General features: G+C 70.4%; 58 protein-coding genes, 1 tRNA gene and 1 pseudogene (1 of these 60 only partly in view). 25 read left to right on the top strand and 35 right to left on the bottom strand.

The genetic code is table 11. The features are described 5' to 3' along the window. Positions 1-210: 210 nt before the first annotated feature. From ACFY9I_RS35795 to ACFY9I_RS35785, 3 genes and pseudogenes are all read right to left on the bottom strand, one after another. Positions 211-347 (bottom strand): annotated as a pseudogene (locus ACFY9I_RS35795) (SAM-dependent methyltransferase); the annotation flags it as partial. Positions 348-462: 115 nt separating this feature from the next. Further along, the gene (locus ACFY9I_RS35790) at positions 463-762 is read right to left on the bottom strand and encodes a DUF397 domain-containing protein (RefSeq protein WP_391009565.1); all 300 of its coding nucleotides are present in this window, start codon (positions 760-762) and stop codon (positions 463-465) included. Between the two features lie 7 nt (positions 763-769). Beyond that, a complete protein-coding gene (locus ACFY9I_RS35785) occupies positions 770-1,630 on the bottom strand; it encodes a Scr1 family TA system antitoxin-like transcriptional regulator (protein ID WP_391009563.1) in 861 nt (286 codons plus the stop codon). A 291-nt stretch (positions 1,631-1,921) separates the two neighbouring features. Between ACFY9I_RS35785 and ACFY9I_RS35780 the strand changes: the two genes are divergently transcribed. The 3 genes from ACFY9I_RS35780 to ACFY9I_RS35770 all read left to right on the top strand — a co-directional run bounded on the left by ACFY9I_RS35780 (position 1,922) and on the right by ACFY9I_RS35770 (position 5,679). After that, entirely contained in the window at positions 1,922-2,941 is a 1,020-nt protein-coding gene (locus ACFY9I_RS35780; RefSeq protein ID WP_391009561.1) for an ATP-binding protein, read from the top strand. Then, the gene (locus ACFY9I_RS35775; protein WP_391009558.1) at positions 2,932-3,402 is read left to right on the top strand and encodes a hypothetical protein; all 471 of its coding nucleotides are present in this window, start codon (positions 2,932-2,934) and stop codon (positions 3,400-3,402) included. The genes ACFY9I_RS35780 and ACFY9I_RS35775 overlap by 10 nt, the downstream gene beginning before the upstream one ends. Before the next feature lie 333 nt (positions 3,403-3,735). Next, complete coding sequence (locus tag ACFY9I_RS35770; RefSeq protein ID WP_391009556.1) at positions 3,736-5,679, top strand: ATP-binding cassette domain-containing protein; 1,944 nt, start codon at positions 3,736-3,738, stop codon at positions 5,677-5,679. Positions 5,680-5,809: 130 nt separating this feature from the next. Here the strand turns inward: ACFY9I_RS35770 and ACFY9I_RS35765 are convergent, their stop codons facing one another. From ACFY9I_RS35765 to ACFY9I_RS35730, 8 genes are all read right to left on the bottom strand, one after another. Then, positions 5,810-5,995 carry a hypothetical protein gene (locus ACFY9I_RS35765; RefSeq protein WP_391009581.1) on the bottom strand — a complete coding sequence of 62 codons (186 nt, stop codon included), beginning with the start codon at positions 5,993-5,995 and terminating at the stop codon, positions 5,810-5,812. 168 nt (positions 5,996-6,163) lie between these two features. Beyond that, positions 6,164-7,534 carry an amidohydrolase family protein gene (locus ACFY9I_RS35760; RefSeq protein WP_391009553.1) on the bottom strand — a complete coding sequence of 457 codons (1,371 nt, stop codon included), beginning with the start codon at positions 7,532-7,534 and terminating at the stop codon, positions 6,164-6,166. A gap of 81 nt (positions 7,535-7,615) precedes the next feature. Then, on the bottom strand, positions 7,616-9,745 hold the full coding sequence (locus ACFY9I_RS35755) for an FUSC family protein (protein WP_391009550.1): 2,130 nt from the start codon (positions 9,743-9,745) through the stop codon (positions 7,616-7,618). Positions 9,746-10,078: 333 nt separating this feature from the next. Further along, positions 10,079-12,334, bottom strand: coding sequence for a UvrD-helicase domain-containing protein (locus ACFY9I_RS35750; RefSeq protein ID WP_391009547.1), 2,256 nt, complete (start codon positions 12,332-12,334; stop codon positions 10,079-10,081). Then, positions 12,331-19,005 (bottom strand): DEAD/DEAH box helicase, encoded by a 6,675-nt coding sequence (locus ACFY9I_RS35745; protein ID WP_391009545.1) that lies wholly within the window; start codon positions 19,003-19,005, stop codon positions 12,331-12,333. The genes ACFY9I_RS35750 and ACFY9I_RS35745 overlap by 4 nt, the downstream gene beginning before the upstream one ends. A gap of 72 nt (positions 19,006-19,077) precedes the next feature. Further along, positions 19,078-20,007: a hypothetical protein gene (locus ACFY9I_RS35740; protein WP_391009542.1), complete on the bottom strand. Its 930-nt coding sequence runs from the start codon at positions 20,005-20,007 to the stop codon at positions 19,078-19,080. 29 nt (positions 20,008-20,036) lie between these two features. Next, the gene (locus ACFY9I_RS35735) at positions 20,037-21,218 is read right to left on the bottom strand and encodes a DUF3696 domain-containing protein (protein WP_391009539.1); all 1,182 of its coding nucleotides are present in this window, start codon (positions 21,216-21,218) and stop codon (positions 20,037-20,039) included. Further along, positions 21,211-22,407, bottom strand: coding sequence for a DUF262 domain-containing protein (locus ACFY9I_RS35730; RefSeq protein ID WP_391009536.1), 1,197 nt, complete (start codon positions 22,405-22,407; stop codon positions 21,211-21,213). The genes ACFY9I_RS35735 and ACFY9I_RS35730 overlap by 8 nt, the downstream gene beginning before the upstream one ends. A gap of 311 nt (positions 22,408-22,718) precedes the next feature. On the opposite strand from ACFY9I_RS35730, the gene ACFY9I_RS35725 reads away from it, so the two are divergent. Together ACFY9I_RS35725 and ACFY9I_RS35720 are read left to right on the top strand one after the other, a co-directional pair. Next, positions 22,719-23,738 (top strand): NucA/NucB deoxyribonuclease domain-containing protein, encoded by a 1,020-nt coding sequence (locus ACFY9I_RS35725; RefSeq protein ID WP_391009534.1) that lies wholly within the window; start codon positions 22,719-22,721, stop codon positions 23,736-23,738. An 84-nt stretch (positions 23,739-23,822) separates the two neighbouring features. Continuing rightward, entirely contained in the window at positions 23,823-24,692 is an 870-nt protein-coding gene (locus tag ACFY9I_RS35720) for a DUF6924 domain-containing protein (RefSeq protein WP_391009531.1), read from the top strand. Positions 24,693-24,838: 146 nt separating this feature from the next. On the opposite strand, the gene ACFY9I_RS35715 is transcribed toward ACFY9I_RS35720, so the two are convergent. Further along, positions 24,839-25,315, bottom strand: a complete 477-nt coding sequence (locus ACFY9I_RS35715) for an ATP-binding protein (protein ID WP_391009529.1) — start codon at positions 25,313-25,315, stop codon at positions 24,839-24,841. Positions 25,316-25,533: 218 nt separating this feature from the next. Here ACFY9I_RS35715 and ACFY9I_RS35710 point away from each other — a divergent pair, with 218 nt between their 5' ends. Continuing rightward, positions 25,534-26,388: a Scr1 family TA system antitoxin-like transcriptional regulator gene (locus ACFY9I_RS35710; RefSeq protein WP_391009578.1), complete on the top strand. Its 855-nt coding sequence runs from the start codon at positions 25,534-25,536 to the stop codon at positions 26,386-26,388. Further along, complete coding sequence (locus ACFY9I_RS35705) at positions 26,385-26,588, top strand: DUF397 domain-containing protein (RefSeq protein ID WP_391009526.1); 204 nt, start codon at positions 26,385-26,387, stop codon at positions 26,586-26,588. Before ACFY9I_RS35710 ends, ACFY9I_RS35705 begins: the two co-directional genes overlap by 4 nt. Positions 26,589-26,642: 54 nt before the next feature. Here ACFY9I_RS35705 and ACFY9I_RS35700 read toward each other — a convergent pair whose 3' ends face one another. The 3 genes from ACFY9I_RS35700 to ACFY9I_RS35690 all read right to left on the bottom strand — a co-directional run bounded on the left by ACFY9I_RS35700 (position 26,643) and on the right by ACFY9I_RS35690 (position 36,541). Continuing rightward, positions 26,643-32,264 carry a class I SAM-dependent DNA methyltransferase gene (locus tag ACFY9I_RS35700; RefSeq protein WP_391009524.1) on the bottom strand — a complete coding sequence of 1,874 codons (5,622 nt, stop codon included), beginning with the start codon at positions 32,262-32,264 and terminating at the stop codon, positions 26,643-26,645. A gap of 3 nt (positions 32,265-32,267) precedes the next feature. After that, positions 32,268-35,282: an SNF2-related protein gene (locus ACFY9I_RS35695; protein WP_391009521.1), complete on the bottom strand. Its 3,015-nt coding sequence runs from the start codon at positions 35,280-35,282 to the stop codon at positions 32,268-32,270. Positions 35,283-35,374: 92 nt separating this feature from the next. Then, positions 35,375-36,541 (bottom strand): protein kinase, encoded by a 1,167-nt coding sequence (locus ACFY9I_RS35690; RefSeq protein ID WP_391009519.1) that lies wholly within the window; start codon positions 36,539-36,541, stop codon positions 35,375-35,377. A 398-nt stretch (positions 36,542-36,939) separates the two neighbouring features. Between ACFY9I_RS35690 and ACFY9I_RS35685 the strand changes: the two genes are divergently transcribed. After that, positions 36,940-37,338: a Rid family hydrolase gene (locus ACFY9I_RS35685; protein ID WP_391009516.1), complete on the top strand. Its 399-nt coding sequence runs from the start codon at positions 36,940-36,942 to the stop codon at positions 37,336-37,338. Between the two features lie 140 nt (positions 37,339-37,478). Here the strand turns inward: ACFY9I_RS35685 and ACFY9I_RS35680 are convergent, their stop codons facing one another. Together ACFY9I_RS35680 and ACFY9I_RS35675 are read right to left on the bottom strand one after the other, a co-directional pair. Next, positions 37,479-38,195: an aspartate/glutamate racemase family protein gene (locus ACFY9I_RS35680; RefSeq protein WP_391009514.1), complete on the bottom strand. Its 717-nt coding sequence runs from the start codon at positions 38,193-38,195 to the stop codon at positions 37,479-37,481. Positions 38,196-38,197: 2 nt separating this feature from the next. Continuing rightward, the gene (locus tag ACFY9I_RS35675) at positions 38,198-39,727 is read right to left on the bottom strand and encodes a cytosine permease (RefSeq protein WP_391009511.1); all 1,530 of its coding nucleotides are present in this window, start codon (positions 39,725-39,727) and stop codon (positions 38,198-38,200) included. A 194-nt stretch (positions 39,728-39,921) separates the two neighbouring features. Between ACFY9I_RS35675 and ACFY9I_RS35670 the strand changes: the two genes are divergently transcribed. Next, complete coding sequence (locus ACFY9I_RS35670) at positions 39,922-40,602, top strand: FCD domain-containing protein (RefSeq protein ID WP_391009508.1); 681 nt, start codon at positions 39,922-39,924, stop codon at positions 40,600-40,602. A 160-nt stretch (positions 40,603-40,762) separates the two neighbouring features. Here ACFY9I_RS35670 and pip read toward each other — a convergent pair whose 3' ends face one another. Both pip and ACFY9I_RS35660 read right to left on the bottom strand, forming a co-directional pair. Continuing rightward, the gene (pip, locus tag ACFY9I_RS35665) at positions 40,763-41,725 is read right to left on the bottom strand and encodes a prolyl aminopeptidase (RefSeq protein ID WP_391009506.1); all 963 of its coding nucleotides are present in this window, start codon (positions 41,723-41,725) and stop codon (positions 40,763-40,765) included. 9 nt (positions 41,726-41,734) lie between these two features. After that, positions 41,735-42,523: a uracil-DNA glycosylase family protein gene (locus tag ACFY9I_RS35660; RefSeq protein ID WP_391009577.1), complete on the bottom strand. Its 789-nt coding sequence runs from the start codon at positions 42,521-42,523 to the stop codon at positions 41,735-41,737. A gap of 88 nt (positions 42,524-42,611) precedes the next feature. On the opposite strand from ACFY9I_RS35660, the gene ACFY9I_RS35655 reads away from it, so the two are divergent. Beyond that, positions 42,612-43,121: a S4 domain-containing protein gene (locus ACFY9I_RS35655; RefSeq protein ID WP_391009503.1), complete on the top strand. Its 510-nt coding sequence runs from the start codon at positions 42,612-42,614 to the stop codon at positions 43,119-43,121. Positions 43,122-43,223: 102 nt separating this feature from the next. Here the strand turns inward: ACFY9I_RS35655 and ACFY9I_RS35650 are convergent, their stop codons facing one another. After that, positions 43,224-43,703 carry a DoxX family protein gene (locus ACFY9I_RS35650; RefSeq protein WP_391009501.1) on the bottom strand — a complete coding sequence of 160 codons (480 nt, stop codon included), beginning with the start codon at positions 43,701-43,703 and terminating at the stop codon, positions 43,224-43,226. A gap of 129 nt (positions 43,704-43,832) precedes the next feature. Next, positions 43,833-44,525: a methyltransferase domain-containing protein gene (locus ACFY9I_RS35645; protein ID WP_391009498.1), complete on the bottom strand. Its 693-nt coding sequence runs from the start codon at positions 44,523-44,525 to the stop codon at positions 43,833-43,835. 123 nt (positions 44,526-44,648) lie between these two features. Between ACFY9I_RS35645 and ACFY9I_RS35640 the strand changes: the two genes are divergently transcribed. Then, positions 44,649-44,906, top strand: a complete 258-nt coding sequence (locus tag ACFY9I_RS35640) for a DUF6343 family protein (RefSeq protein ID WP_391009495.1) — start codon at positions 44,649-44,651, stop codon at positions 44,904-44,906. A gap of 168 nt (positions 44,907-45,074) precedes the next feature. On the opposite strand, the gene ACFY9I_RS35635 is transcribed toward ACFY9I_RS35640, so the two are convergent. From ACFY9I_RS35635 to rpsA, 4 genes are all read right to left on the bottom strand, one after another. Continuing rightward, the gene (locus ACFY9I_RS35635) at positions 45,075-45,455 is read right to left on the bottom strand and encodes a tetratricopeptide repeat protein (RefSeq protein WP_391009493.1); all 381 of its coding nucleotides are present in this window, start codon (positions 45,453-45,455) and stop codon (positions 45,075-45,077) included. A 49-nt stretch (positions 45,456-45,504) separates the two neighbouring features. Beyond that, the gene (coaE, locus tag ACFY9I_RS35630; RefSeq protein WP_391009490.1) at positions 45,505-46,134 is read right to left on the bottom strand and encodes a dephospho-CoA kinase; all 630 of its coding nucleotides are present in this window, start codon (positions 46,132-46,134) and stop codon (positions 45,505-45,507) included. Between the two features lie 95 nt (positions 46,135-46,229). Further along, positions 46,230-47,168 carry a PAC2 family protein gene (locus ACFY9I_RS35625; RefSeq protein ID WP_391009487.1) on the bottom strand — a complete coding sequence of 313 codons (939 nt, stop codon included), beginning with the start codon at positions 47,166-47,168 and terminating at the stop codon, positions 46,230-46,232. A 219-nt stretch (positions 47,169-47,387) separates the two neighbouring features. Continuing rightward, entirely contained in the window at positions 47,388-48,884 is a 1,497-nt protein-coding gene (gene rpsA, locus ACFY9I_RS35620) for a 30S ribosomal protein S1 (protein ID WP_031166273.1), read from the bottom strand. 328 nt (positions 48,885-49,212) lie between these two features. Between rpsA and ACFY9I_RS35615 the strand changes: the two genes are divergently transcribed. Next, positions 49,213-50,139, top strand: a complete 927-nt coding sequence (locus ACFY9I_RS35615; RefSeq protein WP_391009484.1) for a methyltransferase domain-containing protein — start codon at positions 49,213-49,215, stop codon at positions 50,137-50,139. Positions 50,140-50,334: 195 nt separating this feature from the next. Continuing rightward, positions 50,335-53,265, top strand: coding sequence for an ATP-dependent helicase C-terminal domain-containing protein (locus tag ACFY9I_RS35610; protein ID WP_391009481.1), 2,931 nt, complete (start codon positions 50,335-50,337; stop codon positions 53,263-53,265). Positions 53,266-53,270: 5 nt separating this feature from the next. Here ACFY9I_RS35610 and ACFY9I_RS35605 read toward each other — a convergent pair whose 3' ends face one another. The 3 genes from ACFY9I_RS35605 to ACFY9I_RS35595 all read right to left on the bottom strand — a co-directional run bounded on the left by ACFY9I_RS35605 (position 53,271) and on the right by ACFY9I_RS35595 (position 56,470). Then, positions 53,271-54,263, bottom strand: a complete 993-nt coding sequence (locus ACFY9I_RS35605) for a porin PorA family protein (RefSeq protein WP_391009478.1) — start codon at positions 54,261-54,263, stop codon at positions 53,271-53,273. Positions 54,264-54,278: 15 nt separating this feature from the next. Continuing rightward, positions 54,279-54,413 (bottom strand): SPW_0924 family protein, encoded by a 135-nt coding sequence (locus ACFY9I_RS35600; protein WP_391009476.1) that lies wholly within the window; start codon positions 54,411-54,413, stop codon positions 54,279-54,281. Positions 54,414-54,679: 266 nt separating this feature from the next. Beyond that, the gene (locus ACFY9I_RS35595; RefSeq protein WP_391009473.1) at positions 54,680-56,470 is read right to left on the bottom strand and encodes a lytic murein transglycosylase; all 1,791 of its coding nucleotides are present in this window, start codon (positions 56,468-56,470) and stop codon (positions 54,680-54,682) included. A gap of 375 nt (positions 56,471-56,845) precedes the next feature. Here ACFY9I_RS35595 and ACFY9I_RS35590 point away from each other — a divergent pair, with 375 nt between their 5' ends. Beyond that, on the top strand, positions 56,846-57,697 hold the full coding sequence (locus tag ACFY9I_RS35590) for a DUF4184 family protein (protein WP_391009470.1): 852 nt from the start codon (positions 56,846-56,848) through the stop codon (positions 57,695-57,697). A gap of 706 nt (positions 57,698-58,403) precedes the next feature. Here ACFY9I_RS35590 and polA read toward each other — a convergent pair. Next, the gene (polA, locus tag ACFY9I_RS35585) at positions 58,404-61,130 is read right to left on the bottom strand and encodes a DNA polymerase I (RefSeq protein WP_391009468.1); all 2,727 of its coding nucleotides are present in this window, start codon (positions 61,128-61,130) and stop codon (positions 58,404-58,406) included. Between the two features lie 386 nt (positions 61,131-61,516). Between polA and ACFY9I_RS35580 the strand changes: the two genes are divergently transcribed. The 8 genes from ACFY9I_RS35580 to ACFY9I_RS35545 all read left to right on the top strand — a co-directional run bounded on the left by ACFY9I_RS35580 (position 61,517) and on the right by ACFY9I_RS35545 (position 71,364). Continuing rightward, positions 61,517-63,796 carry an FdhF/YdeP family oxidoreductase gene (locus ACFY9I_RS35580; RefSeq protein ID WP_391009465.1) on the top strand — a complete coding sequence of 760 codons (2,280 nt, stop codon included), beginning with the start codon at positions 61,517-61,519 and terminating at the stop codon, positions 63,794-63,796. A gap of 69 nt (positions 63,797-63,865) precedes the next feature. Further along, positions 63,866-64,351 carry a hotdog fold thioesterase gene (locus ACFY9I_RS35575; protein ID WP_391009462.1) on the top strand — a complete coding sequence of 162 codons (486 nt, stop codon included), beginning with the start codon at positions 63,866-63,868 and terminating at the stop codon, positions 64,349-64,351. 101 nt (positions 64,352-64,452) lie between these two features. Then, positions 64,453-64,890, top strand: coding sequence for a hypothetical protein (locus tag ACFY9I_RS35570; RefSeq protein ID WP_391009460.1), 438 nt, complete (start codon positions 64,453-64,455; stop codon positions 64,888-64,890). 747 nt (positions 64,891-65,637) lie between these two features. Then, positions 65,638-66,867, top strand: a complete 1,230-nt coding sequence (locus tag ACFY9I_RS35565; protein WP_391009457.1) for an ABC transporter substrate-binding protein — start codon at positions 65,638-65,640, stop codon at positions 66,865-66,867. 107 nt (positions 66,868-66,974) lie between these two features. After that, positions 66,975-67,907: a branched-chain amino acid ABC transporter permease gene (locus ACFY9I_RS35560; protein WP_391009454.1), complete on the top strand. Its 933-nt coding sequence runs from the start codon at positions 66,975-66,977 to the stop codon at positions 67,905-67,907. 5 nt (positions 67,908-67,912) lie between these two features. After that, entirely contained in the window at positions 67,913-69,739 is a 1,827-nt protein-coding gene (locus ACFY9I_RS35555) for a branched-chain amino acid ABC transporter permease (RefSeq protein WP_391009451.1), read from the top strand. A gap of 3 nt (positions 69,740-69,742) precedes the next feature. Beyond that, on the top strand, positions 69,743-70,651 hold the full coding sequence (locus ACFY9I_RS35550) for an ATP-binding cassette domain-containing protein (RefSeq protein WP_391009448.1): 909 nt from the start codon (positions 69,743-69,745) through the stop codon (positions 70,649-70,651). Then, complete coding sequence (locus ACFY9I_RS35545; protein WP_391009445.1) at positions 70,648-71,364, top strand: ATP-binding cassette domain-containing protein; 717 nt, start codon at positions 70,648-70,650, stop codon at positions 71,362-71,364. Before ACFY9I_RS35550 ends, ACFY9I_RS35545 begins: the two co-directional genes overlap by 4 nt. Before the next feature lie 94 nt (positions 71,365-71,458). On the opposite strand, the gene ACFY9I_RS35540 is transcribed toward ACFY9I_RS35545, so the two are convergent. Then, on the bottom strand, positions 71,459-72,112 hold the full coding sequence (locus ACFY9I_RS35540; RefSeq protein WP_391009443.1) for a response regulator: 654 nt from the start codon (positions 72,110-72,112) through the stop codon (positions 71,459-71,461). A gap of 99 nt (positions 72,113-72,211) precedes the next feature. On the opposite strand from ACFY9I_RS35540, the gene ACFY9I_RS35535 reads away from it, so the two are divergent. Together ACFY9I_RS35535 and ACFY9I_RS35530 are read left to right on the top strand one after the other, a co-directional pair. After that, positions 72,212-72,286: transfer RNA gene (locus ACFY9I_RS35535), tRNA-Leu, on the top strand. A 106-nt stretch (positions 72,287-72,392) separates the two neighbouring features. Next, positions 72,393-73,136 carry a helix-turn-helix domain-containing protein gene (locus ACFY9I_RS35530; protein ID WP_391009441.1) on the top strand — a complete coding sequence of 248 codons (744 nt, stop codon included), beginning with the start codon at positions 72,393-72,395 and terminating at the stop codon, positions 73,134-73,136. Between the two features lie 5 nt (positions 73,137-73,141). On the opposite strand, the gene pyk is transcribed toward ACFY9I_RS35530, so the two are convergent. Together pyk and ACFY9I_RS35520 are read right to left on the bottom strand one after the other, a co-directional pair. Continuing rightward, positions 73,142-74,581: a pyruvate kinase gene (pyk, locus tag ACFY9I_RS35525; protein WP_391009438.1), complete on the bottom strand. Its 1,440-nt coding sequence runs from the start codon at positions 74,579-74,581 to the stop codon at positions 73,142-73,144. Between the two features lie 142 nt (positions 74,582-74,723). Next, positions 74,724-75,440 carry an SIMPL domain-containing protein gene (locus tag ACFY9I_RS35520; protein WP_391009435.1) on the bottom strand — a complete coding sequence of 239 codons (717 nt, stop codon included), beginning with the start codon at positions 75,438-75,440 and terminating at the stop codon, positions 74,724-74,726. Between the two features lie 168 nt (positions 75,441-75,608). On the opposite strand from ACFY9I_RS35520, the gene ACFY9I_RS35515 reads away from it, so the two are divergent. Then, a complete protein-coding gene (locus ACFY9I_RS35515; protein WP_391009432.1) occupies positions 75,609-77,417 on the top strand; it encodes a 5'-nucleotidase C-terminal domain-containing protein in 1,809 nt (602 codons plus the stop codon). A 61-nt stretch (positions 77,418-77,478) separates the two neighbouring features. Here the strand turns inward: ACFY9I_RS35515 and ACFY9I_RS35510 are convergent, their stop codons facing one another. From ACFY9I_RS35510 to pepN, 3 genes are all read right to left on the bottom strand, one after another. Further along, on the bottom strand, positions 77,479-78,915 hold the full coding sequence (locus ACFY9I_RS35510) for a SidA/IucD/PvdA family monooxygenase (protein ID WP_391009429.1): 1,437 nt from the start codon (positions 78,913-78,915) through the stop codon (positions 77,479-77,481). Further along, complete coding sequence (locus tag ACFY9I_RS35505; protein ID WP_391009426.1) at positions 78,912-80,285, bottom strand: aminotransferase class V-fold PLP-dependent enzyme; 1,374 nt, start codon at positions 80,283-80,285, stop codon at positions 78,912-78,914. Before ACFY9I_RS35505 ends, ACFY9I_RS35510 begins: the two co-directional genes overlap by 4 nt. Positions 80,286-80,476: 191 nt before the next feature. After that, positions 80,477-82,724, bottom strand: the 3' portion of a protein-coding gene (pepN, locus tag ACFY9I_RS35500) for an aminopeptidase N (RefSeq protein ID WP_391009423.1). 290 nt of this gene lie beyond the right edge of the window; only the last 2,248 of its 2,538 coding nucleotides appear in the window; its start codon lies beyond the right edge, outside the window; its stop codon occupies positions 80,477-80,479.

Here is an 82,724-nt window from a genome sequence, read left to right as displayed (position 1 = left end):
TGCTCCGCGACGGCACCTTCTACGAATCACGGCTCCCCGAAGCAGCCACCGCATGACCAGCCGGGCCTTGACGAAGGACATAGAGGCACCCCCCCTGGCCCACGCAGCGCACGCATGTGACCATCGGCCTCAAGTGACCGCCGGACTCAAGTGACCGCCGGACTCAAGCGACCGCCGGACTCAAGCGACCGCCGGACTCAAGTTGGGCGGCATCTGCCTGCCCATCGCCTCGTCGACGGGGCTGGGTAGTTGGCCTTGCCGCCGAGGTACCAGTCGTACATCCGCGCGGGGTGGGGTCTGCTCGTGTCGATCTCGACGGACGTCCGCTCATGACGAACTCCAGGGATTGCCGCAGCAGCACGTGAAGCAGTAGTAGGCGTAGCAATAGGTGAAGCAATAGGTAGTCAACTCAGTGCCAACACAGGGGGATCGGCTGAACCAACAGGGAGGGCGCAACAGGCCTCAGGACAGCAGGAAGTCGGCCACCCCCGCCTTCGCGCCCTGGATGAAGGCGTTCATCTCGTCGGGTGTGTAGATCAGCGCCGGCCCGTCGGGGTCGGTGGACTGCCGTACGGCGATACGGCCGTCGTCGAGCTTCATGGCCTCCAGGCAGTTGCCTCCGTTGCCGCCGCTCCAGGGCTTGTGCCAGCCCTCGCTGCCCAGTTCCCGGGCCGGCATTCCGTTGTAGACCGGCATGCGGGTGTGAGCGTGCTGCGACTGCGCGTGTGTGCGCGACTGCGGCTTGATGTTGATGCGATCCATTCGGTCTTCAGAGCTCCTTGCGGAGATCCCGGAGGATCTCCTTCGTGCGTTGTGCCGTGGCGGCCTGCGCCGCCATGCGGTCCATGACCTCCAGGTGGGTCGCCACCTCGGAGCGGTCGTCCAGGTAGACGGCGCCGGTCAGGTACTCGCTGTAGACCATGTCCGGAAGCTCCGGCATGGCGAATCGGAACAGGACGAACGGCCCGTACGTGCCCGGGTGCGGTCCTGTGTCGAACGTGGCGACCTGCAGCGTCACATGGGGCATCTCCATGGTCTCCAGCAGTCGGTCGAGTTGGGCACGCATGACCGTCGGGCCGACGACGGTGCGGCGCAGGGCGGTCTCGTCCATCACGAACCACAGCCGGGGCGCGCCCTCACGGGTGAGCAGTTCCTGCCGTTGCATGCGCAGGGCGACATGGCGCTCGATGTCCTCGGGCTCGGTCTGGCCGATGGCGCCCGAGGTCATGACGCCACGCGCGTAATCCTCGGTCTGCAGCAGTCCGGGGACGAAGTGCGGGTCGTAGGCGCGAATCAGGGAGGCTGCGCCCTCCAGGCTGACATACATGGAGAACCAGCCCGGCAGGATGTCGTGGTAGCGCTGCCACCAGCCGGGCCTGTTGGCCTCCTCGGCGAGCCGGACGAAGGTCTCCGCCTCCTCGTCGCCGATCCCGTACGCCTTCAGCAGGAGTTGGAGGTAAGGGATCTTGAGGGCGACCTCGGCGGTCTCCATGCGGCGGACCGTGGCGGCGGCGACGTGCAGGATGCGCGCGGCCTCCTCGCGTTTGATGCCCGCCCGCTCGCGCAGGTCCAGCAGTCGGCGACCGAGGACGACCTGGCCGACCGTCGGCGCGGACCGCGGCTCGCTCATCTCGCCCCTCTCCTCATCTGACTCACCTGCGTCGACCTGGTTTTCGCCGGCCCCGTCCGCTTCTGTCCGGCCCTGACAGCCCGGCGGCGCCGTTCGAAGCCCCGCCCGCCACCGTGCTGGTCCGTGTACCCAAACGAACACTGTGCGTACATAAGGACTTTGTGCGAGGGATTTCCAACTGGCGCCGCTACACGTGCTGTTGCGTGCAGTGTGCCATGACCGTTCAGAGAGTCACACGGCACTCTGCAATTTTCAGAGTGACACTTGCCAAGTGTTCATGGCGGGGCGATAGTGGCAAGCGTGATTCCGCCCCCCGCGCCGTTAGGAACAGACGCCGCCGGAGACCGTGTCGGTCCCGGTCCGGCCGCCGGGGCGCGCCCCGAGACGACAATCGCCGAGCGCCGGTTTCGGTTCGAGCTGGCCGCGCACCCGGGTGCCGTGGCCCAGGCTCGGCGTGTGACCCGTACCCAGCTCACCGGCTGGGCCCTCTGCGAGGACACCTGCGACACGGCCGCCCTGGTCGTGTCCGAGCTGGTGACCAACGCGATCGTGCACACCGCGAGCACCCAGATCGTCTGCGAGCTGCACGACGGCGACGATCTGGTGCGCATAGCGGTACGGGACGAGGGCTGCACGCCTGGTGAGCCGCACCCCTCGCCGCAGCGGCCCGAGGAGGAACACGGGAGAGGGCTGCTCCTCATAGAGTCCCTCTGCCGCTCCTGGGGAGCGCAGCCGATCGGGCTGGGGCTCCTGGTGTGGGCGGACGTACCGCGCGCGCTGGTCGCCGAGGCGATCTGCCCCGACGCGGGCGCGAGTCTGGCGACCGGGGTGGGGGTGAGGCCGTCCACGGTCCCGTCTCCGTCCATGGCCCCGTCTCCGTCCACGGCCGCGCCCACCGACGTGGAGGCTCGGGCCGACCTGGGGTGGGGCGCCAAGAAGCCGCCCACGGAGGACAGGGAGGACGAGGCGCAGGCGCTTCACCGCGCCGGCTCCGACGGCCGTCATGACCGCGCAAGGACCGACGGGCGCGACGGCTTCGCTGGCCGCCACGGCCTCGACGCCCGCCACGGCCTCGACGCCCGCCACGGCCTCGACAGCCGCGACAGCCGCGACAACGCCGAACGTCCTGCTGTCGCCGGGCGGCCGGCTCGCACCGAACACCCTGCCCGCCGGGAGCGTCCTTCCCTCATGGAGCATCCTTCCCGCATGGAGCGTCCTGCCGGCATGGAGCGTCCTGCCGGCGCCGGGAGGCCTGCGGAAGTCGAAGTTCGGACAGAAGTCGGACGGCGGACGGGGGCCGAATGGGTGTGAGCGCGTCGATCGGTCCCACTCGGCCCCCCGGTGGGGGCAGAGTGGCCCGCGTGGTGAGCCTCGACACCCTGACCCGACTGCGCCGCGCCCAACGGGCCGCGGTGACGCCCCGCCCGCTTCCGCTGCCCGAGGGCATGACCGCGCCCATGGGGTGCGACGCGGTGGCCGTTCCGGCCCGCTTCGGGCCGATGGTTCTGCCCCGGCTGCCCCGAGTGGGCTGCGTCTACGCCGACCGGGCCCACTGGTGGTGGATCGTGCCGGCCGACTCCGACTACGCGCTGGAGTGGCCTGCGCCGGTCCACTACACCACCGGAGCGTTGGTCTCCGACGGTTCGGCCGTGCCTGGGCTGATCCTCAGGCCGGAGGGGACGATTCCTTATACGCCACCCATACCGCTGTACCTGGCGCTCTGCCGGGTCACGGGAACCACGCCGACGTGGTCTCGGACGATGACGGCGTAGGTCTCGGCGTCCGACTCCGTGGCGGCCTTCTGATCGGGCCTCCGGAACGGGCCTCCGGGACGGGCCTCCGGGACGGGCCTCCGGGACGGGCCTCCGGGACGGGCCTCCGGGACGGGCCTCCGGGACGGGCTCCCCCGGTGGGGCCGGCCGGATCGCGGCTGCGGCTCCGTCGTTGGCGTGTCGCGCGGTTCCGCGCCCCGTTCGGGGCGCACTGCCTCGTCTCCGAGCGCCCCGTGTGCTCCGGGTGCGGGATGGTGGGCTGTCGTGCGCCCTGGCCGGAAACGGAGAGTACGGGGATAGTGGCCGTCGGCGACGACTCGGGGGAGGCCACCGGTGGGCAAGGCGCGTGACAGGGGCAAGCCGGAGACGTCGGAGTCGGAGCTGCTGCTGTTCGGGGGCCCGCTGCGGTACGACATGGGGTGGTCGCAGCACGCGGACGCGTTCCTGGAGCTGAACTTCCGTGGGATGGTGCGGCGGCTGCCGTCGCTGCTGGCGTCGAGTTTCCGGCTGGCCTGGCAGGCGGACCGCCCGGCGGCCCGGACCGTGCTGGCCGCCGAGACGGGTCGCGGCCTGGCCCAGGCGGTGAGCCTGTTCGCGGTGAACGCGGTCCTGGCCCGGCTGATGGCGGACGGGACGGTCGAGGAGCGGTTACGGGGAGCCGCCCCCGCGCTCGTCACCATCGCCGCCGTGATGCTGGTGGCCACGCTGCTGCGCGCGGCGTCGACGTATGCCACGGGGCGCCTGGAGCCCAAGGTGGAGCGGGTGGCGACCGAGCTGTATCTGGAGCGGGCGGCGGCCGTGGAGCTGTCCGCGATCGAGGACGACGGCTTCCACAAACTGCTGGACACCGCCAAGTACGGCGCCCAGTCGGCCCGCCGCATGATCAGCTACTCGGCGCGCGTGGTGAACGCCCTGATCTCCCTGATCGCGGCCGCCGGTGTGCTGACCGTGCTGCACCCGGCTCTGCTGCCGCTGCTCATCACGATGACCCTGCCGAGCGCCTGGAGCGCCCTGACGATCGCCCGCCGCCGCTACGAGTCCTTCCACGCCTGGGTGCAGCACGCGCGCGCGGGCTATCTGATCGGCTCCCTGCTGATCGAGCCGGAGGCCGCCCCGGAGATCCGGGTGCACGGTGTGGGCCCGTTCCTGCTCCGTCACTTCCGCGCCATGTCGGAGACGGCGGAGGCCGAGCAGGCGCGCCTGGCCCGGCTGGCCGCCCGTACCGGCCTGTACGCGGCCGTCTGGACCGGGCTGGCCACCGTGGCGACGTACGCGACACTGGGCGGGCTGCTGCTCGGCGGCACCATGGCGCTGTCGGTGGCCGGTACGGCGGTCATCGCGATCCGCACCGGCTCGTCGAGCCTGGACACGCTGGTCCTCGAGGTGAACTCCCTCCACGAGGAGGCCCTCTTCGTCGGTGACATGCAGCGCCTGTACGTGGAGGCCGCCAAGCGGGCCATCCCGGAGGGCGGCGATCCGCTGCCCGAGGACCCGCGCGAGATCCGCGTGGAGAACGTGACCTTCGGCTACCCGGGCAAGGCCGGCCGGCCGGCGCTCGACGACGTCACCCTGACCGTGCCGCTGGGCAAGATCGTGGCCCTGGTCGGCGAGAACGGCTCGGGCAAGACGACCCTGGTCAAGCTGCTCGCCGGCCTGTACACGCCGGACCAGGGAAAGATCACATGGGACGGGGTGGACACGGCCACCGCCGACCGGCGGCAGCTCGCCGAGCGCATCGCGATGGTCGCGCAGGACTTCAAGCGGTGGCCCTTCACTGCCCGCGTCAACATGGCGATCGGCCGCCCCTCGGCGCCGCTGACCGACGAGCGTCTGGCCTCGTCCGTCGCCGAGGCCGGGGCACAGAACGTGGTGGAGGACCTGCCGCGAGGCCTCGACACTCTTCTGGCACGTGGTTTCAGCGGGGGGCACGAGCTGTCGGGTGGCCAGTGGCAGCGGCTGGGCATCGCGCGGGCCGCGTACCGGCGCGGGCGCATCCTGATCGTGGACGAGCCGACGGCGGCCCTGGACGCCCGGGCCGAGCTGGAGGTCTTCGAGAAGATCCGCGCGCTGGCGGGAACCGGGCAGACGGTCGTCCTGATCACGCACCGGCTGGCGTCGGTCCGCCACGCCGATCTGGTGCACGTCCTCGACCAGGGACGGCTCGTGGAGTCCGGCACCCCGGACGAACTCCTGGCCACCGGCGGTGTGTACGCGGAGCTGTACTCGCTCCAGGCCGGACAGTTCGCGGCGAAGGCACCCGCCCCCGAAGCGGGCTGACCCGGGCCACGGCATCCACCGCGGGCTGGGATCCGCCCGCGACTGGGGCCAGCCGCGACACCCGCCGCCGACCGAGGCCAGGCCGGGCCCCCGCCCGACGACGTCAGGCCGCGGCACCCGCCGGCCGAGGTCAGGCCGCGGCACCCGCCGCGGTGTCGGCGCCGCGCACGATGACCAGGAACGTGTCCGTCGCGATGTCCATCACGACCTCGGCCTGCTGACCCTCCAGACGCGCCGCGTGCGCGAACTCCTCCGCCGGCCACGAGCCGCGCGGTCCACCGGCGGGAAAGCGCCCCAGCACCATTCGCCCGTTCACCCTGCACCTCCATGTCACGCTGTACGCGTAGCTCGTCGTCCGTAGATGTAAACGCCAATCATGGGGTGAACGGCTCGGCGAGTGACGGTACTGAGACGTAGTTGACACCTGGTCAATGAAGGTCGTGAGATGCCTCGCAAGAACCACACGTTCCGGTGACTCTGTGCATCACTCCGGCGGCTTGTCGTAGTCCTGGACGCGACCGCCGTGGCTGCGGTCGGTGAGGGCGGCCAGCCGGTCCTCCAGCTCCCGCGCGGTCGCCGACACGTCGACCGTGAGCAGTACACGGTCGCGCATGAGGACGCGGCCGTCGACGATCGTGGTGCGGACGTCGGCAGAGCGTGCGCTGTGCACGAGGGTGGCGGCGAGGTCGTGCACCGGCTGGGTGTGCGGGCCGGTGAGGTCGACGAGGACGATGTCGGCGCGCCGGCCGGGGGCCAGGCTGCCGATCCGCTCCCCCAGGCCCACGGCTCGGGCGCTCTGCAGCGTCGCGTGGTGCAGGGCCTGGCGGGAGGTCAGCCAGCGCGGGTCGCCCTCGGTGGACTTCTGCAGGAGCGCGGTGAGGGCCATCGACTCCCACACGTCGAGGGAGTTGTTGGACGCGGCCCCGTCCGTGGCGAGCCCGACGGGCACGCCGATGCCGCGCAGGGCCCTCACCGGGGTCGTGGGCCAGGCGAACCGCAGATAGCCGCGGGGCGCCGTCGCGACGGCCACCGGGCCCGTCGCCCGCTCCAGCACCGGCAGGTCGCGCTCGACGATCCCGGTGCCGTGCGCGACGAGGACGCCCGCCGCGACGCCGAGCAGTCCGGTGCGCTCCAGGACCTCGATGGGCGTGACACCGTGCCGGGCGAGGCTGTTGTCGGTCTGGTCACGGCTCTCCGCGGCGTGCAGATGCACCGGGAGGCCGTGCGCCTCGGCAAGCGCGGCGGTCGCGGCGAGGTCGGCTTCGTCGACGGTGTAGGGGGCGTGCGGGGCGAGCGCGGTGGTGATACGACCGCCGGCCGCGCCCCGGTGCCGTAGCGCGAACCGCAGTGACCTCTCCCGGCCTTCGGGCCCCTGCGAGGAGAAGAAGGCCTCTCCCAGATGAGCGCGCATCCCGGTCTCCTCGACCACGGCGGCGACGGTGTCCATCGAGAAGTAGTGGTCGGCGAAACAGGTGACCCCGCCACGGATCATCTCCGCACAGGCCAGCCGGGCCCCCAACTCCACGTCTTTCGCCGTCAGATTGGACTCGACGGGCCAGATGACGTCGTTGAACCACTCCTCCGCCGGTATGTCCTCCGCGAGGCCGCGCAGCGCCACCATCGGGGCGTGCGTATGGCAGTTGATCAGCCCTGGCATCGCGACCTGGCCGCGAGCGTCGATACGTTCCGCCGTGGGCACCGGAGCCGCCTCCTCCGCCGGCCCAATGCTCTCGATCGACCCTTGCCGTACGACGATCGCGGCGTCCTCTACGAAGGCGATCCCCTCGTCCTCGTCGTGGACGAGGGCGGTGCAGCCGGTGATGACGAGATCTGCGGGAGGCGGAGAGGGCGTCATGCCGTCACCGTACGACGATGACGGGCTCGGGAGGGGCTGAGTCGGGCATCCGGCGGTGTGGCTCGGACGTGAGGGCTTCGCTCAGGAGGTGCGGCCCGTCCTGGCCGGTAGGCCGACCACGTCCCGTATCTCGGGGAGGCTGACACGGGCGTGCCTCTGGTGCCGTGCGAGTTCGTCCAGGAGTGCGGTGAGCCGCTCGGTGTGCCGGCGCGTGAGCCGTCCGGTGTCGTCGAGGTGCACGGCGCACGCGGTGGTGGTGTCGACCAGTCGTTCGAGTACGGCGGCGACCTCGTCGGTGCCCTCGGTGTGCCGGGCCAGGGCGGGCAGTTCGGCCCCGGAGAGGGCGATCGCGGCGCGGGCCCGGGCGAGCGCGCGGTACGCCTCGCGGCGCAGGGTCCAGCGGGCGGCGCGATCGTCGGACTCGCCGGGCAGCGCGGCCCCGACGGACACGGACACACCGTTCGGCGTTGCCCCGCCATTGAACGGAAACGATTCGCTCCCTTCGCGGGCGCGGACATCCCTGCCGGGCTGCTCCTCCGCCGCGAGGGGGACATCCGCGTCGCACCCGCTCGCCCCAAAGATCCCGTCCGACACGGACGCCCCCGTCGACGCGCAGGTGCCGCCCGAACCGGCCGCCCCCGTCGCTTCGAAGGCGGCGCCCACCGGCGCGCGAGACTCGTTCAGGACGTGCGCGAGGTAGGCGTGCGCGGCCGTGCCCGCTTCTTCGAGCCGGGCGCGTACGCCCCCGCCGCGCTGCCCCTTCGGCATCGGCAGGTGGCCGACGATGAGCACGATGGCGCAGGCCAGCAGCGTCTCGGCGATGCGGCTCCAGGATGCCTGGGGATCGCCGCCCACCATGACGAGGGCGAGGACGAGCACGGTGACGACGGCGGTCTGGGCGGCGAAGTGCCGTGTGGCGACGGGTATGAGCGCCCCGCTGACCGCGACCAGCAGGATGAGCCCTTCCGGCCGGGGCAGCACGGCGGCGAACCCGGCGAAGAGCACGGCGCCGAGCACGGTCCCCGCCGCCCGGCACAGCACCCGGGACACGAGCGGCCCGAGGTCGGGCTTGACCAGGAACACGGCGGTCGCGGGCAGCCAGTACCAGTGCTGGTGGTGCAGCACCTGCGCGACAGCCGCGCTGGCCCCGAACGACAGGGCGACCCGCAGCCCGTACTCGCGCCCGCCGGACCCGAGGCCGAGTCGCACGAGCGATCCGACGGTACGGCGCCGAGTGTGCAGGTCTTGTGCGTCGCCGCCCCGGTCGAAGGCCTCGGCGGCGCGCAGCAGCGCGTCGTCGAGGGCGCGCAGTTCGGGTGCGGAGCGGGAGGGCGCGGGCAGCGGTCCGGTGGCGCTGTTGCCGCGCACGGCATCGGCCAGCCGTCGAGGCCCTTCGAAGGCCCGGCCGACGTCGGCGTCCCCGGCCCAGGCCAACGCGGTGGCCGCCTCGGCGAGCGGCAGGGCGGCGGCGTACTGGGCGTGCAGTCGCCGCTCGGCCGACGAACTGGCGTACCGCCGCAGCCGGGGCCCGGCGAGCGCGTCCTGGGCATGGTCGAGAGCGGCGGTCAGCGCGGCGCGGCGGGCGGTCGCGTCCGGGGTGCCGACGGCGTCCAGCAGGACGGCGATCGCGTCGTACACGTCTGCGAGGGCGTCGCGTTCCCCGTCGAAGCGGTAGTCACCGGCGGTGAGAACGGCGGGCGTGGGCAGAACGAGACGCAGGACGAGCAGCCATCCGGCGCCGGCGAGGTAGGCCAGCGCCCGCTCCCATCCTGGTTCCGGCAGGGGCATCCCGGCGCCGATCGCGGCGGCGACCAGCAGTTGGGTGCCGGCACCGGAGGACACGGTCCCGACCGCGCTCATCGCGCCGGCGAGCAGGCCGAGCGCGGTGAGCAGCACGGTGAGGACGACGGCTCCGGCGTACTGTCCGGCGTACGTCCCGGCGAGGAGCCCCACGGCTCCGGCGAGCGCGGGCACGCCGAGTCGTTGCACGGCGACGCGCCTGCTGCCGGGCCGGTCGTTGATGCCGGCGAGCATGGCGCCGAGTGCGGCGAGCACCCCGACGGAGGGGCGCCCCGACACCACGGCGACCAGCAGCAGCGGTCCGCCGGCCAACGCTCCTCGCAGCACCGCGTTCCAGGGCACCGGCCCCCTTTGCGCACGCAGGGCATGGGCGAGCCAGGGCGGCAGGGCGAGGACGGCGCGGCGGGACACGGGGCTCCTGTCGTCGGGTGAGGGCGGGGGGGTGCCTTCGGGCGACGGCGGCCGGGGCGTTGGTGGTGTGTGCGTGCACGTGTGCGTGTACGTGTGCGCTCCACCGTAGGGCGAGCGTGTGCGTGTACGTGTGCGCTCCACCGTAGGGCGCGGACTTGGAGGATATGGGATGCCCGTATTACCGCGATGTGACGATCCCTGCAGAGGCCATGTTCTTTATGAACGCAACGGGAGAGGCCCCGCCGGATGGGCGCGGCGGGGCCTGGCGAGGCGCCCGCACCCCCACCGGACGAAAGTGCACCGCGCCATGGGCGGAGTGCCCCGGCGCCTGTGTCACCGTCCGGCCCGCGCCCTCAAAGGCTTCAGGAAGCGGCTCGGCTCCCCGTTCCAGGAGATCGCCAGTGCGTCCCTGGCCCGCGTAGCGGCCACGAACAGAAGCGAGCGGGCGCGCTGCAGCTCACGCCTGTGGCGCAGCGCGTCGGTGTGCTCCCACGCGTCGACGGACGACCTCGGCACCAGTCCTTCCGCGACACCCGCGATGATCATGCATCGGTACTCGAGCCCCTTGAAGCGGTACATCGTGCCGACGTGCACACCCTCATCGCTCCTCGGTCCGTCCCGGGTGATCTCCGTCGAGACGATGCCTCTGCGTCCCAGCCGCTGTATGACTTCGGCGACCATCTGGTTCGTCGGTACGCAGATGGCCACGGACTCCCGGGGCACGTCGGTCCACGTCCTCAACTGTTCGACGACGAGGTCGAGTTCCTCGTCCCAGCTGTCGGCCTCGTGCAGTGTCGGACGGAGCCCGTGGAGGACGGAGCGGTACCCGCCCAGTGTGTCCTGGTCACCGTCGAGGTCGTCGTAGTCGACGCCCTCCAGCACTCCCATGGCGGAGCGGAGGATCTCCCATGTCGTCCGGTAACTCAGGGTGAGCCGGGCCGACCGGCCACGGATGTTGATCCCGAGACTGCCGAGGGTGACCTGGTTGTCATAGATCCGCTGGTGTGTGTCGCCCACCAGGAAGATGTCGTCTGGCCCGGCCGGGACCATCGCGCGCAGCATCTTCCAGTGCGCGGCGCTGAGGTCCTGGGCCTCGTCGACGACGATGTGCCGGTAGCGGTAGCGCAGGAACGCCCCGGACCCGGACTCCACATGGACGTTTCCGAGTCCGCCGTGGTCGTCCTTCTGCTGCTGCCGCTTGTCGATCTTGGTCTTGCGGTCGATCTCCAGACGGGCGGCGCGCTCGGCGACCTGCCGGTGGGTCTCCAGTCCCTTCAGCTCCAGCCTCTGGGTGAAACGTTCGGCGAGCTGCCAGATCTCGGCGCGCTCGGCACGGGTGATGCTGCGGCCACGTCCCGCCCTGCGCACCTTGAAGTAGTCGGTGCGTGAGTGCACGGCCTGCCCCAGGATGACCTGGTTCCACTCGTCGCTCAGGAACTCCGCGTCCCAGCGGTTCTCCCCCGCTTCCACCAGCAACTGACGCCATTCGCCCAGGGCCTGGGAGTCTTCCATGCGCCGTTTGGTGTTGCCGGGGTCGGACTCCCGCACGACCCGCGTCGCCAGCTGGTCGACATGCACGATGTCCACGCGGGCCAGGGTCTCGGGCCCGCCGAGCGACAGCAGTCGCGCCCTCAGGTCGGCGGCGAGGTTCTTGTTGAACGTGGTGAGGAGCACGGGCTTGGTGTGGCCGGGAGGGAGTCGGTCCACGAGGTGCTTGACGCGGTGCAGCGCCACGATGGTCTTGCCGGTGCCCGGCCCTCCGCTGACCCGGGCGGGGCCGGAGTAGGCCCGGCGCACAAGCTTGTCCTGGGTGGGGTGGAGGAAGACCTTCCAGCGGCCGAAGTCGCCTTCCTCGATGATGCTCTGCAGTGTCTCGTCGTCGGTGATGACGACGGCCTGGGAACGGCCCGCGGCGGTCTGCCAGTCGTCGGAGTCGAGTTCTTCCGGCTTCTCGACGGCGACCGGCTCGGTGACCTGTTCCTTGACGTCCGCGAACGAGAAGCCGTCCCGCAGCCGCAGCAGCACCTCGCCGGTGTGGCGGGGCGCGTACTCGGCGAGGCCGAGGAGTTCGTCGTCGTTGGTGAGTTTGAGGACGATGGGGATGAGCGGTTCGGCGACACCGAGCTCGGCGAGCTGCCCGGCGCTGTACTGCGCGAACAGCGGCTGCTCCACCGGCTGACGGGGAGCGGCGGGGGCGGGCTCGGGGGCTGCCCGACGCAGGACGTCCTCTTCGACCACCTGGAGGTCGACGTACTCGATGGCACCGGTGATCTGGTTGATGCCGTAGGCGAGCCGGTCCAGGTTCTGGTGGACGTGTCCCCGGTGCTTGACCGAGACGAGCAGCCAGTCGTTGCCGCCGAGGCGCAGCAGCAGCGCACGGTACTCACGGTTGACGCGTGCGGACCACAGACGGTCGTGGCCCTTGAGTTGTTTGAGGTCGAATCCACCGGCGTCGGGGTTCTTCCGGAAGTCGTGCTGGAACTTGTAGACCGCCCCTACGATCGCCCGGTCCAGCTTGACGATTTCCTTGTCGGCCTTGTCGAGCAGGCGCAGCGTGGCCCCCGTGCTCGGCGTGGCGGGGCTGGTCATCGGGCGTGCTCCTCGTTCTCGTTGTCCGCAAGCAGCGCGGCGAGTTCTGCCGCGTCCCATTCCGGTGCCGTACGCGCCTGCCATCCCGCGTCGGCGTATGCCTTGTCGCGGGCCTCGGCGTCGCTGTCGGGCGTACCGTCGGTGTGCTCCTCATGAGCCAGTACGACGGCGATACGACGGTCCGGCCAGGCCAGTTCGGCAGGCCAGGCGGCGGCGCCCAGCTCATGGCCCGCCTCGGGCACCGGCGCTCCCCGGTCGGCCAGGGCAACGGCGAGGTCCGCCAGCCCCGGCTCCTCCACCAGGTATCCGATGACCTCGTCCCAGGCGGGGTCCCGCACGGCGGAGGCCGGTTTGACCTCCGCCTCGGGTGCTGCCGCCCGTCGCTGCGAGGTCAGCCACCCCACCCCGCCGGTGACGGCCAGCTCCGCCGTGTCGAACCCGGCGAGCAGGCTGGTCGTCAGCTGGACTCCGTCGCCCTCGCCCTCGTTGAGGAACTGCAGCAGGTTGGTCCAGTACAGCCATGCCTGCCAGCGCCGCCGGTGCGCGGGTTCGTCGGCGCTGACGACGTCCGGCCTGTCGTCGAGCACCGTGAGCGCCGACCAGACGGCTCCGGCCTGCCCCCGGCGCAGGTCGAGGGCGATGGTGAGCGGGCAGCCACTCGCGTCCCGCGTGGTCATCACCTGTACGGCTCCCTGCCCACCGGCCAGCCGCCCGCCCCGCAGCGCCTCGCTCAGCCGCTCTGCGATCGCCGGACCGTCGGCCAGTGCCCGGCTGGTCGCGGACACGGTGGCGAACCCGGCGAGCGCGCTCTGCGTACGGCGTCGCCACAACTCCGGTTCCGGGCGTGTCAGATAGCCGATCAGGGTGTCGACGGGGTTGGCCCACACCAGGCGGGGCAGATCGCGGGTGTCACCCGCGTGCAGACGCCGGTGGATGTCGAGCGCGGTCTTCTGCGCGGTGTTCTGGTACGGCACCCACACCGGGTCGGCGACCGGCTTGCGTCGGCCCGTCCATGCCTCGACGTCGTCCCACGTCAGCTGGAAGACCTGCCATCCGGAGGCCCTCAGCCGGGTGCGTTTGGCGGCGTCGTCGGCGGCCCTGTCGCACTCGGGACTCGCGTGGTAGCGGTACCCGTCGAGGTAGACGGCGACCCGCAGCTCCTCGGCGTCGAGCCTGCGGAAGACCACGTCCGGGCGGGTGAAGCCCAGGTCGGTCTGTGTCTCCATCTGCCAGCGCGTCACGGAGCCGTCGGGCGCGGTGAGGCGCAGCTCGGTGCTGCGTGCGCCGTCCGGTGTGAGGGCCGTACGCACACTGGCCTCGTCGACGTCGTCGCGTGCCGCCCAGTCCAGGAGGCCCTGCCGGAACAGTGCTTCGAGTTCGCTCTCGACCTGCGGGGCCAGGTTGATGTCACCGGTGGTGGTGACCGGCTTGGCGCCCCAGCTCTCGCCCTCGGCGCCGAAGAGCTCGCCGAGCATGTCGAGTGCGTGCTCCCGGGAGACCAGCTCGTACTCGCTGTCGGCGACGTGGCGCAGCAGGCAGCGGTGGCAGGCGGGCCGCCCCTCCTCGACGCAAGGGCACTTCTCGATGACCTCACGGGCCCGCGCCAGCACGTCCCGAAGGCCCTCGGGGCCGGCGAGCCGCTGCAGATAGCCGGTGCCGCGCGGCAGCTCGTCGTACAGGACGAGGAAGTGCCGGCGCACGTCCCGGTCGCCGCCGCTGTCCGGGTCGGGCATGGAGTCGGTGACGACGGCCAGGTGGTCGGGGTCGCCGCCGTAGCTCTGGGCGATGCCCGCGAGCAGGGCGGCCTTGAAGGAGACGAGCCGTTCCTGGGTGTGGGCGGTGACGGCCGGGATGAGGATGCGCAGCGCCTCGGTCTCCAGGACGTGCGCGAGCAACACCTTCACGCCCGTCTGCTGGGCCTTGGACTCGGTCAGCCCCGAGCGCACCTTGGGACACCAGGGCCGGTGGTACTGCGTGGCTTTCACCTGGATCAGGGCGTCCTGGTTCATGACGGGTCCGCCGTCGGCGTCGGCCTGTCCGCAGGAGTCGCAGACCCAGAAGGGGTTGAGCCGTACGCGTCGGCCCGCGAAGGCGTCGTCCGCGACGGCGTCCACGCGGGACGCGCCGACGTTGATGTGCCGGACGGTGGCCTGCCGGGTGTACTCCCAGCCGAAGGTGGCCCGGGGGTGCCGCCACGCCTCGACCACGCTGTCGTGCGGGATGTCCACGGCCGGTACGACGGTGTAGTGGCGCCGCTCGCGCTCGTCGGTGTCGTCGCGCACCCGGGCGTCGTCGCGCTGGTCCCGGGAGTGCACCCGGTGCGGCACGAGGACCTTGTGCAGACAGCCGACGTCGCCGATGGCCGCCGAGCGGCAGCGCGGGCAGGCGGAGGAGTCCTGCTGGGCCTTGTGGGTGCGGACGTGACCGCAGTCGGGGCAGACCCGCCACCACAGCCAGGCCGGGCGGCCGGGGCTGCCGATGTCGAGGCCGCTGACTCGGTGTTTGTAGCCCTGGATGTAGAAGTGGTTTCCGGGTGCGAAGTCCTCCAGGGCGAGGCGTGCGGACCGCTCGTACCGGAGCACCTTGCTGTGGTGTTCGGGCTGCCCGTCGGTCCCTTCCTCCCGCCAGAGGAGGGTGGCCTCCAGTTCGGTGGTGGAGTCGACGAGGCTGTAGTTGGGCAGCAGACCGAGGTCGACGAGGGTCCCGTGCGCGGTGCCCCGGCTGATCACTCCGGCGCGCGCGGCTACGGCCCGGCGCTCGGCTCGCAGCTCGCGCCCTTGCCGGTCGTGCTCGGGATCGCCGGCGACGAGCCGTCCGATGGCGTCGTCGATGGAGGCGATACGGCGCTGGAGTTCGCCTCTGCGGCCGTCCCACTCGCGGGTCGCGTCGGCGAGGGACTCGGCGATCCCCTCGGCCGCGAACCTCCGCAGCGCGTCGGCGGCCTCCGGACTGACGCCGGTGCCTCGACTCGCGTCGTACGGCGGGAAGAGCCGGAGGAAGACCTCGACAAGCTCCGGCCCTCTCGCCAGCGCCGCCGCCGTGAAGTCGGACAGCCAGCCGGCCCGGCCGAACAGCGCCGTGGCCAGACGCGGCAGGGGGAACACCGCAGTCCCGTCCGCCGACAGCAGCCGCCCGGCTCCCGCGAGGTCCAACAGGTGTGCCAGGTACTGGCGTTGGAGGATCTCCACGGCGGAGAGGAAGCAGCCCGGCGGCTGGATGTCGCCCGCGATCATCCGGAGCGGGTCTTCGAGGTAGTACCGGTCGCGCGGGCCGCGGTCGACCATGGTGAGCAGATAGGCGTTGCCGGTGGTGCGTCCGGCCCGGCCCACCCGCTGGACGTAGTTGGCCGGCCCCTTGGGCAGCGAGGCCAGCACCACGGCCGACAGGTCGCCGATGTCGATGCCGAGTTCGAGGGTCGGCGTGCAGGACAGGACCTGCGGGTTGGCGTAGTGGACGTCGGTGCCGTCGCGGAAGGCCTTCTCGACGGCCTCCCGTTTCGGCCGGTCCAGGGTGCCGGTGTGCTCGGCCGTGTTGATGGTGAAGACCCCGGCCTCGCGGTACATCCGCCGGTAGAAGTCGTCGGTGAAGTCCCGCTGTCGCAGGCTCCCTTGGCCGTCGCGTCCCGCGTGGAGGTGGCCCCCGCACCGGTAGCGCGGGCAGGGCTGGCCGTGCCAGTGGTGGGCGAGGTCCGGGTGGACGGTCTGCTGCCAGGAGCAGTCCGCGCAGCGCACACCGGCCTCGGCGACGACCTCGTCCGACAGCTTGCGCACCCGTACATGGCCGGGCTGGAGGCCGTAGACCCGGGTGGCCCCGTCCTTGGCCGTCCGTACGGACACGACACCGGCCTCGGCGAGAGCGGGGAACAGTCTGACGAGGAAGGCGTTCGCCGCGTCCGGCTGACGCAGGCCGAGGCCGCGGCGTGTGAAGTCCTGGTACCAGCCCAGGCGTCCGGTCAGGACGTCGAAGTCGTCGCTGCCCTTCTTGGGGCTGCCGAGGAGGAAGGCGGGAGCGGAGACTCCGGGCGGGAAGGCGGGCATGCCGGCTTTCCGGCCGCCCCAGATCAGCCAGCGACGCACGCCCGCCTGGTCCAGCCAGGGATCCAGCCAGGCGTGGCGGATGGCGCCGCGGGTCCGCATCCGCTCCAGCAGTCCGCGCACATAGCCCACGAACCGGTCCGGCCCGGGGACGGAGCCGTCCGGCAGGGCGATGTCACCGGGTGTGGTGTGCAGCAGCTCACGCACCAACTCGGCCACACCGTCGGGGTCTTCGAGGGGCACCTCCGCGGCGACCGTCCGCGTCAGCTCCAGGGTGCGCCCCTGCCGCGACCTCAGCCCGAACTCCATCACCGTCGCGAAGGCCAGCCGCTGCGCGATGAGTTCCCACGTGGGTCTGGAGCCGTGGCTGCGGCCCGCGAGCAGGGTGTCCACGCCCCGGATCACGTGCAGGTCCGGTGGGATGACGGCGACGCGCACCTTCCGGCTGTCGACGACCTCCTCGACGATGTCGGCGGCGAGGTCGCTCAGCGCGACGGGGGTGTCCTCGTCGACGCGGCTGGCCAGCAGTGAGCGGAGGGAGAAGGTGTACGAGCGGCTGGCGACGTATCCGGCGCGGTGGGCGGCGTCCTGGACGGAGTCGTTGAAGAGGAGGGTCTTGTTCTCCTTGAGGTTCTCGTCCAGCTCGCCGCCGGTGAACAGCTGGGTGATGGAGGCGGCGGCGAGGGCGGCGAGGCCCGTGCCGAGGAAGCGGATGGCGTTGAAGGTGCGGCAGGCCGGGCACTGGTCGGTCTCGGCGGCACGGTCGCCCTCGAGGTCGACGACCACGAACGCGGCGCCTCGCAGCGGCTTCGCCACACTCGGCCCGCCCCCGTCGCGCGGCTTCTCGAAGTCCTTCTCGGGCGAGAGCGGCCGCAGTCGGCCCCTGTCCCCGTCGAGCACCATGACGGTGGGCCCGCCGCGCACCGGCTCCTTGGCGAAGGCGGTCTCGTAGGCCTCGGCCGCGGTCGCCGCGATCATGTTCCGTACCCGGCGTTTGTCCCGCCCCACCGATGCCCGGCGGATCTTGGTGGCGTTCAGGTCGAGCTCGGCGGCGTCCGACTCCGGGGAGAGCGCGGCCCACCCCGAGCGTCCGCACTCGCGGCAGAACACGGCGGGCAGGAACACCTCGGCGGGCGAGGGCGCGCTGTCGTCGGCCGGTACGGCGGCGTCCTCGTCCGCCGGGTCGGTGTCCTTCCCGCCCGGTGCCTTGTGGACGAGCAGCCCGCCGGACGTCACCCGCTCGTCGTCCCAGCGGAACTCGGCCCGTGCGGGCGTGATGCCGCGCAGCACCCGGGACACGGACCGCACCCAGTGGTGGATCTCGACGGAGAGCAGCGGCCGCCCGGGGTCGTCCGGGTCCCTGGCCGTGGACAGCAGCGCGACATAGCGGGCGAGGGCCTGGGCGGCGACGGTCGGTTTCTGCTGGGCGGCCATGCCCCAGTGGTAGGCGTACCTGGGCAGGACCTCCATGAGCTCCGCGAGCGTACGCGGACTGCCGTCGAGGATCTCCAGGACCGCGGCGGTGAGCCGGTGCCGCCGCAGCCTGGCCCCCAGTTCCTCGGGCGTGAGCCCCGCCTCACCGGTGAACTCCGTCGCGAGCCGGTCCAGGGCGCCCTCGTCCCGGGTCGGGTCACCGAGGAGTACGACGTCCTGGGGCGCCGGGAAGGGCAGGCTGAAGTCGCTCTCCCCCGCGAACTCCTGCACGCTGCGCCGGGACTCCCCGACGACCGACTCCGCCGGGAAGGGCACGCCGAAGACCTGCTCGGCGACCTCCAGCATGGAGCCGCCCGCCGATCCGGCCCCGGTCTCGCCGAGAGTGGCCGAGGTGGCGACCGGGCAGACCGGCCCGAGCGGCCGCCCGTCGCGCGAGAGCCCGGTCACGGAACCGAGCCGGCGCAGCAGCATCGCCACGTCGGTGCCCTGGGCGCCGTCGTAGGTGTGGAACTCGTCGAGGACGACGTACGCGAGGGAGGAGCCCTCCCACAGTTTCTGGTCCTCGGGCCGCTGGAGCAGCAGGTCCAGCATCTTGTAGTTGGTGATCAGGATGTCCGGCCGGGTCCGCCGGATCTCCTCCCGCTCCACCGCGACCTTGCGGACGGATTCTTTGAACTCCCGGGACGGCTTGTCCCCGATGTACAGCCCGGCCCGGACCCCCTCCAGCCGTGTGTCCTTGTCGAGGTGGTCGTTGATGCGCTGGGCCTGGTCGGTCGCGAGCGCGTTCATCGGGTACAGCAGGACGGCCTTCACCCCGCCCCGCCCGGCCTCCCGCTCCCGGCGGCAGTGGTCGAGCAGCGGCACGAGGAAGGACTCGGTCTTGCCGGAGCCCGTGCCGGTGGTGACCAGTGTCGGCTCGGCGGGCCCGTGCAGCGTGGAGAGCCGCTCCCAGGCCTGGGCCTGGTGCCGGTGCGGATGGAATCCGCGCGGCCACCACTGGAGGTGCCGCTGCCAGTCGTCGTTCTCGGCGGCTCGGAACGGCGTGCGGATCCGCAGGTACGGCCCCCGGAAGATGCCGTCGTCGGGGTCGCCGAGGAACTGCTCCAGTGCCCGCCGCGTGGACTCGTCCGCCAGGGCGTACGTGGTCGACAGATACTGGCTCAGGCTGGCCCGTACCTGGTCGGCGGCGAGCGTCGGTCGCACGCGCGGTCCCCCTTCTGCGCTGGATCATGATTCGCACACCCACCGTAAGGGACGGTGGGTTGTGCGGGGACCTCAGATACCGCGCTTCCTGCCCAGGTACGCGACGCGTACCGCCTTGTCCTCGGGCACGAGCCGGAAGTGCACGCGCCCCTCGTCCGGGGTGAACCGGGAGTGCGTGTCGAACAGCCCCGGCCGTCCGTCGAGGTCCGTGAACCAGCCGTAGTCCCGCTTGCGTTCCCCGTGCTCTCCCGTCACCCATGACCGCCACTGCGGCCCCTCCGGCCGTGTTGCCGGGTCCCACTCGGCCACGGCCTCCTCCAGCTCGATGAGACGTCGACGCACCGGCCCCACCCACACCTGGGGCAGGACACGCAGGTCGGCTTCGACTCGCGGCAGGAACTGGAGGTGCGGGAAGAGGTCCGCCCGCCTCTCCCACAGCTGTGCCCCCGTGTGGACGGCGGTGTCACGCGCCGCCCTGATCCACGCGAGGTGTGTGTCCAGGTGCCGCTCGACGGAGACGTGCCGGACCTCGACCTCGCTGACCCAGGTGCCCGTGGAACCGTCCGCCGACTCGACGAGCTGCTCGCACTCCAGGACCATGGTGCTGGCGTCCCAGCAGGCCTGCGCGGGCACGGAGATGCCCAGGCCGTCCATGAGGTGGGCCCCGCCGAGGCCTTTCGCGACACCGCCCTGGTACCGGTACTCGATGTCGAACGGATCCTCACCGTTCGGGAGCACCGTCTTGAAGGGAGCCTTGCTCTGCATCAGCCGGAGCCGCTGCCAGGAGTCACGGTTCTTCGGGTTCCCCATCCACTTCTGAACGGGGTATCCGTCCGCGACCTGGAGTTCCTTCAGCGGTACGTCGCTCACGAGCGTGGTTCCGGCCCGGTCCACCCGCGCGACCGCCACCGCGGTCCGGGCGAACTCCGTCATGGCCCGGTCCGCGTCCAGCGGATCACAGGCGCTGCCGTAGGACCGCTCGTTCAGGAATAACAGCGGCACAGGTCCCCCTTGGTCATGCTGGGTTCAAGTCAGTCGAGAAGCTGGTCGAGCGTGTTCTCCAGCTCGTCGAAGAAGCCCTTGGGCCACTGGTCGAGCAGGCCGTCCTCGTCGATGCGAGGGGTGATCACCTCGACGCCCGAGCCGTTGGTGCTGCGGAAGAAGTGCACGACGGCCTGCTCGGGCTTGAGCAGGCCCTGCTTGACGGCGAGGCGCATGCCGTTGAGGACGTGGTCGCTGTGGGTCTCGACGATCAGCTGCGCGCCGTGCGCCGCTGCGGCTGCGGCGAGATGAGCCATCCTGGTCTGCCCCTGCGGATGCAGATGCGCCTCCGGGTTCTCCAGGAGGACGAGTCCGCCCGGCTGAGCGGTGAGGCAGGCGACGACGATGGGCAGGGCGTACGTCAGGCCGAAGCCGACGTTGGTGGGGCGGCGGCGCCGGGTGGCGGTGAGGGCGTCGCCGAAGCCGTAGGAGAGGCGGACGGTGTCGGTGCCCTCGATGGGAACGGCCTCGATGTTCACTCCGGGGCACAACTCGCCCAGCCAGGCGGCGACTTGGTCCAGCAGCAAAGCGGACTCGGCGCGCGGGTGCCGGAGCGGGCCGTCCGGCACCTCGTCACGGGCGTGGTGCCGGAGGAAGTTGACGGTGTGTTCGCCACGGACGCCGAGGAAACCGCGGCCGATGGCCACCTGATGGTCGCGGGGGTATCGCTCGGCGGGGGTGATGCGGTCGGCGTGGAGGTACTGGAAGAACGGGCCGAAGTAGCTGGGCCACTTTCCGGCCCAGCCGGTCGGTGCCAGGAGTCCCTCATCCGTGAACGGTGTCCGGACGGAGACCACCGGCAGCAGGTTCTGCTCGGGTTCGTAACCGACCGTCCAGGAGTAGTGATACGGCCCCTCGCCCACCGTCAGCGTGATCTCCGGCTGGTCCCCCGTGAAGTCCTCGTGCAGGACGTCCTGTCCGGTGCCGAGGCCGACGAGTTCTCCCTTGAGCAGGAAGCCACCCGGGTCTGTGGCCTCGCGAACAGCGCGGACGTGGTGCGCCTCTGCCATGACCAGATCGCCCGACGTATGCGATTGACGCAACAGCGCCAACGCCTGGATCACCGTGCTCTTGCCCGACGAGTTGAGCCCGGTCAGCAGCGTGAGCGGGCCGAGCGGGATGTCCGCGTGCTGGAACGCCTTGAAGTTGGTCAGCGTCAGCCGGTCAATCACCGCTCAGTACCCCCTGGAAGAGCTGCTTCACCACCCTGAACCGCGTCCGGACGTTCTCCGCGTTGCTGGTGTCGACGGAGATCGCACGCGCGAAGTTCCAGTCCACGTCGAGCTGGAACGCGAGATCGGCCCGGACCTTGTCACGGGACGTTACCAGCAGCTCACGCTGATGGTCCTCCAGCTCCGCGAGATTGACGGCCACGGCCTCGAACAGGGCTTTGTTGACGGGCGACTTGCGGGTGCGTCCCACGGACTTCCGGAACGCGTGCCTGCCGAAGACCTCGTGCGCGCACTTCATGGCCTCGCGGAACTGTCGTGCCTCCCAGACTCTTTGCTCCTCCGACAGGTCGTTGACGCGATGCATGGTCTCGTTCAGGAACTGCTCGAAGTCCCGCTGCCGGTACTCCTCCGGAGGGGACAGCCGGAAGGCCAGGTAGCGGAGGACCATCTCCCGGTCGGTCATCCGCTCGTTCGACACAGCCCACCCGGTGGCCTCGCCGAAGGCGGGCTCCTCCGTCAGGTCGGCGAGGAAGTCGCGGGCGGGGCCGGGGATCATCGCGTGCCGGATCTCCTGGCCGTTCAGGGCCGTCCCGGCCGCGTTGATCCGGGCGAACACGTTGAACTTCACGGCCTCGGGTGTGCCCTGCCGGACGAGGTGGACGACGAGCCGCGTCTCGCGCAGCCGGATGCGCAGCCGCCCGGGCAGTTCCTGGTAGCCCTTCCCCTCGAACCGCTCCAGGAAGTCCAGGCCGCGCAGCGCCAGCGGGGTCGCGTCGATGAGTCCGGGAACCATGAACCGGACGAGGGCGGTGAGCCGTTGGGTGCCGTCGACGACGGACCAGTCGTCGTTCTCCTGCTGGGCCAGGAAGAAGGGCGGCAAGGGGATACCCAGGAGCAGCGACTCGATGAGGCGGCTCTGCTGCACCTCGCTCCACATGCTGGCCCGGCGCTGGAAGTCCGGCGCCAGATCGAGCGCGCCCCGGGTCAGCCGGTCCAGCAGCTCCTCGACTGTGAGCTGCAGGATGTCGATGCTGACGCTGTCCGGGTCGAAGGGCTCCGAGCCCCGGTCCGGCTCGTCGGCGGGCAGCTCCAGCTCGACTCCGGTCGGTCGCCCGTTCGCACCGATCTCGACGGGGCTCTCGAAGAGCAACCCGCTCGGGTCGGCCGCGTCGTCCTCCAGCCCTGTCATGTCTCCTCGTCGCCCTCGCCTGTCGATGCCGCGCTCGTGTCGCCGCGGATGCGGCAACACTACCCAGCGCTTCGGCGAGGACGACGTGCGACAGGTCGGCCGAACAGGTCCACCGCCAACGCTTCGGTGGCCGCCAGGCCGAACGGGTACCGGAGAGCCTCCGGCAGCCCGCCCCGACGGCCCTACCCGCCCCAACGGGCAGTGCCCCAAGTGCCAATAGAAATAGGGCAGTTGCGGCAAATAGCGTGCTCACCTCGGGACGGCGCCCCCCACGAGGCGCCGTGCTTCCAGCAACGAGGGGACACACACTCATGCGCATCAGCGGGCCCAGACAAGTCGTCATCGGTGCCTCTGTCGGCACGCTCCTCCTCACCGGCCTCAGCGCCGCGACCGCGCAGGCCGCACCGGCGACGTACGACATCACCGCCGCCCAGGCCCCGGCCGTCAGGACCGTCTACGCCGACACGGCCGCCGCCGCGAGCTGCAAGATCAACACCCTCACCGTCACCCGCACCAGCATGTGCCTGTTCGTCGGCGCCCGCGTCGACGTGCTCAGGAACGGCAAGCCGGTCGGCTCCGCCTCCTTCGACATCAAGCACTCGATGACGCTGAAGACCAGCAAGCTGAAGTGGGCGGAGAGCTTCACCGTCGGCAAGGCCAAGCTCGTCAACGCCGGCGGCATCCGCATGAACGTTTCTGTCGGCGGCGGCAAGGGCGTCAAGACCGCCGTCAAGTTCCCGCAGGGGTCCACCCTCGGCCCGGCCCGCAAGGGAACCGTCGGCTACGCCGCCCGGGTCGCGAAGAAGAAGCAGCTCGCCGGCCCGGCCTCCTACCGCTTCACCTTCTCCAAGCCCGGCTACACGATGGGCGGCTTCACCTACAAGTCCGCCAAGTACCGCTGCGACGACACGTTCTGGGGCCCCAAGAAGCGCACCAAGAACCCCGGCTGCGTCTTCCCGTCCGCGGCCCCCGTCTTCACCCTCTCCCGCAGCGACGCGAAGGTGAACGAGTCCGCCACCCACATCCTCGACGCCCAGCGCAAGATATCCGGCCACCCGGGCGCCTCCACCCCGCTGCACCGCATCACCAGCGCGAAGACCATCAACGCCCACCGCAAGGCCATGTGCGGGAAGGTGCACAACCCCGACCCCAAGAAGTACGACTGCGACGAGTACCCGTTCGCCGCCAGCAAGGAGGGCGGCAACCCGGCCCGCGGCAGCGCGCGCATCATCTCCGCCGGTGACAACCGCAGCGCCGGCGCCCGCCTCGGCGGCTTCTACAAGAACCAGCGCGTCCTCAACGGCGACGCCTACTACGTCCACATCAAGTAAGGCGCCGCAACGCGCCTTCCCTCGCGCCCGTCTACCCTTCCGAGACGTGACCGGCGGGCACAGCAAGCACGATGGGGGTTCTCCATGCAGCGTTCCAACTGGCCGCTCCTCGAAGGCCGCACCCGGCCGCTCAAGTTGAAGGAGTGGGGCGACCTGGCCGTCATGGACCCCGACGCCGGCAAGCCGCCGCGCGGACGCGGATTCCTGGCCGCCGAGAAGGACTGGCTGCACATCGACGCCGGGAGCGCCCTGGAGAACCCCATCGTCACCCTCTACGCCGGAGTGGACCCGGGAGCCGAGAGCGGCTGGGACGAGGTCGTGGAGATCACCGTGATCTCCACGACCGGCTTCCTCGCCCTGTGCGACAGCGGATACGAACCTCTGCGCAAGGAGAATCTGGCCACCGCGGGAGCCGGCCCCTACCTGGTCCGCGTCCACGCCAGCGACCGCTCGGCGGACGGCAAGAGGCCCCGCTTCCTCATCCAGGTCACCCCCGGCGAACGTTCGGGAGCCGCGCCCGAGCCTCCTTCCTCGATGATCGAGGAGGCCGCCGGTCCGCTCCTGGTACGGACGTCCTTCGAGCGGCCGGACGAGTGGGCACGTCTGCTCCAGGCCCTCGAAGAAGGCTCCGAGCACAACGACTCGATCACCGTCATCGACAACCGCGCCTACGCGGGCTTCACAGCGGATCAGATCCAGTCACGGATCGGGCGCGATGACGAGGACTGGCCCGACAGCACGCTCGTCCTCATCGCCGACGAGCGGGCACTGGCCTCCGCGGAGTTCCCGCTGCTGGCTGTGAACAACCTGCCCGACGAGGACGACGCCCCGTTCAGGATCACCCTCGCGGCGGCCGGTTCCTTCGTCGTCAACATGGAGCTGGCGAACACGAACTTCGGCGAGTGGAGCGGTGGCGTCGACACCGACGGCGTCTACCGCGCAGAGCACTACTGACACTACTGACACAGCTGACACCGCTGACGCCGATCGGCGAAGGGCGGCGCCGGATACGGGACGGGCACGGGGCCGAGTGATCGAGAACCGTGCGCCGTCCCGCCCACCGGGCCCGGCTGAGGCGAGGACCGGCGCGAAGGCGGTCCTCAGTCTCGGGCCAGGTCCAGTTCGGCCCGGATCGTCTTGCCGAGGAGGACCGCTCCGCGCGCCACCCGGTCGACCACCTCCCAGCGGTCGGCGAGCGCGTCGACGAGGACGAGTCCACGCCCGGACGTGTCCAGCGCCGCCGGACACCCGAGGTCCTCGGGGCGGGGCGGTCGGCGTTCGCCGCGGGTGTCGGACACCTCGATGCGCAGGAGGTGGTCCGGGGCGTGGGCGAGGCGGAGTTCGAAGTCGCGGCCCGGTACGCGGCCGTGGGTCACGGCGTTGGCGGCCAGCTCGGCGACGATCGCCGCGGCGGTGTCGGAGAGTGAGCTGCCGTACGGGATGTCCCAGATGTTCAGCTGGACGAGGGTCAGGTGCCGGGCGAGGCGGGCGCCGAGCGGGGTCGAGCTGAAGCGTTGGGTGAACACACGCACGGTTACCGGGGGTTGATGGGTCGCGGGTGGCCGGGGAGGCGTCATGGGCACCAAGCTGACGTGTGGGCGAAGCCGCTCACCAGGTCAGCGACTCGTACTCTGGGTCAGCGTACGAGTACGAAGAGTGGACAGTGTTCATGACGGGGCGTAATCATGGGCGGGTTCGGAGTGTGCGGCGGGGCAGGTGCGCGGGAGGTGGCCTGGTGGTGGCGGAGGGCGCGGGCGGTACGGGCGTGGTCGAGGGGAACGGGGGGCGGGGCGGGGTGGTCGGGGTGGCCGGTGGGCCGCCGCCGGGTGGGGGTGAGCCGGAGACCTCGGACAGCCTGAAGACGTTCGGCGCGGTGCTGAGGGCGTTCCGCAAGCGGGCCGGTCTGACACAGGAGGAACTGGCCGAGCGGGTGCGGTACTCGGTGCAGACCGTCGCCTCGGTCGAGCAGGGCAGGCGCTTTCCGCAACCGGAGTTCGTGACGCGGGCGGAGGAGGTGCTGGACGCGTTCGGGGCCCTGCGCGCGGCGGCGCAGCATCTGTCGCGGCAGCCGGGGCTGGCGAGTTGGTTCCGGCAGTGGGCGAAGCTGGAGGCGGAGGCGATCAGCCTCTACACGTACGAGTGCCGGGTCGTGCCGGGGCTGTTGCAGACGGAGGCGTACGCGCGGGCGGTGTCGTCGAGCGTGCCGCCGCGTCCGACCGACGAGGAGATGGACGAACGGGTCGCCGCGCGGATGGCACGGCAGGAGCTGCTGTCCACGCGCAGGAAGCCGCCGACCGGGTTCACGTTCATCGTGGAACAGGCGGTGCTGGAGCGGCATACGGGCGGGGAGGCGGTTACGCGGGAGCTGCTGGACCATCTGGTGGAGGTGGTGGGGCGGTACTGGAACGTGGAGGTGCAGATCATGCCGTTGCGGCAGCCGGTGCATGCGGGCATGGATGGGCCCCTTCAGCTTCTGGAGACTCCGGAGAACGAGTGGTTCGGCTACTCGGAGGGGCAGGAGAACGGCCGCCTCATCACTGTCCGGAAGGAGATCAGCATCCTTCACCAGCGGTATGCGAAACTGCGCTCGCAGGCTCTCACTCCGGCGGACTCCTTGAGCCTGCTGAAGCGAATGCGAGGAGCGCTATGAGCACGTCCGACCTGGCCTGGTTCAAGAGCAGTTACAGCGGCTCGCAGGGTGACAGCTGCGTCGAAGTGGCTGTCTCCTGGCAGGGCTCGGGCGCCGCAGAAGCGGTCCGAGTCCGGGACTCCAAGGAGAAGCGCGGCCCTCAGCTCACCCTCTCGCCCACCGCGTGGAACGGCTTCGTCTCGTACGCCGCCGAGGTCTGACCCGTACGTCAGAGCGCCCCGCACCGGTCAAGTCCGGTGCGGGGCGTTCGCGTTCTACGCCGAGGCTTCTTCGCGGGCGGGCGGCGGTGTCCACTCGCCCTTGGCGATGGCGCCCTTCAGCCGCTTCTCGAAGTGGGCGTGCGCGGTGCGCATCTCCTCTTCACGATTGGCCTTGTAGAAGGGGGCGATGTAGCCCTCGGGGGGTTCGGTGCGCTCCTTGTTCTGGTAAGCCATGTACTGCTCGTAGTGCTCCTTGGTCTGGCCGTGGCCGAAGGCGTACGGGTCCTTCGCGAGCTGGCGCCCCTCCACGTCGAACCACATCTCCGACTCCCGGTCCGCCAGGATCGCGTAACGGGCCTTGTGGATGGCGATCAGTTCGTCGGCACTCATGCCGAGCCATACGGCGACCAGCGCGTCCATCTCGACGAGCGCGGCTCGCCGCTCGTACTCGGTCCGCAGCGGGGTGCCGTATTCCCAGGCCGACTTGAGGTGTCCGGCGAGCGGCTTGAGCTCGGGCCACTTCACGGCCCAATCCTCGTAGCCGGGCCAGGTCATGTCGTACAGCTCTTCCCAGAGGGGGGAGTAGGCCTCGGTGAGGCAGTTTAGGCGGAGGGTGCGGAGGAGGAGGGGGGCGGCAAGGGGGTGGGCTGGGTCGGCGTAGGGCATCTTATGTGCCTCGGCGACCCGGAGGTCTGAGCGTCCTGTGATGCGCAGAAGGTAGTCGATGGGTAGGGCAGCCCAGAATCCCGCGTTGAGGGCAGTCACACGGTTGTCCGCTAGAGCCATCGAGTGCACGGCGTCGATATGCGCCGGCCCAGGCGGGATCAGTGCGGCAAACAGACTGCGCTCAGTACTGACAGGGATCATGCGTCGCCACGCCAGCCTATAAAACCTGGTGTACGGCCGGAACAGCCACAGGTGCCGCCGCAGCAGCTCTCGTTGCTCGTCCTCGGGGAGCAACAACTCCTCCTCCGTCAGGACGCCATGACGACTTTCCCACTCTTCTACGGCGGGCAGCCAGTTGGCGCTTACCCGGGACCAGTCCAGCCAGCGGGCCTGCTCCTCCTCATAGCATGCCAGCGAACACTTCTCCGGGCGCACGTAATTGGTGCGAGGTACTGCGTCAGCGGCAAGCCTCGTCAGATCAAAGCCCGTCCAGTCATGGTTCCCACGACAGGGAACGTTCGGCTGCTTCCTTATAGGCGTGGCGATTCCGAAGTGCGGCCCTTGAAGGACCAGTTCGGAAATATCGCCAGGTTGGGATGTACCCCAGCTGATGAAGCCGTCCTTCTTGCCATTAGTCTCGTTATAGCCCTGTGTGATTCTCGGCTCATGTCCGCCCACTCGTTGCCGTACGGCCGACAGCGCCGCGATGGCCCCCTGTTCCTCGGTCGTCAACGGCTGCAGCAGAGCCGCTTGCGTGGGCGGAGTGTTCGTCTCGCCGGCTAGCTGCTGCCAGTCCGCGAGCAGTTCGTCGTCCACTTCGATCACACGCGCGCGGTGAGGGCGCAGGTCCCATTCACCGCCGTACTTCATCCCAGGAACCTCGCCCCGGCCGTCATGATCCAACGACGCCACGAGCGGCGCGACCCCATAGAGACCACTGAGGTTCTCGAAGTGGATCGCGTTCAGCGCTGCCCCATAAATGTGGACGCCGAATTCAATCTTCCGGCTGGCCTCGAACGCCCAGTTCCCGACGTTCACAAATCCCGCATGCAGGCGCAGGTGCCGGTAGGCCGCTCCCCGAAGCCGAGCCTCCTTCACGCCTCCAAAGTGCGTGTCGGGGTGCACCATTCCCGCCATCCCGCCAGCGCCTAGGTTCCCCCACACCCGGCACATGAACGCCCGATAGAGGTCCGGCCTAGTCCCTGCCAGCGCTGCGTATGCCACCGGCGATCCCAGCATCTCCGAGACACCGCTGACCGAGGCCAGCTCACCCAGGTAGTACCGCAGCGCGCTAGCCTCCGCCAGCAGCCTGTCCTTCTTCTCCTGCCGAGCAGTAGCGGACGGCTTCTCCTGCAACATGAACCATGGCTCGCGCTCCGCGAGTACCGGGTTCTCCACCCACTCCGGCCGCACCCAAGGCGGATTCCCCACCTGCAGATCAAACCCGCCACTCACCCCCCGAAAGACATGCGCGAAGTGCAGCTCCCAATGGAAGAACCCGTGGCCGTCCTCCGCCTTTATGTCCTTCTCGGTCGTGCCGGCGATGTCCTCCACCGTGTGGAGCCAGGGGAAACGCGACCGGAGGTTGAACGCCCGGTCCATCCCCAGCGCGACATCCATATCCCGCTCGAAGTCCTCCAGGATGGGCAGCGCCTCGTCCACGGGGAGGTCGTCGAGGCCGTCGAGGAAGGACCCGTCGGCGTCGTCCGTGCCGAGGGTCGCCTCCAGGAAGTCCAGCCAGTCCTCGAACGTCTTCAAGGGGATGACGTCACGCCACGGGCTGTCGCCGATCTGGGCCTTGCGCCCACCGCCACCACCCGCCAGCGACGCCCTCGTCCGCAGCCCCCGCCCCCCGTCGGCGACCAGCAGCGGTTCCTCCAACTCCCCCTGTTCCCCATCCGGGTCGTCGAAGAGCCCGGCCGCACGCCAGGCGAGATCCCCCGGCGCGGGCCCACTCGGCTCGGCAACGGCAGCGGCGTCGGTCTCCGCCACCACAGCCGTCCCCTCGCCCGAGGCGGCCCCCTCCCCCACCAGCAGCCCCGGCAGATCGGCCTCGCGAACGACACCCCCGCCCACGGAGTAGTCCGCACTCGTACCGTCGAGGTCAGCCACCTTGTCCAGCGGCCAGAACCACAGCGCGCACCACGCGTCCATGACCGTCTTCAGCCGCCAGTACGGCGTGCCGAGCGCGGTCAGGTCGTCCAGCACCCTCTGCCTGGCGTGGGCGTCCACCTCGGCCGACGGCGTCAGCCAGTCCGCGCCCCACACCTCGATCCGCCGCGACACCTTCCGCTCGGACAGTTCGAGCCGCTTGGCGACCAGGCTCCACAGGAACTCGGCCCGCCGCGCGACCCGTTGGACACGCCACAGCTCGGTCTTCTCCCGCGCCTTGGCCCACCGCTCGTACCGCTTCTGCCGCTTCTCCCGGGGCTCGCCCTCCTTCTCCTCGAAGGGCTTGTACGGCTTGGGCGCCCGCAGCACCCCCTTGCGCCACTGCCCGAGGGCCTTCGCCTCGTCCTCCGCGAGCTTCTTCGCCTCGGCCTCACCGGCGACCGCGCCCCACCCGACGGCGGGCAGCAGGAAGTGGTGGACGGCCCCTTCCGGCAACTCGCCTTCCCTGAAGGGGAGTTCACGCGGAGGCAGCGGGTCCTTCTTCGCCAGCCATCCACCGCCCGGCAGGACGTCACCGGCGTAGACCTTCCGGCCCGCGCCGATGAGCGAGTTCCCGCGCCGCAGGTGCAGGCCGAACCAGGGGGCCTGCATCCCCGGATGCATGGTGTTGAGCCACAGCGAGACCTCCGCCAGCTCCACGGCCGTGGCATTGAGGTCGACGCCGTACGCGTTGTGCAGCGCGATGTACGCCTTCACCTTCTGCAGCTCGATCTGCCGCAGCTCGGTGTCGACCCGCTCCCCCAACTCGGCCTCGCGGCGCCGTAGATACTCCTCCGCGACCTGGTCGATGGCCTCGTTCAGGAACGCCCCGGACCCGAGGGCCGGCTCACAGATCTTCCACTCCAGCAGGTCCCGGGCCGGAGTGGTCGTCCCGTCCTGGTCGAGGCGGTGCCGCAGCGCCAGCTCGACCGTGACCGCCGTCAGGCTCTTCGGGGTGTAGTACGACGCCGAGGTCTGCCGGTCGCGGCCCGCGAGCCGGTACACGAACGAGCCCGCCGGGTGCACGACCCGCCGCAGCTGGCCCGTCTCCTCGTCCACCCGGTGCACGAACACGTCGTCCGGATAGTCCTGCACCTTCGACGCCGGAATCATCCAGCTGCCACCGGACGGGTCCCCGCCCTTGGCGACCTCGTACAGGTCCTCCTGGGCGATGAAGCCGGTGTAGGACATCAACCCCTCGTACACCGCGCCGAGTTGGTTGATGCCCAGCTGCGCGTACGAGATGAAGCCGCCGCGCTCGCGGCCCTTGCCCTTGGTGAGCATGAGGCGGCGCAGCACCCGGTGGAGGGTGGCGTTGCGGAGGGTGGTGTCCAGGAACTCGGGCTGGTCCTGTTCGTCACCCTCGCCTTCCGCCTCGTACAGCGGGTTGTCCAGGCGGCGGCCGATCAGCCGTACCGCGTCCTCCTTGAACAGCTCCGACCGCAGCGGCTCGAACCGCAGCCCGGCGCTCGCGCTGAGCGCGGCGGCCCGCCGCACGCGTGCGGCCTCCCGCAGCCGCTCCTCGTACGCGGCCTGGGTGAGGGAGCCCGCCGCCAGCAGTTCGGCCGCCTCGGCCTCCGCCGCGCTCGCCTCGCGGTCGGCGGCGTCGGCCGCCGCGTCCTCCGGTTCGCTGCCGTACTGCCGGTGGCCCCGCTCGACCATGCGGAAGAGCAGGTCGAGGGAGTCGTAGAGGTGGGTGCCCCGGCGGGAACGCTCGCCGATCAGGTCACGGACGACGAGGTCGCCGAGGCGCTGGAGGCCGTACCCCTGCGCGTACTCGGGGTAGTAGGACGGCAGGATGCCGAGGGTCGGCTGGGCCTCGGCGTAGAGGAGGAACAGGATCCGGTACAGGTAGCGCAGCGACTCGCGGCTGAGCTGTTTGGCGAGGCGGGTCGGGTCGTCCAGCTGGTCGGGGCTGACGCCCTGTTCGCGGAGGCGTTCCAGCACCTCGTTGGCGATCCACTCGACGGACAGCCGTAGGCCCTCGCGGAGTTCCGTCGAGACACCGACCGCGTGCTTGCCGGACTTGTCGACGAAGTCGGCGAGCGGCGCCGTACCGCCCTCCTCCGGCGCGCGCATCGCGTCCGCGCTGAACAGGGCGGCGATGGTGTCGAGTTCGCCGCCGGCGCGGTCGTCGCGGCGGTTGAGCGCGGTGTCGAGGCTGACGGCGAGATAGCGGCCCTCGTGCCAGGCCATGCGGTCGGCGAGGACCAGCACGCCGCCGACGAGCAGCAGCACGTACCGCGAGGGCTCGTCGCACTCGAAGAGGAAGTCGGTGAGCGCCTTGCCGTGCGTGAGCCGGGCGGAGCCCTCCAGGGCGACGGGGTGGAGCAGGGCGCCGGGGCCGTCCGGGTCGAGGGCCGCGTCCGGCTGGGTCGTCCAGCCGCAGGCGACGGCCGTGACCAGGCCGGGCTCGTGGTGGAGGACGTCGACGGCGTACTCGTGGCCCGACCGGTGCACGGTCACCGTCTGCTCGTGCGCCTCGCCGAAGCCGAGCGCGCGGAGGGTGGTGAGGTGGAGGTCGGTCAGGCGCTTCTCCCAGTCCGCCGGGGTGGGGCGGTCGGGGTCGGTCGCGGCCTCGGCGTCCTGGGCGAAGGATGCGCGACCGGCGAAGTACGGGCCGTGCAGGGCGCGCAGGCCCTCGCGCGGTGTGCGGGCGCGCGGCGGGACCGTGTCCGGGTCGGTGCCCAGGCGTTCGGCCTCGGCCACCGCGTCGGCGTGGCGGCGGCGTTCCTCGTCCTCGGTCGCCGCCCAGCGGGCCAGCAGGCCCTCCTTGGCCTTGAGATCCTTGGGGAGGACTTCCGCCAGGTAGTGGGCGGAGAGGTAGTCGCCGTGGTTGACCAGCGAGTCGTACGTCATGTCTCAGCTCTCCGCCGGGTCGTCGGCCGTCACGGTGGCTTCTGTGGTGTCCGTATCCGCCGGTCGGTCCAGGACGGCGAGGACGCGCAGCAGGGGGCGGCCGGTCGTCTGGAGCTGGTCCAGGAGGTGGGCCTGTTCGTCGGCGGTCTCCTCGATCCGGCGTCGGCCGCGGCTCGTCCGCTCGGGCAGCAGGGAGTCCTGGCGCCATTGGGCGAGCTGCTTGCGGTACTTGGCGAGGGGCTCGCTGATCAGATCGGCCCACTCGTCCTTCGTCCGCTCCAGGTGGTCGCGGGCGGCCGAGACGGCGGCCGGGACGAGGGACGTGAGGTGATCGAGGTCGCGGGGGCCGCCGGTGACCGCCAGACGCGGGCCGACCCCGGCGGCCTCCAGCGCTTCGGACATGTCGCGGACCACCGGCGTACCGGGCAGGCCCGAGACGGCCATCCACCGCACGACGGTGGGGCGGCCGAGGGCGTTGGAGTAGATGCCCTGGACGAGGAAGGTCGGCTCGGTGACGTGCCGGGAGGTGATGACGGGCGCCTCCTGGCGGCCGAACTGCACGAGCACCTTGTCGATCAGCCACTCCACCACCGGGTGGATGTCGGTGAGGAAGGAGACCTTCGGCCACATCGTGGCCGAGCTCTCACGGGCCTCGCCGAGCTTGCGCTCGGCGAGCGCGCGGTCGAAGGTCACGAGCATCCGCTCGGCCACGCCCTGTTCCTTGAGGTAGGACGGCGGGAGGGCCTTGAGGCGGTGCAGGAGGTCGGGGGCCTTGACCGGGGAGAGCGAGAGGAAGCCGCCGCCCTTGGGGTCCTCGCCCCGGGAGAGGGCGATCAGATCCTCGGCGCGGTCCTCGTACAGCTCGGCGAGGGCCGCCTCGGCGAAGGCGGCCGTGTCGCCCTCGAAGAGGCTGGGGACGTCGGCGCGCGGCGGGAGTTCCTGTTCGGTGATGGTGTCGACCTGGCCGAAGAGGTCGGCGAGCATGCCGTCGTCGGCGGCGGGCGCCGCGTCCAGGAACCGCTCGACGGTTCCGCCCTCGACCAGTTCGCGGATCAGCCGCCGTTCCTCCTCCTCCGCGCGGTAGTAGCCGGTCACGGCCTCCGCCGTGCCGTCCAGTTTGTGGGCCTCCTCCTCGCGCTTGAGGAGCTTCTCGGCGACCGTGCGGTCGTCCTTGGCGCCAGGGGTCGCGGAGGTGAGGATCAGGGCGCGGAACTGCGGCTCGTGCTTCTGGCCGTAGCGGTCGATACGGCCGTTGCGCTGCTCGATACGGATCAGCGACCACGGGATGTCGTAGTGGATCAGGTGGTGGCACTGCCGGTGCAGGTTGACGCCCTCGGAGGCGACGTCGCCGGTGAAGAGGAGACGTACCGGGTTCTCGGCCAGGCCGAAGGCTTCGAGGACCTTCTGCTGCTCGTCGTCGCTGAGGCCGCCGTGCATGACACGGACGGGTTCCTGCGCCTTCTTGCCGCTCTTCGCGTCCTTGCCGGCCTTCGCGGACTCCTCGGCGTAGTCCTTGGCGGGGAAGCCGAGCCTCGGCGGTACGACCCTGGCGAGCCACTTCAGGGTCTGGACGCGCTCGGAGAAGACGACGGCGCGGGTCGCGCTGCCCGGGCCGACGCCGATCTGCTTCAACTGCTCGACGAGCGTGTCGAGTTTGGCGGAGTCGCCGGGGGCGCTGCCGTCGCCCATGGAGTCGGTGATCGCGCGCAGGCGGGCGATGGCCTCCTGCTCACGGTCGACGGCGGGATCGTGCTTCCTGCCGTCCTTCTCCGCCTTGGCGGCGCGGTCGGTCAGGTTCTTGGCGCGGGTGGCGAGCGTCTCCGCCAGGGCCCGGTGCGAGGAGAGGAACGACTTGAGGAGGTTGTAGGCGAAGAGCACGTCCGTGCTCACGGACCGCCGGTCCTGGTCGGCCGTGCCGAACTCGGCCGAGGTGGGCTGGGCGGGCAGCCAGTGCTCGGTCAGCTCGGCGAAGATCCGTTCCTCGTCCTGGTAGGCCGCGCAGTGCAGGGAGTGGGTGGGGCCGCGGTCCGCCCACTCGGTGCCCATCTGGTCGCGGACCTCGGGGCTGATCTTCGTACGCCGGATGAACAGGTGCCCGAGGTCCTTCTCGGGGTCGTAGTGGTTCGCGTCGGCGATGGCGGCCGGGTCGAGGAGCGAGACGAGGTCGGCGAAGGACTGCTTGTCGCCGTTGTGCGGGGTGGCGCTGGCCAGCAGCAGGGCGTCGGTGCGCGGGGCGAGGATCTCGGCGAGGGCGCGGCGCTGGCTGCCGGGGTTGATGAGATTGTGAGACTCGTCGATGACGACGGCGTCCCACTGGATACGTTCCAGGTGGTGGCGGTACTGGCCGATGTTCTTCAGGGTGTCGACCGAGATGATCACGCGCTTGTAGTGCGTGAACGGGTTCCGGCCGGCCGGGATCTCACGCTGGATGCGCTGGATGCCGAGCGAGTCGAGACGCACGAGAGGGATGGAGAAACGGGTCCACAGCTCGTGCTGGAACTGCTCCAGCACGCTCTGCGGAGTGACGACGAGGATCCGCTCGCCGCGCCCGCGGCGGATCAGCTCGGCGAGGGTGAGGCCGATCTCCAGCGTCTTGCCGAGGCCGACGACGTCCGCGATGAGGACGCGGGGGCGCAGGTTCTCCATGGACAGCGCGAGTTCGGCGGGGCGCTGCTGGTAGGGCAGCGGGTCCAGGAGGAAGCGGTCGGCGAGGGCCAGGCCGCGCTCGGACTGCGGGAGCGGCGTCTTGCGCAGGACGGCTTCGAGGAACAGTCGGCTGCGACGGAAATAGGAGGAGGTGTCCGGTACGAGGCGGGTGTTCTCCGGTTCGAGCAGATCGACCTCGTCGATCTTCGTGAAGAAGACCGCCTCCTCGTCCCGCACGAACTCCGACACCCCGACGGCTTCGATCTTGTCGCCGTCGTGGTCGGTGGGTGTGGCGTTCTTGACCAGCCACTCCTCGTCGCGCACCAGAATCTGTGCGCCCGGCGGGTAGCGGGTCTCCCCCTGGTCTGGCACCCGGAGTTCCTCCGTCAGCAGAGCGAAATGTGGGCAAAGTCTTTCACGGGGCGGAGGGAGCGGGGGAGCCCGGTCGCCGGAAAGGGCCCCGGTCAGAAACGGGCGTCACGGGCGTACGCGGCACGGAGGCGCTCGGCGATCTGCAAGGGGGCGGAGAGACGGGAGAGGGAGTCCCGTGAGCGCTGTGCCGGGGTGGTGGGCGTGGTGGAGGTGGCGGCGAGGGCAGGCGTGGGCTCGGGCTCCAGGTCGTCCGGCTGCTCGTCCCGCGGCTCCGGCTCCGACGGCCCGGCGGGGCGGATGTCGTCCTCGTCCTCGTGCGCGGCCGGGTCGACGACGGTCGGGGTGTAGGCCGTGTGCTCGGGCCGCGCGGGCAGGTCCGGGAGGGGCACCTCGGGGGTGCGCTCGGTGAGCGCGCGCTTGGCCTGGGCCGGGGTCAGCCCGCAGTCACGGATGACCTGGACGAGCCGCTCGGTGACCTCGTCCAGGGCGGGGCGCGCGTCGGGGTCGTAGGCGAGCATCGCCTCGATCGTCGGCCGCAGCTCGCCGGGGAGCTCGGACAGGTCGGGCGGCGTGGCCGGGTCCTCGATCCGCAGGGCGACGGCCTGCCAGCCGGGGCCCGTGTAGGGGTAGTGGCCGGTGGCCGCGTAGAGCAGTACGGCACCCAGCGCGTACACGTCGGCGGCCTGCTTGAGGTCGTGCTCGCCCCGCGCCTGCTCGGGCGGCATGCACAGCACCGAGCCGACCACGAAGCCGGTGGCCGTCAGCGTGGAGCGGCGCTCCGCCAGCACGGCCAGCCCGAAGTCGATCAGCTTGGGGCCGTACCCGGCGAGCAGGATGTTCTGCGGTTTCAGGTCGCGGTGCAGCAGCCCGGCCTCGTGGACGGTGTGCAGCCCTTCGGCGAGCAGGGCGCCGAGGCTCGCGGTCTCGGCGAGGGGCAGCGGGCCGTGGTCGGTGATGAACGTCCGCAGATCGGGACCCGGGACGTACTCGACCGCGAGCCAGGGCTGGTCCGCGTACGCGTCGGCGGCGACGAAGGCCGCGACGAAGGGGCCGTAGACCGTCTTGAGGCTGTCGACCTCCAGGACGAACCGCGCCCTGGTGTCCTCGTCGAGCACGGACGCCCTGATCACCTTCACGGCGACCTGGAGCCCGGCGGCCGACTCACCGAGATAGACCTGCCCCATCCCGCCGACACCGATCCGGCCCCGCAGCGTGTACCCGCCGATGACCGGGGGGTCGTCGTCCTGCAGTGGTTCCACGGGCCGCGGACCTCCCCCTCGTATGCCTACGCCACCAGGCAGTCTAGTCCCGCGCCCTCACGGAGAACCGCCCCTCGCGAGCCTGATCGGCCCCCGCCCCGGCGCTGCGCGGGGCCCGCACGCCGGGCGCGCGCCGACCGGTCAGGCCGCCCTCCCTCGCGCCCCCGACGGGGTCCGCGTGACGTCGGACGACTGACCTGCGCGTGCTCGGCCCACGTCCTCTGCCCCGGCTTCCGGCATCCCCTCTTCCGCTCCGCCGCCGGAATTCGGATGCGGCGGGGGCAGCGGGAGGCGGATGATCGACAGGTTGCCTTCCCCGTTCCTCCTCAGTCCTCAGTCCTCAGTCCTCAGTCCTCGGTCCTCAGCCCTCAGCCCTCAGTCCTCGATCGGGAGCAGTAATGATCCGGCGCACCGTCGTCCCCAGCCTCTTCTCGCCGCCCGTCTACGCGCACGCGTCCGTCGTCGAGGCCGGGACGAAGCTCGCCTTCCTCGCCGGTTCCGTCCCGCTGGACGCCGATGGGAAACTGGTCGGGGAGGGCGATCCGGTGCGGCAGGCCGAGCAGGTGTTGGCCAACCTCGGGGAGCAACTACGGTCGGTGGGCAGCGACTTCGAGCACGTCGCCTACACCGATGTGTACGTCGTGAGCAGCGAGCCGGCTGTCCTCTCCGCGGTCTGGGACGTCGTCGAGGCGTCCGGGCTGAGCATCGGGCCCCACTCCTCGACCCTTCTCGGCGTGGCCTGCCTCGGCTACACCGGCCAGTTGGTCGAGATCACGGCGACGGCGGTGGTCCCGTAGGGCAGCGGCCCCGTAGGGCGATAGTGGTGTGAGACGGCGGCCCCGTAGGGCGATAGTCGTGTGAGACGGCGGCCCCGTAGGGCGATAGTCGTGTGAGACGGCGGCCCCGTAGGGCGGTGGTCCCGACGGGGCCGCGCCTTCTACCGCACCCCGTTCCCCCAGGTCCTCCTCTTCGGCAGCGGCTTCGCGTAGCTCCCCGCCCGGCTGGTGGTCAGCCCCAGCGCGACCAGCGACTCGGCGAGTTTCACGGCCGCCCCCACCCCGTCGACGACCGGCACCCCCAGCTTCTCCCCCACCGTCCGTTGCAGCCCGGTCATCCCGGCGCACCCCAGGACCAGCACCTCGGCCCCTGCGTCGCGGGCCCGATGGGCGGCGGTGAGGAAGGCGCGGGTGGTGCGGTCGGTGTCGGCGAGGTCGAGGACGCCGAGCCCGGTGCCGATGACGGCGGCGCAGTTGCGGGCCACGCCGGCCGCCTCCAGGCTGTCCTCGATCTGCCCGCATGTGCGTTCGAGGGTGGTGACGACGCCGTAGCGCCGTCCGAGCAGGCACGCGAGGTGGGCGGCGGCCTCGGTGATGTCGACGACTGGGACGTCCAGCAGTTCCCGCGCACCCTCCCGCCCGTGCTCCCCGAACCCGGCCATGACGACGGCGTCGTACGGTTCCTCGTAGGTTCGCAGGGTGTCGAGGACTGCGGCGGCGGAGAGGTAGCTGTCGAGCCAGCCCTCCGCGGACTCGGGCCCCCAGGCGGGGGTCAGTCCGGTCACGGTGGTGCCCGGGCCTGCGGCGGCCCGGGCACCTCGCACGATCTCCTCGGTCATCCCCTGCGTCGTGTTGCAGTTGGTGACGACGATGCGCACGCTCAGCCCTCCACGGCTGCCGACTTGGTGGAACCACCGGTACCGCCGACCCCGCCGACCACACCGGCGGGCTCGGCCCCGACGGGCTGTGCCGCGGCGCGCTCGTCCCGGCAGAGCACCGCGTACAGCGCGGCGGCCAGCGCCGTTCCGATGAACCAGGAGTACGGGGCGACCGCGTGGAAGGTCCCCACCAGGGCGAGGACCGCCGAGACCGCCGCGGCCGGCAGGAACGCCCACAGGGCCTTGGGGTTGACGCCCTTGCGGTAGTAGTAGCGGGAGCCGGGCCGGGCGTTGAAGAGTTCGTCGACGTCGATACGGCCGCGCTTGACCCAGAAGTAGTCGAGCATGATCACACCGAACAGCGGGCCGAGGAAGGCGCCCAGGCCGCCGAGGAAGTACTGGACGACGGTGGGGTTGGAGAAGAGGTTCCACGGGGTCACGACCAGCGCCGCCACCGTGCTGATCATGCCGCCGACCTTGAAGGTGATCTTCTGCGGCCAGACGTTGGCGAGGTCGTACGCCGGGGAGACGAAGTTGGCGACGATGTTGACGCCCATGGTGGCGATGGCGAAGGTCAGGGCGCCCAGGACGAGGATCCAGGTGTTGCCGATCTCGGCGACGAGGTGGGCCGGGTCGGTGATCGCCTTGCCGAAGACCTCGATCGAGCCGGCCGTGACGATGACGGACACCACGACGAAGGCGGTCGAGTTGATGGGCAGGCCCCAGAAGTTGCCCCGTTTGACCGTCCTGTAGTCGGGGGCGAAGCGGGAGAAGTCGCAGAAGTTGAGCATCAGGGTGCCGTAGGTGGCGAGGACCAGCCCGATCGCACCGAACCACTGCCGCCACTGCTCGCCGACGGAGACCGGGTTCGGGGTCGAGGTCAGGGAGATCGTCCAGCCGGCCTTGGCGAGGATCCAGACGGCCAGCGCGATCATGACGATCCAGATCGCGGGGCCGCAGAAGTCCTGGAACTTGCGGACCGACTCCATGCCCTGGCTGATGATCAGTGCCTGGATGAGCCAGAGGGCGACGAAGGTGATCCAGCCGAGGTGGTGCAGGCCGAGGAAGGAGTCGTGCGTCCAGGACTCCAGGCCCGGCCAGGCGGCCAGCAGCATGATGTTGACCGCGACGGACGCGAGGTAGGTCTGGATGCCGTACCACATGATGGCGATCACGGCCCGGATGATGGCCGGGATGTTGGCGCCCCAGACACCGAAGCTGATGCGGCTGACGACGGGGAAGGGCACACCGTGGCGCTGCCCGATCTTCCCCATCCAGTTCATCCCGATGTAGATGATCACGAAGCCGACGAGCAGCGAGGTGAACACCTGCCAGACGTTCATGCCGAGGACGAGCAGGCCCGCGGCGAACGTGTAGTTGCCGAGGTTGTGGACGTCGGACATCCACAGGGCGAAGAGGTCGAAGACCTTCCAGTTCCGCTTGCCGGCGGGTGCGAGGTCTTCGTTGGTGAGGCGGGGGTCGGGGACGAACGCTGTGGTGCCGGTGGCTTCGGCACTGTCGGCGAGGGACACGTGGCCTCCAGGAGCGAGAGGAGACGAGAGTAGGTGGTGGGGACGGGCGCGGGACCCTGTTGGGGGCCAGGGCAAGCACCACGGGGTGTTTGGTATACCAAACTGCGCACATGGTCCTCCCGTCAACCGTTCCGACCGATGTCGTTGCCGTTAACGCCACGTAAAACAGTCCCGGAGTCGGCGAAGATTGGCCCATGAGCTCGCTGGCTCCGGAAGGAGCGAAGATCGAACCCCTCGGCGCGGTGCGCGAGCGCGTCCTGGGCACCCTGCGGCAGGACATCATCGCGGGACGCCTCCGCCCGGGCGACCGCCTAGTGGAGCGCGAGCTGGCCGACCGCTTCGGAGTCTCCCGCGTCCCCGTCCGCGAGGCGATCCGCGCCCTGGTCGCCGAGGGATTCGTGCACTTCGAGACCCCGCGCCGTACGGTCGTCCGCCGTCTCACACCGGCGGACGTGGCGGAACTCTTCGAACTGCGCGAGGCACTGGAGGTTTACGCCGCCGGGCTCGCCGCCTCCCGCGCCACTCCCGAGTCCCTGACCGAGCTGTCGGCCCTGCTCGACCGGGCGGCGGACGCGACGCGTGCGGGGGACGCCGAGACGATCACCGACATCAACACCCGTTTTCACGACCGCGTTCTCGCCATGGCCGGCAACAGCCTGCTCATCTCGGTCATGGAACCGGTCGACGGCCGGCTGCGCTGGCTGACCCGCCGGAACACCGAGTGGTCGCAACTACTCACCGAACACCGCGAGTTGTACGAGGCCATCGCCTCCGGCGACCCGGACCGCGCCCGCGCGCACGCGCTCACCCACGTCCGGACCAACTACCGCTCCACCGTGCGGCACCTGTTCGGCGAGGACAGCGAGAACAGCTAGGACGGCGAGGACAGCAAGGACAGCAAGGACAGCAAGGACAGCGAAGCCGGCCAGGACGGTGCGGCAGCGGACCGTAGAACGACGTCACCGCGCGCCCCGTCCCGGCGGCCCGCGTCGTCCGGGTCGCGGCACCCGGCGTAGGGCCGCGAGCTCGCCGCTGTCAGCCCTTGGCGTACCTGTCCGTCGCCTCCACCAACGCCTCCGCCATGTCCGGCGCGCCCGCGTTGTGTCCCACGTCGTCGATGAGGACCAGCTCGCTACCCGGCCAGGCGTGGTGGAGGCGCCAGACGATGCCGAGGAGGTTGCCGGGGTCGAGGCTGCCCTGCACGAGGGTGCCCGGGATGCCCTTCAGCAGGGGCGCGTCACGCAGGACCACACCGTCGTCGCCGCCTTCGCCGAGGAAGTGGCCGTTGCCCCAGTAGTGGGTGACGGTGCGGGCGAAGCCGTAACGGAAGACGGGGTCCTCGTAGCGCGGCACGGAGCGGGGCGGCTGCGCCGCGATGGCCGTCTCCCAGTCGGTCCAGGCCCGCGCGGCGCTCACCCGCACCGCCTCGTCGGGCGACTCGATCAGCCGGTTGTACGCGGCCGCCAGGTTCCCCTCTCGCTCACCCTCGGGCAGCTCGGCCAGGAACCGCTCGAAGGCCTCCGGGAAGAACTGTCCCAGCCCCTTGGTCAGCAGGGCCACTTCGGCGTCGGAACCCGTGGCGACGCCGGTGAGGACCAGCTCGGTCACGGCCTCCGGATGCGTCTGCGCGTACCGCAGCCCGAGCACCGACCCCCATGACACGCCCCACACCAGCCACCGCCCGATCCCGAGGTGCCGCCGCAGCAGCTCCAGGTCGGCGATCAGACGATCCGTCGTGTTGACGCTCATGTCGGTCCCGTACTCGCTCGCCGGCGGCGTCGAACGTCCGCAGCCGCGCTGGTCGAGCATCACGACCCGGTACGCCTCGGGGTCGAAGAGCCGGGGGAACCAGGCATTCGCACTGGAACCGGGCCCGCCGTGCAGCACGACCGCCGGCTTGCCCCGCGGATTCCCGCAGACCTCCCAGTACACGCGGTTGCCGTCCCCGACATCGAGTATGCCGTGGTCGTACGGTTCGATCTCCGGATAGGTAGGCATCGCGCGACCCTAACCGCCGTACGCCGCCCCGGCACCCTCTTTTCCATCCCGGGCCGGCAGCCCCGCGGCCCGCGCCGCCCTCCCCAGGACCTCGCGCAGCATGGCGGGGGTCAGCCGGCCGGTGAAGGTGTTGCGCTGGCTCACGTGGAAGCAGCCGAAGAGGTCGAGCCCGTCGAGCGGTACGTGGGTGCCGTGGCCGAAGACGGGGCGCGGCCGGGGCATGTCCCAACCGGCCTCGACGAGCGCGGGCAGCGTGGCCTGCCAGCCGAAGGCCCCGAGGACGACCACGGCCCGAAGCGACGGCCGCAGCAGCTCCAGCTCCCGGACCATCCACGGCCGACAGGTGTCGCGTTCCTCGGGGGTCGGCTTGTTGGCGGGCGGCGCGCAGTGCACGGGCGAGGTGATCCGTACGCCGTGCAGTTCGAGTCCGTCGTCGACGCCGACGGCCGTCCCACGCGAGGCCAGGCCCACGTCGTGCAGCGCCGCGTACAGCACATCGCCCGAGCGGTCGCCGGTGAACATCCGCCCGGTCCGGTTCCCTCCGTGCGCGGCGGGGGCCAGCCCGACGAGCAGCAGTGCCGCGTCGGGCGGCCCGAAACCCGGCACCGGCCGCCCCCAGTACTCCTGGTCGGCGAAGGCGGCCCGCTTGGTGCGCGCCACCTCCTCCCGCCACTCGACCAGCCGGGGGCAGGCCCGGCACCCGGTGATCCGCTCGTCGAGCGCGGCGAGCCCACTCGCCCCACCGCCACCGCCACCACCGTCGCCGATACCGCCGTCACCGCCTCCGCCGCTGCCCATGCCCATGCCCATGCCCATGCCCATGCCTCCACGGTACGTCCGGTGATCGCCTCCCTCAGGTGGCCGACCGGGCGGTTAAGGTCGGAGCATGGCTTCTGAAGGTACGCAGGAGCGGACGAACGGTCCGGGCACCACGGGCCGGGGCTCCGACGCGACAGCGGCGGCCGAGGCCGCCCGCCCCTCGAACGGCGAGACCGTCCGCGTCGACAGCTGGATCTGGTCCGTCCGCCTGGTCAAGACCCGCTCCATGGGCGCCACCGCCTGCCGGGGCGGCCACGTCCGCGTCAACGGCGAACGCGTCAAGCCGGCGTACGCGCTGCGCGTCGGTGACGAGGTGCGGCTCCGCCAGGCCGGGGGCCACGAGCGGATCGTCGTCGTCAAGCGTCTGATCCGCAAGCGGGTCGGCGCGCCCGTCGCCGTCGAGTGCTACGTCGACAACTCCCCGCCGCCCCCGCCCCGCGAGGCCACCGCCCCCGCCGGGATCCGCGACCGTGGCACCGGCCGCCCCACCAAACGCGACCGCCGGGAACTGGAACGACTGCGGGGCCTGACCGAGGCCGCGAACGCCGAGCGCCACCGCCGCTCCACAGAGGCGTAGGCCGACGAGTACGACCTGGGCGGCGGGTGTCGCCGAGGGACTTCCCGGTGGTCATCGGGAAGTCCCTCGGCGACGCCCGCCGCGCGCAGGGCCGGCAAGCGGTCACGCCTCCCGTCGCACCCGACGCGTCAGACCCCCTGTGTCCTGGCGCCGCACCCAGGCGATCAGGGCGAGCGGGACGATCAGGATGAGCGGTGTGGCCGCGTACTCCCCGTCGAAGGCGGTGAGCTGCGTGATGAACGCGCCCACCATCAGCGCGCCCAGCGACGCCGCCGCGACCGAGGCCAGCGCGGGAATCAACAACCCGATGGCACCGGCCAGTTCCAGCGCACCGATGGTGTACATCCCCGCGCTGCCCCAGCCGAGCGTGTCGAAGGACTCGACGGCCGACGGGTGCGCGATCAGCTTGGGCAGCGCGCTGGCGAACGCGTAGAACAGCGCGAGCACGATCTGCAGCGCCCGCAGCGAGACCCGCGCACCCCTGCCGCGAACGCCGCCGGTGCCTTTTGTGGCGGTGGGGGAACCGGCGGCCGCCGAGGCGAGGGACTCGGTGTGGGGGGCGGGAGCGGTGGTCTCGGACATGGGATCTCCTGTGTGAAGCGTCCGTCGTGCTGTCACAGAGGTAGACCGGAGCAGGTCCGCGAACTCATCGCCGCCCGACGGGAATTCATGCCCGATTTTCCATCTCCGCGTTGCCCCGCCGTCGGTCGCTCAGTTCACCGGCACCACCTTCACCCAAATCCGGTCCTCCGTCAGATACCGGTCGACCTTCAGCCCCGCCTCACCCAACGCCTCCTCGAACTGCGCCCTCGTCAACGGCCGTGCCCGGAACGTCTGCGTCCACTCACCGTCCGGGAAGAAGTACTCCACGAACACCGAGTTGACCCCGTCACCGACCGGTTCGGCCGAGGCTATGCGGACGGTGAAGCCTCGGGGGTCCACCCGCTCCCGGGGCACGTTCGTGTGGTAGTCCTCCCCCTCGCGCTGGATCAGCACGAAGCCGTCGTCCGCGACATGCCGCAGACAGGTCGCCAGCATCCCGCGCCGCACCTCGGGGTCCCCTGTGTGGACGAGAAACGACGCGAGCAGCACCACGTCGAACTTCTCGTCCAGGTCGAGTTCCTCGATCGGGCCGCATATCGTGCGGGCGCCACGCACCCGCTCCAGCATCTCCGCCGACTCGTCGACGGCCGTGACGGTGAACCCCCGCTCGATCAGGGGGTGGGTCATACGGCCCACACCGCTGCCCAGTTCGAGAATGCGCGCACCCTCGGGAGCGACGCCCGCGATCACCTCCGGCTCGTCCCCCACCGGCAGCCGCGCGTACAGCTCGACCGCGCAGCCGTCAGGGGTGATCGCGCCGGGACCGGTGCCCTCGTATCCCTCACGCATCTGCATGCTCATATCCCCCTAGCACCGTCGCCTCCCCCGTCACACCGATCGGTCTTGTCTTGTGGAGAACGGTCTTGTGGAGAACGTACGAGGCGGAGAGTACGTTCCGAGTAGGACGAGGAGGACGGTGGTCCGATGCGTACCGGTAGTGAACCGAGGACAGCGCGCAGTGCCCTGCGGATGCGGCTCTGGCTGAGCGTCTGGGGCCTGTTCTGGGCGATCGCCGGAGCGGCGGCGTTCGCTCTCGCGGGCCGCCCCGGGTGGGCCGTCGCCTGTGGGGTGCTCTGGCTGATCGTCACCGTCGATCTGAGTGTGATCGTCCGCCGCATCCGCCAGGGTCCCCACTACCAGCCGGGCCCCGACGTCCCCCCGTACCCACCCTCGCGGGACTAGGACACCGCGCTCCTGGGACACCGCGTCTCCTGAGGGGGTGGAGCAGGCGCGAGAGCCATGACGGACCGAACCACCCCACCCCGCTCCCCTCACCGAACGTACCGGTCGGGCCACCTGCCGTAGTGGTCGGCCACCGGCCGCACTCGTCGGGTTCCTCGGCGCGCCTCCTCAGGAGTCGAACCGTGCCGCTTCCAGGTACTGCGGATTGGGATCCAGGGCGGCGGCGAGCCGGAAGTGGCGTTTGGCCTGGTCGGGGCGGGCCTGGCGCTGGTAGGTGCGGGCAAGGGCGAAGTGCGCGAACGCGTTGTCCGGCTCACGCTCCAGGACGATGGTGAACTCCAGCTCGGCGGGCCGCAGTTGGGCCGCCGCGAAGAAGGCGCGGGCACGCAGCAGCCGGGCCGCCGTGTTCTCGGGGTGCTCGGCTATGACACGGTCGAGCAGCTTGACCGCACCCCGCGGATCCTTGGCGGCGAGCAGTCGCTCGGCGGCGCGGAAGTCGATGACATGCGTCTCCGGGGAACGTCCGGTGGAACCGCTGGTCTCGGGCACGGCTGAATCCTTCCCTTGCTGCGACCGTTCAACGCCCCCAGCGGGCTCGCTATTCCTGTGTGTGTTCGGATCGCTCCGGGGGCGTGTGTGCCCGGCGACTGAGATCCGCCCATACCTCCCGTACGCGCCGCCGCAGGTCCTCCAGGGGTACGTCGTTGTCCACGACGATGTCCGCGATCTCCAGGCGCTGTTCGCGGGTCGCCTGGGCGGCCATGCGGGCGCGCGCGTCCTCCTCCGTCATGCCGCGCAGGCGTACGAGACGGTCGAGCTGCGTCTCGGGGGCCGCGTCCACGACGACCACCAGGTCGTACAGCGGGGCCAGGCCGTTCTCGGTGAGCAGGGGGACGTCGTGGACGACGACGGCGTCCTCGGCGGCGGCCTGCTCCAGCTCTCTGGAGCGGGCGCCCACCAGGGGGTGCACGATCGCGTTGAGCGCGGCGAGCTTCTCCGGGTCGGCGAACACGATGGAGCCCAGCTTCGGGCGGTCCAGGCCACCGTCCGGGCCGAGCACGTCCGCGCCGAAGGTCTCGACGACCGCCGCGAGTCCGGGGGTGCCGGGGGCGACGACCTCGCGTGCGATCCGGTCCGCGTCGATCAGCACGGCACCGCACTCCACGAGCAGCCGCGACACCTCGCTCTTGCCGGCGCCGATACCGCCGGTGAGACCCACTTTCAGCATGTCCGGCAGCTTAGGCCCTCCCGCTGACAGAGCTGTGGGGAGACCCTGGAACAGGGCCTCCCCACAGCTCCGCGGCACGGGCGAGCGCGAAGGGCTCAGCCGTCGCCTTCCCGCTCCGCCAGGAACTTCTCGAACTCACGCCCGATCTCGTCGGCGGAGGGGATGTCGGCGGGCTCCGCGAGCATGTTGCCGCGGGTCTCGGCGCCCGCGGCGGCGTCGTACTGGTGCTCGAGCCCCTGGACCAGCGCGACCAGTTCCTCGTCACCCTCCCGGATCTGCCGGTCGATCTCGGTCTGCGTACGGTGCGCCTCGGTGCGCAGGGCGTGCGCGACGGAGGGAAGCACCAGACCGGTGGCGGCCGTGACGGCCTCCAGGACGGTCAGGGCGGCGTCCGGGTAGGGCGAGCGCGCGATGTAGTGCGGGACGTGTGCGGCGACACCCAGCACGTCGTGACCGGCCCGCATGAGGCGGTACTCCAGGAGGGACTCGGCACTGCCCGGCACCTGCGCCTCCTCGAAGGGGCTGCGGTGGCCGGGCACCAGCTCGGCCCGGTTGCCGTGCGGGGTGAGGCCGACCGGACGGGTGTGCGGTACGCCCATGGGAATGCCGTGGAAGTTCACCGAGAGGCGGACGCCGAGGCGCTCCACGATCTGCTGGACGGCGGCCGCGAAGCGCTCCCACTCCACGTCCGGCTCGGGGCCCGACAGCAGCAGGAACGGCGCCCCGGTGGCGTCCTGGACGAGCCGTACGTCCAGGGTCGGCTCCTCGTAGTCGGTCCAGCGGTCGCGCTTGAACGTCAGCAGCGGGCGGCGCGCCCGGTAGTCCACGAGCCGGTCGTGGTCGAAGCGGGCCACCACCTGGTGGGGCAGTGAGCCGAGGAGCCGGTCGACGATCTGGTCGCCCGTCTCACCCGCGTCGATGTATCCGTCGAAGTGGTAGAGCATGACAAGTCCCGCCGACTCCTGGGCGAGCGCCATGTCGACGACTGCCAGGCCCTTCGGCTCCCATGCGTACAAACCCTGCGGATCAAGCACTGTGACCGCTCCTCCTCGTGTCCGTACTCCCCAACGCCGCACGGGGGCCTGGCATTCCCGAACGGCTCGTCGGACCGCGGCACACCCGTATGGAGCACGCCCGCGGCACACCCGTGTGGGCGCACGCTCCCGCCCTCCCGGCCTGGACAGCACTGAGGGCCCGCATCCAGAAGGATGCGGGCCCTCGAGCGTCAGCGGCTAGCTGTCAGCCTTGCGCGTTCAGCTCTGGCCGCCGGCCAGCTTCTCGCGGAGGGCAGCCAGGGCCTCGTCCGAAGCAAGGGCACCGGAGGTGTCCGCACCCTCGGAGGAGTACGAGCCACCGCCCGCGGCCGGAGCCGCACCCGCGGCGTCCCCGCCCTCGGCCGCGGCAGCGGCGTCGGCCTCGCGGGACTTGATGACCTGCTGCTGGTGCTGCTCGAAGCGGGTCTGCGCCTCGGCGTACTGGCGCTCCCACTCCTCGCGCTGCTTCTCGTACCCCTCGAGCCAGTCGTTGGTCTCGGGGTCGAAGCCCTCGGGGTAGATGTAGTTGCCCTGGTCGTCGTAGGACGCGGCCATGCCGTACAGGGTCGGGTCGAACTCGACCGAGGCCGGGTCGGCACCGAAGGACTCGTTGGCCTGCTTCAGCGAGAGGCTGATGCGACGGCGCTCGAGGTCGATGTCGATGACCTTGACGAAGATCTCGTCGTTGACCTGGACGACCTGCTCCGGGATCTCCACGTGGCGCTCGGCCAGCTCGGAGATGTGGACCAGACCCTCGATGCCCTCGTCCACGCGGACGAACGCACCGAACGGAACCAGCTTCGTGACCTTGCCGGGCACGACCTGGCCGATCTGGTGGGTGCGGGCGAACTGCTGCCACGGGTCTTCCTGGGTCGCCTTCAGCGACAGGGAGACGCGCTCGCGGTCCATGTCGACGTCGAGGACCTCGACCGTGACCTCCTGGCCGACCTCGACGACCTCGGAGGGGTGGTCGATGTGCTTCCAGGACAGCTCGGAGACGTGGACCAGACCGTCGACGCCACCCAGGTCCACGAAGGCACCGAAGTTGACGATCGAGGAGACCACACCGGAACGGACCTGACCCTTCTGGAGGGTCGTGAGGAACGTCTGGCGGACCTCGGACTGGGTCTGCTCCAGCCAGGCACGGCGGGACAGGACCACGTTGTTGCGGTTCTTGTCCAGCTCGATGATCTTCGCCTCGAGCTCCTTGCCCACGTAGGGCTGGAGGTCGCGGACACGGCGCATCTCGACCAGGGAGGCCGGAAGGAAGCCGCGGAGGCCGATGTCGAGGATGAGACCACCCTTGACGACCTCGATGACGGTACCGGTGACGATCCCGTCCTCTTCCTTGATCTTCTCGATCGTGCCCCAGGCACGCTCGTACTGAGCGCGCTTCTTGGACAGGATGAGGCGGCCTTCCTTGTCCTCCTTCTGGAGAACCAGGGCCTCGATCTCATCGCCCACGGCGACGACCTCGTTGGGGTCGACGTCGTGCTTGATGGAGAGCTCGCGGCTCGGGATGACGCCTTCGGTCTTGTAACCGATGTCGAGCAGGACCTCGTCCCGGTCGACCTTCACGATGACGCCGTCGACGATGTCGCCGTCGTTGAAGTACTTGATCGTCTCGTCGATCGCGGCGAGGAAGGCTTCCTCGTTACCGATGTCGTTGACCGCTACCTGCGGGGTGGTGGCGGTGGTCTCGGTGCTGCTCGTCATGTGGGAAAGGGCTCCGGTACGGACATTGAAGTCGTAGGTACTGCTACGCCGGGAGCCCGTATCGCTCTGAAGAAGCCGGACAGCCAAGGAAGCGCCACACCAGGAAAGTCACCAGGACATTCCCGTGGCGCCTCGAAAACCGAGGGGACATACAACAGATGCGAGCGCAGCCTGCTACGTCTGAGGTGCGCAGGCCCGCAGCGCAACTTGTAGCATACGGGGGCAGCCAGGCAGGGTCAATGCGCGAAGGCGCACACCCGGGGCGGAACACCGCAAACCCGGCACAAAACCTGTCCCATGAGGCCACGCAAGCCTGAGAGACCCCTTCGTGTCACCGCCGGAACGGGTCGCGCCACGCAGGTTACGGAAGAGTACGACGAGGGAGCCCATCATCCAAGAGCCCGATGTCCACGAAAGCGGCGAGGTCCACGGGACCCCCGGTTCAGTCGAGGCCACCGAGGCCGCCGAACCGGAGGCCACCCGGCGTGCGGCCGGGGTGACGGAGAGTTCCCGGGCCAACCGGGGCTGGTGGGACCGCAACGCGGACGAGTACCAGATCGAGCACGGCACGTTCCTCGGTGACGACCGTTTCGTGTGGGGCCCGGAGGGGCTCGACGAGGTGGAGGCGGAACTGCTGGGGCCGCCCGAGGAGCTCAAGGGCAAGGACGTCCTGGAGATCGGTGCCGGCGCCGCGCAGTGTTCGCGCTGGCTGGCCGCCCAGGGGGCCCGTCCGGTCGCCCTGGACCTCTCCCACCGCCAGCTCCAGCACGCGCTGCGCATCGGCGGATCGATTCCCTTGGTGTGCGCCGACGCCGGCGACCTGCCCTTCGCCGACGCCTCCTTCGACCTGGCGTGCTCGGCGTACGGGGCACTGCCGTTCGTCGCCGACCCCGTGCAGGTTCTCCGGGAGGTGCGGCGCGTACTGCGTCCGGGTGGCCGTTTCGTCTTCTCGGTGACCCACCCGATCCGCTGGGCCTTCCCGGACGAGCCCGGCCCTGAGGGCCTGTCCGTCTCCGGCTCCTACTTCGACCGCACGCCCTACGTCGAGCAGGACGAGGAGGGGCAGGCCGTGTACGTGGAGCACCACCGGACGATCGGCGACCGGGTCCGGGACGTCGTGGCGGCGGATTTCCGGCTGGTCGACCTGGTCGAGCCGGAGTGGCCCACCTGGAACACCTCGGAGTGGGGCGGCTGGTCGCCCCTGCGCGGGAATCTGATCCCGGGGACGGCGATCTTCGTCTGCGAACGGGACTGAGCGGACGCGGCGGAGCGAGCGGGCCGAGCGGACGCGGCGGGCCGCGTGGACTGTGTGGGCGCAGCGGGCCACGTGGACTGAGCGGACTGTGCGGACTGGGCGGGGCCGAGTGGCGACGACGGGCCTGAGGCCCACGGCCGTCAAAAGGTACGCGCGCGTGGAGGGCCTTTTTCTGGGGCGTACGACACTAGGGGCGTGATCCGTGACGACGCCCTGGAAACGCTGCCCGTACGCGATGCCCTGCCCGGTCTGACCGACGCCCTGGAGGGACACGGCTCCGCTGTCCTCGTGGCGCCGCCGGGGACCGGCAAGACGACGCTGGTGCCCCTGGCCCTGGCCGGGCTGCTGGACGGCGGGCCGGTGCGGCGGGTGCTCGTCGCCGAGCCGCGGCGGATCGCGGCGCGGGCGGCCGCGCGTCGGATGGCGTGGCTGCTGGGCGAGGAGGTCGGCGGGAGCGTCGGCTACACCGTGCGCGGCGAACGGGTCGTGGGGCGCCGCGCGGGCGTGGAGGTCGTCACGACGGGTGTACTGCTGCAACGGTTGCAGCGGGACCAGGAGTTGCCGGGCGTCGACGTCGTCGTCCTCGACGAGTGCCACGAGCGGCATCTTGACGCGGACACGGCGGCGGCGTTCCTGGTGGACGTGCGGGAGGCGCTGCGGCCCGAACTGCGGCTGGTGGCGGCGTCGGCGACGACGGACGCGCAGGGCTGGGCGCGGCTGCTGGGCGGGGCGCCGGTGGTCGCGGCGGAGGGGGTGTCGTACCCGGTCGAAGTGGTGTGGGCGCCGCCGGCCCGGCCCGTACGGCCGCCGCACGGGATGCGGGTGGACCCGGCGGCGCTGACGCACGTGGCGTCGGTGGTACGGCGGGCTCTGGCGGAGCGGCGGGGGGACGTCCTCTGTTTCCTCCCCGGGGTCGGCGAGATCGCGCGCGTGGCCGGACACTTGGGCGGCCTCGGTGACGTGGACGTGCTCCAGGTGCACGGGCGGGCGCCTGCCGCCGTGCAGGATGCCGTGCTGGCTGCCGGCGACCGGCGTCGGGTGGTGCTGGCGACCTCGGTGGCGGAGTCGTCGCTGACGGTGCCCGGGGTGCGGGTGGTCGTCGACTCCGGGCTCGCGCGGGAGCCACGCGTCGACCACGCTCGGGGGCTCAGCACGCTGACGACGGTACGGGCCTCGCAGGCGGCCGGGCGGCAACGGGCCGGGCGTGCCGGGCGCGAGGCCCCCGGCACGGTCTACCGGTGCTGGGCGGAGGCCGAGGACATCCGTCTGCCGCGCTTCCCCTCGCCCGAGATCAAGGTCGCGGACCTGACCGCGTTCGCACTGCGGACGGCCTGCTGGGGCGCCCCGGACGCCTCCGGGCTCGCCCTGCTGGACCCGCCCCCGAGCGGGGCGATGGCGGCGGCCCGGAGCGTTCTCCTCGCGATCGGCGCGGTCGATCCCGCCGGGCGCGCGACGTCACGTGGGGTGCGCATGTCCCTGCTGGGCCTGCACCCCCGGCTGGCCCGCGCCCTCCTCGACGCCACGCCGCTCGTGGGCGCCGAGCAGGCTGCGGAGGTCGTCGCGCTGCTGAGCGAGGAGCCGCCGCGGGAGTACGGCGACGACCTGGCCGCCGTGCTGCGCCGCGTCCGGCGCGGGGGCGACGCCTACGCCGCTCGCTGGCGCACCGAGGTCCGGCGCCTGCGGGCCGCATCCTCGCCCGCGCTTCCGGCGCGGCCCCTTTCCCACCCGGAACCCGCCCATGGCTCCCTCCCGGGCCAACCGGGCGGCGATGCTCCGTGGGGCGAGGGGGAGACCGCAGTTCAGGAAGGCGCGAGCGGTGGCGCCGGGCGGGGACGGACCGCGAGCACCGGGAACGACGCCGAACACTCCCCCGCGGCGGGTGGCGCCCCCCGGGATCACACTGTGGCCGCCGGCGGCACCGGCGAGGCGCGCGCCGCGACCGCCGACGACAGCACGGCACTCCCCGTCGGCGGCGCGTTCGGCGGGACGCACGCTGTGGGCGGAAGCGGAGGCGGTGGTGAAGGCGGTGACGTGGGGCGGGGTGCGGTCGGTGGCGACGTCGGCTGCGGGGGCGGCGTCGGTGGCAGGCGGGCCGGCTCCGGGGCGGGTGGGGTCGGGATGGTGTCCCGGTTCGCCGGGGTCGAGGGGTGGGCGGGGGATCGCGGCGTCGGGGTCGTGGTGGCGCTGGCGTTCCCTGAGCGGGTCGGCAGGAGGGAGGGTGGGTCGTTGCTCATGGTGTCCGGAACTCGTGCCGAGGCCGGGGCGGGGTCCGGGTTGGGTGGCGCCGAGTGGGTGGGCGTCGCCGTGGCCGATCGGGCGGTGGGGGCCGGGCACGCGCGCGTGCGGCTCGGGGCCGTGATCGATGAGGGCGTGGCCCGCGAGGCGGCGGGGGCCTTCCACGGCCGGGAGGAAGAAGTCGGGTGGCGGGAGGGGGATGTCGTCGCGCGGAGGGTGGAGCGGCTGGGGGCCGTGGGGTTGGCCGTACGGCCGCTCGAGGAGGCCCCACCCGGGCTCGTACGGGCTGCGCTGATCGAGGGCTTGCGGGTCGAGGGACTCGGGCTGTTGCGGTGGTCCCAGGACGCGGCGCGGTTGCGGGAGCGGCTGGCGTTTCTGCGGGAGCGGCTCGGCGCGCCCTGGCCCGACGTGTCCGACGGCGCCCTCCACGCGCGCGTGGAGGAGTGGTTGGAGCCCGAGCTGAGCCGGGCCCGGCGGCGGGCGGATCTGGGGCGGATCGACGCCGGGGAGGCGCTGCGGCGGTTGCTGCCGTGGGCCAGCGGGGACGCCGTACGGCTGGACGAGCTGGCGCCCGAGCGGATCGAGGTGCCGAGCGGGTCCCGGATCCGGGTGGACTACGCGCGGCCTGAACAACCGGTGCTGGCGGTGAAGTTGCAGGAAATGTTCGGTTTGCGGGAGTCGCCCGTGCTGGCCGGGGTGCCCGTGCTGGTGCATCTGCTGTCGCCCGCCGGCCGGCCGGCGGCCGTGACCGCCGATCTGGCCTCTTTCTGGAAGGACGGCTACAGCGCCGTACGGGCGGAGTTGCGCGGCCGGTACCCCAAGCATCCCTGGCCTGAGGACCCGGCGACCGCCGAGCCGACCCGGTACACCAACGCGCGGCTCAGGCGCTGACCGGCTCAGGCGCTGACCGGCTCTGGCGCCGGGGGCCTGCTGGACTCCGGTTCGCCGTGCCGACGGCCACGGGCCTCGACCCAGAGGGAGAGCGCGAGGAGCAGGAGGCCCAGGCCCAGGAAGCCCCAGGGCAGGTAGGAGGTCATGAGGAGCACGAGGAGGCGCTGGGACTTGACCAGGTCGACGGTGTGTTCGATGTAGTCCTCGCGCATCTTCACATGGCCGGCGAAGGCGGTGACCTTCTCACGGTCGCCGAGGAGCGTGCCGCCGCGCAGCTCCTCCTTGTGGATCTCCTCGCCGTAGACGGGTGCGCCGGTGACGGGTTCCACCCAGAACTTGCGGACCGTGGTGTACCAACGGCTCGTCCCCGTCTGGGCCACCGTCTCCCGGGTGATGCCCTCGACGGGCATGGTCCGGGGGAAGGGGACCTCGGTCCAGGGGATGGTCTGCTCGAAGTAGTAGACCTCGACGCCCCGGAAGTCCCGGGTGCCCTTGTAGTGGATGGGGGCCGTGATCCGGGCCTGCGCGTCGAAGTACTCGTAGTCCCTCCGCTCCGTGAGGAAGGGCCATTTGAACTCCAGGCCCTCGCGCTGCACGGGGTCGCCGTCGACCATCTCGCCCTTGGCGTGGACGGGCTCCTGGGTGTGGGCGTCGAAGATGTAACGCTCGGGGATGCGGGAGACCGTCTCGCCGTCGGGCCCCTGGGCGTACGACAGGCCGTCCCATACGACCACGTCCCGGTCGGTCGTCCTCTCGATCTCCTCGGAGGCCTCCACGTTGCCCTTGAGGGTCTGCACGATGGTGACCTTCGGAACCGTCCGCGCGGTCATGGTGCCGTAGTCGAGGAGGGTGGCGTCCTTGGCCTCCAGGACCATGTCCTGGTACTGGTTCGCCGGGATCTTGGCGAGGTTCGGGAAGACGTACCAGCGCAGCAGTGGGGACAGCGCCGTGAAGAACACGGCGAGCGCGAGCAGGATCAGGCCGGCCCTACGGCGCATCGCGGCCTCCCTCGGCTAGGGGTGTGCGGGGACCGTCGTCAGCAACGGTTTCGGTGAGGTCTCCCCCGTCGGCGACCCCAGCGCCGTGATCGTGAACGCGAGGGCGCAGGCGAGCGCGAGACCGGTCACGGCAGCGATCAGGGCACGCATACGGACCTCCCGATCCACGGACCGTCGACGGGAACTGATAGTTCGTCAGATCTGGCACGGTAGCAACGGTCGGGCGAGATGAGAACACGTCGCGCGAGGCGTGCGGGTGGGGCGTGCGGGTAGGCCGTGCGGGTGGGTCGTGCGGATGGTGCGCACAGGGCAGCGACACCCTCCGGCCCAGAACACGGCAGCGGCGCCCCTCCCGGAAGAGGAGCGCCGCCTTGACCGTACGTACGGACGGCCAGCCGGCCGGCGGCCGGTGTCGTCTAGGACTCGCTGGGGGTCGGTGTCGCCGACTCGGTGGTCTCGGCCGGTGCCGGTGCCGCTGCCTCCACGGTCAGTTCGACCGTGAGGATCGCGCCGCCCACGGCCTGGATGTGGAGCAGGAACGTGCCGGTGGCGGCGTCCGAGTAGAGCTTCGGCAGCTTGAGCAGGCCGTTCTCGTCGGTCTCCAGGGTCGTCAGGGTGCGTACCGGATTACCGGCGGCGTCCTTGGTGAAGTAGGGGCCCTTGTCGTTCTCGGTGGCGTCGAGGGCCGACTTGACGAGCGTGGCCTTGACTGCCACCTTGTCGGCGACCGCGCCCTTGTAGGTGGCCTTGATCTCCACCTGCTCGGCGAACTCACCGTTGGGGACGCAGGTCATCGCGGTGGTGGTGGTGCGGGCGAGGGCGTCGGCCTGGCGGGCGGTGACGGTGGCCTTGTAGTCCAGGGCGGGGACGGAGCGGCCCACGACGGTGGCGCGGACCGTGACGGCGCCGGTCTTCTCGCCGGCCACGAGCGCGGGGGCCGTGGCCTTGCCCGAGCCGTCGGTGATGATGGTCGCGTACTTCTCACCACCGGCGAAGGTGGTGTCCGTGTCTCCGACCAGGGCGAAGCGGACCCGGACCTTCGCGACGGCCTTGCCCGTCCCGGTCTCGGTGCGGGCGACGAGCTTCTGCGTGAAGGTGTCACCGGCCATGGCCGTGAGGTTCGACGGGCCCGCGTTCTCCAGGTGGTGCACCGTGTCGGTGGGGGTCTGGTCCTCGGGCGGGGTGGTGGTGCCGCCGCCGTCCGGCTCGTCGGTGTCCGGCTTCTCCGGCTTCTCCGGCTTCCCGGGCTTCCCCGGCTTCCCGGGCTTCCCGGGCTTCTCCGGCTTGTTCGTCCCCGGCGGCGTCGGGCCGGGTTTCGTGGAGCCGTCACCGTTGCCGGTGCCGCCATTGCCGGTGCCGCCATTGCCGTTGTTGCTGTTGCCGCTCGGCGTCTCGGGCAGGGAGCCGGTGCCGTCCGGGATCTCGTGACTGCCCTCGCGGTAGTGGTCCAGCCACGTCATGACGGTGTTGTAGTACTCCGTCGAGTTGTTGTAGCTGAGGATCGCGCTGCGGAGGTTCGCACTGTCCGAGAGGTCCCAGTTGAACCGGCACAGGTAGTTGCCGGCGGCGAGGGCGGCGTCGTAGATGTTGTTCGGGTCCTTGGCGCCGTCGCCGTTGGCGTCGCGGCCCGCCCACCTCCAGGTGGACGGAATGAACTGCATGGGCCCGACCGCCTGGTCGTACACGGTGTTGTCGTCGTACGCGCCGTCGTCGGTGTCGCTGATGTTCGCGAAACCGTTGCCGTTGAGGACAGGGCCGAGGATCTTGCCGATCGTCGTTCCCTCGGCGTCGACGCGGCCGCCCCTGGCCTGGCCGGACTCCACCTTGCCGATGGCGGCGAGGAGTTGCCAGGGGAGGTGACAGCCGGGCTTGGAATCGCGCAGGGCCGCCTCGGCCTTCTTGTAGGCGTCGAGGACGGTCGCGGGTACGCCGCGCTCGCCGGCTGTCGCGCCCGAGCCGCCACCCGTGCCGGGCTTCGTGGTGGGACTGTCGAGCGGCGGAAGGTCCGTGAAGTACTGCGAGTTGCCCGACGCGGTGTCCTCGGCCTGGGGGCTCACGTCCGGCACGGGGGCACCGGTGGTCTGTCTGCCCGCGCTGTCGGTGGTCACTCCCGGGGCCTGAGAGGCGGCCAGCGCCGCTACCGTGGCCGCGGCCAGGGCGGTGGTCGCCGCCCCCTTGCGGAGCCTCAAACCGAACTGCGCCGCCATTGAGTGAACCCCTCCCCGGTGGTCGACCGCCTTGGCGCTCTACCGACTTACTGCCGTCTCAGTCACTTGTCCGCTTTGCCGGACCAATTTCCCTGCTCTGGTACACCGACTCCGGAGTTCCGGTTTTGGTTGCCCTGTTCCGGCATTCCACTTCCGGAAATCCAGTGGCCCCATACCCATGGGCACGGGAACCCAGGCGACCCTACGACAACTTCCGTCGCCCGGACACCCGTTCGTGCCCGATATTCACCGATTGGCGTTATCGGTTTCCTGTCAGGTGGGCACCCTCCGTCGGGCGTTCACAAGTCGCGCATACTGGCGACCGGTCATCGCCGGGCCGCCACCTCCGGCCAAAGTCCGTCACAGGGGGACGACTTGCCCTTCACGCTCAGCCATGCGGCCGCCGTACTGCCCGCCCTGCGGGGGAACGGGACCGGGCGCGGGCCCTTGGTGCCGTCGGTGCTCGTCGCCGGTTCCTTCGCGCCCGACATGACCTACTACGTGGCGAGTGTGCTGCCCGAGGCCATGGAGTTCGGCGATGTCACACACTCCTTCACCGGGGTCTTCACCGTCGATGTCCTGGTCACCTGGGCACTCGTCGGTCTGTGGCTGGTGCTGCGGGAGCCGCTGGTGGCGCTGCTGCCGCCCGGGCGGCAGGGGCGGGTGGCCTCGCTGGTGCGCTGCGGTGCGGGGGTACGGCGGTTCAGCCCCTCGCTGGCGCTGTGGTGGTACGTGTCCGCCGCACTCGGTTCGCTGACCCATGTGGTCTGGGACGCGTTCACGCACCTCGACCGGTGGGGAATGCGGCTGTTCCCCGTCCTCGGTGAGGAGATCGCCGGCTCACCGCTCTACTGGTACCTCCAGTACGGCGGCTCGGCGGTCGCGGCGGTGGTGATCGTCGTCTTCGTCACGGTGGCCCTGCGCCGACAGCCGGTGGGTGTGCCGGTGGGTGTGCCCGTGCTGTCCTCGGCCGACCGGTGGCTGGCGGGCGCCGTCATCGGGGGCTGCGCGCTGGTCGCGGCGGTGCAACGGGTGGCCCGCTGGTGGGCGTACTGGGGGTCGGTCGCCAAGCCGTACGAGGTGATCCCGACCGTGTGCTTCGGGGCGGGCGCCGGGCTGGTACTCGGCGTGGTCCTCTACGGCGTCGGCGTCAGGATCTGGCGCCCGGCTCCCGCCGCCGCGGCTCCCGCCGCCGACGCGGCGGCGGACAGCTCGGTCCCGCGCTGACCGCGGGGCGCCACGGGGGCGCTCCCCTGGGGGTGCGGGGCCTGGCGGCGCGGGGTGCGTACGGCGGTACGTGTCCGAGGAGGGCCGCCAGGGGATGGGTCAGCACCCGGGGGTAGAGACTGTGCGGCCGCCGGACGCGTGGTCGCGCCCACGGGAGGCCGGGGTGCGCCCGGCTGAGCCGGTTACGCATCCCTGACAGACGGGTGGCAGCTGTCGCGGTACGGCGGCGGAGCATGCGTATACCCATGCGGGCATCCTTACGGCTGCGCTGCCTCGGGGGCCGCTTGGTGGGGGCCAGGCGGGTGACAGGGCGGGACGGGGCTCGACGGCGGCGGAGGGGGAGGCGGAGGCGGAGGCGGAGGGGGTACTGCCGGCTCGGCGCGGGCGGCGGCTGGGCTGCGGGCTCGGGAGAGGGCCGCTGCCGGCTCGGTCGCGAGGTGCGGCGGAGTAGTCGGTCCACCCGCCGGGAAGCGGGGCAACGCGGCGAGGCGAGGCGGGAAGGCACCTGCCGGTTCGGCACCGCCGGAAACCGACATACGGGTTGCTCGCCGTCGCGGCGGATTGCGCGGGCGGCGGCTGAGAGCAGTGGGCGTGTGGTGTGCGAGGCGGCGTGGTGCGGCAGGCGGCGTGATGTGCGAGGGGATGCGGTGGGAGGAGGTGTGGTGGGAGGGGCGCGGCCGGGGTGGGGCCGGCCCCTCCTCGGTGGTCAGTGGGCGGCCGATTCCCAGTCGGGGCCGTAGCCCACGGAGACGTCCAGCGGGGCCCTCAGGTGAACGGCGTTGGCCATCTCGTGGCGGAGGAGTCGTTCGGTGCGTTCGCGTTCGCCGGGGGCGATTTCGAGGACGATTTCGTCGTGGACCTGCAGGAGCATGCGGGAGGCGAGGCCGGCCTCGTCCATGGCGCGGCCGACGTTGAGCATGGCGATCTTCACGATGTCGGCGGCCGTGCCCTGGATGGGCGCGTTGAGCGCCATCCGCTCGGCGGCCTCGCGACGCTGACGGTTGTCGCTGTTGAGGTCGGGGAGATAGCGGCGGCGCCCGAAGAGCGTCGCCGTGTAGCCCGTGGCGCGCGCCTCGTCCACGACGCGGCGCAGATAGTCCCGTACTCCGCCGAACCGCTCGAAGTACGCGTCCATCAGCGCACGGGCCTCGCCCGCGTCGATGTTGAGCTGCTGCGAGAGACCGAACGCGGACAGGCCATAGGCCAGGCCGTACGACATCGCCTTGATCTTGCGGCGCATCTCCGCGTCCACCGCCGACTGTTCGACCCCGAACACCTGGGCGGCCGCCGTGGTGTGCAGGTCCTCGCCGGAGGTGAACGCCTGGATGAGACCCGCGTCCTCGGAGAGGTGGGCCATCACGCGGAGCTCGATCTGGCTGTAGTCCGCCGTCATCAGGGACTCGAAGCCCTCGCCGACGACGAAGCCACGCCGGATCGCACGGCCCTCGTCGGTGCGGACCGGGATGTTCTGCAGGTTCGGGTCCACCGAGGAGAGACGGCCCGTGGCGGCGACCGTCTGGTTGAACGTGGTGTGGATACGGCCGTCCGCGGCGATCGTCTTGATCAGGCCCTCGACGGTGACACGGAGCCTCGCCTGCTCGCGGTGGCGGAGCATGATGACCGGCAGCTCGTTCTCCGTCTGGCCGGCGAGCCAGGCGAGGGCGTCCGCGTCCGTGGTGTAGCCGGTCTTCGTGCGCTTGGTCTTGGGCAGGGCCAGCTCGCCGAAGAGAACCTCCTGGAGCTGCTTGGGCGAGCCCAGGTTGAACTCGTGCCCCGCCGCCGCGTGCGCCTCCTTCACCGCCTGCTGCACGGCGCCCGCGAACATCTGCTCCATGGCCTCCAGGTGCGCCCGGTCCGCCGCGATGCCGTGGCGCTCCATACGGGCCAGGAGCGCGGAGGTGGGCAGCTCCACGTCCTGGAGGAGTTCGGCCGCGCCGACCTCGGTCAGGCGCTCCCGGAAGGCCACGCCGAGGTCGAGGATCGCGCGGGCCTGCACCATCAGCGCGTCCGCCTCGGCGCCCTCGTCCGCGCCGAAGGCGAGCTGGCCGTCGGCCGTGGCGGCGGGGGCCAGCTCCCGACCCAGGTACTCCAGGGAGAGCGCGTCCAGGTCGAAGGAGCGACGGCCCGGCTTGACGAGATAGGCGGCGAGCGCGGTGTCCATGGTGACGCCGTCCACGGTCCAGCCGTGCTCGGCGAACACACGCATCGCGGCCTTGGCGTTGTGGAACACCTTGGGCTTCGCCGTGTCGGCCAGCCAGGCGGCCCACGCCGTCTCGTCCGTCTCGTCGAGCTGCGTCGGGTCGAACCAGGCGGCCGCTCCCCCGGCGGCGGCGAGCGCGATCTCGGCGACCGAGCCCGTGCCGAGCGCCCAGGCGTCGACCGTGGCGACGCCGAGGACCTCCGTGCCGTGCTCGGTGAGCCAGGGGGCCAGCTCGCCGGAGCCGAGCACCGTGCCGTCCACCTCGACACCGGGGGCGGCCGGCTGCCCGGCGTCGGCCTCCTCGGCGCCCGGGTCGACGGCCAGCAGGCGCTCGCGCAGCGACGGGTTACGGATCTCCAGGGTGTCCAGGACCAACGCGACGGCCTTGCGGTCGTACGCGGTGCGCTCCAAGTCGGCGACGCCCTTCGGCAGTTCGACCGTGCGCACCATTTCGGTGAGGCGTCGGTTGAGCTTGACGGCCTCCAGATGGTCGCGGAGGTTCTGCCCGGCCTTGCCCTTGACCTCCTCGACGCGCTCGACGAGGTCCGCGAACGAGCCGAACTGGTTGATCCACTTCGCGGCGGTCTTCTCACCCACGCCGGGGATGCCGGGGAGGTTGTCGGACGGGTCGCCGCGCAGGGCAGCGAAGTCTGGGTACTGGGCCGGGGTGAGGCCGTACTTCTCGAACACCTTCTCCGGGGTGAACCGGGTCAGCTCCGAGACGCCCTTGGTCGGGTAGAGCACGGTGGTGTGCTCACTGACCAGCTGGAAGGAGTCACGGTCGCCGGTGACGATGAGGACCTCGAAGCCCTCGGCCTCGGCCTGGGTGGCGAGGGTGGCGATGACGTCGTCGGCCTCGAAGCCGTCGACCGCGAAGCGGACCGCGTGCATCGCGTCGAGGAGCTCGCCGATCAGCTCGACCTGGCCCTTGAACTCGTCCGGGGTCTTCGAGCGGTTCGCCTTGTACTCGGTGAACTCCTCCGAGCGCCAGGTCTTGCGGGAGACGTCGAACGCGACCGCGAAGTGGGTGGGGGCCTCGTCGCGCAGCGTGTTCGCCAGCATCGACGCGAAGCCGTAGATCGCGTTGGTCGGCTGGCCCGTCGCCGTCGTGAAGTTCTCCGCGGGCAGCGCGAAGAACGCGCGGTAGGCCAGCGAGTGCCCGTCCATGAGCATGAGCCGGGGACGGCTTCCGCCGGGGGTGCTGTCGGTCTTCTTCGATCCTGTCTCTGCCACGGACCCGATCCTGCCACGAGCCACTGACACTCGACCCCCAGGGACGAGTCGAGCACCGACCGGGCACCGCCCGAGGCCGGTTTCGGCACCGCCACCACCACCGTGGTCGATCGCCGTCGCGGCGACCACCTGGGGCGGGCCGCGGCGAAGCCGCCCCCGCCGCCACAGGCAAACCGCGAGCGAACCCTCGGGGCCGGGGGCCCCTACCGGTAGGGGCCCCCGCCCCTGCCGCCAGGGGCGGGGGCGTGGCGCGCCCTCGCCCTCCGCCCCCGTCGCACCGCCGCCCGGGCTCGTTCGGTGTCGGTGTGGCGTGCGAGGATCGGAGTCGTAGCCTCACGCCCGAACGCACAGGTACGTGAATACAGGTACGTGAATGGGGAGCAGCGATGGCCGGCAAGGCGCCCAAGGATGATCCGGTTCAGGACGCGCCGCAGGTCGCGGGGCCGAAGCACGCGGCGGCTGGGCTGCCGGCGATCGGACACACACTGCGGGTCGCGCAGCAGCAGATGGGTGTGAAGAGGACCGCGCTGACGTTGTTGCGGGTCAATCAGAAGGACGGGTTCGACTGCCCGGGCTGTGCCTGGCCGGAGCCTGATCACCGGCACGCCGCGGAGTTCTGCGAGAACGGCGCGAAGGCGGTCGCCGAGGAGGCGACGCTGCGCCGGGTCACCCCGGAGTTCTTCGCCGCCCACACGGTGGCGGATCTGGCCACGCGCAGTGGGTACTGGCTCGGACAGCAGGGACGGCTCACCCACCCCGTGTATCTGCCCGAGGGCGGCGACCGGTACGAGCCGGTGTCCTGGGACCGGGCCTTCGACATCGTCGCCGAGGAGCTGAAGGCGCTCGGCTCGCCCGACGAGGCTCTCTTCTACACCTCCGGCCGCACGAGCAACGAGGCCGCGTTCCTGTACCAGCTCTTCGCCCGCGAGTTCGGTACGAACAACCTGCCGGACTGTTCCAACATGTGCCACGAGTCGTCGGGCTCAGCACTCTCCGAGACGATCGGCATCGGCAAGGGCAGCGTCCTGCTGGAGGACCTGTACAAGGCCGATCTGATCATCGTCGCCGGGCAGAATCCGGGGACGAACCATCCGCGCATGCTCTCCGCGCTGGAGAAGGCGAAGGCGGGCGGCGCGAAGATCATCACCGTTAATCCGCTGCCCGAGGCCGGCCTGGAGCGGTTCAAGAACCCGCAGACCCCGCAGGGCATGCTCAAGGGCGCCGCCCTCACCGATCTGTTCCTGCAGATCCGCATCGGCGGCGACCAGGCCCTCTTCCGCCTCCTCAACAAGCTGATCCTGGAGACGGAGGGCGCGGTCGACGAGGAGTTCGTCCGGGAGCACACCCACGGGTACGAGGAGTTCGCCGAGGCCGCCCGCGCCGCCGACTGGGACGAGACACTCACCGCGACCGGACTCACCCGGGACCAGATACGGGAAGCCCTGCGCATGGTCCTCGCCTCGAAGCGGACCATCGTCTGCTGGGCCATGGGCCTCACCCAGCACAAGCACTCCGTGCCGACCATCCGCGAGGTGGTCAACTTCCTGCTGCTGCGCGGCAACATCGGCCGCCCGGGCGCCGGCGTGTGCCCGGTGCGCGGTCACTCCAACGTGCAGGGCGACCGCACGATGGGCATCTTCGAGCGGCCCGCCCCGGCGTTCCTGGACGCCCTGGAGAAGGAGTTCGGCTTCGCGCCGCCCCGGGAGCACGGCTACGACGTCGTGCGCGCCATCAAGGCCATGCGCGACGACAAGGCGACGGTGTTCTTCGCGATGGGCGGCAACTTCGTCTCGGCGTCCCCCGACACCGAGGTGACGGAGGCGGCGATGCGCCGGGCCCGGCTGACCGTCCACGTGTCGACGAAGCTGAACCGCTCGCACGCGGTCACGGGCGCGCGGGCGCTGATCCTGCCCACCCTGGGCCGCACCGAACGTGACCTCCAGGGCAGCGGCGAGCAGTTCGTGACCGTCGAGGACTCGATGGGCATGGTGCACGCCTCACGCGGGCGCCTCGAACCCGCGAGCGGACAACTGCTGTCCGAGCCGGCCATCGTGTGCCGGCTCGCCCGCCGGGTGCTCGGTGAGGACAGCCGTACGCCATGGGAGGAGTTCGAGAAGGACTACGCGACGATCCGCGACCGCATCGCGCGCGTGGTCCCCGGTTTCGAGAACTTCAACGCCCGCGTGGCCGACCCGAGCGGCTTCGCCCTCCCGCACGCCCCGCGCGACGAGCGCCGCTTCCCCACGGCCACCGGCAAGGCCAACTTCACCGCCGCGCCGGTGGAGTACCCGACGCTGCCGGAGGGCCGCCTGCTGCTGCAGACGCTGCGCTCGCACGACCAGTACAACACCACGATCTACGGCCTGGACGACCGCTACCGGGGCATCAAGAACGGCCGCCGGGTCGTCCTGGTCAACCCCGAGGACGCGGCACGGCTGAAGATCGCCGACGGCTCCTACGTGGACCTCGTCGGCGAGTGGAAGGACGGTGTCGAGCGGCGCGCGCCCGGCTTCCGGGTCGTGCACTATCCGACGGCCCGCGGCTGTGCCGCCGCCTACTACCCCGAGACCAACGTCCTGGTGCCGCTGGACTCCACCGCCGACACCAGCAACACCCCGGCCAGTAAGTCCGTCGTGGTCCGTCTGGAACAATCGTCGACCGACTGAGCGTTTGCTCAGCCAGGCCGGCGTACCACCGTCGGCGGCGCAGCGCGATCGACGACGAACGGAGCCCCGATGGGCGAGCACCACCACGTGACGTTTCCGCAAGAGATCATCAACGAGTTCGCGGCCCTGGGCATCGACCTGGTCGCCATGTTCTCGGCGGGCCACCTGGGCACTCGTATGGGCGTGCGGATAGTGGAGGCCTCGGCGGACCGTGTCGTCGGCGTCATGCCGGTGGAGGGCAACACCCAGCCGTACGGGCTGCTGCACGGCGGCGCGTCCGCCGTGCTGGCGGAGACGCTGGGCTCGGTCGGCTCCATGCTGCACGCGGGCAGCTCCAAGATCGCCGTGGGCGTGGACCTGAACTGCACCCACCACCGGGGCGTGCGGTCCGGGCTGGTGACCGGTGTCGCCAGCCCGCTGCACCGGGGGCGCTCGACCGCGACGTACGAGATCGTCATCAGCGACGAAGCGGGCAAGCGGGTGTGCACGGCACGGTTGACCTGTCTGCTGCGCGACGCGCCGGTCCAGGGTGAGCAGGCGCGGACGGCGGAGTAGAGCGTACGGACCGCGGGCCGCTGCGGGCGTACGGGGAGCAACCGGAGGCGAAGACCTCTCCCCTCTGGTCCCCCACGCCGGACAGGCCCTAGCGTCGGGACATGACAACGGGAGGAGCCCTCAGACCGTGGGCCGTACTCACGTCGGCGCTGCTGACCGGCGCCCTGGTCGCCGCGTGCACGGCGTCGGGCGCGACGGGCCGATCACGGGATGCCCGGGATGCCCCGGGCGGCGGAGCCGCGGACGCCCGGAGCAGCGCCTCAGCGTCGCCGTCGGCCACCCCGCCCGAGGAACTGTGCACGAAGCTCGTGGCGTACTGGTCGCGGGAGACGCTGGACGGGGACACCTACGGGGACTACCAGGCGATGGGGTTGTCGAACGGGCAGTACGACATCCTGCGCGAGGTCGTGGACGCGGCCCGGACCGAACGCGAGCGTGCGGGCCGGGCGGCGGCGGAGCGGCTGATCGACCGGCGGGCACGCACGGGCTGCCAGGAGTGGTACCGCGCGGGCGGTCCGGGCGAGAGGCCCTGGCGGTGAGCGGGGTCGGTCCCGTGGAGCCCGGAGAAGGCACGCGCGCGCGGGACACGGAGCGCGCCTGTCCGTACGCCACCCGGGCCGACGGGGCGCCGCCCGGGAGCTTCGGCTTCGAGGTGGCCCTGAATCTGCGCCACGGCCCCCCGGTCACCGCCGGACGGATGTCCCAGCCCTGCCGCCGGGCTCGGACGGATGTCCCAGCCCTGCGCCGGGCTCGCACTGGACACGGAGCCGCCCACTCCGTTCCCGATCGAGCCGGGCGGGCGGCGTCCGATCGTCATCACCATGCGCGTCAGGGCCTGCGGAAAAGCGCCGCAGAGCGTCCGGATGCCTTTCCTGGTTGTAACTCTACGTAATAAACACGCAATGAAAGCGCATAGTTTCATCCTCGGCGAACGCTACGCACAGGACCTCTCCGACGCCCTCCGGACCGCCTGTCGCAACAAATTCCCGTCATCACCAAAAGCCTGAACGCTCCTGAACCTACCCGCGTCAACCCTGCACGTTCTCACCATGCGGACAGGGCGAATCCGCCCGAATTCCGCAGATCCACCCACTGAGTACCGCTCTGCATTACCTCGTGTCATAACAAGAGCGTCACAGCCTTGGCCAGACTCTCCTCGACATTCCCCACACCCGCTTAGAGTCACCGCCAGTCACCGCGCCACCGGAATCGAAGCCACGCTTCGGCCCAGCGCTCGACTCGGCCGCTTCCAAACAGGAAGGGCCGTGCCAGGGAAAGGACTGATCGTGCGTCAACGTTCGCTCATCGCCATCACCGCCGCGCTGGCGGCGGGAGCACTCACTCTCACCGCCTGCGGTTCGCGCGACGAGGGCAACGGCGGCTCGGAAGCCGAAGGTGGCACCACTGTCGTCATCGGCGTCGACGCCCCGCTGACCGGTGACCTCTCCGCGATGGGTCTCGGCATCAAAAACTCCGCCGACCTCGCCGCCAAGATCGCCACCAAGGAGAAGTACGTCGAGGGCATATCCTTCAAGATCGAAGCCCTCGACGACCAGGCGCAGCCCTCCTCCGGCCAGCAGAACGCCGCCACCTTCGTTGCCAACAAGGACGTCCTCGGTGTCGTGGGCCCGCTGAACTCCGGCGTCGCCGAGTCGATGCAGAAGGTCTTCGACGACGCCAAGCTCGTCGAGGTCTCCCCCGCCAACACCGGCCCGACCCTCACCCAGGGCCCCAAGTGGGAGACCGAGAAGGTCCGCCCGTACAAGTCGTACTTCCGCACCGCGACCACGGACGCCATCCAGGGCCCGTTCGCCGCGCAGTACCTCTTCAACGACGCCAAGAAGAAGAAGGTCTTCGTCATCGACGACAAGAAGACCTACGGCGCCGGCCTGGCCGCCACCTTCACCAAGGAGTTCGAGAAGCTCGGCGGCGAGGTCGTCGGCACCGAGCACATCGACCCCGAGACCAAGGACTTCTCCGCGGTCGCCACCAAGGTCAAGTCCTCCGGCGCCGACGTCGTCTACTACGGCGGTGAGTACCCGCAGGCCGGCCCCCTGACCAAGCAGATCAAGGCCGCCGGCGCCAACATCCCCGTCGCCGGCGGCGACGGCATCAACAACCCGGCCTACATGGACCTCGGCGGCGCCGCCGCCACCGGCGACTTCTCCACCTCCGTCGGCGCCCCGGTCGAGGAACTCCCCTCCGCCAAGGACTTCGTCGCCGACTACAAGGCCGAGGGCTACAAGGAGCCCTACGCGGCCTACGGCGGCTACTCCTACGACTCCGCCTGGGCCATCATCGAGGCCGTCAAGAAGGTCGTCGAGGACAACGACGGCAAGCTCCCCGACGACGCCCGCGCCAAGATCACCGAGGCCATGCAGAACGTCTCCTTCGACGGCGTGACCGGCAAGGTCTCCTTCGACGAGTACGGCGACACGACCAACAAGCAGCTCACCGTCTACAAGGTCGACGGCGGCGAGTGGAAGGCGGTCAAGTCCGGCACCTACACCGGCTGACCCAGCCCGCACATTCATGAGCCGCGCGGGGCGCTGCACCAATGGCGCCCCGCGCGGACTCACATCCGGTCACATTCGTCGAACATCCGAATCTCGGAGGACATGCGGTGAACGAACTGCCGCAGCAGCTGGTCAACGGCCTGCTACTGGGATCCATGTACGGGCTGGTCGCCATCGGCTACACGATGGTCTATGGCATCGTCCAGCTCATCAACTTCGCCCACGGTGAAATCTTCATGCTGGGCGGTTTCGGGGCCATCACGGTCTACCTGTACGTACTGCCCGACGGCACCACCCTGTGGATCGCACTCCCCCTCATGCTCATCGGCGGCATCCTCGTCGCCGTACTCGCCGCAGTCGGAGCCGAAAGACTCGCCTACCGGCCCCTGCGCACCGCCCCACGCCTCGCCCCCCTCATCACCGCCATCGGCCTCTCCCTGGCCCTCCAGCAGGCAGTGTGGGCCTGGTACCCCGACGCCAAGGAATCCGTCAACTTCCCCCAGATCGACGGCGGACCCTACGAAATCGGCGGCGTCACCATCCAGACCGGCGACATCTTCCTCCTCGCCGCCGCCCCCATCAGCATGGCGATCCTCGCCTACTTCGTCATGAAGACCCGCACCGGCCGCGGCATGCAGGCCACCGCCCAGGACCCCGACACCGCCAAGCTCATGGGCATCAACACCGACCGCATCATCGTGGTCGCCTTCGCCCTCGGCGCCGCCTTCGCCGCCGTCGGAGCCGTCGCCTACGGCCTCAAGTACGGCCAGGTCCAGTTCCGCATGGGCTTCATCCTCGGCCTCAAGGCCTTCACCGCGGCCGTCCTCGGCGGAATCGGCAACATCTACGGCGCCATGCTCGGCGGCGTCGCCCTCGGCCTCGCCGAAGCCCTCTCCACCGCCTACATCGCCGACATCCCCGGCATGGACCAGTTCGGAAGCCAGTCCTGGGCCAACGTCTGGGCGTTCGTACTCCTCATCCTCGTCCTCCTGTTCAGGCCCCAGGGCCTGCTCGGAGAGCGCGTGGCGGACAGGGCGTGACACCGATGACCACACAGACCACCGCATCCTCGGCGACCACCGCCAAGCACGACACCACTCCGAGGGGTCTCGTGGGCCTCCCGGAGAACACCGGCCGCGCCCTCGCCACCGGCGGCGGCGTCCTCGCCGTCATCTCCACCTTCCTGTCCTGGACCTGGACCTCCGCCTTCCCCGGCAACCTCACGGTCTACGGCTACCCCGGCGGCCTCCAGGTCCTCGTCCTCATCGGCGGCGCCCTCACCGCCCTCTTCGGCCTCGCCTCCTACGGCGTCAAGGGCCTGCGCTGGCTCACCCCCGCAGGCGCCGACAGCGCCATCAAACTCGCCGCACTCGGCACCTTCGCCACCGCCTGGTACACGATCCTCGCGATCAGCATCCAGCTCGGCGGCCTGGTCAACCTGGAGCCCGGCGGCTACGTCGTCGCCGTCGCCACCCTCGTCGCCCTCCTCGGCGCCCTCGCCCTGCCGTTCGAACGACCCGCCGACGAGACCGCCGACGACGACGAGACCCTCGGGGAGCGCATCGGCCGCATCAAGCGCCACATCGTCTCCCTCCTCAAGTCCGCGCTCTACACGACCGCCCCGGCCCCGGCCCGCCAGCTGCCCGCCTACGCCGAGATCCTGGTCATCGTCGCCACCATGGCGGTCGGCCTCACCGTCTTCACCTACGGCATCGGCACCGAATACGACGAACTCTTCGTCGGCTTCCTCATCACCGCGGGCTTCGGCTTCGCCGCCATCGCCAAAGCCGGACTCGTGAACCGGATCTCCACGCTCACCGCCAAACACCGCACGGTCACCATGACCGGCGCGTTCGCCGCGGCCGCCGCGTTCCCCTTCACCCAGTCCGACGACCGCTACGCGACCATCGGCGTCTACATCCTGATCTTCGCCACCGTCGCCCTCGGCCTCAACATCGTCGTCGGCCTCGCCGGCCTCCTCGACCTCGGATACGTCGCCTTCCTCGGCGTCGGCGCCTACACCGCGGCCATGGTCTCCGGCTCCCCCTCCTCCCCCTTCGACATCCACCTGCCCTTCTGGGCCTCCGCCATCCTCGGCGCCGCCGTCGCCATGATCTTCGGCGTCATCATCGGCGCCCCCACCCTCCGACTGCGCGGCGACTACCTCGCCATCGTCACCCTCGGCTTCGGCGAGATCTTCCGCATCGCCGTCCTCAACATGGACGGCACCTCCGGACCCGACATCACCAACGGCTCCAACGGCATCTCCTCGATCCCCAACCTCAACATCCTGGGCTTCGACTTCGGCGCCGAACACACCATCGCCGGGTTCACCATCGCCCGCTTCGCCAACTACTTCTTCCTCATGCTGCTCATCACCCTCGTCGTGGTGATCGTCTTCCGACGCAGCAGCGACTCCCGCATCGGCCGCGCCTGGATCGCCATCCGCGAGGACGAGACGGCCGCACTCGCCATGGGCATCAACGGCTTCCGCGTCAAGCTCATCGCCTTCGCCCTCGGCGCCGCACTCGCCGGCCTCGCCGGCACCGTCCAGGCACACGTCACCTACACCGTGACCCCCGAGCAGTACCAGTTCGCCCACGTGGTCCCGCCCAACTCGGCGTTCCTCCTGGCAGCGGTCGTCCTCGGCGGCATGGGCACCATCAGCGGCCCCCTCGTCGGCGCCGCTCTGCTCTACCTCATCCCCGCCAAGCTCCAGTTCCTCGGCGACCTCCAGCTCTTCGCCTTCGGCCTCGCCCTCGTGCTGCTCATGCGCTTCCGCCCGGAAGGACTCATCCCCAACCGGCGCCGCCAGCTCGAATTCCACGAAGACGCCGAAGCACCCACAGTCCTCAGCAAGGCAGGGGCCTGACCCATGACCACCGACACCACCACCAAGGACGCCACAGCCGGGGCCACACCCCGCGAGACCGTCCTCGACGCCCGCGGCGTGACCATGCGCTTCGGCGGCCTCACCGCCGTACGCAACGTCAACCTCACCGTCAACAGCGGCGAGATCGTCGGACTCATCGGCCCCAACGGCGCCGGCAAGACGACCTTCTTCAACTGCCTCACCGGGCTCTACATCCCCACCGAGGGCGAAGTCCGCTACAAGGGCCAGGTCCTGCCGCCCAAGTCCTTCAAGGTCACCGCGGCCGGCATCGCCCGCACCTTCCAGAACATCCGTCTCTTCGCCAACATGACGGTCCTGGAAAACGTCCTCGTGGGACGCCACACCCGCACCAAGGAAGGCCTCTGGTCGGCCCTCCTGCGCGGCCCCGGCTTCCACAAGGCCGAGAAGGCCTCACGCGAACGCGCCATGGAACTCCTGGAGTTCGTCGGCCTCGCCGCCAAGGCCGAACACCTCGCCCGCAACCTCCCCTACGGCGAACAGCGCAAGCTGGAGATCGCCCGCGCCCTGGCGAGCGAGCCGGGCCTGCTCCTGCTCGACGAACCCACCGCCGGCATGAACCCCCAGGAGACGCGGACCACGGAAGAACTGGTCTTCGCCATCCGGGACAAGGGCATCGCCGTCCTCGTCATCGAGCACGACATGCGGTTCATCTTCAACCTCTGCGACCGCGTCGCCGTCCTCGTCCAGGGCGAGAAACTCGTCGAGGGCGACAGCGCCACCGTCCAGGGAGACGAACGCGTCGTCGCCGCCTACCTCGGCGAACCCTTCGAAGACGCCCCCGGCAAGGACGAGGTCGCCGAAGTCGAGGCCGCCGAAGCGAACGCCGAGTCCTCGACGGACACCGCGCCCGGCAAGGAGAACGACCGATGACCGCACTGCTCGAAGTAGAGGACCTCCGGGTCGCCTACGGCAAGATCGAAGCCGTCAAGGGCATCTCCTTCAAGGTCGACGCCGGCGAGGTCGTCACCCTCATCGGCACCAACGGCGCCGGCAAGACCACCACCCTGCGCACCCTCTCCGGCCTCCTCAAGCCGGTCGGCGGCCAGATCAAGTTCGACGGCAAGTCGCTGAAGAAGGTCCCCGCGCACGACATCGTCGCGCTCGGACTCGCCCACTCCCCCGAGGGGCGGCACATCTTCCCGCGCATGACCATCGAGGACAACCTGTACCTCGGCGCCTTCCTGCGCAACGACAAGCCCGGCATCGAGAAGGACGTCCAGCGCGCCTACGACCTCTTCCCCATCCTGGGAGAACGCCGCAAGCAGGCCGCGGGCACCCTCTCGGGCGGTGAACAGCAGATGCTCGCCATGGGCCGGGCCCTGATGTCCCAGCCCAAGCTGCTGATGCTGGACGAGCCCTCCATGGGCCTCTCCCCGATCATGATGCAGAAGATCATGGCCACCATCGCCGAGCTGAAGGCCCAGGGCACGACGATCCTCCTCGTCGAACAGAACGCCCAGGCCGCCCTCTCCCTCGCCGACCACGGCCACGTCATGGAGATCGGCAAGGTCGTCCTCTCCGGCACCGGCTCCGACCTGCTCCACGACGAGTCCGTCCGCAAGGCGTACCTCGGCGAGGACTAGCCACCGGCCCACGTACGACGAGGCCCGCACCCCGGTTGGAAAAGGGGTGCGGGCCTCGTCGTGCACGACTGCGACTGTACGACTGGTCGGGCACTCAGCCCTTGGCGGCCTTCTTCTCGTCGGCATCCTGGATAACGGCTTCCGCCACCTGCTGCATCGACATCCGACGGTCCATCGACGTCTTCTGGATCCACCGGAACGCCGCCGGTTCCGTCAACCCGTACTCCGTCTGCAGAATCGACTTCGCCCGGTCCACCAGCTTGCGGGTCTCCAGCCGGAGCGTGAGGTCCGCGACCTCCTTCTCCAACTCCTTCAACTCCGTGAACCGCGACACCGCCATCTCGATCGCCGGCACGACATCGCTCTTGCTGAACGGCTTCACCAGGTACGCCATCGCACCGGCGTCCCGGGCCCGCTCGACGAGGTCACGCTGCGAGAAGGCGGTCAGCATCAACACGGGCGCGATGCGCTCCTCGGCGATCTTCTCGGCCGCCGAGATGCCGTCCATCTTCGGCATCTTCACATCGAGGATCACAAGGTCCGGCTGGTGCTCCCGGGCCAGCTCGACGGCCTGCTCACCGTCACCGGCCTCGCCCACGACGGAATAGCCCTCCTCTTCGAGCATCTCCTTCAGATCGAGGCGGATCAGCGCCTCGTCCTCGGCGATGACGACACGGGTCGTCAGCGGAGGCACGTGCGACTTGTCATCGTCGTCGGCGACGGGCTGGGGCGACTCGGGGGCGGTCACGGGGGCTCCTCGTTCGGGGCGGGGTACTGCTGACAAGAGGGTACCTAGCTGCGGTAAGGTGGTCTGGCAGCGGGTCGGGGGAAACCTTCGATTCACTGGGCCCCGGTAGCCCAATTGGCAGCAGGCAATGGATTCAAAACCCATACAGTGTCGGTTCGAGTCCGACCCGGGGCACTTTTCCTTCGATTCCAAGGTCACCAACCAGAAGCGGATGTCCACGTTCCCGTGAACATCCGCTTTTTGCTGTGCGCGGCGACGAACAGTTGCACAGAGTGGCCGCATGTACGACATCAGCACGCGCAAGCGAGCGCTCGCCCTGGTTGCCCAGGGGCGCAGCCTCAACTCGGTGAGCCGGGAGACGGGCATCTCACGAGCCGCGATCCGTTCCTGGCAGTGGCGCCTTGAACCGCTGCCTCGCATGGCACCGGCAGACCCAGGTCCACCCGCAGAAGAGCGGGCGTACTCCTACCTGCTGGGCCTCTACCTCGGCGACGGCTGCATCAGCGCCCACCCGCGCAGCGGCTATTACCTGCGCATCGCGTGTGCCAACGCTTGGCCTGGACTCATGGAACAGTGCCGCGAGGCAATGACGAGTGTGCGCCCAGGTATCGGTGTGTATCTGCTCCGGAAGGATGGCTACACGATGGTCACCAGTTACTCCCGGCGCTGGCCGAACCTCTTTCCTCAGCACGGCCCCGGCAAAAAGCACGAGCGCGCCATCTCTCTCGAAGGCTGGCAACGAACCATCGTCGATGCCTACCCGTGGGAGTTCGTTCGCGGCCTCATCCACTCCGACGGCTGCCGTATCACCAACTGGACGACGCGACTGGTCGACGGCGAGCGCAAGCGCTACGAATACCCCCGCTACTTCTTCACCAACTTGTCGGCCGACATCATTCGTCTCTTCACAGACACGCTGGACCGACTGGGCGTCGAATGGAAATTCGCCAACGCTCGCAACGTCTCCATCGCCCGCAAAGCCTCCGTCGCCCTCATGGACGCCCACGTGGGCCCGAAGTACTGACACCCCTACGCCTTCGGACCGCCGCCCTCCCCGATGTGATGCACCCGCACCAGGTTCGTAGAGCCGGCCACCCCCGGCGGTGAGCCCGCCGTGATCACCACCACGTCGCCCTTCTTGCAGCGGCCGTACTGGAGCAGCAGTTCGTCCACCTGGTCGACCATCGCATCCGTCGAGTCGACGCGCGGCCCCAGGAACGTCTCCACGCCCCACGTCAGGCTCAGCCGCGAGCGGGTCGCCGGGTCGGGGGTGAAGGCGAGGAGGGGGATCGGGGAGCGGTAGCGGGAGAGGCGGCGGGCGGTGTCGCCGGACTGGCTGAAGGCGACCAGGAACCTGGCGTCGAGGAAGTCGCCGATCTCTGCGGCGGCTCGGGCGACGGCGCCGCCCTGGGTGCGGGGCTTGTTGTGTTCGGTGAGGGGCGGGAGGCCCTGGGAGAGCATGTCCTCCTCGGCTGCCGCGACGATGCGGGACATGGTGCGGACCGTCTCGACCGCGTACTTGCCGACGCTCGTCTCGCCCGACAGCATCACCGCGTCGGTGCCGTCGAGCACCGCGTTGGCGACGTCGCTCACCTCCGCCCGCGTGGGGCGGGAGTTGTTGATCATGGATTCGAGCATCTGGGTGGCGACGATGACCGGCTTGGCGTTGCGTTTCGCCAGTTTGATGGCGCGTTTCTGGACCATCGGGACCTGTTCGAGGGGCATTTCCACGCCGAGGTCGCCGCGGGCGATCATGATGCCGTCGAAGGCGTCGACGATGTCGGCGAGGGCGTCCACCGCCTGTGGTTTCTCCACCTTGGCGATGACGGGGACCCGGCGGCCTTCCTCGTCCATGATCCGGTGGACGTCCTCGATGTCCCGGCCGGATCTGACGAACGACAGGGCGATGATGTCGAAGCCGGTGCGCAGGGCCCAGCGGAGGTCGTTCTCGTCCTTCTTGGAGAGGGCGGGGACGGATACGGCGACGCCGGGGAGGTTGAGGCCCTTGTGGTCGGAGACCATTCCGCCTTCGACGACCGTGGTGTGGACGCGGGGGCCGTCCACCGCAGTGACCCGGAGGGTCACCTTGCCGTCGTCGATGAGGATGCGTTCGCCGGGGGTGACGTCGGCGGCCAGGCCGCGGTAGGTCGTGCCGCAGCCCTCGCTGTCGCCCGCCACGCCTTCCTCGACGCTGATGGTGAAGGTGTCGTCGCGTTCGAGGAGGACGGGTCCTTCGGTGAAGCGGCCGAGGCGGATCTTCGGGCCCTGGAGGTCGGCGAGTATGCCGACGGCGCGGCCCGTCTCGTCGGAGGCCTTGCGGACGTGGCGGTACCGCTCCTCGTGTTCGGCGTGGTCGCCGTGGCTGAGGTTGAAGCGGGCGATGTCCATTCCGGCTTCGACCAGGGTTTTGAGCTGGTCGTAGGAGTCGGTGGCGGGCCCGAGGGTGCAGACGATCTTTGCTCGGCGCATGGTGCGAGCCTATGGCTTACCAGCGGGTAGCGATCTGGTGAAGCGTGACTACTCAACGCCCTTTGTGTGAAGGGTAATTGACAACCGGTCATGGCGATCGGAGGGTGCCCCGGCGCGCGGCACGGGGCACCCGGATGGCGGGTCACAGCCGTGGCGGCAGCATGGTGAAGCGGGCGTTGACCTGGGCGTGGAGGCGTTGGCGTTGGGGTTCGAGGTCGAGGGGGGCTGCGGCGTCCTCGGCTCCCGTGGCGGATCGGGCGCGCAGGGCGCCGCCGGGGGCTGCCGGGCGGACGGGCTGGGGGGCTTCGGCGCCGATGTCGGCGAGTTCGACCAGGGCCGCGAGTGTGGTGTCGAGTGCCTCGGCGTACTCGCGGGCGCGCTGTACGGCGTCCTTCACTGCCTGTTGCCTGGCTCGTTTGTGGGCGGGTGAGGTGGGTCGGAGGGACCACCAGGGGCCGTCGACGCTGGTGAGGTCGAGGTCGGCCAGGCGGGTGGTGAGTTCGCCCAGTGCGGTGAAGTCGGTCAGCTCGGCGGTGATGTGGACGCGGCCGTGGTAGGCGTGGATCCTTTCGCCCCTGCCCTTCTCCTTCAGTTCGGGGGTGAGGGAGAAGGTGCCTGTTTCGAGTCGTTCGACCGCTTGGCCGTAGGTCTTGATGAGGTCGAGGGCGGTGGTGTTGCGGCGGGTGAGGTCGTCGAGGGCGGTGCGCCGGTCTTTGCCGCGGGCGAGGACGGTGACGCGGATGCCGGCTATCTCGGGGTCGACTTCGAGGTGGGCTTCGCCGCGTACGGCGATGCGGGGCGCGTCGGGGGTGCCGTAGGGGGCGGCGGTGGGCTGGGCTTCCTCGGGGCTGGTGGCCATACGTCCGACTCTGTCACTGGTGTCGGGGGGCCGGGGGGAGGGCCGGTCATCAGATCGAAACCTGCGGGATCTGTTGCCGCGGGCGATGGGCGCGGCACAATCTACGCGCGTTCACCTCACGGTCTACGCGCGTCACTCATCGCACCGTTCCTCCTAGGAGTACCCGATATGCCCCTGAACCGCCGGAAGTTCCTGAAGAAGTCAGCCGTGACCGGCGCGGGCGCGGCCGTCGCCGGTACGGCTCTGGCCCCGAGTGCGCGGGCGGCCGAGGCGAAGACCGGCGGGAAGAAGGCGCCGAAGCGGTACAGCTTCACCGTGATGGGGACGACGGACCTGCACGGGAATGTCTTCAACTGGGACTACTTCACGGACAAGGAGTTCGACGACAAGGCGCACAACGACGTCGGTCTCGCGAAGATCTCCACGCTGGTGAACCGGATCCGTGAGGAGAAGGGTCGCCGGAACACACTGCTGATCGACGCCGGTGACACCATCCAGGGCACCCAGTTGTCGTACTACTACGCGAAGGTGGATCCGATCACCGCGAAGGGTGGTCCGGTGCACCCGATGGCGCAGGCGATGAACGCGATCGACTACGACGCGGCGGCGCTGGGGAACCACGAGTTCAATTACGGCATTCCGGTGCTGCGGAAGTTCCAGGAGCAGTGTCGTTTCCCGTTGCTGGGTGCCAACGCGCTGGACGCGAAGACGTTGCGCCCCGCTTTCCCGCCGTACAGCATGCACCGGCTGCGTACGCCGTTCGGGCGGGATGTGAAGGTGGCGGTCCTCGGGCTGACCAACCCGGGTATCGCGATCTGGGACAAGGCGAACGTGCAGGGGAAGATGACGTTCCCGGGGCTGGAGGAGCAGGCGGCGAAGTGGGTGCCGAAGCTTCGCTCCATGGGGGCGGATGTCGTCATCGTGTCGGCGCACAGTGGTTCTTCCGGCACGTCCTCGTACGGTGACCAGTTGCCCTACATCGAGAACGCGGCAGGTCTGGTGGCCGAGCAGGTGCCGGGGATCGACGCGATCCTGGTGGGGCACGCGCACACGGAGATCCCGGAGTACTTCGTCACCAACAAGGAGACGGGCAAGCAGGTCGTGCTGTCGGAGCCGCTGAAGTGGGGGCAGCGGCTGACGCTGTTCGACTTCGAGCTGGTGTGGAGCAAGGGCTGCTGGAAGGTCGAGAGGGTCGGTGCTCAGGTTCTCAACTCCAACACGGTGGAGGAGGACCCGAAGATCGTGAAGCTGCTGGGTGACGAGCACGAGAAGGTCGTGGCGTACGTCAACCAGGTCATCGGGACGAACGCGGCGGAGATGACGTCGGTGGAGGCGCCGTACAAGGATGTGGCGATCATCGATCTGATCAACCACATCCAGGCCGACACGGTGAAGCAGGCTCTGTCCTCGTCCGAGTACGCGTCGTTGCCGGTGCTGTCGCAGGCGGCGGCGTTCTCCCGCAGTGCGGTGATTCCGGCGGGGAACGTCACGATCCGGGATGTGGCGGGTCTGTATGTGTTCGAGAACACGTTGGAGGCGCGTCTGATGACGGGTGCGCAGATGAAGGCGTATCTGGAGTACTCGGCGAACTACTTCGTGCAGACGGCGGCGGACGCCGTCGTCGATCCGGCGAAGCTGACGAACGCGAACGGCACGCCGGACTACAACTACGACGCGGTGAGTGGTCTGTCGTACGAGATCGACATCGCCAAGCCGGCGGGGTCGCGGATCACGGACGTCCGGTTCCAGGGTGCGCCGCTGGCGGACGACCAGAAGTTCGTGTTCGCGGTGAACAACTACCGGGCCAATGGCGGTGGCAACTTCCCGCACGTCGCGGCGGCGCAGTTGTTGTGGTCGAACTCGGACGAAATCCGTAACACGATGATCGCGTGGGTGAAGGCGAAGGGCTCGATCGATCCGGCGGAGTTCGCGTCGGTGGACTGGAAGCTGACGCGGAACGGTACGCCGGTCTTCTAGGTCCGCGGGAGGGTGAGGGCGACGGCGACGGCGCTGGGTTCAGCGCCGGCGCCGTGGTCACTCACCTGGCGTCGACGAGGGGTGTCAGCGGGGTCGGGGTCTTCTCCTGTCGGGCGGCCGGGATCTGGGGGCTGGGTTCGAGGCCGAAGGTGGTGAAGGCGGTGCGGGTGGGGAGCGGGTAGGGCTCCTTGCCGGTGAGGGTGTTGAGGATGGTGGCGCTGCGCCAGGCGGCGAGGCCGAGGTCGGGGGCGCCGACGCCGTGGGTGTGGAGTTCGGCGTTCTGGACGTAGACGTGGCAGCCGGAGTCGGTGACGGACGGGTCGAGGATCATGCGGAACTTGTCGTCGACGCGGGGTCGTTCGCGGTTGTCCCGGCGCATGTACGGGTCGAGGCCGGCGAGGACGTGGTCCAGGGAGCGTTCGTGGTAGCCGGTGGCGAGGACGACGGCGTCGGTGGTGAGGCGGGAGCGGGTGCCTTGCTCGCTGTGTTCGAGGTGGAGTTCGACTTTGGTGGTGGCGAGGCGGCCGGCCGTGCGGACGTGGACACCGGGGGTGAGGACGGTGTCGGGCCAGCCGCCGTCGAGGGTTCGGCGGTAGAGCTCGTCGTGGATCGCGGCGATGGTGTCGGCGCCGATGCCCTTGTGGAGTTGCCATTGGGCGGCGACGAGTCGGTCCCGGGTGGGTTCGTTGAGGGCGTGGAAGTAGCGGGTGTAGTCCGGTGTGAAGTGTTCCAGGCCGAGTTTGGAGTACTCCATGGGTGCGAAGGCCTCGGTGCGGCCGAGCCAGTGCAGTTTCTCCCGGCCGGCGGGCCGGTGTCGTAGCAGGTCGAGGAAGACCTCGGCGCCGGACTGTCCGGCGCCGACGACGGTGACGTGTTCGGCTGCCAGGAGGCGGTCGCGTTCGCGGAGGTAGTCCGTGGCGTGGATGACGGGCACGCCGGGGGCTTCGACGAGTGGCTTCAGCGGCTCGGGCACATGGGGTTCGGTGCCGACTCCGAGAACGACGTTGCGGGTGTAGGTGCGGCCCAGTGCGGTGGCTTCTCCTTGGTCGTCGAGCTGGGTGAAGTCGACCTCGAACAGGTTGCGTTCGGGGTTCCAGCGCACCGAGTCGACCTGGTGGCCGAAGCGCAGTGCCGGTAGCTTCTCGGCGACCCAGCGGCAGTAGGCCTCGTATTCGGTGCGCTGGATGTGGAATCGCTCGGCGAAGTAGAACGGGAAGAGCCGGTCGTGGGTTCTGAGGTAGTTGAGGAACGACCAGGGGCTGCCGGGGTCGGCGAGTGTCACCAGGTCGGCGAGGAAGGGGACTTGGACGGTGGCGCCCTCGATGAGGAGTCCGGGGTGCCAGTCGAATCCGGGGCGTCGCTCGTAGAAGACCGTGTCGAGTTCGGCGAGGGGGTGGGCGAGGGCGGCGAGGGAGAGGTTGGCCGGGCCGATGCCCACGCCGACGAGGTCGCGGGGGGCTTCGGGTTCCTGCTGGTCGTGGTCGGGGGGCGCGCTCATGTGGGGGTGTGTCCTTCGGAGAGTGCTACGAGGTCTACGAGCTTGAGCAGGGCGGTGAGGTCGCTCAGCCGGGTGTGTGGGTTGAGCAGGGTGGTTTTGAACCAGAGGCGGCCGTCGAGTGCGGCGCGGCCTATGACGGCCCGGCCGTGGTGCAGCAGGTGTCGGCGGACGGCGGCCACGGTGTCGTCGGTGGCCTCGGAGGGGCGGAAGAGGACCGTGCTGATGCTGGGCCGGTCGTAGAGTTCGAAGCCGGGGTGTGCCTCGATGAGGGCGGCGAATTCATGGGCGAGGTCGCAGACGTGGTCGACGAGTGCGCCCAGTCCCGTGCGGCCGAGGGTTTTGAGGGTGACGGCGATCTTGAGGATGTCGGCCCGTCGTGTGGTGCGCAGTGACCGGCCGAGGAGGTCGGGGAAACCGGCGTCGGTGTCGTCGTCGGCGTTGAGGTAGTCCGCCTGGTGCTCGAGTGTGGCGAGGTCGGCCGTGTCGCGTACGGCGAGGAGTCCGGCGGCGACCGGCTGCCAGCCCAGTTTGTGCAGGTCCAGGGTGATGGTGTGGGCGCGCGTGAGGCCGTCGAGTCGGGTTCGGTGTCGCTCGCTGAGGAGGAGGCCGCCGCCGTAGGCGGCGTCGATGTGGAGTCGGGCGCCGTGGGCCTCGCAGAGGTCGGCGATGTCGGGCAGGGGGTCGATGAGGCCGGCGTCGGTGGTGCCGGCGGTGGCGGCGACGAGGAGGGGGCCGGGGAGGTGGGTGAGGGCGTCGTCGAGAGTGGCGGGGTCCAGGGTGCCGGCGGGGGTGGGGAGCGTGAGGGGCTCGGGGAGGCCGAGGAGCCAGGCGGCCCGGTGCAGCGAGTGATGGGCGTTGACCCCGCAGACCAGTCGTGTTCCGGGGTGGGCCTCCCGGGCCAGCAGCACGGCGAGTTGGTTGGACTCGGTGCCGCCGGTGGTGACCAGCGCGTCGCCCGCGCCGACTTCCGTGGCGAGTGCTCGGGTCACCGCCGCTTCGAGGGCGGAGGCGGCGGGGGCCTGGTCCCAGGAGTCGAGGGAGGGGTTGAGTACGGAGGCGGCGAGGTCGGCTGCGGCGGCGACGGCCAGGGGTGGTGTGTGGAGGTGGGCGGCGCACAGGGGGTCGGCGGGGTCGGCGGTGCCTGCCGCGAGGGTGTGGACCAGGAGCGCCAGGGCCTGCGGGTCGCCTTGTTCCGGGAAGGGCTCCCCGAGCGCGTCCCCCACCATTGCCGCGACCGCCTCCGGGCCGCCGGCGGGGAGGGGGCCGCCCCGCGCCTCGGCCCCTTCCCGCAACACGTCGAGCACGGTGTCGAGCAACGGCCGTAGCGCGTCGGGACCTTGGGGTCCCGAGGCGAGAGGCGCAGCGGTCATGGATTCCTCCGAGCACGGGGAATCCCATCTTGTACGCCAATCAGGTGCCGAGCCTGAAAAGGCGGCTGATTACCACCAAAAGAGGGTAGTGCCCCGCGCCCTGAAGGGGCGCGGGGCACTGCGCGACCAGCCACCTGCAACCGCAAGCCCGCGGAACACCCGGGCCCCCGCGGCGCAACCTGGAGGTACCCCTACGCCTCCCGCACTCGCAGCGCACGCGCGAGGTCGTCCAGCTGATCCACCAGCTTGCGCCGAAGCGCCGGAATCAGCTCGCCGTCCCGCAGACACCGCTCCCCCAGGTCCAGCGTCTGCTGGTCCACCGCGTACACCGGGAACGCCCACCGCCCCGCGGCTTCCGCGATCGCCGGTCCACGCCGAGCGGCCAGCGCGACCGCGTCGGCCCAGTACCGTTCGACGTACTCTGTGAGGAGTTCCGCCTGTTCCGGCTGCCAGAACCCCTGGGCCGTCGCGGTGAACAGGTAGTTGGAGAGATCGTCCGTGGTGAACATCGCCTCCCAGGCGGCCCGCTTGGCCTCCGGGTCGGGCAGTGCGGCCCGGCACCGTGCGGCGCCCTCCTGGCCGCTGGCGCTCGGGTCCCGCTCCAGTTCCCCGGTGATCGTGTCGGCGTCGACCGCGCCGAGGACGGCGAGCCGGCCGAGGACGCGCCAGCGCAGTTCGGGGTCGAGTTCGGGGCCGCCCGGCACCGTGCCCTCGGCGAGCCATGCGGCGATGGTCTCGGGGTGGGCGGCGACGTCGATGAAGTGGCGTACGGCGGTGAGGCGGAGGCCGGGGTTGTCGCCGTCCTCGGTGCGGCGGATGAGGTCGCGGCACAGGGAGGTGAGGGTGGCGAGGCCGGCGGGGCGCTGTTCGGGGGTGAGGTAGCGGTCGGCGATCTGGGTGGTGGCGAAGGCGAGGACGCCTTGGACGATGGCGAGGTCGGTTTCGCGGGGGAGGTGGGTGCGGGCGGCCTCCAGGTAGGCGGTGGGCGGCATCGGGGGTTCGGGGGTCGTCCCCTGGACGGCGCTGCCGGCGTCGCGTACGGCGTCGCGGAGGGCGTTCCAGACGACGGCGCGGGTGAGGGGGTCGGGGAGGCCGCAGAGGTGGCCGGTGACGGCGATGGCGGAGTCGGGGTCGAAGCGGACCTTGGCGTAGGTGAGGTCGCCGTCGTTGAGGAGGAGCAGAGCGGGTCGTTTGCCGATGGGCTGGTCGGTGGTCTGGGGGATGTCGAGTGCGACGCGGTCGCGGAGGGTGAGGTGGCCCTGGTCGTCGCCGAGGTCCTGGTCGTAGATGCCTACGGCGATGTGGTGGGGGCGGCTGCCGGAGTGGGCGACGGTGAGGGTGTGGGTGCCGTCGGCGCCGCGGGTGACCTTGGGGGTGAGGGTGTCGACGCCGGTGGTGCGCAGCCAGGCGTCGGCCCATGCGTGGACGTCGCGTTCGGTGGCGCCGGCGAGGTTGTCGATGAAGTCGGCGAGGGTGGCGTTGCCGAAGCGGTGGCGGGTGAAGTGGGCGTTGATGCCGGCGAGGAAGTCCTTCTCGCCGAGCCAGGCGACGAGTTGGCGCAGGGCGGAGGCGCCCTTGGCGTAGGAGATGCCGTCGAAGTTGAGGAGGGCGGCGGCGGTGTCGTCGACGTTCTCGGGGGCGACGGGGTGCGTGGAGGGGCGTTGGTCGGCGTCGTATCCCCAGGCTTTGCGGGCGATGCCGAAGTCGACCCAGGTGTCCTTGAAGCGGGTGGCTTCGACGAGGGTCTGGTAGCCCATGTACTCGGCGAAGGACTCGTTGAGCCAGATGTCGTCCCACCACTTGAGGGTGACGAGGTCGCCGAACCACATGTGGGCCATCTCGTGGGCGATGACCATGGCGCGGGTCTGGCGTTCGGTGTCGGTGACGGCGGAGCGGTAGACGAACTCGTCGCGGAAGGTGACGAGGCCGGGGTTCTCCATGGCGCCGGCGTTGAACTCGGGGACGAAGGCCTGGTCGTAGGAGTCGAAGGGGTAGGGCTCCTCGAATTTCTCGTGGTAGCGGTCGTAGAGGGCGCGGGTGATGTCGAGGATTTCGTCGGCGTCGGTGTCGAGGTAGGGGCCGAGGGAGCGGCGGCAGTGGATGCCGAAGGGGAGGCCTCGGTGTTCGGTGCGGATCGAGTGCCAGGGGCCCGCGGCGACGGCGACGAGGTAGGTGGAGATCAGGGGGGTGGTGGCGGCGTGCCAGGTGCCGTCCTCGTGTTGTTCGGTGGTGCCGTTGGCGAGGACGGTCCAGTTTTCGGGGGCGGTGACGGTGAGGTCGAAGACGGCTTTGAGGTCGGGTTGGTCGAAGGCGGCGAAGACGCGTTGGACGTCGTCCATGAAGAGCTGGGTGTAGACGTAGGTTTCGCCGTCGGTGGGGTCGGTGAAGCGGTGCATGCCTTCGCCGGTGCGGGAGTAGCGCATGGCGGCGTCGACGCGT

This window comes from Streptomyces sp. NPDC012510 (assembly GCF_042955065.1).
GTDB lineage: Bacteria > Actinomycetota > Actinomycetes > Streptomycetales > Streptomycetaceae > Streptomyces.
This window is presented reverse-complemented; position numbering and strand designations above follow the sequence as displayed.

Bases quoted from the DNA above. Each gene is read 5' to 3' on its own strand.
- ACFY9I_RS35510 (WP_391009429.1), bottom strand. From the start codon at position 78,915: ATGAGCGCGCCCCCCGACCACGACCAGCAGGAACCCGAAGCCCCCCGC.
- ACFY9I_RS35505 (WP_391009426.1), bottom strand. From the start codon at position 80,285: ATGACCGCTGCGCCTCTCGCCTCGGGACCCCAAGGTCCCGACGCGCTA.
- ACFY9I_RS35580 (WP_391009465.1), top strand. From the start codon at position 61,517: ATGGCCGGCAAGGCGCCCAAGGATGATCCGGTTCAGGACGCGCCGCAG.
- ACFY9I_RS35530 (WP_391009441.1), top strand. From the start codon at position 72,393: ATGTACGACATCAGCACGCGCAAGCGAGCGCTCGCCCTGGTTGCCCAG.
- ACFY9I_RS35685 (WP_391009516.1), top strand. From the start codon at position 36,940: ATGATCCGGCGCACCGTCGTCCCCAGCCTCTTCTCGCCGCCCGTCTAC.
- ACFY9I_RS35595 (WP_391009473.1), bottom strand. From the start codon at position 56,470: ATGGCGGCGCAGTTCGGTTTGAGGCTCCGCAAGGGGGCGGCGACCACC.
- ACFY9I_RS35545 (WP_391009445.1), top strand. From the start codon at position 70,648: ATGACCGCACTGCTCGAAGTAGAGGACCTCCGGGTCGCCTACGGCAAG.
- ACFY9I_RS35575 (WP_391009462.1), top strand. From the start codon at position 63,866: ATGGGCGAGCACCACCACGTGACGTTTCCGCAAGAGATCATCAACGAG.
- ACFY9I_RS35670 (WP_391009508.1), top strand. From the start codon at position 39,922: ATGAGCTCGCTGGCTCCGGAAGGAGCGAAGATCGAACCCCTCGGCGCG.
- ACFY9I_RS35605 (WP_391009478.1), bottom strand. From the start codon at position 54,263: ATGCGCCGTAGGGCCGGCCTGATCCTGCTCGCGCTCGCCGTGTTCTTC.
- ACFY9I_RS35715 (WP_391009529.1), bottom strand. From the start codon at position 25,315: ATGACGCCTCCCCGGCCACCCGCGACCCATCAACCCCCGGTAACCGTG.
- pyk (WP_391009438.1), bottom strand. From the start codon at position 74,581: ATGCGCCGAGCAAAGATCGTCTGCACCCTCGGGCCCGCCACCGACTCC.
- ACFY9I_RS35750 (WP_391009547.1), bottom strand. From the start codon at position 12,334: ATGACCAGCCCCGCCACGCCGAGCACGGGGGCCACGCTGCGCCTGCTC.
- ACFY9I_RS35775 (WP_391009558.1), top strand. From the start codon at position 2,932: ATGGGTGTGAGCGCGTCGATCGGTCCCACTCGGCCCCCCGGTGGGGGC.
- ACFY9I_RS35600 (WP_391009476.1), bottom strand. From the start codon at position 54,413: ATGCGTGCCCTGATCGCTGCCGTGACCGGTCTCGCGCTCGCCTGCGCC.
- coaE (WP_391009490.1), bottom strand. From the start codon at position 46,134: ATGCTGAAAGTGGGTCTCACCGGCGGTATCGGCGCCGGCAAGAGCGAG.
- ACFY9I_RS35650 (WP_391009501.1), bottom strand. From the start codon at position 43,703: ATGTCCGAGACCACCGCTCCCGCCCCCCACACCGAGTCCCTCGCCTCG.
- ACFY9I_RS35640 (WP_391009495.1), top strand. From the start codon at position 44,649: ATGCGTACCGGTAGTGAACCGAGGACAGCGCGCAGTGCCCTGCGGATG.
- ACFY9I_RS35655 (WP_391009503.1), top strand. From the start codon at position 42,612: ATGGCTTCTGAAGGTACGCAGGAGCGGACGAACGGTCCGGGCACCACG.
- ACFY9I_RS35515 (WP_391009432.1), top strand. From the start codon at position 75,609: ATGCCCCTGAACCGCCGGAAGTTCCTGAAGAAGTCAGCCGTGACCGGC.
- rpsA (WP_031166273.1), bottom strand. From the start codon at position 48,884: ATGACGAGCAGCACCGAGACCACCGCCACCACCCCGCAGGTAGCGGTC.
- ACFY9I_RS35660 (WP_391009577.1), bottom strand. From the start codon at position 42,523: ATGGGCAGCGGCGGAGGCGGTGACGGCGGTATCGGCGACGGTGGTGGC.
- ACFY9I_RS35725 (WP_391009534.1), top strand. From the start codon at position 22,719: ATGCGCATCAGCGGGCCCAGACAAGTCGTCATCGGTGCCTCTGTCGGC.
- ACFY9I_RS35790 (WP_391009565.1), bottom strand. From the start codon at position 762: ATGGATCGCATCAACATCAAGCCGCAGTCGCGCACACACGCGCAGTCG.
- ACFY9I_RS35645 (WP_391009498.1), bottom strand. From the start codon at position 44,525: ATGAGCATGCAGATGCGTGAGGGATACGAGGGCACCGGTCCCGGCGCG.
- ACFY9I_RS35555 (WP_391009451.1), top strand. From the start codon at position 67,913: ATGACCACACAGACCACCGCATCCTCGGCGACCACCGCCAAGCACGAC.
- ACFY9I_RS35730 (WP_391009536.1), bottom strand. From the start codon at position 22,407: ATGACAGGGCTGGAGGACGACGCGGCCGACCCGAGCGGGTTGCTCTTC.
- ACFY9I_RS35785 (WP_391009563.1), bottom strand. From the start codon at position 1,630: ATGAGCGAGCCGCGGTCCGCGCCGACGGTCGGCCAGGTCGTCCTCGGT.
- pip (WP_391009506.1), bottom strand. From the start codon at position 41,725: ATGCCTACCTATCCGGAGATCGAACCGTACGACCACGGCATACTCGAT.
- ACFY9I_RS35570 (WP_391009460.1), top strand. From the start codon at position 64,453: ATGACAACGGGAGGAGCCCTCAGACCGTGGGCCGTACTCACGTCGGCG.
- ACFY9I_RS35700 (WP_391009524.1), bottom strand. From the start codon at position 32,264: ATGACGTACGACTCGCTGGTCAACCACGGCGACTACCTCTCCGCCCAC.
- ACFY9I_RS35705 (WP_391009526.1), top strand. From the start codon at position 26,385: ATGAGCACGTCCGACCTGGCCTGGTTCAAGAGCAGTTACAGCGGCTCG.
- ACFY9I_RS35520 (WP_391009435.1), bottom strand. From the start codon at position 75,440: ATGGCCACCAGCCCCGAGGAAGCCCAGCCCACCGCCGCCCCCTACGGC.
- ACFY9I_RS35760 (WP_391009553.1), bottom strand. From the start codon at position 7,534: ATGACGCCCTCTCCGCCTCCCGCAGATCTCGTCATCACCGGCTGCACC.
- ACFY9I_RS35720 (WP_391009531.1), top strand. From the start codon at position 23,823: ATGCAGCGTTCCAACTGGCCGCTCCTCGAAGGCCGCACCCGGCCGCTC.
- ACFY9I_RS35550 (WP_391009448.1), top strand. From the start codon at position 69,743: ATGACCACCGACACCACCACCAAGGACGCCACAGCCGGGGCCACACCC.